97 protein-coding genes and 1 riboswitch (2 of these 98 running past the window's edge) are annotated in these 115,343 nt (G+C 39.8%); of the genes, 53 read left to right on the top strand and 44 right to left on the bottom strand.

Annotated features, from left to right (window positions below):
• On the top strand, positions 1 to 244 hold the end of the coding sequence (locus B2W36_RS09205; protein WP_293887562.1) for a hypothetical protein. 614 nt of this gene lie to the left of the window's left edge; the window shows 244 of its 858 coding nt (coding positions 615–858); its start codon lies off the left edge, out of view; its stop codon occupies positions 242 to 244.
• A gap of 174 nt (positions 245 to 418) precedes the next feature.
• On the opposite strand, the gene B2W36_RS09210 is transcribed toward B2W36_RS09205, so the two are convergent.
• From B2W36_RS09210 to B2W36_RS09230, 5 genes are all read right to left on the bottom strand, one after another.
• On the bottom strand, positions 419 to 1,837 hold the full coding sequence (locus B2W36_RS09210; RefSeq protein WP_293887563.1) for an MBL fold metallo-hydrolase: 1,419 nt from the start codon (positions 1,835 to 1,837) through the stop codon (positions 419 to 421).
• Positions 1,838 to 1,848: 11 nt separating this feature from the next.
• Entirely contained in the window at positions 1,849 to 2,664 is an 816-nt protein-coding gene (locus B2W36_RS09215) for a sulfite exporter TauE/SafE family protein (RefSeq protein WP_293887564.1), read from the bottom strand.
• A gap of 64 nt (positions 2,665 to 2,728) precedes the next feature.
• Entirely contained in the window at positions 2,729 to 3,142 is a 414-nt protein-coding gene (locus B2W36_RS09220) for a DUF6691 family protein (RefSeq protein ID WP_293882647.1), read from the bottom strand.
• Position 3,143: 1 nt separating this feature from the next.
• Entirely contained in the window at positions 3,144 to 3,704 is a 561-nt protein-coding gene (locus B2W36_RS09225; RefSeq protein WP_209577549.1) for a YeeE/YedE family protein, read from the bottom strand.
• Between the two features lie 83 nt (positions 3,705 to 3,787).
• Entirely contained in the window at positions 3,788 to 4,228 is a 441-nt protein-coding gene (locus B2W36_RS09230) for a hypothetical protein (protein ID WP_209577551.1), read from the bottom strand.
• A gap of 173 nt (positions 4,229 to 4,401) precedes the next feature.
• Here B2W36_RS09230 and mutY point away from each other — a divergent pair, with 173 nt between their 5' ends.
• The 15 genes from mutY to groL all read left to right on the top strand — a co-directional run bounded on the left by mutY (position 4,402) and on the right by groL (position 19,271).
• On the top strand, positions 4,402 to 5,451 hold the full coding sequence (mutY, locus tag B2W36_RS09235; protein ID WP_293882676.1) for an A/G-specific adenine glycosylase: 1,050 nt from the start codon (positions 4,402 to 4,404) through the stop codon (positions 5,449 to 5,451).
• Positions 5,452 to 5,470: 19 nt separating this feature from the next.
• The gene (locus tag B2W36_RS09240; protein WP_209577558.1) at positions 5,471 to 5,929 is read left to right on the top strand and encodes a single-stranded DNA-binding protein; all 459 of its coding nucleotides are present in this window, start codon (positions 5,471 to 5,473) and stop codon (positions 5,927 to 5,929) included.
• Positions 5,930 to 6,160: 231 nt separating this feature from the next.
• The gene (gene pheS, locus B2W36_RS09245; protein WP_209577559.1) at positions 6,161 to 7,201 is read left to right on the top strand and encodes a phenylalanine--tRNA ligase subunit alpha; all 1,041 of its coding nucleotides are present in this window, start codon (positions 6,161 to 6,163) and stop codon (positions 7,199 to 7,201) included.
• A gap of 124 nt (positions 7,202 to 7,325) precedes the next feature.
• The gene (locus tag B2W36_RS09250; protein WP_209577560.1) at positions 7,326 to 7,901 is read left to right on the top strand and encodes a TetR/AcrR family transcriptional regulator; all 576 of its coding nucleotides are present in this window, start codon (positions 7,326 to 7,328) and stop codon (positions 7,899 to 7,901) included.
• A 236-nt stretch (positions 7,902 to 8,137) separates the two neighbouring features.
• Positions 8,138 to 9,547: a 23S rRNA (uracil(1939)-C(5))-methyltransferase RlmD gene (gene rlmD / locus B2W36_RS09255; RefSeq protein WP_293887565.1), complete on the top strand. Its 1,410-nt coding sequence runs from the start codon at positions 8,138 to 8,140 to the stop codon at positions 9,545 to 9,547.
• Positions 9,548 to 9,557: 10 nt separating this feature from the next.
• Positions 9,558 to 9,956, top strand: a complete 399-nt coding sequence (locus B2W36_RS09260; RefSeq protein ID WP_209577563.1) for a hypothetical protein — start codon at positions 9,558 to 9,560, stop codon at positions 9,954 to 9,956.
• A gap of 198 nt (positions 9,957 to 10,154) precedes the next feature.
• Positions 10,155 to 10,907 carry a hypothetical protein gene (locus B2W36_RS09265; RefSeq protein WP_293882662.1) on the top strand — a complete coding sequence of 251 codons (753 nt, stop codon included), beginning with the start codon at positions 10,155 to 10,157 and terminating at the stop codon, positions 10,905 to 10,907.
• A 199-nt stretch (positions 10,908 to 11,106) separates the two neighbouring features.
• Positions 11,107 to 11,796, top strand: a complete 690-nt coding sequence (locus B2W36_RS09270) for an OmpA family protein (protein ID WP_209577565.1) — start codon at positions 11,107 to 11,109, stop codon at positions 11,794 to 11,796.
• Between the two features lie 312 nt (positions 11,797 to 12,108).
• Positions 12,109 to 13,545 carry a tRNA (N6-isopentenyl adenosine(37)-C2)-methylthiotransferase MiaB gene (gene miaB, locus B2W36_RS09275; RefSeq protein ID WP_293887566.1) on the top strand — a complete coding sequence of 479 codons (1,437 nt, stop codon included), beginning with the start codon at positions 12,109 to 12,111 and terminating at the stop codon, positions 13,543 to 13,545.
• A gap of 36 nt (positions 13,546 to 13,581) precedes the next feature.
• Entirely contained in the window at positions 13,582 to 14,853 is a 1,272-nt protein-coding gene (locus B2W36_RS09280; RefSeq protein WP_209577572.1) for a sigma-54 interaction domain-containing protein, read from the top strand.
• 9 nt (positions 14,854 to 14,862) lie between these two features.
• Positions 14,863 to 15,378: an LptE family protein gene (locus B2W36_RS09285; protein WP_209577574.1), complete on the top strand. Its 516-nt coding sequence runs from the start codon at positions 14,863 to 14,865 to the stop codon at positions 15,376 to 15,378.
• 13 nt (positions 15,379 to 15,391) lie between these two features.
• Positions 15,392 to 16,435: a hypothetical protein gene (locus B2W36_RS09290; RefSeq protein WP_293887567.1), complete on the top strand. Its 1,044-nt coding sequence runs from the start codon at positions 15,392 to 15,394 to the stop codon at positions 16,433 to 16,435.
• 12 nt (positions 16,436 to 16,447) lie between these two features.
• Positions 16,448 to 16,861 (top strand): preprotein translocase subunit SecG, encoded by a 414-nt coding sequence (secG, locus tag B2W36_RS09295; RefSeq protein WP_209577578.1) that lies wholly within the window; start codon positions 16,448 to 16,450, stop codon positions 16,859 to 16,861.
• A 336-nt stretch (positions 16,862 to 17,197) separates the two neighbouring features.
• A complete protein-coding gene (locus B2W36_RS09300) occupies positions 17,198 to 17,473 on the top strand; it encodes a co-chaperone GroES (protein ID WP_028070710.1) in 276 nt (91 codons plus the stop codon).
• Positions 17,474 to 17,633: 160 nt separating this feature from the next.
• The gene (gene groL / locus B2W36_RS09305; protein WP_209577580.1) at positions 17,634 to 19,271 is read left to right on the top strand and encodes a chaperonin GroEL; all 1,638 of its coding nucleotides are present in this window, start codon (positions 17,634 to 17,636) and stop codon (positions 19,269 to 19,271) included.
• Positions 19,272 to 19,330: 59 nt separating this feature from the next.
• Here the strand turns inward: groL and ggt are convergent, their stop codons facing one another.
• The 4 genes from ggt to B2W36_RS09325 all read right to left on the bottom strand — a co-directional run bounded on the left by ggt (position 19,331) and on the right by B2W36_RS09325 (position 24,541).
• Entirely contained in the window at positions 19,331 to 21,031 is a 1,701-nt protein-coding gene (ggt, locus tag B2W36_RS09310) for a gamma-glutamyltransferase (protein ID WP_293887568.1), read from the bottom strand.
• 63 nt (positions 21,032 to 21,094) lie between these two features.
• Complete coding sequence (locus B2W36_RS09315; RefSeq protein WP_209577584.1) at positions 21,095 to 21,421, bottom strand: nucleotide pyrophosphohydrolase; 327 nt, start codon at positions 21,419 to 21,421, stop codon at positions 21,095 to 21,097.
• Between the two features lie 16 nt (positions 21,422 to 21,437).
• Entirely contained in the window at positions 21,438 to 21,896 is a 459-nt protein-coding gene (dtd, locus tag B2W36_RS09320; RefSeq protein WP_293887569.1) for a D-aminoacyl-tRNA deacylase, read from the bottom strand.
• A gap of 209 nt (positions 21,897 to 22,105) precedes the next feature.
• Positions 22,106 to 24,541, bottom strand: a complete 2,436-nt coding sequence (locus B2W36_RS09325) for a TonB-dependent receptor (protein WP_293887570.1) — start codon at positions 24,539 to 24,541, stop codon at positions 22,106 to 22,108.
• 406 nt (positions 24,542 to 24,947) lie between these two features.
• Between B2W36_RS09325 and B2W36_RS09330 the strand changes: the two genes are divergently transcribed.
• From B2W36_RS09330 to B2W36_RS09340, 3 genes are all read left to right on the top strand, one after another.
• Entirely contained in the window at positions 24,948 to 26,123 is a 1,176-nt protein-coding gene (locus tag B2W36_RS09330; protein ID WP_293887571.1) for an amidohydrolase family protein, read from the top strand.
• A gap of 117 nt (positions 26,124 to 26,240) precedes the next feature.
• Positions 26,241 to 26,522, top strand: a complete 282-nt coding sequence (locus B2W36_RS09335; protein WP_293887572.1) for an acylphosphatase — start codon at positions 26,241 to 26,243, stop codon at positions 26,520 to 26,522.
• Positions 26,523 to 26,593: 71 nt separating this feature from the next.
• Positions 26,594 to 28,030, top strand: a complete 1,437-nt coding sequence (locus B2W36_RS09340) for a lipopolysaccharide biosynthesis protein (RefSeq protein WP_293882100.1) — start codon at positions 26,594 to 26,596, stop codon at positions 28,028 to 28,030.
• Positions 28,031 to 28,089: 59 nt separating this feature from the next.
• On the opposite strand, the gene dusB is transcribed toward B2W36_RS09340, so the two are convergent.
• The 13 genes from dusB to trmD form a co-directional block, all read right to left on the bottom strand.
• Positions 28,090 to 29,085, bottom strand: a complete 996-nt coding sequence (gene dusB, locus B2W36_RS09345) for a tRNA dihydrouridine synthase DusB (RefSeq protein ID WP_293882098.1) — start codon at positions 29,083 to 29,085, stop codon at positions 28,090 to 28,092.
• Positions 29,086 to 29,151: 66 nt separating this feature from the next.
• Complete coding sequence (locus B2W36_RS09350; RefSeq protein WP_293887573.1) at positions 29,152 to 31,593, bottom strand: outer membrane beta-barrel family protein; 2,442 nt, start codon at positions 31,591 to 31,593, stop codon at positions 29,152 to 29,154.
• Positions 31,594 to 31,621: 28 nt separating this feature from the next.
• Complete coding sequence (locus B2W36_RS09355; protein WP_293887574.1) at positions 31,622 to 32,755, bottom strand: PepSY-associated TM helix domain-containing protein; 1,134 nt, start codon at positions 32,753 to 32,755, stop codon at positions 31,622 to 31,624.
• A gap of 111 nt (positions 32,756 to 32,866) precedes the next feature.
• Complete coding sequence (locus B2W36_RS09360) at positions 32,867 to 34,075, bottom strand: hypothetical protein (protein WP_293887575.1); 1,209 nt, start codon at positions 34,073 to 34,075, stop codon at positions 32,867 to 32,869.
• A gap of 2 nt (positions 34,076 to 34,077) precedes the next feature.
• Entirely contained in the window at positions 34,078 to 36,501 is a 2,424-nt protein-coding gene (locus B2W36_RS09365; protein WP_293887576.1) for a TonB-dependent receptor, read from the bottom strand.
• Between the two features lie 113 nt (positions 36,502 to 36,614).
• On the bottom strand, positions 36,615 to 37,703 hold the full coding sequence (locus B2W36_RS09370) for a hypothetical protein (RefSeq protein ID WP_293887577.1): 1,089 nt from the start codon (positions 37,701 to 37,703) through the stop codon (positions 36,615 to 36,617).
• Positions 37,704 to 37,845: 142 nt separating this feature from the next.
• A complete protein-coding gene (locus tag B2W36_RS09375; RefSeq protein WP_293887578.1) occupies positions 37,846 to 38,484 on the bottom strand; it encodes a hypothetical protein in 639 nt (212 codons plus the stop codon).
• A 56-nt stretch (positions 38,485 to 38,540) separates the two neighbouring features.
• Complete coding sequence (locus tag B2W36_RS09380) at positions 38,541 to 39,056, bottom strand: RNA polymerase sigma-70 factor (protein WP_293882084.1); 516 nt, start codon at positions 39,054 to 39,056, stop codon at positions 38,541 to 38,543.
• A gap of 67 nt (positions 39,057 to 39,123) precedes the next feature.
• Positions 39,124 to 39,906 (bottom strand): indole-3-glycerol phosphate synthase TrpC, encoded by a 783-nt coding sequence (gene trpC / locus B2W36_RS09385; protein ID WP_293887579.1) that lies wholly within the window; start codon positions 39,904 to 39,906, stop codon positions 39,124 to 39,126.
• Positions 39,907 to 39,917: 11 nt separating this feature from the next.
• A complete protein-coding gene (locus B2W36_RS09390) occupies positions 39,918 to 40,493 on the bottom strand; it encodes an anthranilate synthase component II (protein WP_293887580.1) in 576 nt (191 codons plus the stop codon).
• Entirely contained in the window at positions 40,480 to 40,773 is a 294-nt protein-coding gene (locus tag B2W36_RS09395) for an isochorismate pyruvate-lyase (protein WP_293887581.1), read from the bottom strand. The genes B2W36_RS09390 and B2W36_RS09395 overlap by 14 nt, the downstream gene beginning before the upstream one ends.
• The gene (locus tag B2W36_RS09400; protein ID WP_293887582.1) at positions 40,770 to 42,173 is read right to left on the bottom strand and encodes an anthranilate synthase component I family protein; all 1,404 of its coding nucleotides are present in this window, start codon (positions 42,171 to 42,173) and stop codon (positions 40,770 to 40,772) included. Before B2W36_RS09400 ends, B2W36_RS09395 begins: the two co-directional genes overlap by 4 nt.
• 259 nt (positions 42,174 to 42,432) lie before the next feature.
• Complete coding sequence (gene trmD / locus B2W36_RS09405; RefSeq protein WP_209577610.1) at positions 42,433 to 43,110, bottom strand: tRNA (guanosine(37)-N1)-methyltransferase TrmD; 678 nt, start codon at positions 43,108 to 43,110, stop codon at positions 42,433 to 42,435.
• An 84-nt stretch (positions 43,111 to 43,194) separates the two neighbouring features.
• Between trmD and B2W36_RS09410 the strand changes: the two genes are divergently transcribed.
• Positions 43,195 to 44,826, top strand: a complete 1,632-nt coding sequence (locus B2W36_RS09410) for an ABC-F family ATP-binding cassette domain-containing protein (RefSeq protein WP_293882120.1) — start codon at positions 43,195 to 43,197, stop codon at positions 44,824 to 44,826.
• A gap of 122 nt (positions 44,827 to 44,948) precedes the next feature.
• On the opposite strand, the gene gndA is transcribed toward B2W36_RS09410, so the two are convergent.
• The gene (gene gndA, locus B2W36_RS09415; RefSeq protein WP_293887583.1) at positions 44,949 to 46,364 is read right to left on the bottom strand and encodes an NADP-dependent phosphogluconate dehydrogenase; all 1,416 of its coding nucleotides are present in this window, start codon (positions 46,362 to 46,364) and stop codon (positions 44,949 to 44,951) included.
• 181 nt (positions 46,365 to 46,545) lie between these two features.
• On the opposite strand from gndA, the gene B2W36_RS09420 reads away from it, so the two are divergent.
• The 9 genes from B2W36_RS09420 to B2W36_RS09460 all read left to right on the top strand — a co-directional run bounded on the left by B2W36_RS09420 (position 46,546) and on the right by B2W36_RS09460 (position 57,673).
• Positions 46,546 to 48,057: a gluconokinase gene (locus B2W36_RS09420; protein WP_293887584.1), complete on the top strand. Its 1,512-nt coding sequence runs from the start codon at positions 46,546 to 46,548 to the stop codon at positions 48,055 to 48,057.
• Positions 48,058 to 48,073: 16 nt separating this feature from the next.
• Positions 48,074 to 49,396 (top strand): gluconate:H+ symporter, encoded by a 1,323-nt coding sequence (locus tag B2W36_RS09425; protein WP_293882067.1) that lies wholly within the window; start codon positions 48,074 to 48,076, stop codon positions 49,394 to 49,396.
• Between the two features lie 125 nt (positions 49,397 to 49,521).
• Positions 49,522 to 51,006: a TPM domain-containing protein gene (locus B2W36_RS09430; RefSeq protein WP_293887585.1), complete on the top strand. Its 1,485-nt coding sequence runs from the start codon at positions 49,522 to 49,524 to the stop codon at positions 51,004 to 51,006.
• A 163-nt stretch (positions 51,007 to 51,169) separates the two neighbouring features.
• Positions 51,170 to 51,775 carry a CDP-alcohol phosphatidyltransferase family protein gene (locus B2W36_RS09435; protein WP_293887586.1) on the top strand — a complete coding sequence of 202 codons (606 nt, stop codon included), beginning with the start codon at positions 51,170 to 51,172 and terminating at the stop codon, positions 51,773 to 51,775.
• The gene (locus B2W36_RS09440; RefSeq protein ID WP_293887587.1) at positions 51,768 to 52,613 is read left to right on the top strand and encodes a phosphatidate cytidylyltransferase; all 846 of its coding nucleotides are present in this window, start codon (positions 51,768 to 51,770) and stop codon (positions 52,611 to 52,613) included. Before B2W36_RS09435 ends, B2W36_RS09440 begins: the two co-directional genes overlap by 8 nt.
• Positions 52,614 to 52,683: 70 nt before the next feature.
• Positions 52,684 to 53,715, top strand: a complete 1,032-nt coding sequence (locus B2W36_RS09445) for a patatin-like phospholipase family protein (protein WP_293887588.1) — start codon at positions 52,684 to 52,686, stop codon at positions 53,713 to 53,715.
• A gap of 82 nt (positions 53,716 to 53,797) precedes the next feature.
• On the top strand, positions 53,798 to 54,553 hold the full coding sequence (locus tag B2W36_RS09450) for an SDR family NAD(P)-dependent oxidoreductase (RefSeq protein ID WP_293887589.1): 756 nt from the start codon (positions 53,798 to 53,800) through the stop codon (positions 54,551 to 54,553).
• Positions 54,535 to 55,860, top strand: a complete 1,326-nt coding sequence (locus tag B2W36_RS09455) for a phosphatase PAP2 family protein (RefSeq protein ID WP_293882055.1) — start codon at positions 54,535 to 54,537, stop codon at positions 55,858 to 55,860. The genes B2W36_RS09450 and B2W36_RS09455 overlap by 19 nt, the downstream gene beginning before the upstream one ends.
• 106 nt (positions 55,861 to 55,966) lie before the next feature.
• Positions 55,967 to 57,673, top strand: coding sequence for a bifunctional alpha/beta hydrolase/class I SAM-dependent methyltransferase (locus tag B2W36_RS09460; protein WP_293882053.1), 1,707 nt, complete (start codon positions 55,967 to 55,969; stop codon positions 57,671 to 57,673).
• 395 nt (positions 57,674 to 58,068) lie between these two features.
• On the opposite strand, the gene B2W36_RS09465 is transcribed toward B2W36_RS09460, so the two are convergent.
• The 3 genes from B2W36_RS09465 to B2W36_RS09475 are packed head-to-tail and all read right to left on the bottom strand — an operon-like array spanning position 58,069 to position 58,947.
• Positions 58,069 to 58,452 (bottom strand): helix-turn-helix domain-containing protein, encoded by a 384-nt coding sequence (locus B2W36_RS09465; RefSeq protein ID WP_293887590.1) that lies wholly within the window; start codon positions 58,450 to 58,452, stop codon positions 58,069 to 58,071.
• Between the two features lie 25 nt (positions 58,453 to 58,477).
• Positions 58,478 to 58,750: a Txe/YoeB family addiction module toxin gene (locus B2W36_RS09470; protein ID WP_313447711.1), complete on the bottom strand. Its 273-nt coding sequence runs from the start codon at positions 58,748 to 58,750 to the stop codon at positions 58,478 to 58,480.
• Positions 58,747 to 58,947 carry a DUF2683 family protein gene (locus B2W36_RS09475; protein WP_293887591.1) on the bottom strand — a complete coding sequence of 67 codons (201 nt, stop codon included), beginning with the start codon at positions 58,945 to 58,947 and terminating at the stop codon, positions 58,747 to 58,749. Before B2W36_RS09475 ends, B2W36_RS09470 begins: the two co-directional genes overlap by 4 nt.
• Positions 58,948 to 59,456: 509 nt before the next feature.
• Here B2W36_RS09475 and B2W36_RS09480 point away from each other — a divergent pair.
• The gene (locus tag B2W36_RS09480; protein ID WP_293887592.1) at positions 59,457 to 60,422 is read left to right on the top strand and encodes a hypothetical protein; all 966 of its coding nucleotides are present in this window, start codon (positions 59,457 to 59,459) and stop codon (positions 60,420 to 60,422) included.
• A gap of 254 nt (positions 60,423 to 60,676) precedes the next feature.
• Here B2W36_RS09480 and B2W36_RS09485 read toward each other — a convergent pair whose 3' ends face one another.
• The 6 genes from B2W36_RS09485 to B2W36_RS09510 form a co-directional block, all read right to left on the bottom strand.
• On the bottom strand, positions 60,677 to 65,521 hold the full coding sequence (locus B2W36_RS09485) for a DNA repair ATPase (RefSeq protein WP_293887593.1): 4,845 nt from the start codon (positions 65,519 to 65,521) through the stop codon (positions 60,677 to 60,679).
• Between the two features lie 102 nt (positions 65,522 to 65,623).
• Positions 65,624 to 67,741 carry a flotillin family protein gene (locus B2W36_RS09490; RefSeq protein WP_209577633.1) on the bottom strand — a complete coding sequence of 706 codons (2,118 nt, stop codon included), beginning with the start codon at positions 67,739 to 67,741 and terminating at the stop codon, positions 65,624 to 65,626.
• Between the two features lie 88 nt (positions 67,742 to 67,829).
• A complete protein-coding gene (locus tag B2W36_RS09495) occupies positions 67,830 to 68,555 on the bottom strand; it encodes an OB-fold-containig protein (RefSeq protein ID WP_293887594.1) in 726 nt (241 codons plus the stop codon).
• Positions 68,556 to 68,567: 12 nt separating this feature from the next.
• Positions 68,568 to 68,762: a DUF4177 domain-containing protein gene (locus tag B2W36_RS09500; RefSeq protein ID WP_293882039.1), complete on the bottom strand. Its 195-nt coding sequence runs from the start codon at positions 68,760 to 68,762 to the stop codon at positions 68,568 to 68,570.
• A complete protein-coding gene (locus B2W36_RS09505) occupies positions 68,749 to 69,456 on the bottom strand; it encodes a PspA/IM30 family protein (RefSeq protein WP_293882037.1) in 708 nt (235 codons plus the stop codon). Before B2W36_RS09505 ends, B2W36_RS09500 begins: the two co-directional genes overlap by 14 nt.
• Positions 69,457 to 69,460: 4 nt before the next feature.
• Positions 69,461 to 69,850 carry a YbjN domain-containing protein gene (locus B2W36_RS09510; protein WP_209577641.1) on the bottom strand — a complete coding sequence of 130 codons (390 nt, stop codon included), beginning with the start codon at positions 69,848 to 69,850 and terminating at the stop codon, positions 69,461 to 69,463.
• Positions 69,851 to 69,940: 90 nt separating this feature from the next.
• Between B2W36_RS09510 and B2W36_RS09515 the strand changes: the two genes are divergently transcribed.
• Positions 69,941 to 70,600: a helix-turn-helix domain-containing protein gene (locus tag B2W36_RS09515; protein WP_293882033.1), complete on the top strand. Its 660-nt coding sequence runs from the start codon at positions 69,941 to 69,943 to the stop codon at positions 70,598 to 70,600.
• Positions 70,601 to 70,713: 113 nt separating this feature from the next.
• Here the strand turns inward: B2W36_RS09515 and B2W36_RS09520 are convergent, their stop codons facing one another.
• Positions 70,714 to 71,109, bottom strand: coding sequence for a single-stranded DNA-binding protein (locus B2W36_RS09520; RefSeq protein ID WP_293887595.1), 396 nt, complete (start codon positions 71,107 to 71,109; stop codon positions 70,714 to 70,716).
• A 174-nt stretch (positions 71,110 to 71,283) separates the two neighbouring features.
• On the opposite strand from B2W36_RS09520, the gene B2W36_RS09525 reads away from it, so the two are divergent.
• Positions 71,284 to 71,649, top strand: coding sequence for a hypothetical protein (locus tag B2W36_RS09525; RefSeq protein ID WP_209577646.1), 366 nt, complete (start codon positions 71,284 to 71,286; stop codon positions 71,647 to 71,649).
• Between the two features lie 31 nt (positions 71,650 to 71,680).
• Here the strand turns inward: B2W36_RS09525 and B2W36_RS09530 are convergent, their stop codons facing one another.
• On the bottom strand, positions 71,681 to 72,271 hold the full coding sequence (locus B2W36_RS09530; protein ID WP_293882028.1) for a helix-turn-helix domain-containing protein: 591 nt from the start codon (positions 72,269 to 72,271) through the stop codon (positions 71,681 to 71,683).
• Positions 72,272 to 72,694: 423 nt separating this feature from the next.
• Here B2W36_RS09530 and B2W36_RS09535 point away from each other — a divergent pair, with 423 nt between their 5' ends.
• Complete coding sequence (locus tag B2W36_RS09535) at positions 72,695 to 73,222, top strand: tetratricopeptide repeat protein (protein ID WP_293887596.1); 528 nt, start codon at positions 72,695 to 72,697, stop codon at positions 73,220 to 73,222.
• A 98-nt stretch (positions 73,223 to 73,320) separates the two neighbouring features.
• Here the strand turns inward: B2W36_RS09535 and metE are convergent, their stop codons facing one another.
• The 3 genes from metE to B2W36_RS09550 form a co-directional block, all read right to left on the bottom strand.
• Complete coding sequence (gene metE / locus B2W36_RS09540) at positions 73,321 to 75,633, bottom strand: 5-methyltetrahydropteroyltriglutamate--homocysteine S-methyltransferase (RefSeq protein ID WP_313447695.1); 2,313 nt, start codon at positions 75,631 to 75,633, stop codon at positions 73,321 to 73,323.
• A gap of 78 nt (positions 75,634 to 75,711) precedes the next feature.
• Positions 75,712 to 75,815, bottom strand: a riboswitch (SAM riboswitch).
• A 188-nt stretch (positions 75,816 to 76,003) separates the two neighbouring features.
• A complete protein-coding gene (locus B2W36_RS09545) occupies positions 76,004 to 76,693 on the bottom strand; it encodes a response regulator transcription factor (RefSeq protein ID WP_209577652.1) in 690 nt (229 codons plus the stop codon).
• A gap of 101 nt (positions 76,694 to 76,794) precedes the next feature.
• Positions 76,795 to 78,627, bottom strand: a complete 1,833-nt coding sequence (locus B2W36_RS09550; RefSeq protein WP_293887597.1) for a sensor histidine kinase — start codon at positions 78,625 to 78,627, stop codon at positions 76,795 to 76,797.
• A gap of 399 nt (positions 78,628 to 79,026) precedes the next feature.
• Between B2W36_RS09550 and B2W36_RS09555 the strand changes: the two genes are divergently transcribed.
• Positions 79,027 to 79,359 (top strand): hypothetical protein, encoded by a 333-nt coding sequence (locus tag B2W36_RS09555; RefSeq protein WP_293887598.1) that lies wholly within the window; start codon positions 79,027 to 79,029, stop codon positions 79,357 to 79,359.
• A 43-nt stretch (positions 79,360 to 79,402) separates the two neighbouring features.
• Here B2W36_RS09555 and pyk read toward each other — a convergent pair whose 3' ends face one another.
• Both pyk and B2W36_RS09565 read right to left on the bottom strand, forming a co-directional pair.
• On the bottom strand, positions 79,403 to 80,830 hold the full coding sequence (pyk, locus tag B2W36_RS09560) for a pyruvate kinase (protein ID WP_209577658.1): 1,428 nt from the start codon (positions 80,828 to 80,830) through the stop codon (positions 79,403 to 79,405).
• A gap of 134 nt (positions 80,831 to 80,964) precedes the next feature.
• Positions 80,965 to 81,429, bottom strand: coding sequence for an IPExxxVDY family protein (locus tag B2W36_RS09565; RefSeq protein WP_209577660.1), 465 nt, complete (start codon positions 81,427 to 81,429; stop codon positions 80,965 to 80,967).
• A 317-nt stretch (positions 81,430 to 81,746) separates the two neighbouring features.
• Between B2W36_RS09565 and B2W36_RS09570 the strand changes: the two genes are divergently transcribed.
• The 8 genes from B2W36_RS09570 (at position 81,747) to B2W36_RS09605 (ending at position 90,363) form a co-directional block, all read left to right on the top strand.
• Entirely contained in the window at positions 81,747 to 81,983 is a 237-nt protein-coding gene (locus tag B2W36_RS09570) for an acyl carrier protein (protein ID WP_028070665.1), read from the top strand.
• Positions 81,984 to 82,010: 27 nt separating this feature from the next.
• Entirely contained in the window at positions 82,011 to 83,264 is a 1,254-nt protein-coding gene (gene fabF, locus B2W36_RS09575; protein WP_209577662.1) for a beta-ketoacyl-ACP synthase II, read from the top strand.
• An 84-nt stretch (positions 83,265 to 83,348) separates the two neighbouring features.
• Entirely contained in the window at positions 83,349 to 84,089 is a 741-nt protein-coding gene (rnc, locus tag B2W36_RS09580) for a ribonuclease III (RefSeq protein WP_293887599.1), read from the top strand.
• Between the two features lie 24 nt (positions 84,090 to 84,113).
• Positions 84,114 to 85,496 carry a histidine--tRNA ligase gene (hisS, locus tag B2W36_RS09585; RefSeq protein ID WP_293887600.1) on the top strand — a complete coding sequence of 461 codons (1,383 nt, stop codon included), beginning with the start codon at positions 84,114 to 84,116 and terminating at the stop codon, positions 85,494 to 85,496.
• 243 nt (positions 85,497 to 85,739) lie between these two features.
• Complete coding sequence (pdhA, locus tag B2W36_RS09590; RefSeq protein ID WP_209577668.1) at positions 85,740 to 86,735, top strand: pyruvate dehydrogenase (acetyl-transferring) E1 component subunit alpha; 996 nt, start codon at positions 85,740 to 85,742, stop codon at positions 86,733 to 86,735.
• A gap of 29 nt (positions 86,736 to 86,764) precedes the next feature.
• Positions 86,765 to 88,393, top strand: a complete 1,629-nt coding sequence (locus B2W36_RS09595) for a pyruvate dehydrogenase complex dihydrolipoamide acetyltransferase (RefSeq protein ID WP_293887601.1) — start codon at positions 86,765 to 86,767, stop codon at positions 88,391 to 88,393.
• A gap of 377 nt (positions 88,394 to 88,770) precedes the next feature.
• Complete coding sequence (locus B2W36_RS09600) at positions 88,771 to 89,961, top strand: serine hydrolase domain-containing protein (protein ID WP_293881483.1); 1,191 nt, start codon at positions 88,771 to 88,773, stop codon at positions 89,959 to 89,961.
• 42 nt (positions 89,962 to 90,003) lie between these two features.
• Entirely contained in the window at positions 90,004 to 90,363 is a 360-nt protein-coding gene (locus tag B2W36_RS09605; RefSeq protein ID WP_293881484.1) for a CoA-binding protein, read from the top strand.
• Here B2W36_RS09605 and B2W36_RS09610 read toward each other — a convergent pair.
• From B2W36_RS09610 to B2W36_RS09620, 3 genes are all read right to left on the bottom strand, one after another.
• Positions 90,360 to 91,610 (bottom strand): ROK family transcriptional regulator, encoded by a 1,251-nt coding sequence (locus tag B2W36_RS09610; protein WP_293881485.1) that lies wholly within the window; start codon positions 91,608 to 91,610, stop codon positions 90,360 to 90,362. The two genes, B2W36_RS09605 and B2W36_RS09610, sit on opposite strands and share 4 nt — an antisense overlap.
• A 151-nt stretch (positions 91,611 to 91,761) precedes the next feature.
• Positions 91,762 to 95,163, bottom strand: coding sequence for a DUF1080 domain-containing protein (locus B2W36_RS09615; protein WP_293887602.1), 3,402 nt, complete (start codon positions 95,161 to 95,163; stop codon positions 91,762 to 91,764).
• A gap of 12 nt (positions 95,164 to 95,175) precedes the next feature.
• Positions 95,176 to 96,444, bottom strand: coding sequence for a Gfo/Idh/MocA family oxidoreductase (locus tag B2W36_RS09620; RefSeq protein ID WP_293881487.1), 1,269 nt, complete (start codon positions 96,442 to 96,444; stop codon positions 95,176 to 95,178).
• Between the two features lie 560 nt (positions 96,445 to 97,004).
• Here B2W36_RS09620 and B2W36_RS09625 point away from each other — a divergent pair.
• Entirely contained in the window at positions 97,005 to 98,252 is a 1,248-nt protein-coding gene (locus tag B2W36_RS09625) for a glycoside hydrolase family 88 protein (RefSeq protein WP_293881488.1), read from the top strand.
• A 128-nt stretch (positions 98,253 to 98,380) separates the two neighbouring features.
• Here the strand turns inward: B2W36_RS09625 and B2W36_RS09630 are convergent, their stop codons facing one another.
• Positions 98,381 to 102,274, bottom strand: a complete 3,894-nt coding sequence (locus B2W36_RS09630; RefSeq protein ID WP_293887603.1) for a hybrid sensor histidine kinase/response regulator transcription factor — start codon at positions 102,272 to 102,274, stop codon at positions 98,381 to 98,383.
• A 136-nt stretch (positions 102,275 to 102,410) separates the two neighbouring features.
• Here B2W36_RS09630 and B2W36_RS09635 point away from each other — a divergent pair, with 136 nt between their 5' ends.
• The 6 genes from B2W36_RS09635 to B2W36_RS09660 all read left to right on the top strand — a co-directional run bounded on the left by B2W36_RS09635 (position 102,411) and on the right by B2W36_RS09660 (position 112,868).
• The gene (locus tag B2W36_RS09635) at positions 102,411 to 105,752 is read left to right on the top strand and encodes a SusC/RagA family TonB-linked outer membrane protein (RefSeq protein WP_293887604.1); all 3,342 of its coding nucleotides are present in this window, start codon (positions 102,411 to 102,413) and stop codon (positions 105,750 to 105,752) included.
• Positions 105,753 to 105,859: 107 nt separating this feature from the next.
• On the top strand, positions 105,860 to 107,752 hold the full coding sequence (locus B2W36_RS09640; RefSeq protein WP_293887605.1) for a RagB/SusD family nutrient uptake outer membrane protein: 1,893 nt from the start codon (positions 105,860 to 105,862) through the stop codon (positions 107,750 to 107,752).
• A 110-nt stretch (positions 107,753 to 107,862) separates the two neighbouring features.
• On the top strand, positions 107,863 to 109,128 hold the full coding sequence (locus B2W36_RS09645) for a DUF2264 domain-containing protein (RefSeq protein ID WP_293887606.1): 1,266 nt from the start codon (positions 107,863 to 107,865) through the stop codon (positions 109,126 to 109,128).
• 43 nt (positions 109,129 to 109,171) lie between these two features.
• The gene (locus tag B2W36_RS09650) at positions 109,172 to 110,446 is read left to right on the top strand and encodes a glycoside hydrolase family 88 protein (protein ID WP_293887607.1); all 1,275 of its coding nucleotides are present in this window, start codon (positions 109,172 to 109,174) and stop codon (positions 110,444 to 110,446) included.
• A gap of 299 nt (positions 110,447 to 110,745) precedes the next feature.
• Positions 110,746 to 111,384 (top strand): hypothetical protein, encoded by a 639-nt coding sequence (locus B2W36_RS09655; protein ID WP_293887608.1) that lies wholly within the window; start codon positions 110,746 to 110,748, stop codon positions 111,382 to 111,384.
• A 473-nt stretch (positions 111,385 to 111,857) separates the two neighbouring features.
• Positions 111,858 to 112,868 carry a helix-turn-helix transcriptional regulator gene (locus B2W36_RS09660; RefSeq protein ID WP_293887609.1) on the top strand — a complete coding sequence of 337 codons (1,011 nt, stop codon included), beginning with the start codon at positions 111,858 to 111,860 and terminating at the stop codon, positions 112,866 to 112,868.
• Positions 112,869 to 112,916: 48 nt separating this feature from the next.
• Here B2W36_RS09660 and B2W36_RS09665 read toward each other — a convergent pair whose 3' ends face one another.
• Positions 112,917 to 113,387, bottom strand: a complete 471-nt coding sequence (locus B2W36_RS09665) for a DinB family protein (protein WP_293887610.1) — start codon at positions 113,385 to 113,387, stop codon at positions 112,917 to 112,919.
• 322 nt (positions 113,388 to 113,709) lie between these two features.
• On the opposite strand from B2W36_RS09665, the gene rplC reads away from it, so the two are divergent.
• The 4 genes in view from rplC to rplB are tightly spaced (at most 6 nt apart) and all read left to right on the top strand, a layout consistent with a single transcriptional unit that may run on beyond the window.
• Positions 113,710 to 114,327 (top strand): 50S ribosomal protein L3, encoded by a 618-nt coding sequence (gene rplC, locus B2W36_RS09670; protein WP_046674864.1) that lies wholly within the window; start codon positions 113,710 to 113,712, stop codon positions 114,325 to 114,327.
• Between the two features lie 5 nt (positions 114,328 to 114,332).
• Entirely contained in the window at positions 114,333 to 114,962 is a 630-nt protein-coding gene (gene rplD, locus B2W36_RS09675) for a 50S ribosomal protein L4 (protein ID WP_209577699.1), read from the top strand.
• A gap of 1 nt (position 114,963) precedes the next feature.
• Positions 114,964 to 115,254, top strand: coding sequence for a 50S ribosomal protein L23 (gene rplW, locus B2W36_RS09680; protein ID WP_046674866.1), 291 nt, complete (start codon positions 114,964 to 114,966; stop codon positions 115,252 to 115,254).
• Between the two features lie 6 nt (positions 115,255 to 115,260).
• Positions 115,261 to 115,343 carry the 5' end (the start) of a 50S ribosomal protein L2 gene (gene rplB / locus B2W36_RS09685; protein ID WP_046674867.1) on the top strand. The gene runs 745 nt beyond the window's last position, so only the first 83 of its 828 coding nucleotides appear in the window; its start codon is at positions 115,261 to 115,263; the stop codon falls past the right edge of the window.

Raw genomic sequence — 115,343 nt, forward strand, 5'->3', positions numbered from 1 at the left:
TGTGGCTGATAAAGATACCGTAGTCAGCTCGTTGGGCAACCATGATTTTGCCTATGTATACGACTATCTATCGGAAGAAGAAGAACATCTCTCTTTTGCTACCGCTGAATTATATGAATCTGAAACGGACGACCATCAATATTTGACCATCTATAATCATCAATTTACGGAAAAGAAAGGCAAGCTGGAAGAAAAGAAGGATGAGGTGATTGAGTTCTTGCGAATAAACAGAAATAGTTTGTAGACTAGTTGGAAAGGTAATCTATTCGGGTGCCTTTCGGCTCTGCTTCGCCTTTTGTTCGCCCCTTGTTCGCCTTGCGTACTCGTTTTCTCCACCTTGCGCCCACTGTGCGCCCACTTATTAGGTGGACGTACAGTGGGCGCAAGGTGGGCGAACAGTGGGGGAACTCCGAACCAGTTACGAATAAGGGGCGAATGAGTCGGCAACAAGAATACCGCCCTTTGATTTCCATTCATTAATAGAAGGGCTATAAATTTTGACTTCCTCAATACCATTTTTCGCCAATATCGATGCCGCTATGGTTGCCCGGTCTCCCGATTGACAGTGGAGATACAGCTGTTTACTTTGGTCCACTTTGCTGAGGTTGTCCTCAATTGTTCCAACAAAGAGATGTGTTGCATTCGGTAAATGGCCCTCTGCGAACTCACTGGCGTTGCGCACGTCTAGAATTTGCGTGTCAGATTTGTCCAAAGCGCTCTTCATTTCTTCAAACCCGATGAGCTGTTGATGCGCTAATGCGATGTCTAAACTGGGGATTGCATCCGGTGTAATATATCCGGTAACGTGATCCAATCCGATGCGCATAAGTTTACGTGCAACGTCGTCCAATTGGTTTTCTTCTACAATGAGTATAAAAGGATCGGAGTAATTAAGTATCCAGCCTGCCCACGTATTAAAAGTCTTGTTGTTTTGAATATTGACGCTACCTGGCAGATATCCCTTTGCAAATTCGGACTTGTGTCGTGTATCAATGATTGTTGTTCCTTCGTGGTATAAATCAAGAAAGGCATCATTCGTTAACCTGTTGTATCGAGGTACTTCTGTTTGTAACGGCCGCACTATTTTGTTGAGTTTTTTCATCATAGCAAAGTAGCGTGGTGGCTCGGGTTGTCCTGATAAAAGCTCATCTACAAAAGCTCCTTCATTGTTTTGGTATTGAAGTGCCCAATTCCGTATTTTTTCATAACCAACGGTCGAACTGGGGACGGCGCCGAGTGCCTTTCCACAGGCGGATCCGGCGCCATGAGCAGGCCATACCTGAATATGATCGGGTAAAGTCAAGAAATGTTGCAACGAACGGTACATTTGCTGTGCTCCAATCTCTTTGGTTCCGATCATTCCAGCCGCATTTTCCAATAAATCAGGGCGGCCAATGTCGCCAACAAATACAAAGTCGCCAGTAAAAATCATAACAGGTTCCATCGTTGCCGGTGTATCGACCAGTAGAAAACTAATACTCTCAGGTGTATGTCCGGGAGTATGGATAACCTTGAAAATAAGGTTTCCAACTTGAAATTGATCGCCATCTTTTAATCCTTTATGTGGAAATGAGTATTGCCAGTCCGCCCCACCTTCATCGGACAAATAAGGTTGGGCACCTGTTAATGCGGCCAATTCCAGTGTGCCTGATAGGTAATCGGCATGGATATGTGTTTCCGCAATATGCGTTATGATCAGATTATTCTTTTGTGCAATCTCAAGATAGGTATCTACATCTCTTTTGGGATCAATAACAATAGCTACTCCTTTTGCCTGACAGCCAATGATATAACTCGAATGAGCAAGAGATGATTCAAAAATGTGTTGAAAAAACATAACGTGTGATTTTAATGATTTACAAATTGCATGAATTCGAAAGCAAAGATTAGGGTGCCGATGCTAATTAAAAAATATCCAAAAATACCTTTCAATTTAGCGGCATCTAATTTATCTTTCCATTTGGAACCAATTTGGAGGCCTATTAATGTGATTAATGTAAAGGTTACTAATATAAACCAATTCATATGTTGTAAGAAATGATAATTCGCGATCAAGCCGAATGATGCGTTTAATCCAATAATGAACAGAGAAGTGGCGATAGCCTGCTTCAGTGGAATACCTAAAAGTAATACTAGGGCTGGTACAATTATGAATCCACCTCCTGCACCGACCAAGCCCGTCATAATGCCAACCAGTGAGCCGACAAGGATAACGTTGAAAATTTGTGCAGGTCTACCCTTGAATGTGGCGTTCTGTACCTGTTTTTGTCTTCGTACCATCGCAGTCGCAGAAATTAATATCACGATTGCGAACAATAGCATGATGATATGGTTTCTGGAAATCTCCATACTCGCGATGTTGAATGACTCGGGTATAGAAACGAGAAGATAGCGCTTGGTGAAATAGACTGAAATTAGCGAGGGAAGTAGAAAAATAGTTGTGGTTTTCAAGTCAATTTCCCTCTTTTTTAACGGATAAATTGATCCGACCAAGGCTAATATTCCAATAGAAAACAGCGAATAGTCCAATGCATATTGAGGTTCAATATGGAAGATATAGACAAATATGGGGAGTGTTAGGATGCTTCCGCCGCTACCCATTAGGCCCATAGATAGCCCGACGACGACAGCTAATGTAAATCCAGCTATAAATATTAATTCCATTTTCTGTTGCTAAAAATTTAATTTTTGATGGCGTGGGCTTTCAAAATAGTAGACTACCTGTAGGTTAATGGGGCAATTTGTTGCGCAAGATACCGTAAATCCATGTACCCAATAAGGCAAACAATAGTACAATGCCAATCGTCCAGTAACCGGCTCCGATTAAAGCAAACATGGGGCCTGGGCAAGCACCAGTCAGCGCCCAGCCCAAACCAAAGATTGTGCCGCCCACCAGATACCGGGTAATGCTTTTATCTTTATCTGCAAAGGTGATGTGCGCTCCGTGGCTGTCCTTAATTTGTTTCCTTTTAATGATCTGTACAATAATAATGGCTGTTGTTAGCGCTGTTCCAATGATACCATACATGTGAAAGGAGCGAAATTGAAACATTTCGTATATTCTATACCATGATGCCGCTTCCGACTTATATAAGATAATGCCAAATAATATGCCTATTAATATGAATTTTAATGCTTTCATTTTATGCAAAGATTAAGGGAAATAAAAAATGGATCATGATTATTCCACCTAGGAAGAAGCCGATTACAGCGATCAACGATGGAATCTGGAAGTTGCTGAGCCCTGAAATGGCATGTCCAGAAGAGCAGCCGCCAGCATACCGCGTTCCAAAGCCGATTAATATGCCGCCGATACTTAAAATTAGGAATTGAAACAGAGATCCGTTAAAAACAAAAATGGATTCGGGGAGGTAACCTTGTATATGGTCGATAATACCCAGTTCTTTCAGATCTGCCACACTTTTCGCATGGATTTGTGTTGGTGTGCCGTCGTCGAGGAAATAATGTGCGATAAAACCTCCGATAACGGTTCCGAGTACCAGCAGAAGATTCCAGGATTGTGTCTTCCAGTCGAACCTAAAAAAAGATGAAGTTTTGCCTGCACCTAGTACAGTGCACATTGTACGTAAATTGTTGGACATGCCAAAATCCTTACCCTGTTTGAGCAGAAGGTACATGACCAGTGCAATTAAAGGACCTGAAATATACCAGGGCCACGGTTGTTTGATGTATTCCAATAACATAACAATGTTCTTAAGTGATGTTGCAAAGGTACATACTGCCTTTGCAAAAGCCTGTAACAAATGTTACTGAAGGAACAAAGAATTTATAGGTCGTAATATTCGATATCGGCTGCCCTCAGCGCCTCGCTCAACAGTGGAAGATCATCTTCCTTTTGGAACAATTTGTTGCGCCATGTTCGAAAAGCCGGGCCTTTGACCGGGTGGATAATAATGAGGTTGCCGCCAGAGCGCTTCAGATTTCGGATATATGAAATACTGCTTAAAGGAAAAACGACTGTTTTCTTGGCATTGCTGATGCGGAGTACTTCTTCTTCCAAAATCCATGTCGACGATAATGTCGAACACTTAATGGCCAAGTATAAGGCAAAAGGGATCATTAAAAGAGCGATAATAATCTTGATGATTTCCTGTACCGGAACTTTAGACATGCCTATTCCAATGAGCAGGATTGAAGTCAACAATATAAACATGTATTTTCCACGGTGCAATGTCGACAAGTGAAATGTCTGCGAATTACTCTTCATATTTTGATAAACTTCCCTTTGGCGTCAATATAGGAAAAATTCTCCAAGTCTTCCCTTCCATGTGTCTATCCATTTTTAGAAACCTTCGCTATTGCGGATAAATTAATATAGTAAGAGAAACCTTGGGATGAGGTAATGCTTGGAATAGGCAAAAATTATGCATTTTTGTGTCTATGATATTTGGTGAAGAATTGCAGGCATGGTATCAGGAGCATAAGCGAGATTTACCATGGAGAGAAACACATGATGCGTATAAAATATGGCTTTCGGAGATTATTCTGCAACAGACGCGGGTGGAGCAGGGCATGCCGTACTACTATCGTTTTGTGGAGCGATTCAATACTGTAGTAGATTTTGCAAATGCGGATGAAGACGACATTCTTCACCTCTGGCAAGGTTTGGGATATTACTCCAGGGGGCGGAATATGCATAAAGCGGCTCGAATTGTCCGGGATCAATTCAATGGGATTTTTCCAGTGGATTATAAGACCTTACTAAGCCTTCCTGGTGTAGGGGAATATACTGCTGCAGCAATATCTTCTTTTGCTAATAATGAGGCCCAGGCAGTTTTAGACGGAAACGTGTTTCGTGTACTTGCACGCTATTATGGAATAGAAACTCCCATTAATTCAACGGAAGGGAAAAAGGTTTTCGCTGCGATAGCGAAAGAAAATCTGGATCAAAATCATCCGGCCCAATATAATCAGGCTATTATGGATTTTGGTGCGATCCATTGTAAGCCTAAGCAACCGCTTTGTGAGCAATGCATGTTTCGTCTTTCATGCTATGCCTTTACACGCGGCGAGGTCAATCAATTGCCTGTAAAGCTTAAAGGCAAAGGAAGCAGAGATAGATATTTCAATTATTTTATTTTAAAGGATAGCAATCGTCTTCTGATGTCTAAACGCGGTGAAGGTGATGTTTGGCAGAATCTGTATGAGTTTCCACTCCTGGAATCAGATCATACGATGGATATTGTTGATATTCTGAACGATGAGTGGTTTGTGTCTTATTTTGGGAAAGATGCTGACCTGAGCATCTTGCAGCAGCAGACTAAGCATATTTTAAGCCATCAGAATATTTATGCCACATTTTTTGAAGTGCGGTTAAAAGGAGATTTAATTCAAAAAAAATCAAATTGGGATTATGTAATTCTAAAAGATTTAGATAAATTAGCTAAACACAAGTTGATCTTTACTTTTTTGGAAAGGTCAAATTTTTAACCATTTATGCTTTTAAATTATGTCAGGAGTTAACAAAGTCATTTTAGTGGGACATCTTGGAAAAGATCCCGAAATTCGTTATTTAGAAGGCAATGTCTCTGTTGCCAGTTTTCCATTGGCAACATCAGAAACCTATAATAAAGATGGAAAAAGGGTGGAGCAAACCGAATGGCACAATATTGTTATGTGGCGAGGTCTGGCTGACGTGGCTGTGAAATATCTAACAAAGGGGAAGTTAGTTTATATTGAAGGCCGATTAAGGACGCGTACTTATGAGGATAAGGAAGGTATTAGACGATACGCTACGGAGGTCGTTGCAGAAACTTTTACACTTTTAGGTCGTAAATCAGATTTTGAGCCGAACACTGGTGCAGGTGCGGGCAATACATCCAATACGCAAGCACAAAAAGCGGAAGATAAAGAAGTTGAAGTTGATTTTACCGAAAATGATCAAGAGGATAATCCCTTACCATTTTAATCTGTAATAAGTTATGGTTATGTAAAAACTTGACTTTGGTAATCAATCGATGATAGTTAGAATAGCAGGCAAATGAGTCTGCTTTTTTGTTTATTGGACATTTTTGACTACTCGTACCGCGTAATTGGCTGCAGTTCGTTTTTTAGTTGTCTAAATTGATGTTTTTGTTCATGATCGGCGAATGCCCAAAATTTCTTTTTCGACGAAATTTTGGCTATGTTTGCTCTAATTATGTTGCAAGATAGAATTACGCAGTATACTGAGGAAATTAAGGCGTTTTCGCCGACTTCTTCAGCCGATGTAGAAAATTTCAGATTGAGGTTTTTGGTTTCAAAAGGGATTGTGAAGAATCTTTTTGATGAATTCAAAACCGTTACACCTGAAGAGAAACGTACTTTGGGTAAAGTGTTGAACGAATTTAAGCAGTTGGCAGAAAATACGTTTAAGGAAGCACAAGAAAAATTCGGACTTGGAGAGAAGCAAAAATCCGAACAGCTTGAGGGCGACTTAACATTACCGGGGCAGGGATTTCAGCTAGGATCTAGACATCCAATCTCCCTGGTTCGTAAAGAAATTGTTGAAATTTTCAAGAAATTAGGTTTTATTGTTTCGGAAGGTCCAGAAATCGAAGATGACTGGCACAACTTCTCGGCGTTGAATTTCCCTCCCGAGCATCCTGCGCGTGATATGCAAGATACTTTCTTTATCAAGAAACAGGAAGGTAATGATATTACTTTAAGAACGCATACTTCTTCCGTTCAGGTACGTTTAATGGAAGCTGGCAAACCTCCATTCCGTGCCATTATGCCCGGTCGTGTTTATAGAAATGAGGCTATTTCGGCCCGTGCACACTGTTTCTTTCATCAGGTGGAAGGTTTGTATGTAGACGAAAATGTTTCTTTTGCTGATCTGAAACAAACCTTATATCATTTTGTCCAAGAAATGTACGGGGAAGGTACTAAAGTACGTTTCCGTCCTTCATATTTCCCTTTTACGGAGCCTTCAGCAGAAATGGATATTTCTTGTACCATTTGTAAAGGTGCTGGATGTAATTTGTGTAAATACTCTGGCTGGGTAGAGATTTTAGGTTGTGGTATGGTGGATCCTAATGTTCTTGACAATTGTGGTATTGATAGTAAAAAATACGCTGGCTTTGCATTTGGTATGGGTATTGAACGTATCACTAATCTGAAATATGTAATTAAGGACTTGCGTCTTTTCTCTGAGAACGATACCCGTTTCTTGTCGCAATTTGAGACGGAATTAATATAAATTAATGTTCAAAAACAATTATTGCATCATATTATTCTCCATTATGACGAAGTCTGGGAATAATGTGATGCTTTTTAGTCTTTGATCTTGTCGCTGAAATTCGATATGCCTATTATAAAATTACATGGAACCAGATCATATCATTGAATCAATAAAAAGAACGGCACGAGAGCTTTTTCGTCAAAATGGTTATCATAAAACCAGTGTGAATACTTTGGCGAAAAAGGCCAAGATAGCAAAAGCTACTGTGTACAAATATTTTGATAGCAAAGAAATGATTTTGCATGCCATCTTGATGGATTATCTTCGCGCGAGCTTGCAGGATATTTTAAAAACGACCAAATATGAAGATGATATGGCTTCTTTTTTGGGTTTTACGATTTTGCGGGTAAGCCGACTAACCTACACCGTTTGCAATGAGTTGATCGGATGGGAGTTTATTCGGGAGTCTGCGAATGCTCAGGAATACCTAAAAACCCTTTCTGAAGATTTGGAGTTTCTGCTCTTAAGTACATTCATTCAAAATGAAAAAATTAATGAAGCGATTAGTGAAGAAAAGTTAACCTTTCTGATTAAATCCAGTAAAAGTATTGTATTTTCATTTGCGTTTACTGCGGTTTCGGATGCTGATGTGCGTAAAAATTTTATTTCCTTTCAGAAGGAAATCCTGCCTTACCTTGTTCAGGCAACTGTTCAATAAGTTCCCTTTAACGCTGTCATTCTTGTTCCAATGGCCGGGACTCTCCTCTTTCAATGTTTTTTCTTTCTTGTGATTTGCTTTTTTTCATATTTACGTTTGTAGATATTCGATTGCGCTATTATAGTCTGTACGAAGCCGATAGCACGTGAAGAGTTCCTTTATAGTCGTGATAATCAATGCTTATAAATAATTTGTGCAGGTGAAAAATCGTTATAAAAATTGTATTTTTGCATCCTATGAGTAGAAGAATTCCACAAGATAAAAAGTTCTTGAAAGATATTGCCATCATTGATATTGCCGAAGAGGGTAGAGGTGTTGGAAAAACCGAAGATTTGGTTTTGTTTGTTGAAAAAGCTGTTCCGGGAGATGTTGTTGACGTGGAGCTTATGCGCAAGAAAAAGAATTTTGCAGAGGCTCGTGTAACTGCTTTAAAAGAGGCCTCGTCTTATCGTGTAAATCCTTTTTGTGAGCACTTTGGAGTTTGTGGCGGATGTAAGTGGCAACATATGACATATGATGCTCAATTGAAATTTAAACAACAGTCTGTCGATAATGCTTTATCGCGTATTGGGAAGGTGGATACCTCTGCTATGGAACGTATATTAGGCTCGGTGCAAACAGAATATTATAGGAATAAATTAGAGTACACTTTTTCAAACAAAAAGTGGTTGACTTCTGTGGATGAAGATGCGTCTGTATTGGAAATGAATGCTTTGGGATTTCACGTGCCGGGACGTTTTGATAAAATTTTAGATATTGATCATTGCTATCTGCAAGAAGACCCTTCAAATGAAATTCGCAATTCAATTCGTGATTTTGCACTTGGCCAAGGCATTACATTCTACGATTTGCGTGAGCATACAGGTGTTTTGCGTAATTTGATTATCCGTATTTCTTCTACTGGCGAGATGATGGTGATCGTTGTTTTTGCTTATCCAGAAGAGGGGCAGGTAGAATTGCTGATGAATGATGTCAAAGAAAAGTTCCCACAAATCACTTCGCTATTATATATTGTCAATCAGAAACGCAATGATACGATCTTTGACCAAGATATCCATATCTACGCGGGGCGTGATTTTATTTATGAGGAGATGGAAGGATTACGGTATAAAGTTGGACCTAAATCTTTCTATCAAACGAATTCTGCACAAGCTTACGAGTTATATAAAATCACCCGTGATTTTGCTGGTCTGAGTGGCGATGAATTGGTATATGATTTGTATACGGGTGCTGGTACGATAGCAAATTTTGTTGCTAAGCAAGCTCGAGAAGTAGTGGGTGTAGAGTACGTTCCTACAGCTATTGAAGATGCACAAGTCAATTCGTCCATCAATAATATTACGAATACAAAGTTCTATGCTGGAGATATGAAGGATGTTTTGACCCCTTCCTTCATTGCCGAACATGGTAAACCTGATGTAGTGATTACAGACCCGCCACGTGCAGGAATGCATGCCGATGTTGTGGCACGTTTGTTGGAAATGGAATCTCCGCGTATCGTATATGTGAGTTGTAATGCTGCGACGCAAGCGAGAGATCTTTTGTTGTTAGCGGAGAAATATGAGGTAAAGCGTATTAAACCGGTGGATATGTTTCCGCATACGCAACATGTTGAGAATGTCGTCTTATTGGAGTTGAAAAAGTAATTGTACCATTATGGAAGTAGAAGATTTATTTGCAGGGTCTGCAAGAGAAGAAAATACAACATCTACAGGACAAAGTCCATTAAAGAGCCTGCAGGTCGATCTCGATTTTTATAGTGAATCAATCCGCGAGGTAGCGTTAGAAATCGTGGAAGAAGGGTATTCTGAATATCCCATTTTTATAGCTCATCAGCATGAAGTCTCTGTTGGCGAGGTTATATTGGATCGCAAAGAGCTGGATACAAAATGGACAATTAATGCGTCTACATTGGAAGAGTTCGTTTCGATGGATATCATACAGGAGGATCGCAAATCGTCCTTCATTCAGAACTATAAACCTGCTAAAGATTTTATGTGTCTGTTTGTTGTCGTTGCGGAGGGGGCCAATTTTGTTTTTTATCCTTACAAGTAGCGGACATAAGAATATTTAAACTTTTTTAACAGTACAAGTGTCCAACTATTATTAATTTTAGCCAATAGGTATCGTGTAAATTACAATATTGTACGATTGAAAATAAGTGTGCATGCGATCTTGATCATGCGCTATTGGATTCAATGAACTGCTGCTACACGCTAAAACTAATCGGGATAATTGAAGAGAGCTAATAGGATGAAAATATTACAGATACAGATAGTAAGTTTTTTTTTACTTTTATTTACCTATTTCGGCGCTACTGCTCAGCAACAGCAGAAGGTTTCGGGTATGGTTTTACAAAAGGGTAACGGTAATCGCATTGGAGATGCGGTGGTAATTAATCTCCGTACGCACAGATCAACGCTGACCAATTCTTTTGGTGTTTTTACTATCGATGCATCAGTAGGAGATTCGTTGTCTTTCACTAAAGTGGGTTATTCCCCTGTAAAAACCGTGTTAACCAATTTGAATGAGTTTTATGTGGAATTGCAAGAGGGCATACGATTGGAGACTGTCATTGTTGAAAGGAAGACGAAAGAAGCTGAATTAAACGATGCTATGAATAACTATTCCAAAAAGGGTGTTTATAATGGCGGTAAAAATAAGTTTGGAACTTATTTGGGTAGCCCTGCCACAGCACTTTATAATCTTTTTGGGCGAGAGGCTAAAAACGCAAAGCGCTTTGGACGATTCATGGATAGAGAGAAAGAGGAGTTGCAAGTTGACCGTATTTTTTCCCGTGAAGCTGTTAAGAATCTAACGAAACTGGATAGTGCTGAGCTGGATGCTTTTATGATACGTTATCGCCCATCTTTTGATCTCGCTGAACATTGGGGACAATACGATCTGATGCATTACGTGCAACAGTCGATGGAAGATTTTGATGCAAAGGGGAGACCTAAAGGTTCATTATTGCCAGATATTGAAGTGAAGACACAGGAGAAGTAGAACAGTTTATGCTCGAGCTCATGTTCTATTTTAAATAAATATGAGTAGATACTGTAGCGTTTTGACTGCATGGAGGAAGTTTAATAGCGCTTTTTTCCTCGTTTGGTAACAAAAAAGTTGATAAAAATATCTTTTGGCACTTAGTTTGATTTTAGTAGAGCTGTATTAGTTTAAATATAAAGTCTTAGATCGCATACATATGAAAATGAATAGAAAATTGGCTGTATTTGGTTTGACAGTTGCAACCTCAGCTATGTTATTTGGAAGTTGTTCTACCATCCAAAATACGAATAATGCCACTAAAGGCGGAGTCATTGGTGGTGTTGCCGGGGGTGCATTAGGTGCATTAATCGGTGGGAAAGCCGGTAATACGGCAATTGGTACTTTGGCCGGTGCTGCAATCGGTGGCGCTGCTGGTGTATTGATTGGTAAAAAAATGGATAAGCAAGCAGCTGAGATTTCTAAAACTGTTGAAGGAGCCGAAGTTACGCAATCTGCAGAGGGTATCGTTGTTAAGTTTGATTCAGGTATTTTATTTGACTTTAATAAATCAGACCTTAAAGCGTCTGCCAAAGATAATATTGCTAATTTGGTAACTACACTGAATAAAGAGCAGGGTACTGAAATTTTGGTAATCGGACATACCGATAATGTAGGTTCACTGGCTGCAAATGAAAAAGTGTCTTTGGACCGTGCGAATTCAGTGCGTGCTTTTGCAGTATCTAAAGGTTTGGCTTCATCACGTATCCGTACTGAAGGCAGAAATTTCTCTGAACCAATTGCAAGTAATGATACAGAAGCTGGACGTGCACAAAACCGTCGGGTCGAGATCGTCATCGTAGCGGGCGATCAAATGAAAAAAGAAGCGAAGCAACAAGCAGGACAATAACTCGATTTAAGACGTTCGTCTTTCCGATTTGTTCTATTTGATGTTTAATCATAAAAAAGCGTTGATAAACTCAACGCTTTTTTTTTTGGAATAAAGTGGGTAAAAATTTCTAATGTGATTCATTTAGACCTGAAATGTGACAAATCATAAATCATATTTCTGTCTGACAAACTGTCATTATATGGATTTAAATTTCTAACTTTGTAATCTTTGAAACAACCATTGGTTGGAAATTAATTCATCAAATTATGGATTTCTGAACGGGTTGACTTCATTAAATAATAAAAATTATATTCTATTGAATAGCGAGCTATGCTAGATTTAACACATACCACTAAGGAACACGACGAATCTCGTCAGGGTGAGGCATTATTATTGGAACAGGATCCGACTTTAAGCACTGGACGTAAACTTTATATTGAAAGTTACGGTTGCCAGATGAATTTCTCGGATAGTGAGATTGTTGCTTCTATTTTGTTGGATAAAGGATTTGAGACTACCAAGAATTATCAGGAGGCTGATGTTGTTTTTATTAATACCTGTTCGATCCGCGAGAATGCCGAACAACGTGTTCGTAACCGGTTAAAGGAGTTTGAAGCTGCTAAAGCAAAGAATCCTGGAATGATCGTTGGTGTATTGGGTTGTATGGCCGAGCGTCTAAAGTCGAAGTTTCTGGAAGAAGAAAAATTGGTTGATGTTGTGGTGGGACCAGATGCTTATCGTGATCTGCCTAATTTGATTGATCAGGTTGACGATGGTGCTAAAGCCGTAAACGTTTTATTATCAAGAGAGGAAACGTATGCTGATATCAATCCGGTTCGTTTGAATTCAAATGGCGTCACCGCTTTCATTTCAATTATGCGCGGTTGTGATAATATGTGTTCTTTCTGTGTGGTTCCTTTCACACGGGGTCGCGAACGTAGTCGTGATCCGCAGTCTATTGTGAAAGAAGCTCAAGATCTTTTTAATGCGGGCTATAAGGAAGTTACGTTGTTAGGACAAAATGTCGATTCCTATAAATATACTGCTCCAGTAGCAGAAGGCGATGTTCCCAGCGAAACTGTCACTTTTGCTACTTTGCTTACGATGGTTGCGGAAATCAGTCCACTTCTGCGTGTTCGTTTTTCAACTTCTCATCCAAAAGATATTACAGATGAGGTATTGTATGCGATAGCATCACATGAAAATATCTGTAATTATATTCACTTGCCCGTGCAGTCTGGGAATTCCAGAGTATTGGAATTGATGAACCGTACATATGATCGTGCGTGGTATATGGAGCGTGTGGATGCAATTCGTCGTATTATACCGGATTGTGCTATTTCTACCGATGTCATTACTGGTTTCTGCACCGAAACGGAAGAAGAGCATCAGGATACACTTTCTATGATGGACTATGTGAAGTATGATTTCGCTTATATGTTTGCTTATTCGGAAAGACCGGGCACATTGGCGGCGAAAAGATATGCAGATGATATTCCTGAAGATATTAAAAAACGGCGCTTGACGGAAGTTATCAATAAACAACGCGATCATAGTTTATATCGTTATCAACAATTTGTTGGAAAAGTCTGTAAGGTACTCATTGAAGGGTTTTCAAAACGATCTGAGTTTGATTTTTGTGGACGTAACGACCAAAATGCATTAGTTGTCTTTCCAATAGATCCTCGATTTAAGCAAGGTGATTATGTGAATGTCGTTGTTGAATCATGTACATCTGCGACGCTGTTAGGGAAAATTGTTGATTAAGCTAACTTAGATTATTTTATTTCCAACTGGAAATTTATGGATAACCAAGATATAAAGAATAGATTTGGAATTATCGGTAATTCGCCATTGTTGAATCGGGCAATTGATATTGCGCGGCAAGTGGCTCCGACTGATATTTCCGTATTAATACAAGGTGAGAGTGGTAGTGGTAAAGAAGTTTTTTCGCATATTATCCATCAATTGAGTTCACGTAAGCATGGCCCCTTTATTGCGGTCAACTGTGGGGCTATACCAGAAGGAACCATTGACTCTGAGTTGTTTGGTCACGAAAAAGGTTCTTTTACGGGAGCACATGAAGCTAGAAAGGGCTATTTTGAAGTTGTTGACGGTGGAACGATTTTTTTAGATGAGGTGGGTGAGTTACCTTTGGGTACGCAAGCACGATTGTTACGCGTATTGGAGTCAGGTGAGTATATAAGGGTCGGATCATCCAAAGTGCAGAAAACAAATGTGCGTGTAGTTGCCGCTACAAACGTGAATGTTTTTGAAGCTGTACAAAAAGGTAGATTTCGCGAAGATCTTTATTATCGTTTAAATACTGTACCCTTGCGTGTGCCCTCTTTACGTGAGCGTCCTGAAGATGTCAACTTGTTATTCCGTAAGTTTATTGTGGACTTTTCTGAAAAGTACCGTACTCCGGGCGTTCAATTGACGGACGATGCTCAGAATATGCTACGCAACTATAGTTGGCCTGGAAATGTGCGTCAACTGAAAAACGTTGCCGAACAAATCGCTGTTTTGGAGAAAGAACGTGTTGTAGATGCGTATACACTTCAAAATTATTTGCCCAATGAATCCCGGACGAGTCTTCCTGCAGTAGTTCCGTCAAATAATGGAGGGAAGGAGGATTTTTCAGAAAGAGATTTGCTGTATAAAGTTTTATTTGATATGAAGAAAGATATGGTTGATCTGAAAAAACTGGTGGTTGAATTGATTCAGAAGGGCGTTGACTCTAGCACATTTGATCAAAATTCTCCATACATTAATCAATTATATCAAGAGATCGAGCCACACTTGAAATCGGAGCCGGAAAATTATACAACACCGACTTTGACGATACATTCGCCGGCAAACGCTGCAAATGTGTTAAAAAATCCTGTTTCAAAGGATGACTATCTGCAGGATGCAGAAGAGGTGGAGGAATCTTTATCACTTGTTGATAAGGAATCTGATTTAATCAAGAAGGCGTTGAAAAAACACCGTGGTAAGCGTAAAGCTGCCGCACAAGAGCTGGGAATTTCTGAAAGAACTTTGTATAGAAAGATTAAAGACTTAAATTTAGATTAGGGGTTACAGATGTTGTCAAAAAAAATAGTATATACTTTTCTCACGACGATCTTTTTGTTTGTCATGAATAGTTGTGGGGTAAAATATGGATTTACTGGTGGGTCTATTCCTGAGGGAATGAAAACCGTTAATATTCAATATTTCGAAAATATCGCTCCATTAGTTTACCCGACATTAAGTCAGAATTTTACGGAGGCACTTAAAGAGCGTATTCGTAATCAGTCTCGATTGAGTCAGGTGAACCAGGATGGTGACGCTAACTTTGAGGGGTTTATCACGGAGTATACGATAAGTCCTGCTGCTGTTGAAGCGGGGACTGATCGTGCTGCTATGAATAGATTGACGATCACAGTCAAAGTGACTTATCATAATAAAATTAATCCTAAGGACGACTTTGAACAGCCATTTACACGTTTTAAAGAGTTCGCTGGAAACCTTCAGAGTGCACAGGAAGAGACTTTGGGTAAGGAAATTATTCAAATGTTAACGGAAGATATATACAATAAAGCTTTTGCTAATTGGTAACTCTATTTATAAGATGAATCTTAATGTATCATTACCCAATAAGGAGCTTTTTTTTCGAGCACTCAACTACCCTGATACGGTAGAGGAAGATTTGATTTTGGCCTTGATTGAAAAATATCCTTATGCACAGAGCTTACGATTCGTTTATGAACGTAAAGTTTTTGAGAAACATCAAACTGTTCAGAATTTATCTTCCACGCTGTTATATGCTTGTTCCCCGAGTTGGCTTTATGAATATGTGCATGTTAAATCTGCCGTAGATTCGGCAGCAATAACGCAATCGGATGAATTATTAGTGGATGAGGAATCTATTGGCGATGATCGTGTTGTCGAAATTGCGGCCGATGGAGAAATAGAGGAGGATGAGTTGAATCGTTTGATTGAGGTTGGGGTTGCAACAGATTATTTTCGGTCGAATAATCAACAGGATGTAGCTATGGGTGATTTGCAGGAGTCTCCAGTTGTGGCCACGGCTCCTCAGGAATCTGTTGCCAACGAAAGTAATGATAGTCAAGAGCATGTTTCTGTTTATGATGATGATACGATGCCATACAGTTTTTTGTGGTGGCTACATAAAACAAGATTGGAGTATGCTCATACCTATCAGCCCTACGTTAAATCACCTTTGAGCCCAATGAAGCCATCAAGTGATGATGTCGCTAAAATTCATGAAAAATTAGATAGTCAGCTATTAGATCAACAGATCCGTGAGAATATTTTTCATTTGCAACCGCCTGAGGCGAAATTAAGTGATGAGGTTAAAACAACAGTCGCTTTTCAGATACCGCGCAAGTCTGACAAGGTCATTGAGAAGTTTATTCGCGAAGAACCTATCATTCAGCCGCTACAAGCGGAGAAGTTGGATTTAGAGAATAAAGCCAGGAAAAGTTCGGAAGATCAGTACTCACTCGTTACCGAAACGCTTGCAAAAATCTATGTGGAACAGGGCTTATATCCAAAGGCAATAGAGGTTTACAAAAAATTAGTTTTGAAATATCCAGAAAAAAATGCTTACTTTGCGGCACGCATAACAGAATTAGAAAAGAAATTAAATTAATAACATAAAGAGATGCAAGGATTATTAATCGGTCTAATCATATTGGCTAGTATTATTTTAGCGTTTTTGGTTTTAATCCAAAATCCAAAAGGGGGAGGTTTGTCATCTGGTTTTTCGGGTGGAACTAATCTTATGGGTGTAAAACGTACAGGTGACATTTTGGAAAAAGGTACTTGGATCATGGTTATTGCCATCATGGTATTTAGCTTGGGTGTAAATATTATTGGAACATCGCCAAGCACATCCAAAGGAGGATTGGGGGGGCAAATTGAAGCGCCTGCTCAGCAAGGTCCATTGAACTTAGGTACTGGACAAAATCCTGCTGGTGCTCCTGCTGGACAAGAGCAAACAGCTCCGGCTCAATCTCAGGAAAAAGTACCGGCGACAGCGCCTACCACGAAACCAGCGGAAGAGGCTAAAAAATAGGTGTCAATAAAAAATTATACGCCCTGTTTGTGAAAGCAAACGGGGCTTTTTGTTTTCTGTATTTTTTAGACGTTGTTGTCAATGAATGGATCGTGAAGGTTTTGCTAAGCGGATTAAGCGTATTAAATCAAATGGATATTGGGTAAGCAGAAGTAAGACTGGCAGACATAAAATGACAGTGTGACAGCAAAATGAATTTTTGTCGATTGGGATGTTAACTTTTGTGTGAAAAATTGTCTTAAAAGCCCTTCCAATTACAATTGGCATAAAAGATGATGTGCTTATAGCGATTATAACATAAAAATAAATTCAAAACAGATAAAAAGTAAATTAATTATGGCATTAAGTATCAAACCTATCGGAGACAGAGTAGTAGTAGAAGCTGCTCCAGCAGAAGAAAAAACAGCTTCAGGGTTGTATATCCCCGATACAGCAAAAGAAAAACCATCTCAAGGTACAGTAGTTGCTGTAGGTACAGGTAAAGTTGACGAACCGTTAACTGTGAAAGTTGGTGACAAAGTATTATACGGAAAATACGCAGGTACTGAAATTACTTACGAAGGAAAAGAGTACTTAATTATGCGTGAGTCTGATATTTACGCGGTCATCTAATTCATACAAACGATTATTTAAAAAAGAGCTTACTGGCTCGGTTAAAAATTCAAGTTTATTTTAGTGGAGCTGTAAATTTGGATGTTAAAAGATAAAACCGGTTTTCGGTTTAGTATACTATCTTAATTACACTTCTTGAAATACTTAATACTTATAAAAAATGGCAAAACAAGTAAAATATAACGTTGAGGCTCGTGAAGCCCTTAAAAAAGGTGTAGATACTTTAGCAAATGCAGTTAAAGTAACATTAGGTCCTAAAGGACGTAACGTAATTATTGAAAAGAAATTTGGTGCTCCAGTAATTACTAAAGATGGTGTCTCGGTAGCGAAGGAAATCGAATTGAAAGACGCTTTAGAAAATATGGGTGCGCAAATGGTAAAAGAAGTAGCTTCCAAAACAGCTGATCAAGCGGGTGATGGTACCACTACTGCTACAGTATTAGCGCAAGCAATCGTTGCTCCAGGTATCAAATCTGTGGCTGCTGGTGCTAACCCAATGGATCTAAAACGTGGTATTGACAAAGCGGTTGCTACTGTAGTTGCCAACTTGAAATCACAATCTCAAGAAGTTGGTCAAGATAACAATAAAATCAAACAAGTTGCTACAATTTCAGCTAACAATGACGAAGTAATTGGTTCGTTAATTGCACAAGCGATGGAAAAAGTAGGTAATGATGGTGTTATCACTGTAGAAGAGGCTAAAGGTACTGAAACAGAAGTTAAAACTGTCGAAGGTATGCAATTTGACCGCGGTTATTTGTCACCATATTTTGTGACAAATTCCGATAAGATGGAAGCAGAATTGGATAATCCATATATTTTGATCTATGACAAGAAAATCAGCAACATGAAAGAATTGCTGCCTATCTTGGAGAAACAAGTTCAAACGGGCAAACCTTTATTGATCATTGCTGAAGATCTAGATGGTGAGGCTTTGGCGACCTTGGTGGTTAATAAAATCCGTGGTTCTTTGAAAGTTGCAGCTGTCAAAGCTCCAGGTTTCGGCGACCGTCGTAAAGCCATGTTGGAAGATATTGCGATCTTAACTGGTGGTACGGTGATTTCAGAAGAAAGAGGTTTCAAATTAGAAAATGCTGAATTATCTTACTTAGGTCAAGCTGAGAAAGTTCAGGTTGATAAAGATAATACAACCATCATCAATGGTTCTGGAAATGTGGAAGATATCAAAGCACGTGTTGCACAAATCCGTTCACAAATTGAAACAACAACTTCAGACTACGATCGTGAAAAACTACAAGAGCGTTTGGCTAAATTGTCTGGTGGTGTAGCTGTATTGTATGTAGGTGCAACTACTGAAGTTGAGATGAAAGAGAAAAAAGACCGTGTTGATGATGCTTTGCATGCAACTCGCGCTGCTGTTGAAGAAGGTATTATCGCTGGTGGTGGTGTTGCATTTATCCGTGCTACTGAAGCTTTGTTAGATCTAAAAGGTGAAAATGAAGATGAGCAAATTGGTATTGATATCATCAAACGTGCGATTGAGGAGCCGTTACGTCAGATCTGTAACAATGCAGGTATCGAAGGTGCAGTAATTGTTCAAAAAGTAAAAGAAGGAACTGCAGATTTTGGTTACAATGCGCGTACAGACCGTTATGAAAACTTAATTGCTGCTGGTGTAATTGATCCAACTAAAGTATCTCGTGTAGCGCTAGAAAATGCTGCTTCAGTTGCTTCAATGCTATTGACTACTGAGTGTGTTTTAGCCGACGAAGCTGAAGAAAACCCTGTAGGTGCTGGTGCTCCTCCAATGGGTGGTGGTATGGGTGGCATGATGTAAGATCATCCACTTCAAAAAAATACGGGCTCTTTTNNAAAAGAGCCCGTATTTTTTTGACCTTAGTAACCCTTTGCCGTATCGTCTCCACGCGGATCGGCTCCGGTCTGTAATTTACCGTCCGGTAATACCACGATATTCTCCACACGACCGATTGCCCCCCTCGGATTTATCGTATAGCCATCTTTTGCCAATTGATTACGCAGGTTGGCATCAATGGCATTATGCTCGACATCGACACGATCAGGAAGCCATTGATGATGAAATCTTGGCAAGCTAACAGCTGCCTGTGCGTTCTTTCTGAAGTCGATGACGTTTAGAATAGTCTGAAAAACAGACGTAATAATCGTCGATCCTCCTGGGGTGCCGACAACCATAAATAGCTTGCCATTTTTTTCTACGATAGTAGGTGTCATCGAACTGAGCATTCTTTTACCTGGCTGAATCTCATTTGCCTTTTCACCTGTCAAACCGTACATGTTAGGTACGCCGGCTTTCACCGAAAAATCGTCCATTTCATTGTTTAATAGGAAGCCTGCACCGGCTACAAATACGCCCGATCCATACGAATCATTAAGTGTCGTTGTAATAGACACCGCATTACCTTGTGCATCAACAATATTAAAATGCGTTGTTTGCTCACTTTCATAGCCAGGTATGATGTCAGCATTGATCTCTTTACTCAATGCCGCTTTATGGAAATTAAATGCATGCAGTTTACTTGCATTGGAACTGGAGTCTATGAGATATTGGACAGGTACCTTAATAAAATCAGGATCCCCAAGATACTTCGCTCTATTGGCATAGACATAGCGTTCGGCTTCCACCATAACACGAATAGTTGAATCGGTCTGAAAACCCCAACGTTGTAGCGGAAACTGCTCAACGGATTTGAGTAGGGCTAAAAGAGAAGTTCCTCCACTAGACGGTGGCGGCATCGAAATGACTTTATATCCTCGATAGTTTGTATGAATTGGACTGCGCCAAATTGCTTGGTATTCCAGGAGGTCTTGGTGTGTAATAATTCCTTTTCCTTGACTCATTTCAGCGACCAGTAAGTCTGCTGTCTTCCCTTTATAGAAGCCATCTCGACCATCCTCTGCAATTCTTTCCAGTGTTTTTGCAAGTTCCTCTTGAAGAAATAGATCTCCCGATTTCCATGAGGTCGTTTTGATAATCGCCGCACCAGAAGGGTTTAGCCTGACAAAACGATCTTTATGGCTTTCAAACTCATTGGCTTGTCTTTGACTGATTTTAAAACCCGTTCTGGCTAGTTGGATTGCGGGGAGTAGGAGATCTTTCCACTGTAATTTACCATACTTTTTGTGTGCTTCCCACATACCCGCGACAGAGCCGGGAATACCTGATGCTAATTGACTATACAGGCTCAGCTCTGGAACAACATTACCTTGCGCATCAAGATACATATCTCGTGTTGCTTTTAAAGGAGCTTTCTCGCGAAAGTCCAGCGCATCTAATTGGCCATTATGATCACGATAGAGCATAAAGCCGCCGCCGCCAATATTTCCGGCATTTGGATAAACCACTGCAAGGGCAAATTGTACGGCAACTGCAGCATCTATTGCATTTCCACCTTGTTTTAAGATCTTTACACCAATTTCTGAAGCCAAAGGGTGAGCAGTTACTACTGCCGCCTTATTAAATGTACTGGGTTGCTCAACGCTGGAATTTAGCCGCTGCTTTGTTGTACAAGAAGCAATGAACACGCTAGCTATGAGCGAATAGGTTATGAATTTATGCATCGTATCCGATTTACAGTTTTAAATAACATCTCAGGGAGTTGTAGAAATCATCTTATTAAGTCATTATTTGAGCTTCGTGTTATTTTTATGCCGGTCGGCATCCCGAATTGATTTCTTTTGAAGATTTTGCTCCAGGGCTTCCGTCAAGTCGATGCCAGTTTGATTGGCAAGGCACATCAAAACGAATAATACATCAGCCATCTCATCTGCTAAATTAACTTCTTTATCAGATTTTTTGAACGATTGTTCCCCATATTGCCTTGCCATAATGCGTGCAACTTCACCAACTTCTTCCATCAGTATGGCTGTATTTGTCAATTCGTTGAAATAACGTACTCCGGTACTATTGATCCATTTGTCAATAACTAACTGTGCTTCTTTGATGGTCATATTGTTGAATAAAAAATTAAAAGTTTTCCTTATCTTTTGTATCCATGATGATGGTAACTGGGCCATCGTTCAAAAGGTCTATTTTCATATCGGCACCGAAGATACCAAGCTGAATTTCTTTTTGAAGTAATTGACTCAGTAGTGAAGCCATTTCTTCATACATTGGTTTCGCTTTATCTGGCTTTGCCGCTCTGATGAAGGAAGGTCTGTTTCCTTTTTTTGTTTGAGCAAAGAGCGTGAATTGTGATATGAGTAGGATATTTCCGTCCACATCTTGTATTGATTTATTCATCAAACCTTGCTCATCCTCGAAAATGCGCAAGTTGATAAATTTTTGCCCTAGCCATTTGAGGTCGTCTATCGTATCAGCCTCTTCAACTCCTAATAAGATCATTAGTCCTTTTTGGATATGGCCTGTAATCTGATTATTTACTGTACAAGAAGCCTTGGTAACTCGTTGTATAACTGCGCGCATAATGAAAAGTATAAAACCAAAGGTAAAAATTCCAATTGTCAAACGCGATCAGAAATTCAATTTTATCCACCCTATAAAAAGAAATCTCTCTTTCCTCTGAAGGAAAAAAGAGAGATTTCTTTGTTAGCAGTGTTTGATCAGAGAGCATCTTCAGTGCGGTTTGTCCGATGTTATCGGCTTTGGGATGATCAAGTTCTTCTAAAAATATGCTAGAATTTGAAGTTAAGGCCCAATAGGAAATTCGTTGGTGCTTGTGGGAAATAAAAATTATAGTATTTCCGGCTATCACCTTCCATCCAGCCAAAAGTGTAGCCATTAGCCTCATACTTCTCGTTCAATATGTTGTTGACCTGTAATGTTGCACTGATGTTTTTAAAGCCCAATGCTGTAAAGCTATAGTTTGCCAAAAGATTGTTGACAAAATAAGCGGAAATGCTTCTTTCTTTTGTAGATGAATTATCCAGGTATTGTCTAGCTACAAATTTGGATAAAAGTGAAAATGTAAGCGGTGTTATAGGGCTATAAGAGAAATTACTTGACAAAATAGTTGCTGGAGACAATGCGATGTCCGTTTTTGTATAAAAAATTCGTGTATCACCAATTACCTCTTCAAAGTTTTTGATTTTATTTTGGCTAAAACTCGCAGTTGCTTTCCAGTTGAGCTGTTTACTGATGGTCCATGAACCATCGAACTCAATGCCAATCCGATAGCTATCGTTGACATTTTGGCGAATCGGAGAGCCTGTATCACTGATTTCGCCAGTTGGAATCAGCTGATTTTTGTAAAACATCCCATATCCGTTCAGCCCGATGTTAAGTTTTTCGTTTGCAAATCGGTAACCAAATTCTATATCCTGCATTTTCTCAGGTGTTGGATCAGGTAAACTGCTGTTTTTTTCTATAAAATCTTTGCGAACAGGCTCTTTCTGCGCAAAGGCATAGGAAGCATACACATTTGAATAATCATTTAAGAGATAAGTTGCGCCCGCTTTCGGGTTTAAGAAATTGAATTTTGGATGATAGTTATAGTTTTTGACCTTATCGTCATCGCCATATATATGATAGTCTACATTTCTATATTGGACATCAGCCATAAGAATCCATTGGTCCAATTTGTAATCGATCTTTAGGAAATTACTGAAATCATTTTTTTGTGATTTTCCGAAGTAGTAGTTGTCATCCAAAAATCCTGTTGAGGCATATTGTGCCCAGATGACTTGACCATAATGCTTCCCTCTGTATTGATTGTAGGCTCCACCCCAGGTAATCTCCAGCTGCTCGTTGGGTTTATAATTGAGGGAGTAGGTCAGGCCATAAAAATAGTTGTCCAACCATCTTCTGCGGACTAGATCTGTTTTTTGTATGGTATCTTTTCCGATAATTACATCGGGCAGGCCATATTTACTCAATTTATCGCCAGGTCTCATTTCTTCATAATAGCCATAACCTCTGGTATAATGGAGGGCGGTATTGAGTGTTAACTTGTCGCTCAGGATATTGGTATAATGAAGCTGATGATGTTTTTGCGCATAATTATCAGTTTGGTTTTTATAGGTGTAGAGGTTATAGTTTCGACCGGCATTCATAAACCGATCTTTTTCAGCTCCTGATATTTCGAGCGCGTTATCGGCATAGTCATCCATACGTGACCGATCTCCAGTAATTAACGGTTCGGGAACGCCATTCCAGGCCTGATATGTTTTTTCTTTTCCCCAGAATATAATTCCTTTTAGGATGTGTTTCTTACCATAATAACCGCCATCCACATAGAAAGATTGTAGGTCTGAACTTCCTCTTTCAATATAACCATCGCTACTGATTCGGGATAATCTGGCATTGAATGCAAATTTATCATTTATTAGTCCAGTGCCCATTTTCACTGTGTTTTTCCAGGTATTGTAAGAACCAAAAGAATTATTAAGTTCTGCATAGGGATTTTCGGCCAGTGTATTGGACTGAATATTTAATGAGGCTCCAAATGATCCCGCGCCGTTCGTTGAGGTGCCAATGCCACGTTGAACTTGGATGCTCTCTGTGGAAGATGCAAAGTCAGGAAGATTGACAAAAAATGAGCCCATGCTCTCCGCGTCATTTAGTGGAATGCCATTTAATGTTACGTTGATTCGTTGATTATCTGATCCGCGGATGGTCATCCCGGTATAACCGATGCCGGCTCCAGCATCTGAATTTACCTGTACGGATGGTGTTTGGTTAAGAAGAAAAGGGATATCCTGTCCGAGGTTGTTTTTGGTAATTTCCTCTTTTGAGATGTTTTTGAAGGTTGTAGGAGCATTTCTTTTCGCACGTGTGGATTGGACAAGTACCTCTTCCATTTGTATGGTAGTGGGTTCTAATTCGACCAGTAGTTCCATATTATCTTTTACGTTTACAGTGCGGATCCATGTTTTATATCCAACAGAGGAAATCTGTATATGATGTTGCCCGGTATTGAGATGATAGCGCTTAATTATTCCATGGTTGTCTGACTGACCGTTGAAGGAAGCTTGTCCATCAATGGATACGGAAACGTTTTGTAAAGGGTTTTGGTTGGTCTTATCTACAGTTTTAATTGTCAGATTTTGCTGCGCAATGGCAATTTGGGTCGAAATAGTAGCTAAAGAGCTACAAATCAAAAATTTGATCATGGTAATGTATTTTGTTTGAGTTAAACAAATCATAGCAAGGGGTTACTATGATCGCACTATTTAACTAACCTCTCCCTACGCCAGCATTATCTGGATCAGGTGTACAGAATTTAATCTGTTGGGTATAATCTCAGCCTGTATTTGTGTTCCTGACAAAACAAGGCACCCCTATTTGATGCTGCGAATATATAGATTAAAAATTGAAATGTTATATAAAGAAGTATTTTATGACAAATTAAACAAGGAAGATGTTTTTTGTTATTTCTTTTTGGTTAATATTTTATGTAAATTGTTGTTTTTGGTATATATTGTTCTTTTTAGGTACCTTGGCATGAATTTTTCTACTAGTGGTATGTATTCATACAGGTCAAAATTTTAGTTACTAAATTGATAGTGAGGAGATAAAATGTTAAAATATTTAAGCGCTAATTATATTCTACCGATTAGCTCGATGCCGATAAAAGATGGTATTGTTGCGGTAGATGAGGAGGGGGTAATTCAAGGTATCTTTGACCCAACGTCATTTACACCTATGGATAATGGTCAGGTCGAGAAATACGAAGGGGTTATAATTCCGGGTTTTATCAATGCACATTGCCACATTGAATTGTCGCATATGCGAGGTATTGTTGCCAAAGGTACAGGTCTTCCGAGCTTTTTGAGTAAGGTGATGACAACGCGTTCGGCTTCGATGAAAGAAATAGATGAAGCGATGGCAAAAGCCGACAGAGAGATGTACGAAAATGGTATTGTCGCAGTCGGTGATCATGCTAATACGGATAATTCTTCAAAATTGAAAGAGGATTCTGAAATCCTGTATCACACGTTTGTAGAGGTGATCGGAATTGAGCCAGACGAAGCTGATTTTAAGTTGAAGGAAGCGAAATCATTGATCCAAGAGTTTAGGAATGGTCATGTATCTATCACGCCACATGCTCCTTATTCTTGCTCTAAAGTACTTTTTAAAAAATTCAAGAAAATCGTTCCGGAAACAAATATTATCAGTATTCATAATCAGGAAAGCGAGGAAGAGAATAAGTTGTTCCGTTATAAAATGGGCGAATTTTTAGACTTTTATAAAAGTATTGGAAAAAATGCAGATACGATAAAAGCGCAGGCAAGAAATTCAATTCAATCTTATTTGCCTTATTTGCCTTACCCGAATAAATTGTTGTTGGTTCATAATACCTATACGTCTTTAAAAGATCTTGATTTTGTTGAGCGTATGAATCGTGACGTCACATGGTGTTTATGTCCGAAAGCTAACCTTTATATTGAGGGGGTTTTACCTAAAGTTCAGAATTTCTTAAATGCAGGACAACGTATTGTGATCGGAACCGATAGTTTAGCTTCCAACGATACACTGTCCATTCTGGAGGAACTAAAGGTGTTACATGCACACTTCGAGGATCTTGATTTCTTACAGACTATACAATGGGCCACGATTAATGGTGCTATTGCGTTAAATATTCAGGACGAATTTGGATCATTGGAGGTCGGTAAAAAGCCAGGTGTTGTGTTGCTTCAGGGGATGGAACATATGCGCTTGACTGATGATGTGAAGGTAAAACGCTTAGCCTAGTATTTTATTCCCCAAACTTCTGTACTTTTGTTTTTAATGAACAACCCATGACTATACGAATGAAATTATAGTCATGGATTGCTCCATCTGACAGATGGAAGAAAAAATAAGTTACAGATGAAACATTTGAATATTTCAATAAGAGGTAAAGTACAGGGGGTCTTTTTTAGATTGACAACCAAGGCAGTTGCTGATCAAGTTGGTGTCAGGGGCTTTGTGGTCAATTTAAAAGATGGTTCCGTTTATATTGAAGCTGAGGGCGATGATTTTGCACTGGATTCACTGTTGGAGTTCTGCCAAGAAGGCCCCGAAGGTGCAATTGTTGAAAGTGTAGAAATAGAGAAAGGCGAACTGAAAGGCTTTTCTAATTTTGAAGTAGTTAAAAGAGTTCAATCCTAAGCCCAGTGTCTACGATCAAAAAATTTCTCAGCGATACCTTCATTTACGGTATAACGACTATCGTTTCAAGAATGATAGGATTTTTGATGACGCCGCTTTATCTGCGAAAATTTAAAGATGCGGCAGTCTACGGCATCTATTCTAATTTTTATGCCTGGATGTCTATGTTGAATGCTGTGCTGGCATTTGGTATGGAGACGACATATTTTCGCTATTTGCAAAAGGTCGAAACACAAGATAGATCCAAAGTATACAATAATAGTTTCTTTATTACGTTAGTCACTTCGTTTATTTTATTGTTATCTGTCTTTGTATTTACGCGGCCCATTGCAGCATGGTTTGCAGATGGTGGCGATGTTGATCTGTATGAACAATATATTAAATATTTCGCTTTTATTCTTGTTGCTGATGCCCTTGCCGTTATCCCATTTACAAAACTTCGCGCTGAAGGAAGGCCCTATAAATATAGCGCACTAAAATTCGTTAATATTGGAGTTACGGTGATTTCAAACCTGTTCTTCATTTATTTCTTGCCTGATTGGGTTCACCAGTATAGCTTTTGGGCTGATTTTGCCGGAACATGGTTTAAAGAAGGCTGGATTGGCTATGTCTTTATTTCCAACCTTTTCGCGAGTGTTGTTACATTAATCCTACTACTGCCTGAATTGCTCACTTTCCGATTTAGTCTAGATCGAAAATTACTGCATGAAATGTTAACTTATAGCTTCCCAATTTTAGTCGCTAATATTTCATTTATTATTAATGAGAATCTAGATAAAATGTTCTTTCTGAAATTGTTGCCCGGAGAGACTGGGAAAGACGAATTAGGTATCTATGGTGCGGTTGCTAAATTGGCCGTATTTCTAAGCTTATTTGTTACGGCTTTTCGGCTAGGGGCAGAACCCTTTTTCTTTTCGTATTCGAAAAATCAGAATGCATCGAAAACCTATGCACTCATCATGGAGTATTTTGTTATTTTGATGGTCATTGCAATGGTTGGACTAACCGTTAATCTCGATTGGCTTAAGTACTTCATTAAAGGAAATGAATCGGAGGTTGCGGTTTACTGGACCGGACTCAAAATTGTTCCAATCCTACTGTTTAACTATGTGCTACTAGGGATATATATGAACCTGTCAATTTGGTACAAGTTGACAGACCAGACACGATATGCACTCTATATTTCAGGAATAGGAGCTTTATTAACGATTATGCTGAATGTTTGGCTGATTCCGGTGTATTCCTATGTTGGGGCTGTTTTGTCTACGACAGTGGTGTACTTGGTGATGATTGGCTTTTCATTGTACTGGGGTCAGATGTATTATCCTATACCTTATAAATTGATAAAAATTGCCATTTATCTTGGGGTAGGGCTTCTGATTTCATGGATGAGCTTTCAAGTTTTTCATAGTAACATCTGGATAGGCAATGGGATGCTATTGTTATTATTGGGCTTCACTTTTATGCTTGAAAAGAATCGGTTGATGGGGTTGGTACGACGAAAATAATCTTATTTATACCTCTTATAAACAAGGCAATAGTTTTATCTTATTGCCTTGTTTCTTTTTTAGGCTCCTTCGGGAATGAAGGAATTTTCAATCTCATGGAGTACCTCTAAAATTTCAGCCTGGCGCTGCAAACTGACTAATTTCATTCGATACTCTTTAAAATTAGGAATTCCTTTGAAGTAATTCGCATAATGTCTACGCATTTCAAAAATACCTAATTTGTCACCCTTCCATTCGATGGATTTGTTCAAATGGGTTCTACAAACTTCGACGCGTTCGGCAATGGTAGGTCCTTCAAGACGTTCTCCAGTATTGAAAAAATGTTTGATCTCTCTAAAGATCCAAGGGTATCCGATTGCTGCACGGCCAATCATAATGCCATCCACCTCAAACTCCTGGCGCCAAGCTGCTGCTTTTTCGACAGAATCTACATCGCCATTGCCGAAAATTGGGATTTTGATACGCGGATTACGTTTGATATCCCGAATCATGGACCAGTCCGCCTGACCTTTGTACAGCTGCGCACGTGTACGTCCATGAATTGCAAGTGCTTTGATGCCTACATCTTGTAATCTTTCAGCAACCTCATACACATTTTTTGTGTTGTCATCCCATCCAAGGCGTGTTTTCACCGTTACCGGTAAATCAGTAGCTTCAACAACAGCTTTGGTCATGGCAACCATTTTATCAATATCCTGTAAGAGGGATGAGCCAGCACCTTTGCAGACTACTTTTTTAACAGGACAGCCATAATTGATGTCAATTAAATTAGGTCCTGCTTTTGCGCAGATTTCAGCCGATTGACGCATACTTTCGATATCACCGCCGAAGATCTGGATACCAATAGGTCGTTCATATTCAAAAATATCTAGCTTTTGAACAGATTTGGCAGCATCACGGATTAGTCCTTCCGAAGAAATAAATTCAGTATACATTAAATCAACACCATTTTGTTTGCATACGTAACGAAACGGAGGATCACTTACATCCTCCATAGGAGCTAATAGCAACGGGAATTCCCCCAAATCAATATTTTCACCAATCTTGACCGACATCTTCGATAATTTTTTACAAAGGTACAAAATTTGGTGTTAGTATAAAGTTAGCGAACTGTCACGAGTTTAGAGCCGACTTTTGATTTCTTCAGAGCTTGTTGAACGTTGACTGTTCAAAGTTCCAGCTCCTCCAAAGCGATAATTGAAAGATAGGATGGCTGTCCTGCTGTCGGGATTCGACTGTCCAATAAGTCGAATTGTTGAAGAAACGGTTTCGTATCGGCGACTGTTCGTTCTAAAAATGTCATTTACCACCAGTTTAATGGACGCTTTTTTATTGAGAATGTTCTTTTGGATACCGCTATATAACTGGCCATAGCTTTTGATCTGGCTTAACCCTATCGTCAATCCGGAGGTGTAGCTCCCGCCCACTTCTATGGACCAGTCGTTCGGTAGTTTGAATGTATTCTGGCTATTCAGGGTCAGCGTATTGCCTTTACGGTTAATCAGTATGCCGTCCTGTGGAATTTCATATTCATTACGGTAGTAGTTTGTCAAGTGCGTGGCTGACCACCAACTTGTCAATTGGGTCGGAGCGATAAAAGAAACGCCAAAATTTTTGAATGAGCCGATATTCTCTGGCCGTTCGTAAGTTATATACGGATTGGATAAATCCCTTCCTAGGATGTCGTTGACAACGTCAGTTCGTGAAGCATAATTCAGTGTGAAAATATATTTGTTAGAAAAAGTATATCCCAGCTCAAATGCATGTTCATATGCCGGGTTCAGACGGGCATTTCCCTCCGTATAAGAAAACGGATCGGTGTATACACGAAATGGATTGAGGTTCCAAAAAGACGGTCTCTGAACACGATAACTATAACTTGCCTGTAGTTTGTTTTTTTCATTGACAGCGTAAGTTAGAAATGCTGATGGAAATAGTTTGAAATAGGATTTTTCAAAGTGTTCATTCAGCGTAATTTGATGGCCTGATGTATGTGTGTGTTCTCCCCGCAAGCCAACCTGAGCCGAAATTTTTTTCCAACTTTTGGAAAGATTAATATAGCCTGCCTGTATGGTTTCTTTGTAAATGAAATGATTGCTTGTTGTCAGGTCAGAGACATATTGATCATTTTGTAAGGTATCGTAATGTAGGTCATTTTCTGTACGGACATGACTGGCTTTCCAGCCAGCCTCCAGTTTATACCCTTCGGCCAGGGGCAGTGTATAATCCAACTTGGCGACGTACACTTTATTGTCTGAGGGGATGTCGCCTCGACGTGAAGAAGGCCGATTGAGCGGAGTGTCATCTGCTTTTATATAGTTGGTGTTCAGTTCTTGATCCATTTTGGAATAATGGTCTACAAGATCAAGATCGATTTTTAATTCGTGTCCTTTCTCATTAAATTTAATGCCGTAGTTGAAATTATAAAGCATATCCCGCCAGCGTTCTTTTCCTTCCGTTATCGTAGATGAAGACCATATTAATCGATTATCGTCAAAGGTACTGAAGCTATTTGTCGTGGGTTCATACTTCGGGTATTTGCCGAATCCACCATTAATAAGCACGCCCAGTGTTTGTCTGGAATCTATGTTGTAATCTATACCAGCTCTAAAGTTATTAGATCGAAGTTTGGGCTGTATCTTATTTTCCTGTTGTGTATAAGATTCGGGGCGGTTACCTTGATCCGAATAGAAGTAGCGTGTGAGGGAATTAAAGTACTCCAGGTTCTGATGATACTGATTATAGATTCCGAATACATTGAGTTTTTCAGTGCGGTAATTAAGATTAATACCTCCGCCAAAATGCGGCCCTCGGCCTGCACCGCCATTGAGGGAAATAGAACCATTCCATCCCTCTCTTATTCCTTTTTTCAAAACAATATTGATGATTCCGGCCGATCCGGCCGCATCCTCTTTGGCACTAGGATTAGTCATGACTTCAATTTTGCTGATATCAATGGAAGATGTGCTCCGTAATAGATTTGCCAATTGGTCACCAGAAAGATAAGTCAGTTTTCCATTGATCATTACCGTTGCACCTGATTTCCCTTTAATGAATAATGTTCCGTTGTCATCTGCTACTACGCCCGGTAGCTTGTTGAGCAATTCAAGCCCGCTATTTCCCTCCGCAAGCATGGAATTTTCAATATTAAATACTAGTTTATCCCGTTGCTGTTCAATAAATTGCTTTTTGCGTACCACAAGCACCTCGGCTAAGTATTCATTATTTGTTAGCAATACAATCTGACCAAGGTCGTATCCACCGAGTTGTTCATCCAAACTGAAATGTGGACTAAAGGTCTCTTGGTGTGTGATGCTTTTTACTTTTATATAATAACGGCCTGCCTTTGTGTCACCGAAAATAAAATGTCCGGTACTATCAGCGGCGATAGTTTTTGTTAATGTGCTGTCTTTCGCTTGATGAAGGCTGATATTCACATATGGAATTGCCTGCTTATCTTCACCGATAATTTGACCTTTGATGTGGCTTCTTTTTTGGGCAAAGCTACTGGATACTGTACAAATTAATAGTAGACTAAAGATATGACGATTGAAGTAGAGCATAATGGTATAGTTACGGTATTGCTAAAATTTAGGGTGTTGCTAATGGAGTGCGTTTCGTTTTTTTTATCGCTTTTCTTTTCTTCCCCCACCAGATATAAAATCCTGTTATTGGTAGGGTTGAACATATCAGTGAGGCGATAAAATAGATGATTTGCGTTATCATTCCTCCAATATAACCCGTGTGTAGTGCATAATTGGAGCGCATCAACCATTCTGTCGCACTGGCCTCATCAATGGGTCCTTGTTTTCTACCTACAAGTTGGAGTGTATTTCGATCAAAATTGAGATCTCGCCAGGTGCCACCTGTCATATCTGTACATGCGTATACTGTTTTGTCTTCGCTCTCGGGATAATGGACAATAGCTGCTTCTTTGTTGTATTTGGCATACTCATGGCGTACCTTATACCAAATTTGGTCGGCAACTTGTAGCGCGTCATTTAAAGGCTGATCGATTTGACTGCTGTGGTCTACTTTTTCTATTTTATTGTCCTGAGGATAACCGCCTGTCAGCCAAACAACAGAATTTCTTATCCAAGGAAAGCTCATAATGAGTCCTGTTAAACACATGACAAAAGCTAAAGTAAGTGAATAGAAGCCGAGTACATTATGTAAATCATAGTTGACTCGCTTAAACTTAGCTTTCCATTTGATTTTAAAACTTTGTTCTTTTGATTTTTTATTCCATTTTTTTGGCCACCAAAGAATAAGTCCTGTGATCAGCAAGATAAAGAAAATGAAAGTACTCCATCTAACAATCTGTCGGCCTATTTTAACAGGCATCCATAGATGGCGGTGGCCTTCATCCATAAAATGAAAGAAATCTTCATGATCGACAATAGCCAGTACTTCCGCTGTATAGGGGTTTACATACACCAGACTGTCGGAATGATCCAAACTGACCTTGACAGATTTATCAAGTCCATAATACCATGAGCTTGCAATTTCTTTATCCGGAAGGATGTTGTTTACGGCCTTGTAAATCGCTGAAGGTGGAAGTTGCTCATCTGCCCTTCGTGGTTCGATGTGGATATAGTTTGTTGTTAATTCTTTGATGTCATGTTCAAAGACAAGTACGCAGCCTGTAATTCCTAATATAATAACGGGTATACCGGCAGCAAGCCCTAACCAAAGATGGAGCCAGGCATTAATTTTACTTAACATAATTGACGGATTTGATCATCGTCGCCCAGTAAGGACTGAGGTAAAGTCGCTTTGTAGGCATTAGGAATAGTGTTTCCATCATGCTTACAAAGTGACTTTCTTTAATTATAGTTATAATTTGACCATTTTATTGACGGCATTTATACCTTCAAGTTTTAGTCCTCTAGAGACAGCTTGAGAAGAAGTGTTGTATTGATACACATAGTAACCCTCTGCTGTATTCGCAGCAATGTAAATATTGTCCCCATCCGACACTACGTTTTCGGCAAAAGGAGTTCCTTTGGCCAAAGGGATATTGATTTTTGACTTGGTCTGTGCTTTTACGTCAACCAAATAGAAGCTTGTGATATATGCTGTTCCATAAGAATCTGAGTCCTTAATTTTAGTTTTATCCAAGATTTTAACAACAGCCTTGTTGTTACCGACATAGGTAAGTCCAACAGCTTCTTCTTTTGTGCGGTCGGTCAATTCGTAGAAATAGGTTGGATCGATCTCTTTTGAATTGTTCTGTACCCTAAAGATTCCGAAAGGTTCACCCGTTGTTTTTGTTGACCAAATCGTAGGTGAAGTAATAAAATAAGCTGTCTGATCTTGCGTAAATGAGGATTGTACATTCAGGGTATAATGACTTGGGAAGGTGAACCGGTCATCTTGTGTCACTGTAATGTTGCTCATCGAAGGATAGTCCATACTCGCCAGATACGTTTTGCTTACAGAGATGCCTGTATCATTGTTTTCCTGTGTGTAGGCTAAATACAATTTATCACCAATAAAAGCGGCATTGTAAGCCCAGAAATAATATCCGTCCATTAGGCCGGGAATATTCAATTTACTACTGCTGGTAATTTTCATATTCTCGACATCGAGGATAGCATATTCAAATTGAATTGCAGCATCTGAACTAAACAAGACCAGTGTTTTGTCATCTTTCCATTTATAGAAACTGGAGTAATATGCCCAGCTAATTGCAGGAAATGGAATTTCTTTGACAACTGTAATTTTGGAGTTATCACTTGTGTATTTGACTAATGTTTTAGAATCTGTGTCGATCCCGTAATAAAATTCACCTTTTGAGGTTATGGCTGCGTAATTGGATTTTGCACCGTTAGCGGCAGTGGTAAGGATTCCTTCTGTTAGGGAGTTGGCAACAAGATTGTAAGTTGCGGCTGGTGTTCCTGCCTCGACAACAAAACCATATTTTGCACTTTCCTGTGCAGGAGGCTCTACTTCGCTACCGGGATTGCTTTTGGAACATGCGGCCAATGTTACCATAAGACTCGCGCTAAAGAGAACTGCTGTGGATTTTAAATTTGAAAACATAATTAATTGTGATTAAAGCTATTTAAGAAATATCGGAGTTTGACGTGAAATGAACGCCCTGGTTTTTGCAACCTAAAGTTGTCATAAGCCAGCTCATTGGTCAGGTTTCTGCATTCGACAGAAATATTGTATTTGTCTTTTGCAAAAGAATAGGAGAGAGCTGCATTGTGGATAAACTGTGTAGGTATTTGATTTTTAGATTCCTTACTACCCACACTTTCCCAATCCAAGTAATACCAGTGGGTGTAATTTGAGGACCAGATAAACTGCAATTTCGTATCCGGTGTCAACCAATTATTTTTATAGATGCTCAAATTGAGATTCCCATACAACCAAGGTTGATTGGGTACTCTGTCGTTATAGGTTATGTCGGGGTTAGCGGTTTGCCCATCAATGTATTTGGATTTATTCGTTGAATTTTGGTACGTACCGTTGATCGAAAAGTCCAGCAAATTAGCATACTGATATTTTAATTCTGCTTCAAGGCCATTGATTGTAGTCTTATCCAAATTTTGGTAACTGGAAAACTTTCCACCCGTGGGCTTGAAATAGATGAAATCGCTTGCATACCGTAGGAAATAGGAACTTTCAAAGTTAAGGCTGTGTCTACCGAAGTGTTGATTGAGATAGAGCCCAGCATTGATGTTGTTGCTATTCTCAGGTTTTAGCTTGTTATTGGCGATGATATTGATCCCATCACCAAACATTTCTTGCGATTCCGGAAGACGATAGGTGCGTTCGTAGGATGCCTTGATTCCGAGATTCTGCCTTAGGCTGAACCGGGAGGCAAGACCATAACCGATATAGTTTTTATTGAACCTGTTGTCTTTATTTGTATAACCGTTACCATCGCTGCCACTGAAATAGACAACATCTCGGGCAAATATTCCCAAATTATATAATTTCGTAAAAATGGATGTACTAAGACGTTTGTCCAGTGTAAGATTTTGATAGGCAAGTCCTAAAATATTTTTGGATATGGTGTTGGGAGTTCCCAATGGATTGCTTTTCGCATTACCAAGTTGTTCTTCTGCAGACCTGCTGCTATGTGCAAAATTATAGTTGAGGTTGAGCGCGTTGAATTCGTCCAACTCATAACTAAAGTTTGTACGTATTAGTGCGCTTTTGTTTTTATAATGATAGATGGTTTTGATGTCATTGAGTTCTCCCGAAATTGCTAATGGGATTCCTGTTCCACCGCCCCAGCCATAGCTTTGGCTAGCTGTATCGATGACACGGTATCTGTCGATACCATAAGAAGCATAGGCGTTCATATTTAGCTTTTCGATCAAAAAGTTGTCTTTTTTGTATTTGAAAGAAGGCATTATATAGTTGCCCACAGTACGGAGTTCACCGTATACCGTATTTTGGGTAGCACCGGTCTGTATTTCTTTGTTGAAGTCCGAATATGTCAATCCGAATGAAATCTTATCTGCCCAAGCTTTGTCGGATAAGGATATTTCGAATTGTGCCATATCGGAACGGTACCTATCGTGAAAGCGTTTGACATCGCGTTCTATGATTTTTTCATTTTCAATCACTTTAATCGGTGCCTCATTTTTAGGATTGTTGCGCATCCAGTAATTATTGTCGGAAAGATTATGGAAGGCTCCTAATTGAATGGACAGGCCAGTTTTGTGATCTGTAAATCGACCATTTACTGCAGCACGCATGGTATTGAAGGAGCCATAAGCAAGGCTGGCATCCAGCATATTGCCGGCAGACTGATTGGTGATGATATTGACGGCACCGCCGAGTGCATCCGAACCAAGATATGCTGGAACGGCACCTTTAAATACTTCGATGCGTTCAATTAGGTTAACAGGTATGTTGTTTAACGTCAATCCTGATCCGAAGTTTTCCATTGGAATGCCATCAATAAAGAAGCGAACCTGTTTTTCTGAAAGTCCATTGATAGAAAATTTAAAATCAGAACCGAGACCCGCCGATTCGCGGATATTTACACCGAGACTGCGGGATAATACCTGATTGATGTCGAGATTTAGATTGGCAAATTGTCTTGTTTCTATCGCATTAACAGCAAAGCCTGTTTCCTTCAGTTTGGTGCTTTCCGATTTTCCATCCACTTGAGCTGTACCCAATTGTTGCGCTGTTGGATCGAGATCAATGTTTAATTTTTTTGTAGCAATAGCAGATATATCAATTTGAACTTCTCGACTAGCGTAACCTACGGTAGATATAAGTACTTTATATTTCCCGAAGGGAATATGCGGCAGTTGAAAATTTCCCGATGCATCGGATGTTGTTCCTAGTTGCGTATTTTTTATTTTGATACTAACCGAATGTAATAAGCTCCCATCTTTCGAGCTTTTTATTTGTCCTTGCAATACGCCGTATTGTTGTGCAAAGAGTGCGGAAGAAAACGACAGCAATGTACAGGTAGATATCGCTCTAAAATTTGACATACACTTATTTAGATTAAATACATATTAACTAAGTAGCGTATGCCTAGATTTACCGAAGGTCTTGCGTTGAAAAAAAAGAATATTTATTGTAATCACCTGTTTTACAGGTGGAATTAATTTAGTCGATCTATCCTTACGATAAAGTCCGTAGCCTGATCCAGTTGAAGCCCCGCCTTTATCTCTTCTGATTTGATATCATAGATCCAGACCTGATGTCGGTCTGAGCTGTCGTCGATAGCAATATAGGCTTTGCCATTTTCGACGAGAACAGATTCTTTGCGGGTTCCTTTGTCGAAAGGGAGGTCAAGTTTGTGCGTAGTCTTTTTGACGAGGTCAATGCGGTAATATTCGAATTGATAGGTTGAGTGGTGGTCGCTGAAATCTGTATAACGATCTTTGCGTTCGCTTCGTATAATAGCTTGGTTGTTACCTAAATACCAGATTCCGTAGGCGTGATTGTGGGTTTGTGCTGTTACATCAAAGAAGTAATTTGGATCGATCTGTGTGGATTCTTTCTCAATCTTAAAGATTGCTGTGGGCTTTGAAGGTATATTGCCCAAGGCAATACCGGGACAGGCCATAAAGTAGTAATTTCCGTTTTCATCATTGAAACTGTAAGATTGGACGGTGTTTATTCCACCTGGATAAGTAGATCGGGTATCTTCTTGGACTCCCTTTAGCTTTAGTGTTGTTTTATCTAGGGTAGCCACATATAGGGTATCTATTGTGGTAAAGTCTGTTTCATTGATAATTTTATTAAACGTGTAACCAATTAGCAGCTGTTGCTGGTGTATGGTACTAAAACCAACCGAGATAATATTAAAGTCAGGAGCTGAGGAAGGTATTTTTAATTCTTGTTGCTGAACGATTTTAAAAGGTTTGATAGTGATCTTTGTGTACCATAGACGCCGGTTAGTTTTGTTGTCTGATGTAAATAAGAGCAGTGTATCGTTATTTATCCAGTTGATATTTTCTATATGCTGGTCGGGCATTGGCAGTTGTCCAATTTCTTTTAGACCTGATTTTTCGAGTGTATATTTTTTGAATTTCCCTTCATTGAGGAAATAAAATTTACCATTTTTAACAATGATACTGCGATCGAACTCCTGCGTAGGAATAGCCACTCCATTTTGGTGGATAGTCAATTTTCCGCTATTCATGCTGTTAGTCGTGACGATAGTGTTACCTAAATCCTTATCCATTGTATAGAGGCTATATTTGCCTACTAAGCTCTTCTCCCTATGTTCTGATTGGCAACTTATCATTAAGCCAAAAAGCAAAAGTGGGAGAAATAAGATAAGGCGGCTTGATAGCATAGTACTATGGGTGGTGGAGTTTTGTCGATTAAATGATGTTAAATTGCAATTTAAGTTCGTGTTGTAATGTCGGCGCCAGAAAGGTTAGTTCGGATTTTGCAATAATAACCTGTTTCCCATTTTTTTGTGGCTGCAGAACAAAATAGATTTCGCCCGTTTTTAATTCTTTCTTTTTATCTGCCCCCGGCATGCTAAAAGCAAAGTTCCTTTTGGGGATAAAGAGCATATTGCCTGTAGTCTTAATTATCCCTGTATCGGTATTGATTTGCGCCGTCGCATTTTTACCCAAAACTATTTTATAATTTTGTTGATTGATATATTTCAAGTTCCCATTCCGCGCGTTGTCAAATGTTGCATCAGTTTTCTCCTTCATGTTATTGAACTGATGGAGGCCAAAGCTAAGCAGGATTAGGAAGGAAGCTGCAATGCCAACATATTTAAGCGGGTATTTTTTCCTCTTAATTTCTATCGGAGCTTCTGCGGTCTCGATATAGGTGTTGATATCTGCCCAGATATCGTTTTCCAATTTATTTTTTTTAGCTGTTGAAATCGGTATTGGGTTGGATTCGAACGTATCATCCATCAGCCATTCTTCTACCAGCAGTTTTTCTGTTGGAGAGCATTGCCCCAAATGGTATTTCGCTATTAACTTATGATCTATTTTCATCCGTATATTCAACTCAATAACAAAAGTACGAGATTTCTCTTTTCTGCATCAACAACTTATGATATATATTCTATTAATTCTGTCTTCAATGTTTTTAGGGCTCTAGAAATATGATATTCTACAGCTCTTTCAGAGATTACCAATTTCTCTGCAATTTGCTTATTTGTGAGTCCTTGCTCTCTACTCATCTGAAATACTTTTCGGCATTGGTTAGGCAATGTGGTTACCAGATAGGAAATTTTGTCTGCAAGTTCTTCGGCAATCAGTGTATTGTCTGAATATTGAGATTCCGTTATGTTTGAAATATTGTTCAGATGTTGTTGGCGGGATACTTTATTACGTATATATTCAAAAGTCTTGAGTTTGACAGATCGGATCAAATAGCGCTCAACCTCCCTCAGACGGAGTTCTTCCTTGCGCTCCCAAAGTGATTTAAATACATCCTGTACAATTTCTTTTGAATGCTCTTCATCGTGGATATTGCTAAGGCAAAAAGCAAACATACCTTCCCAGTGGCGAAGATATATTTGCTCAAAACTCTTTCTATCGATAATAAAAAAATCCGTTTCCAAAATACAAAGACCTTAGCATATGTCTTTGGCAAAGATAGTTTTATTTAGATTGGTTTTAAATAAGTTTTTAGATTTCTTTTACGAATTCCTTGATCGCTCGACCAGGATCGGCTGTCTTCATAAAATTTTCACCAATTAAGAATCCCTGGAATCCAGCTTTTTTAAGTGCTTTAATGGTTGAAGGATCCGATATACCGCTCTCCGATACCCGGATATATTCTGTTGGAATTTGGTCTAAAAGATTATAAGAATGTTGAAGATCCACCGAAAAGTCTTTCAGGTTTCTATTATTGACACCAATTGCATCAATGTCGTCAAAAAGATTGTCTAATAGCTCCTGTTCATTGTGTACTTCGAGCAAGACATTTAAGCCAATTTGTTTAGCATATGCGGCGAATTCCTGTACTTCTTCCTTTTTCAGGCATGCAGCGATTAAAAGGATGACGTCTGCACCATAGGCTTTAGCTTCAGTAATCTGATATTTATCCACGATAAATTCTTTTCTTAAAATAGGGATACTGATTGCTTCACGCGCTTTAGATAGATCCGCTAAATTTCCTTTGAAAAACTCTCCATCAGTGAGAACAGAAACTGCTGAAGCACCGGCTTCTTCGTATGCCTTAACAACATCTTCTACGGTGGAGGTACTGTTGATTTCTCCTTTTGATGGTGATGCTCTTTTATACTCGGCTATTATTCCTGTTTTTTCAGGATCAAGAATAGACTCCCTCAACGATAGGCAAGCAACGCTGAAATAGGGATAGTTTAATAACTCCTCGAAGGGAACTGAAGCTTTTGCTTTTTCCACTTCTATCTTTTTTCTTTCAATGATTTTATCCAGTATAGTCATTTTTATAAATTTTAGATTCCCAACCAGTTTTCAATTAACTTTTTTCCATTCGTCGTCAATACCGATTCGGGGTGAAACTGCATCCCTCGGACATCGTATTCGGTATGTGTCAAGGCCATGATAATGCCATTTTCGTCGATGGCTGTTACTTTGAGGCAGGTTGGAAGAGTATCCTGGCTAACTGCCCAGGAGTGGTATCGCCCTATTTTCGAATCTTTTGGAAAATCTTGAAACAATTTTTCCGATTGGTCAACAACGGTGATATTTGTTGCTACACCGTGCAAAGGTTTTTCCATATTGAACAAGGTCCCACCAAAAACCTCTGCAATAGCCTGCTGACCTAAGCAGATACCCAATATACTTTTGTGAGGAGCATATGTACGGATGACGTCAAGCAATAACCCCGCCTCTTCTGGAATACCAGGGCCCGGCGAAAGAAGTATTTTATCGAAAGCATCAATATCTTCCAGTTTAAATTTATCATTTCTCCATACAACGTACTCTTGGTCTAACTCCTGTAATAAATGGACTAAGTTGTAGGTGAAGGAATCGTAGTTGTCTATAACGACTATTTTATTGTTGCTCATAACCTTTTGCTATAAAATCTTGATTAACATAGTTTTCAATCTCGTGGAATATAGATTGAATAAATTCAGTAGGCAACTTAAATTTTTTTGCCAAGACTGCATAATGACCGTTTAAATTCCTAATCGGGGATTGTTCTTCGGCTAGTTCATTTTCTAAAGCATTACCTTTCTCAATATAGGTGTTCCGCAATGCCAAGAGTTCTACAATGCGGCTATCTATGGTATCTATTGAAACATCAATATGTTTCTTGTTGACACAGTATTCCAATGGTCTGATCATAACGTTTCTGCTAGTTGTAATGCTTTTCGCAAAGCAGCAATTTTGTTATTTACTTCTTGAAGTTCCATTTCAGGGTCTGAATCGAGAACAATACCACCGCCTGCTTGGTAATGTAAGGTGTTTTGTTTGCTTAGGAAGGAACGAATCATAATGGCGTGATTAAAGTCTCCGTTAAAACCCATAAATCCAATTGCACCGGAATAGAAAGAACGTTGCAATCCTTCATAGCGATCGATTAAAGTCAACGCCATATGTTTTGGCGCCCCCGACAGTGTGCCGGCGGGATACGTATCGCCTACAATGTCAAACGGATTGATGTTATCTTTTAATGTTCCTGTTACTTTGGAGACCAGATGGATAATATGGGAGTAATATTGCGGTTCCATGTAGGACTCCACCTTAACCTGTGTACAATGTCTACTTAAGTCATTGCGGGCAAGATCGACGAGCATAACGTGCTCAGAAGTTTCCTTTGGATCTTCTTTGAGTCTGGAGGCGATTTTCTGATCTTCATCCATGTTGCCCGTACGTTTGAATGTTCCTGCAATGGGGAAGATGGTAGCCTGTTTTCCGTGAATGCGTAATTGCGCTTCTGGCGAGGATCCGAAAAGTTTAAAATCACCGTAATCGAAATAGAAAAGGTAAGGTGATGGATTGATGGAGCGCAATGCACGATAGACATTGAATTCATCACCAGAGAACGGTGTTTTAAACCCTCTGGATGGAACAATCTGGAAAACATCGCCACGTTGGATATGTTCTTTCATTTTCTTGACCAACTGACGGTGTTCTTCATCGGTACGATTGGAGCTTTCTTCACCGGCAAGTTTGAAGGAATATTCAGGAAAGTTTTTGTTCTGAATAAGAAATTGCATTCTTTCCAGTTCTGATTCATCATCATCCAGCAGGTGTTCAAAAATGTAGAGTTGGTTTCGGAAGTGGTCAATAGCAATGACATATTTGTAGATATGATATTGCATAAATGGTATTTTACGCGCCGGATCTGGCGAAGTGGTCAGTTTGATATCTTCAAAGTGTTCGATACAATCGAAGGTGAAATATCCAAATAAGCCATTGGAAATGAGGTTAAGTTCGGCGATTGTATGGTCTTCGAAGGAATTCCTAAAATCGGATACTTCCTGACGTAATTCAATTTCCTTCGCATTTTTTACGATACGCTCCCTATTAGGATACGTAAGCGTTAGCTCTTTTTCATCGAGCTGGATTCCAGCAATTGGCTGGCAACAGATGTAGCTAATGTTATTGTCGCGACTATGATAGTCGGAGCTTTCCAATAGCAATGAGTTTGGAAAGATATCTCTTAGACGAAGATAGATGCTCACTGGCGTAGTTGTATCCGCAAGCAACTTTCTGCTTTTTGTTTTGAATGTATACTTCATTTTTTGTGTCTTATCTTCTTGTTGTAAATTTATGCATAAAAAAACCCCGATACTGGTTAGCATCGGGGTTGGAATTTCCATAAATGGTTTTGGTTGATTATGAAATATTATAACAATACCAATTGATTCCCGATGCTTATTGCTCCAGGCCACCACCAATTTGTATTTGTATATCTTCGTGTCATTATTACACAAATTTATAAAAAAAAATAAATAAGCAAACTTTTTGTGACAAAAAAACAAAAATTCCGCTTATTTCTTAATCATTTAATAAATCAGGGCGTCTTTCTTGTGTCCTTTTCAACTGTTGTTCATCTTTCCATGCGGCGATTTTTGCTTCGTGACCGCTGAGTAGAATATCGGGTACTTTATGGCCTTTCCACTCTGCAGGGCGTGTATAGATAGGTGCGTCGAGCAATCCATCCTGAAATGAATCGGAAAGAGCGGAAGTTTCGTCTGATAATACTCCAGGGATTAATCTGATAATAGCGTCTGTAACAATTGCGGCCGGAAGTTCTCCTCCAGATAGCACGTAATCGCCGACCGAAATTTCTTTTGTTACGTAGATATCACGAATACGTTGGTCAATTCCCTTATAATGTCCACAGAGGATCATCATATTTCCTTTTGTAGATAGTCCGTTCGCAATATCCTGATTGAATGTTTCACCGTCTGGAGTCATATAGATGATCTCATCGTATACACGTTCGGATTGCAGTTGCTCAATACACTTTGCAAAAGGCTCGATTTGAAGAACCATACCGGATCCGCCGCCGTAGGGATAATCATCGACACTTTTGTGTTTATTGGTTGAATAGTCTCTTAAGTTGTGAACATGTATTTCAGCCAAACCTTTATTCTTCGCTCGTTGCAAAATTGAGTGTGCAAATGGACTTTCAAGTAGGTCTGGTAAGACCGTAATAATATCAAAACGCATGGCGCAAAGATACACAAAAATGCACCATTGTCTATTTATAAGATTGATTCGCTTATCTTTGTGCCAAAATTAAGTGAACATACAGTGATTGACGTAAATAATATTTCCGTTTCCTTTGGGGGAACGACTCTTTTTTCAGATGTGTCTTTCTCGATTAATGAGAATGACAAGATCGCATTGATGGGCAAAAATGGTGCTGGTAAATCTACCTTGTTGAAAATTATAGCGGGGGCAGGAAAGCCTACGACAGGTCATGTTTCGGGGCCAAAGGATGCGATTATAGCCTATTTACCGCAGCATTTGCTGACACAGGATAATGTGACTGTTTTTGAAGAGACATCTAAGGCTTTCGAAGAAGTCTACGGAATGCGTGATGAGCTGGAAGGCTTGAATGAGCAGTTGAATATTCGTACGGATTATGAATCTGATGATTATATGCAATTGATCGAACGGGTATCTGAATTAAGTGAGAAGTTCTATTCGATTGAGGAAGTTAATTATGATGCGGAGGTTGAAAAGGTCTTGAAGGGTCTTGGTTTTGAGCGTACGGATTTTACTAGACAGACTTCTGAATTTTCCGGGGGCTGGCGTATGCGCATCGAGTTGGCTAAGATATTACTAAAAAAGCCAGATTTGATTTTATTGGATGAGCCTACCAATCACATGGATATTGAGAGTATTCAATGGCTTGAGGACTTCTTGGTCAATTCGGCGAAAGCAGTTATTGTGATCTCGCACGACCGGGCTTTTGTCGACAATATTACGAATCGGACCATCGAGGTGACGATGGGACGGATTTATGACTATCGCGCCAAGTACAGTCATTATCTGGAATTACGTCAGGAGCGTCGTCAGCATCAGTTAAAAGCGTATGAAGAGCAGCAACGTTTTATTGCAGACAACCAAGAGTTCATAGACCGTTTTAGGGGTACATATTCAAAGACTTTGCAAGTACAGTCGCGTGTAAAAATGCTGGAAAAATTGGAAGTTATTGAGATTGATGAAGTGGATACTTCAGCGCTGCGCCTTAAATTTCCGCCATCTCCACGTTCGGGCCAATATCCGGTTATTGTGGAAGATCTGACGAAAGCTTATGGCGATCATGTCGTCTTTCAGAAAGCAAATATGGTTATCGAACGTGGAGAAAAGGTGGCTTTTGTAGGGAAAAACGGTGAGGGTAAATCGACGATGATCAAAGCAATTATGGGTGAAATCGATTTCGAAGGGACGTTAAAGGTTGGGCACAACGCGAAAATTGGTTACTTTGCACAAAATCAGGCGGCATTGCTGGATGGTGAAATGACCGTTTTTGATACCATTGATCAAATCGCAGTAGGTGAAGTACGTGTTAAGATGAAAGATCTTTTGGGCGCTTTTATGTTTAGTGGCGATGATACGACCAAAAAGGTGAAAGTGTTATCTGGAGGAGAAAGAACGCGTTTAGCCATGATAAAATTATTGTTGGAACCGGTGAATGTACTTATCCTCGATGAGCCGACCAACCATTTGGACATGAAGACCAAGGACATTATTAAAGATGCTTTAAAAGATTTTGATGGTACGTTGATCCTTGTTTCGCACGACCGTGACTTTTTGGATGGCTTAGCCGAGAAAGTTTTTGAATTTGGAAACAAGCGTGTACGTGAGCATTTCGAGGATATCAAAGGTTTCTTGGAATACAAGAAAATGAGCAGCTTAAAGGATATCGAACGTTAGCCTCTAGATAAAGGGCATATAAAACCGATAGGGATTCAGTTGTAAAAAGCGGCTTTTATATAAAAGAGCCGCTTTTTTGCATTTCAAAGGAAGATTCAATTGAATCTTCAAGCTTTTTTCGTTTAATCCCAAAGTGTATGAAAGATGCCTTCTTGATCAATCCGTTCATAGGTATGTGCGCCAAAATAGTCTCGTTGTGCTTGTATCAGATTTGTCGGTAATTTCTCCGATCGGTAGGCATCAAAATAAGCGAGTGCGTTTACGTATCCGGATACGGGTATCCCGTTTGCGATAGCATCTTTGACTACCTCGCGAACGCTGGCCTGCGTGCTCAGTAGCTTCTGTGCAATGGTGCTATCAAGTAGGATATTGCGTAAGCCCGGATTAGTCGCATAGGCTTTTCTAAAATCTTCGAGCAAAGACGCGCGAATGATACAGCCGCCTCGCCAAATTTTGGTTACCACCTGTAAATCTAGCTCATAACTATAGTTCTCTGATGCGACAGTGAGCTGTGCCAAACCTTGCGCATAGGTCGTGATGATCACAAAGTACAATGCATCTTTTAAGCGAGCAATAAGCGTTTCGGCGGGCAGATCAATAGGCTGTCCATCCCATTTAAGTAGTTTTGCCGCCTCCACACGTTCGGGTTTGTATTTGGACATATCGCGCATATTGACCGCTGCATCAATCACCGGCACTGGCACCTGTAGATCCATCGCATTTTGCGAAGTCCATTTACCCGTTCCCTTTGATCTTGCCCAATCTGAAATCAGGTCCACCAAATACTGGTCGCCCTCTTTTTTCTTCAGAATCTGAGCGGTAATCTCAAGCAAGAATGCGTTTAAATCGCCCTTGTTCCATTCTTCGAAGGTCTGCTGTATGGTTTGGGTATCAAAACCATATAATTTTTTCATCAGGTCATAGGTCTCTGCAATTAACTGCATGATACCATATTCGATACCGTTATGTACCATCTTTACATAATTTCCTGCCGACCCGTTGCCTAAAAATTCCACACAGGGTTCGTCGGCTACCTTGGCCGAAACCGCCTCGAATATTGGCCTTAGTCTTTCGTAGGCCTTTCTGTCGCCTCCGGGCATCAAGCTTGGGCCACGACGAGCGCCACTTTCTCCTCCAGATATGCCCATTCCGAAGAAATGTATACCCTTAACGGAAAGTTCATTAAATCTTCTGTCTGTATCCGCGAAGTATGTGTTTCCGCCGTCGATGATTATATCTCCTTTATCTAAAAGCGGAACAAGACTGGCAATCGCCATATCAACCGGCTTTCCGGCCGGCACCAACAGCATAATTGCTCTGGGCTTTTGCAAAACTCCTATAAACTCTTCTACTTGGGTTGTCACTTTGATGCGATGTCCTGCACTTGCTTCAGCTTCCAATGACTCAGCTTTGTGTGGATCGAGGTCTAAGCCTGCTACCGCGAAACCGTTGTCGGCGATGTTGAGCAATAAATTACGTCCCATTACGCCGAGTCCAACTATTCCAAAATCGCAGTTATTTTTTGTATCTATGCTCATCGTTTAATATCGTTTTTCTAAGTTGAAATTTACCATTTTTGTTGATACTATGAAAGACAAATTATCAGCAGATCGTTATAAGGCGTTTTTCTCCCTTCAATTACTCCGCTGGTAATGAAGCTTTTGTTGTAAACCCACAGATAATCCGTATATTGAACTCTCCTAAACATCAATTTTATTTATGATTATTGGATTAGACATTGGTACATCATCTGCGAAAGCTGTTGCATTTGACTACGCGGGGAACATCTTGTCACAGCATAGTATATCTTATCCCATATTAAATCCGTCGGAAGGCTGGTATGAGCAAGATCCAGAGATTGTTTATGACGCATGTATTGATTCTATTAGGTATGTCATGATTAGCCTAAAGCGATCTATTGCTGAGATACCGAAACCTGTGTGCATTGCGGTGAGTAGTGCTATGCACGGGCTGATCGCTGTTGACGCGACAGGGAATCCACTTAGCAATTGCATGATATGGGCAGATCGCAGAAGCGAGGATATCGCGGTTGCCTTAGAGACGAGTGAGGTGGGCCGACTGCTTTATCAGCGGACAGGAACGCCAATACATCCCATGTCTTTGCTTTGCAAATTAATGTGGATGAAGTCCAACGATCAAAAATTATTTGCTCAGTCGCACAAGTTTATCGGTATCAAAGAATTTCTTTTTTACCGGCTCTTTGGCGTTTATGTGGTCGATCATTCCATTGCGTCTGCAACAGGGCTTTTCGACATACATCAATTAACATGGTCTGATCAGGCGTTAAGGTTGGCCGGCATATCGGAAGAGCAATTAGCATCTCCAGTTCCGGTCGATCATGTTTTAAATATGCCTAACCGAGAGATTGCGGCCTTGATGCACATCCCTGAAAATACCCCTTTTGTGATAGGTGGTAGCGATGGTTGTTTGGCTAATCTCGGTGTAGGAGCTATACGTCCTGGAGTGGCTTCGGTAACTATCGGTACGAGTGGAGCTATTCGCGTAGCGAGTTCGCAGGCAAATCAAGAAAAAAAGCAAAGGCTATTTACATACCTACTGAGACCAAATGAATATATAATTGGTGGCGCGGTCAACAATGGCGGTATATTACGCAACTGGTTTCGAGACAACTTTTTACGCGAATTTATTCAAATGGAAGCAGATGGAGATCCTTCCGCGTCGTTAGATGTTTTGATCGACTCCGTCGTTCCCGGGGCAGAGGGCTTGATATTCTTGCCCTATCTCACTGGTGAACGGGCACCACATTGGAATTCCAATGCAAAGGGCGTTTATTTTGGAATACAGTTGCATCACGGCAGGGCACACTTCGCACGTGCCATGATGGAAGGGATGTTGTTTGCAATTTACAGTGTAGGAATCGCATTAGAGGAGAACACCGGGCCAATTCATACGCTTTTCGCAAGTGGCGGCCTGGCGCGTTCATCATTGTTGGTGCAGATGCTTGCAGACATTTTCAATAAACCTGTATTCACCAAAAATACAGTAGAAAGCTCTGCATGGGGAGCAGCATTGATCGGCTTGGAAGCATTGGGTATACAGGGAGGTGAGCCCACTATAAAAAGCAAACAAGCGCAAGGAAAGCTAGATCCCGAACACTATTATAGACCGAGTGAGGAGAATCACGCCGTATATATGAAAAACTTCCAGAAATTTGAACGCCTGTACCATATATTGGAAGGTGAGTTTTAACTAGATATAAATTATTATGCCGCTAATCATCGTTATTTTGGGAGTAGCTTTATTACTTCTCTTAGTTACTGTCGTCAGATTAAACACGATCTTTTCATTACTGATAACTTCTGTTGCGGTCGGTTTTGCTATGAATATGAGTGCTGTCGATATCCTTAAATCTGTTGAAACCGGAGTGAGCAGTACCATGGGCCAGTTGGCACTTTTGTTGGCTTTCGGGTCTTTACTCGGGAAATTGATGGCGGAGGGTGGTGCTGCAGAGAAGATTACAACGGTATTAACGGCTGTGTTTGGGAGAAAGAACTTACCGTGGGCAATGGTTCTCACGGGCTTTTTAGTAGGGATTCCCTTATTTTACAATGTCGGTTTTATCGTTTTGGTTCCGTTTGTTTTCATGGTATGTGCTTCCAATAAAATGCCTTTACTTTATGTCGCTATTCCGCTGCTCGCAGCGCTTTCCGTGACGCACGGGTATTTGCCGCCACATCCGGGAGCTACAGCCATAGCGGTTACTTACAATGCGGATATCGGGTTGACGATGGCCTATGGCATTGTTGTGGCCATTCCTGCCATAATTATCGGAGGACCACTCTTTGGCAGGATGCTTAAGCACATTCCGACCAACCCACCGACCGAGTTTTTTCCTGAACAGAATAACGCAGATAGAAAAGAGCTCCCCGGATTTGCAATTAGCATATTTACGGGTCTTTTTCCAATAGTTTTAATTGCTTTTGGTTCATTTTCACATCTCATATTTCCAGCAGGTTCTTCTTGGTTGACGGCACTACGTTTCTTGGGTGACCCAGTGGTGGCTTTAATGATCGCATCGCTAATGGCGATGTACACCATGGGTATTCGTCAAGGCAAAAGTTTGCGGGACCAGTCCGCAAGTGTGGAAGAAGCAATCCGCGGGATCATGATGATCCTTTTTATCATTGCAGCATCAGGCGCCTTCAAGCAAATTTTGGTAGATAGTGGTGTAGCGAACTACATCGCTGACCTAACCGCAGACCTGAGCTTGTCACCTCTTGTGCTTGCATGGTTGATAGCTGGTATCATCCGTCTAGTGATTGGTTCGGCTAGTGTTGCTGGGCTAACGGCGGCGGGCATTATGCTTCCCATTGTGCAGGCAGGCGATGTTACTCCCGAATTAATGGTGCTAGCGACGGGAGCGGGTAGTCTCATGTTCTCGCACGTCAACGATCCGGGATTTTGGATGTTTAAATCTTATTTTGGAGTGAGCATGAAGGATACGTTTCGCTCATGGACTGTGATGGAAACGCTCGTCTCTGTTGTTGGATTGATCGGTGTCTTGATTTTACACTGGCTTGGTCATTGACAGCGATGAAATAGTTTCATACGGATACTTTCACCCTTTTTCTAGGCATCGCCCTTTAAATAAACAACATAAATTTTTTTTTCTTAATATCGTGAAAATGAACCGAATTTTGCTGTTCTAAAATTATGCTGAAGTTACATCGATTTTATATCTTTTTTTTGTTGTGGTTGGGAACTTTCCTAACTGGACTAACATCTTTTGGACAATCTACTGCTTATACAGTAGATAATTTGCCCAATCCAAAAATAAAGGGGCAGGATTATTTTGTGTCCAATCCCGATGGGATTCTATCTTCGGGTGCTGTGTCTGAGTTAGATGGTTTGTCGTCACAGATTGAGGCCGCTACAAAAAGTGAATTTGCCATCGTTGTTGTTAACAATTATATGGGTGACAGTGATTTTGAATTTGCTTTAAAATTATTCAATACATGGGGTATCGGTAAGAAAGAAAGCAACAATGGGCTTTTATTGTTTATTGCAAAAGAGAGGCATGAATACCGCTTTATTACTGGATATGGTATGGAGAGTATCTTGCCAGATGCTTATCTTAAACGTATAGGAGAGAAGTATCTCGTACCCAACTTCCGAAATGAAGATTATGACCGCGGTGTTTTAGAAGCTTCGGGTTTTATAAAAACAATACTGACTTCCGCAGACAGCAAGGCTGAACTGGAGCGCTTAATGCCGGAAGCGATACCTGTTTGGAGCTTTAAAAGTCCTATCCTGCGCAACTCTCTTTTGGTCTTGGGCTTGTTTGCAATATGTTATATCTGGCTGGGTGAGGTGACTAGAGCAATAAAGGGGCAGCTGACGAAAAAGAGTAAGTATTTTCCACCTTTGGTAAGCGGATGTGGCTGTATGGGGATACTAATGTTTATCAGTGTGTTTATCTGTGCCTTTGCCTTAAACAATTTTGAGGTGGTTTATCAGTGGAAAAATTTACCCTATTTTATATTTGTATTTGGCAGCATCACTTTGGCGATGAAATATAATGCTAGCCGCACACAGATTGTTAACTCCTATCGCGATGAGGAGAATATTCAGCGGGCCTTACGTAAATTTCGTGTGTGGGGACTTGTACCACTATTGCTTAGTCCATTGGCCTTATTTGATCTTATTGGATTGAATAAACGGATTCGGAAAAATGAACTGCGGCTGGCCCCGCCTGATAATTCAGGACGTTGGTTACGGATGAATAAGGATGATGTATCTACGCGAGAAAGCGCATATCTGGATGCTGGCCAGCTTTTGGAAGAGAAAATTGGCAGTCGATCTTACGAGATCTGGATAAACCAGACAAGCAATGAAATCAAGCTGGTTCCATGGGATGAAAATGCTGGCTTTGTCGATTGTCCTGCATGCCATTATAGAACCTTTGAAACAGGGCGTACTAAAACGATCCGAGCCGCAACATATAGTTCACAAGGGCTAGAAGAACGTTTTGACCTCTGTAAGAATTGTGGACATCGTGTATCTCATGGGGAGCATTCAATTCCTGTGAAGGTGCGGTCTACATCAAGCAGTTCTGGCGGTGGATCTAGTAGTAGCGGTGGTGGCGGTAGCTTTGGCGGTGGATCTTCTGGCGGCGGAGGTGCCGGCGGACGATGGTAATCCATAATTTAAGGACAAAAAAAAGGTTTTCAAACGGGGAGAATGAAAACCTTAAATAACCAATTATAAACCTAAATTATGATGACACAAATATAGTGTATTTATTACACTATGCAAATTTTTTTTAAAAAAAAATAAAAAAGAGAGCTATAGCTCGTACACTATGATTTCTGTTTATAAATTAAAACCAAAATTTCAGCAGTTGTTGATGCCGATTTTGAACTATTTGCATCGAAAAAAGGTGACCGCAAATCAAATTACGATCGGGTCGATCGCACTGTCTATACTTATAGCGCTGCTGTTTTGGTATGCCGATCGTTTCCCGGTTTTCTTTTTGGCATTGCCAGTCGGATTATTGTTTCGAATGGCGTTGAATGCATTGGACGGTATGATGGCCCGTCTTTTCAATCAGACGAGTAAAACAGGTGAAGTTCTGAACGAGGTGGGCGATATTGTCTCCGATGTCCTGATCTTTTTCCCCTTGCTGAAATTTCATCCCGAGAGTTTATACCTGGTTGTATGCTTTATTATGCTGAGCGTGATCAATGAATTCTGTGGTCTAATTGGAAAAGTGGTTGCCAATGACCGTCGTTATGACGGGCCCATGGGGAAAAGTGACCGTGCACTGCTGTTGGGGTTATATGGTATTTTGAACTTGTTGCAGATCTCAATAACGACTATTTCGGTCTATATTTTTGCTGTGCTATGTTTATTGTTGGTCTTGAGTTCGATAACGCGATTGAGAAAGGCATTGGTGGTCCATGAGTGAGTTATCCAATCCGAAGGACAAGTTTGCTGACGTACCTATCCGGGTAAGAAGCTGGGGCTATATTGTGCTTGTACTGGCGATTGCTTTCGTTTCCCAAACGACATCTTTACTGTTTGTTTCCTGGCTGACGTTTCAGGGCATGCGCGAATTTATGAAGATGTTTGTGCCAAATTTTAATCTTGTATTGGTCTTTGCTGTTGCAACAGGCCTATTGCAGCTGATCCTTTTACTGTACTGTTCATACAGCGGCTACCTATTATGGGCGACACTATTGTGCATAGGGATTGGGCTGTTTTTCAGGTTGGGGCAGAAAGCAACGATGGATGTTGTTATCGGAATGACCTTTGGAGCGGCTGCTTGCCTACTTGCATTCAGCCAGCTGGCTTTTATCCGGGCAGTAGAAATTCATCAGAATGAGTGGATGGGATTGCAGCTTTTGGCCTATATCATCGTTTTAACGGAACTGAATGATGTATTCCAATACCTCATGGGCAAATTCTTTGGTAAGCGAAAGATCGTTCCGCGCATCAGCCCAAATAAAACTGTTGTCGGATGTATCGGCGGTATCGGAGTGACGATAATTCTGAGTAATATCTTGGGCTATTTGTTATTACCCTTCGGAGATTTTATCTGCTTTTCTTTGTTAGGTCTACTCTTTGGTGTTTTAGGCTTTTTCGGTGATGTGCTTTTTTCCTTTTTGAAACGTAGGACGGGAGTCAAGGATACGGGAACATTAATCCCCGGACATGGTGGATTGTTGGATCGGATAGATAGCCTACTTTTTAATGCGCCTGTTTTCTATGGTTTGATTTGTTTGATAGAAATGACGAATTTGTAATGGTGACTAAAAAATTGGGATTAGGTCTTGACCTTGTAAAAGGATACACGCACATCTAATATATCGCGAAATGAATTATCAACGGGCAGTTTTATTTTCAGGTGGTGGTACTCGTTTTGGCTTGTACCTAGGAATGTATGCGGCGTTGGGCGAACTGGGGTTAAAACCGGATTTACTGATAGCTACCTGCGGTGGATCATTGGCTGCTGCGATTATTCAGGCTTTTGCAAGGGATGCAGAACGGAGATCCTATCTCCAGTCCGAAGAGTTTTACCGCTTCTTCTGTGGACATCAGCTTACGGAGCAGCGCCATCTGGGCAAACTTGGTTTATATGTATTGAAAAAGCAATGGGATAAACGATCGGCTCCTTATCTGGAAGATGTCTTTGATCGCTACCTGGTCAAGATGGAACATGATCTTTCCCCCTTATTACCGACTTTGAACCGCCCATTTTCGCAGGAAATACCCTCAATTATTATTGGTTCGAGAATGCTTTTTGACCGTTCGGAAGTTGGGGAGAGACGTGGCGAACGTAAGCTCTATCAGAAAGTCCTGATGGGGAATGCAACTGCCCTGTCGAACGTAAATCTGGATGGTATTCAACTCCAAGGTGTAAACTATGCACAAAGTGCTGTTGCTCCAACGACAGTGATCAATAGAACGGTAACATTGTTGGAGGCTGTTCGTATTTCGATGTCCGATATGTTTTATATTGAGCCAATAGAGCGGAATGGGGAGTATTATGCCGGCGGAGCCATTGATCTGGTGCCTGTGGAGCTCGCGCAGTCTTTGGCGACAGAAGTGATCGGTGAACGGAAGCAGCTATACAAATTGCAGGAAGAAGGATTGGTCAGAGCTGTATTAGGCTTCAGTGGGAATCAACGTCTGAGGGATATTAATCAGCAATTTCGGGAAATCCGATGGATTGATACAAGGGATGCTGCGGAACAGCTGGTAGGAAGCTATTGCAGAAAAGGTATAGATTGGCGTAAATTTGAAATAACATTGTCCCTGCCGACCAGTCTGGATGAATTTGCGGCTGCTATGGAAACACAGTGGAATTATGGATATAGCAAGACGATGGAACTGGGGATGGGCTAAGGCACGACGGATTGGAATAAGTGGAATTCGGGGGAGGTTCTGAAGAGGTGGAAATAGTATATGATTTGATCATTCTTTTAATATGAAGGTATTTATCGCAGGTGGAACAAGTGGAATAGGTCTAGCATTAGCAAAAAGCTACCTCCAACAGGCGGCGGAAGTTGCCGTATGTGGCCGGGACCTTTCAAGGCTGACTAATCAGCCAGCATACGATGCGCTCGTCAAGTTTAAAGCAGATGTATGTGATCGGGATGCTTTGGCTGCTGCTGTTGATTCTTTCTGTCATCATGAAACATTGGATCTTTTTATCAATTGTACAGGAAGCTATGCCGATGATGTAGCACAGTGCATCAGTTATGTGGAGGCAAGTGCTATGCTCCGAGTCAATATGTTGGGTACCTTAAACTGTTTTGAAGTCGCCCGCGAAGTCATGCGTGGACAATCAAAGGGGCAAATTGCAACAATAGCATCCGTCTCGGGAACTTTAGATTTTCCGAATTCCAGTTTGTACAGCAAAACAAAACGAGCCGCAATCCAAGTGGCTGATGCTTATCGGAGGGCATTGCTTCCGCTTGGGATTGCAGTGACAGTCATCGCACCAGGGTATGTGGATACAGCCAAGCTCCGTCAGCTTAACCAGCAGGATCTCTCCAAAAAGCCCTTTTTGATCGATGTAGATGATGCCACGCAGCGCATCTTAAAAGCGATACAGCAAAAGAAAGAAATCGTGATTTTTCCGAAGCGTATGAAATGGCTGATGGGATTTTTAGGCCTTATCCCCCATGTATTATTAAGTAAAATCATGTTTAGGAAAGCCAAATGGATGAAAAACGATTAAATAAAGTAGGAGGGCAGCTCTTTGTTGCCATCTATTGCCTGTTGCTTTTTCAATTTACCTATCCCTTTACAGCAGCCTACGCGTCTGGTTTAGCTGCGGTCCCTTCTTTTGTATTCGACTTTGAACAGCATATTCCGTTCATTCCATGGATGATTTTGCCTTATATGAGCAGTGGACTTTTTTTTTGCATTGTGCCCTTTTACTGTGGGGAAAAGAAGGAACTTCTGTGCTATGCAAAGCGATTTACGTTTGTCACCTTGATTGCAGCTCTATGTTTTCTTCTCGTTCCGCTGCGGTTTTCTTTTGACCGGTCGCAGGTCGAAAATCCTTTATTTGCAATTTTCTTTTCCTTCTTAACGGAACATGATTCGCCTTTCAATCAGGCACCCTCCCTTCATGTCGCTTATGCCTGTCTTTTTTGGTCGGTGCTGCGCCGGAGGTTCAACGGATGGAAGAAAATAATCTTGGGCATCTGGATACTGATGATGGGCTTAGGGACATTGACTGTATATCAGCACCACGTGATCGACCTATTGACAGCTTGTATACTGGTTCAGTTCAGTTTTATCCTCTTCCCGAATGCCATTGAACAATCGGCACAAAGGGTGTCTATAGCGAATAGTTATTACCTCGTCGGGTGGATATTCACGCTGCTAGCACTCCTCTGCGAGGCATATGTGTTGCCCTTGATTGTTTTTGCTTGGATAGCTTTTGTCTGCTTTGCGGTAGGTTACAGTTACCTGCGCAATAATACGGGGTTTTTAAAGGGTCATCAGGGTCGAATACCGCTGATAAAGAAAGTATTTTATGCTCCTTACCAATTTGCTTACTGGTTGATGTGGCGTTTTTTTAGAAAGAGAAATAATCCGCCGCTGATGGAGTTACTTCCGCGCTGTTACGTGGGACCAAGATTGAGTGATTCGGAGCTTGTATACTTGGGACTAGGTCGCGATCTGGTTGTTTTTGACCTCGCAGCTGAACTGCAGGAGGTAAAACTCTTAGGTGCCATGGGAAAATATTATTCTTTTCCTTTACTGGATGTTGCGGAGGTCGATGTGGAAGATGTCCATGTGATCATAGACGCAATGCTATCTGCTTACCGGAACTTGAATGCGCATGAAAATATGGTCATTCATTGTACCATGGGATATAGTAGAAGTATGATTTTTGCTATTCTTATGACGCGGGAATTTTTATCTTTAGACTTAAATAATGCTATAGATCACGTGAAGTCGATCAATAGGCATATGGTACTGCGAAGTCATGCGATCCAGTTGATGAAAATTATAGTCGCTGGCCGATCCTGATCAAAAAATGGTGGCTTGATCTTTGTTTTTAGTAGTCACAGCTGAATAGATACGGAAATTACATACTTACATACGCCATTGTATAGATGGGATAAATTATAAAAAGATGAAATCAGGTTATTTTAAGAGTTTCGATCAGGGGGAACTGCTATATCGTGTTTGGAATTATCAAGAGGGCCAAAAAGCTTTAGTTGTATTGCACCGTGGGCATGAACATTCAGAACGCCTGCAGGAGATGGCGACCGATCCGCAGTTTGCCGATTATTCCATCTTTGCATTTGATTTGCGGGGCCATGGCCATACTAAAGTGCCCGTATCATCAGTATTCATGGATAATGTGCGCGATCTGGATTATTTTGTCTCCTATATGCGTACCGAATATGCAGTTGACACCGAGGACGTCTTTGTCATCGCCAATAGTATTGCTGGGGTCATTGTAAGTGCTTGGGTACATGATTTTGCCCCTCCGATCGCAGGTATGGCTTTATTGGCCCCTGCCTTTGAGATTAAACTGTATGTACCATTAGCCAGCCAAATGATTGCACTTGGAACCAAGCTGAAAAAGGATCTCGTTATCCAAAGCTATGTTAAGGCGAAAGTACTGACCCATGATATTGAGCAACAACAGGCTTATGATGCTGATCCCCTGATCTCAAAATCCATTAATGGCGCCTTATTGGTCGACCTATTGAAAGCGGGTGTGCGTATTGTCGATGATGCGGCTGCAATCGATATTCCCGTGATTGTACTATCCGCCGAAAAGGACTATGTGGTCAAAAACTCAGTGCAAAAGCAATTCTTCGTGTCCATTGCTTCCAAGCTGAAGACATTTATTACCCTGCGCAATTTTTATCATGGTATCCTGTTTGAATCCAACAGACAGAAAGTCTATACCTATTTAAAAGATTTTATTACGAAAGCCTATGCAAGGCAAAAGCCTGAACAGGGGCTTGAGCCCGACGAATTTTCCGTAAAGGAATATGAGAAATTGTATCATAAGGTGATGCCTGCGGCTGAGAAGCTAAACTATGCTTTCCAAAAATGGACTTTAGGCAAGATCGGATCATTGAGTCATGGGATGAACTTAGGTCTTCAATTTGGCTTTGATTCAGGAATTTCATTGGATTACGTTTATCGCAACGAGCCAAAGGGTAGGTTGGGACTAGGTAAAATCATCGATAAAGGGTACTTGGAGGCGATTGGATGGAAAGGAATACGTTTACGCAAACAGCATCTATTACGTCTATTAGAAGAGAACATTGAGCAGGTCAAGTCTACAGGCCGACCTGTGAAAATTCTGGATATTGCTGGCGGTACCGGAAATTATTTGTTTGATATCAAAGAAAAATACCCAGAAGTGGAGATCGTGATCAATGAGTTTATGTTGTCAAATATTGCAGTCGGTGAGAAAATCATTAAGAGGAAAGGGCTCCACGGAATACGTTTCAGCAATTACGACTGTTTTGATCCGGAGACTTACGCAAAACTGGATTTTGTCCCTAATATTGTGGTGATCTCGGGTATTTTCGAATTGTTTGGTAACAATGAAATGGCGAGCAGGGCTGTACATGGCGCGACTTCCATTTGTGAGGAAAACAGCCATCTGGTCTATACCGGACAGCCATGGCATCCACAGTTGAAAATGATCGCTTATGTGCTGAATAGTCATCAGAAGAAAGACTGGGTCATGCGCCGACGGTCCCAGAAAGAATTGGATCGGATTATGGCTTACAATGGTGTGCACAAGGAGCGGATGCTTATTGACGATTACGGGATATTTACCGTTTCTTCGGGGACTGTGAAAGCCGGATAATCGTATTTCCGAAAGATCTGTATATAGAATCGTAACCAGGTAAGCTGTTAAATTATTTTCATGTTCTTGGTTAATAGGATTGTACGTATGAAATGAACAGCATAGGGGGTGTGCTAAATAGATAGTGTTTAAGCTATGGATTTGGCGCAAGTTGACCCCCTTGTCTACGCAAAATAACCCATTTTCTGCTTCCATTGCTCAGAAATGCAGATCCAATCCGTTTGACAAAAAGACTTTATTCCACTTTTCAGCTCGAAAGATCTACGAAAAGTAGTTGTAATATCTATATACTCCAAATATGTTAAACGAGCTGGAGAAGACAATAGAATATCTTGAAGAGAGCTTTAGCGGAGAAGAGAACAAAAATTAGCTCAAAAGATTGAAAAGCTTATAGCCTAGTAGTAATTACTAATATGCTTGTATAAGTACACTTGTATAAGTACATCTGTAGGGATATTGAGTTTTTCGTGAAGTTTTCTAATGATCTCAAGAGAGAGTTTCCGCTTTCGATTTAATATTTCACTTGCACGGCTTTTTTGACCAAGAACATCAGCAAGATCATTCTGTGTAAAATTTAGTTGCTCCATTCTGAATTTGATGGCCTCAACAGGATCAGGGAGATTAATAGGAAAATGTTCGGTCTCATATTTATCGATGAGAAGCCCCAAAACTTCCAATTCATCTCCTTCTTTTGAACCTATTTTAGCATCAAATATTACTTCAAGGCGGTCTAAAGCCTGTGCATAATCTTCTTCAGTTTTAATAAGTTTTGCTTCCATCCAGTATTTTCGCTGAGTTTATTATCTACAGATAATGGCCTTTAAGAGACTGTATTTCGAGTATTGTTTCTCCATTTTCTTCGTATACTTCATAGATAAGTCTGTTCTCCTGATCTATTCTTCGTGACCACGAGCCGGATAATTCATATTTCAACGCTTCTGGTCTGCCTATACCCTCAAATGGTGTTTCTAATATAGAAAGAATAAGAGTTTGAATCTTCTTCTGGATTATTTTGTTACCTGATTTTTTCCAGAATTTTAAATCTTCTACCGCTTGCGGAGTATAAATTATTTCTATAGATCATCAATGCCGATTTTAGTCCCTTTGCCGTTCTTAACATCAGCTCGGCCATTTTGTATCTTTTTTACAAAATCTGGATTATAGGTACTGCCTTCTACAGTGGTAGTCTCAAATTTCATTTTCAATGCTTTGGCAATTGCCTTGATTGCTTCAAGTTGCTCTTTGTTTTGCGGATGTAAAAGTATTGCTTCCATGATTAAGTCCTTTAAGTTCGTTCTTCTGCTAAATATTTATCCAAAGATCCTTTGCATAAATCTGCTATCCAACTAGCGTGATCTACTTGTTAAAAAATTACAGCTAGTCAAACTCTTAAAAAGATACTAGTTTTAAAACATGCTAACAATTTACAGGTCAATTACCTTATGATATTCTGCAGTTCAAATTCTCTCATTGACTCTATTCAAGTCAATGGAGAGTGATCGGGTATGTGGTTTTAGTTCTTATACTCCCGAATTGCCTGAATAATACCTTCCAGATTTTCATTGAAGTCCAGTAGCTGACCGAAGACTTTATCGTCTTTGGCCAGTCCTCCATGTTTATTGTTTTTGCGGAATTTTATTTAAAAATTTTACAATTGTATAGATTATCATTATTTTTGTTTTGAAATATAAAATAATAGTTAGCATCTTGCTTCATGGCACAAGCCTGCTTAGTGATATTTCGAAGGAGAGAAAATTATAAACCAATATAAATTTTTAAAATTATGGATGACATACATGGAAGTGTAGGGACTATTTATCACGGGTCTGTTAATAAAAGCCAAAATCAGAGAATCACCACAAATCATATCTATCTCCATCCCGGAGAGCGAAGTGGTGAATTTGAACGTTGGATGCGTGAGATAGGCGGATTGCTCCAACTTGATCGCGAGTATTCAACGTTAAAACCATTATTGGATTTAATAGTTGCTGTATTGGAGCCAAATCGGATTTTCTTGATACCACACCCTGCTATTGAAAAATACCAAGTTAAGCCCTATGTAGAGATTATTTTGATACTTGATGGCTGGGAATATGATTTAGATCGGAACGAACCGATCGTAAAAGGTATTCTTGAGCTTGTGTGTATGAAACAGCGTACTGTTGTGTTTAATATTCATTCGGGAGATGAATGGGAAGCAGAAATGAAAGATGGATACTTTTACAATGTTTCGCACTGTCGATCTAAATTTTTGGTGTTTTCGGGAAGCCCATATCGTTTGGAGGAACTGGAAGCTGATTCTCTAAAAAATTTTCAAAATAATTTTTCGTCTAAATTCAATAATCAGGTTGAGATAACAGAACATTTTTTTAAGAAATGTAAGGCCCTGCTTTGTGAAGGAGATGTTGTTTCAGATTTGGTTTTTACTCTTTTTTTGTCATGCTTAAAACAAATCTACCGTATGGTCATCTGGGCTCTATCATTCGATATTCCGAGTTTGAATAGATCATGCAAAGAACTCGAAGAAATGGCTGCAAGAGTGCTGCCGCAACTAAGAGGGCAGCTAAGTAAAAATACAGATGTTTATCTAAGTTTTGGAAGTGATTATTTGGAAGCTCATGATGGAGAAATAGTCGGAATGGAACACTACGTTTCTTACCTCACAGAACTTGAACGTTTATTTGAAATCGCTAAGATCGCGTTCGAGCAGAAGATGGTCGTATTATTTGATCCTGAGGAAAAGGTATAATAGAAATTAAAACAGTTATGGAAACAAAGTATCATACTAAATATCCTGAGGCGAGTGATTAATTTTAAAGTTTCATTTGTAATAGTATGCGGTGGTTTCATTATGATGATACTATCATTTGATACTATCAAAGATCATCATTAATCAGGCCTAAATTAGCTAAAACTTTAAAAAAGTTGACAGTAATCGTATCAAAACATTGCTATCCCGGCTGAACGGACTAGAAAAGTCAGCTGGGATAGCAGTAGAAAACCTTAATTCTTATACTCCCGAATTGCCTGAATAATACCTTCCAGATTTTCATTGAAGTCCAGTAGCTGACCGAAGACTTTATCGTCTTTGGCCAGTCCTCCATGTTTATTGTTTTTGCGAAAGATTTCTTTGATGGCTTCCCAACGTTCCTGCTCGACAGGGTTCAGTAGTCCGGCAAGCTCTTTTAGTTTTAGAAGGTTACTTTCAGTGTCCGCAGTTAGTGTCTGCGATTCGCTCTCATAGTGTGCGAGAAGAACCTGATCAATTTCTTGCTCATTCATCATAGGGACCACCTGTGCAACCAGTTTGCTCATATTCCGATACGATCCCTGCATTTTAAATGGCGGTTCGGTACGGTAGTTATCCTGCATCGCTGCACTCTGAATATAATTCTGATTCACTTTGATTACGACATTTCTGATTTTTAGCACATGCCGTAGCACAGCGATAAAGTCATCAATATCCTGTTTTAGATAGTTTCCCTCTAAATTGGGCAATTGATCCATAACAGACTGTGCATAGTTGACTAGGGCATAGAAGTCATTAAACGACTTGCTTGCAATCTTCTCGAGGTAACTGTTTTCAATCGCCGCATTTTCAATCAAACTGAGGTTGAATAATGCTTCGGTATCACCGATCACATCGCCGAGATTGTACACGTCGGCCCGATTGGCAAGCATGTCGGGAATCTGAAACTTAGAGCCGCTCTCGGTATACGGGTTTCCGGCCATCACAATGCAGAAGCGCTTGCCACGGAGGTCGTAGGTCTTGCTCTCACCCTCAAAAATACCATCAATCTTACGTTGACCATCGGCCAGAGAGATAAATTTCTGTAAAAACTCCGGATTTAAGTGCTGGATATCGTCCAAATATAGCATGACATTGTCAGCCATCTCAAATGCAAGATTGATCTTTTTGAGCTCTTCCCGTTCTCCGGATGTTTTCGCTTCAATCGGGTCAATGGATGTAATCGAATGACCAATGGTTGGGCCATTGATTTTGACAAAATGCAAACCCATAGTTTTGGCAAGATATTCCATTAAGGTGGTCTTACCGTAACCCGGAGGCGAGATCAACAGAAGCATGCCCATACGGGCCGTACGCTTGTTGTCACCTGCAGCTCCCAGCTGTTTCGCGAGGTTATTTCCGATCAATGGAAAGTAAACTTCGTTGATCAGCTTATTACGTACAAAGGAAGTCAGTACTTTGGGCTCAAACTCACCGATCTTTAGTTCTTTGGCATAGGACTTCGCAAGCTGCTCTTTCAATGTGGAGAAAGCCACAAAACGAGGTACATTATACGCACTGAATTGCGCGAGACGTGCTAAAAATTCATGATATTGGATATGTTCTTCTCCATTGTTCAGGATCGCATGATTGCCTTTTAATCCGCTGATATGCGCCTGGTCCTTTGCGATGATCAGGTGATATTCATGGGTCGGATATAGCAACATGATCGCTGCTTCTTCAATATATTTGCGTAGTGTAAGATATTCCGGATGCTCATCAACGAAGGAGTTGAGCCAGTTTAGGGTCAGGTAAAAGCGATCTACCAAGCTAAATTGTTCGTTCTGAATATCCGCTTCAAAAAGCTTGTAACTTTTCTTGGATTCCAGCAATCGAATAAAAGCCTTTTTCAGTTCATCGGACTGTTCACTGACGACAAAGGTATTGTAGCTCGTAAACGTCTGAAAAAGGTAAGTAGCCAGGTCAGGACCATGAATGCTGGAGCGATCCAAATGTGTCTCCCATGCATTGAATAACTTGGTCAGTTCATCAATGACAGACTGGTAACGATTTGAAGTTGGAAACGTTTTTAATATCGTGTAGGTAGAATGTATCAGTGCCCGCTGCTTTGTCCGTTGATCATCTGAAAGGGATTGCCAAAATAGCTGAGCCATCGTACGCAATAGGGGATCGTAGCGAAGCAGATCCAATTTGGTATCCAGCTGTTTGATAGTGTCATAAATTAACAGTGCATCCACATTGTGAACTCCTTTGACATAACCTTCCGAATAACTTTGCTCCACGGTCTGTGTAATAAACAACGGCGCATCAAAATTTTGTTGTTCTTTCGACGCAACGAAAGCTTTGTATGCAAGGTATTCTGCACGATAGACTTCCTTATTTTCAGAGACAAGTTCCTGATCCCAGATGTCCTGAAAACTGTTGATTTCCTCGGCCTGCACCTTTTGATAGAAACTTGTCCCAGTCAGGTGGAAATACAGTTCGTCATTTCTACGCAGCAAGGTGAGGCTAAGGGATTGGTTGTTGACCGCAAACTTATGCTTGCCCAGTGCGATGATATTTTCGCCGTCCACAAAGAGGTCATTCTTATCCCGTAAAACCCGTAAAGCGTCTTCCTGTGATTTCTTTAATAGGTTTTCAAGATTTTCTGCTTTTGAGACATCCTGCAGTGTTTTTAGCTCCTGTACCAACTGTCTGATCTTGTCGATCATCAGGTCCGAGGCAAAGAAGCTGAGGATCTCTTCCCGCGTTGCAAATGTCTTGGATTTGTTCTCAATGTTCTTTAATACACGAAGACCGATCTGTTCGATCGAGGACGTACGCTTGTTGATCTGTTCTACGATTTGTTCTCTGCGGGAATTAAAAGCTTTGATAACCTCATCACGTTTGTCCGCGATCTTGAGGGCAAAATCTTCAAATTCGGAAAACTTGCTTTCAAGTTCCTCCAGCTGAACGATCACTTTCGTGTAATACTCGTCTACCTTTTCGGTTGTCGTTGACAGTTCGAGGTAGTTGGTCACGGATTGCTCCAACAGCGTTAGCTGTGCCGAGAATTCGGCTATTGCCTCTGTACTCTTTAATGAATTTAGTTTTCGCGTAAGCTGTGCACGAACCTCATTTAAGGCGGAGAAGATAACCGAAATCTTTTCAATGATTTTGGTTGTCTGCGTGGAGTCGTCAATTCTTAGACTATTGAGGATATCAATCAATAGTTCCAGTTCACTTGAAATGGCCGAATTGGCTTCCTCAATCGCTTTGGCATCGTAGACCTTCACTATGGCCTCCACATTCTTCTTTTGTTGTTCTACTTTCTGTTCATAGGGAAGCAGCGCTTCATCACGTAGCAGAAAAGCAATGGTTTTTTCGGCCAGCTCAGAGGTGATGCCCTGCAGTTTTTCCAATAGGCTATCTATCCTGACCGTATCAATATATTTTACATTTTTAAGGTCAATGATTTCACCCTGAAGACGACGGGAATCGGCCAATTGATGAACGAGCTGATCGAGTTTGTCTACAACGGTACTATTGATGGAGAAGGTGAGTTCTTCCATCTTCTTTTCTGCTGCGATATTTAATTCTGCGGCATGTTTACGTTGCGCCTGTACTTTGACGAACTCATCAATAGCGGTATTGGCGACTTCCTTGATCTGTGTTAATGGCTTGCCAAGATTTGATAAAGCGTCATCTTTGATCCAGAAATAGGAATCCAATAAAACCGTGGACTTTTTGAGGATATCTTCGTATAAACCTTCGTAACTGTCCTCTTTATTGATCAGTTGTATGACCTCCTGTGCCTCGGCCATCGCCTGCACGATCTGTTTATTGCCTACTTTATAAAGGGGATCATCTTTCTTCTGCTCATTTTCTTTGAGCATGGCCATATAAGGTGTTTCCCAAATCTGCACCTGATGATGCCTGGTGGCTTCCGCCTCGGTACGGAAATAAATTAAACTACCATCTTTAAACAGTGTGAAGCCATTACAGATGATCGGAGTTTCTACATGTTGCTGAATAATGTTATAGGACAGTAGGATATAGGTATTGGTTTCTTCCTGACAGAATATATACAGAAAATCTTCACCATTGGGAGAGGCTATCCTTCGTAGAAACGATACCTGTTCAAATTGGGCGTCAAAAACTTTATGTGTACCATTTTGTAAGTAATATCCATTCGAGAAAATAATTCCTTGGTTGTCTGGTAATAATATTGCGGATTCATTCAGTGATTTGAGGTTGACAACTTCCTTAGTCCGTTGGTTATAGACAAAGGCTCTAAAATCTTCCTGATAAGGCTTGATGCGAACTGCGATAAGATTGCCAAGATCAGCATAGTAATAATCTGCATCATCCAGTTGTTGGTCTGCATTGACCACTTTTTCGGAATAGATCCCTTTGCCGCTGTCTGTGTTGTTTTCGATCTTGAAGGTGATGTCACCATTGATTGCTTCGATAAAGATCTTATCCATAATCGATATATGGGGATGCTTACCGAGCCGACGGTCTTCAAGCGTGGTTTTCGTCCAGTCAAATTCAAATTGATTGGGCAATTTGACTTCGTGAATGCTGCGGTCATCCTGATATTGGAGCTGACCATCTTTGATTAACCATTTGAATGCTTTCAGGTCAGCGGGATTTTTGCTGGTCTGAAAGATCATGTACAAATAATTCTCCGTCCTACGAAATTTGGAGAATATGGAGTCCCGATAGTATTTATATAGATTTTGATAATCTGAGATGAAATTTTGATCGTTGATCAGGTCGAGGGCCTGCGGAATGAATTGATTATTCTCAAATGCGTAAACACTGAAAACATCTTCCAGCTTGATCTCGGTACGCAGTCCGAAATGCACATTATACCCAAAAATACATTGATTATCCAACGCCAGAATGCCGCGGGCAACACAGTTGTTTTCTGTGGTGATCCGTTGATTGGCCTTGAGGACAAAGCTCGTTGAATTGAAGACTTCTTTACGGGCTTCATTCAACTGTTGGAGCTTGGTCGCAAGTTCTTCTTTTTGTGTAAGAAGTCGTTTTCGGATAATCTCATATGCACCTTGATCAAGGCTATCGTTCTGATTTATTACGTTTTCTTCTGGCATAAAATGGACAGTTCTCTACTGTATTGCTGTGAAAAAATCAATGTAGTGCGTGTGAGAAGTTTTCGCTTATCTCACACGCAGTATGTGTAGGCTTAACATGTGTTAAGACAACTTCTTGTTTGAAATGCCTAAGTTTTTTGCCAACCCAAATAGGGAATTGATAAAGCCTGCATCTTCACCGTTCTCGGCATCTGTAGCTGCCTGCTGCAATTTGATCAACGCAGCAGAAACTGTTAAGTTCTTGATGTCATTGGATGAGATCCCATATTTATCTGCTAATCCACGTACTTTTTCAGCAAGATCACCTTTGCCGTCTGGGCCCAATAGTGAATTCTTGATATCAGTCGCATGTTTGGAATTGTCGATCAGATGGTCAAAACCTTTGGCATTGGATACCTGACGTACAATGTTTTCGAAGAACATGGTTTCACCACCAACGATGTCAATCTTCGCTGTTTTAAGTGCTTCGGACAATACACCAGCCTGTGCTTGTGCAATATCTTTTTGGATATTGATCTGTGCAAGTTCGATGTCACGTTCTTTCTGTAACTGTAATTTGAACTCCTCGTGGTCTTTACCCACACCATCCAGTTTTTTCATGGCCTCGGCTTTCTCTTCGATACCTTTTGCCTCCGCAAGTGCTTTTTCACGAACAACTTCCGCCTGTGCTAAACCTTCTTTGCGCATGGCTTCGGCTTTTTTCTCGATCACATTTGCCTGTACTGTACCTTGCTTTTCTTCGGCTTCGGCTTTTGCAACCATTACTTCGGCTTCTGACAAGCCTAATGCGGCTTCTTCTTTCGCCTGAGCTTCAGCTATGATCTTACGGCTTTCAGCCTCTTTGAGGGATGCTTCTTTTTTCGCTTCGGCGTCTATTAATAATTCCTGTGCACGTTTTTCAGCAATCTTACGTGCTGCTTCAGCGTCGATCACTTTTTTCTCAGCTTCTTGTTCTGCCGCAATTTTCGCTGCTTCAGCAGCTTTTACCGTAGAAATTAATTTCTCTTCGGCTTCTTGTGATGCTGCGATAACGCCTGCTTGTTTCTTCCGTTCTACTTCGCGGAATACTTCAATATCTCGGACTCCTTGTTGTTCCTCGATAACACCTTTTTCCAATTGGACGCGTTCCTTAATAACCCCCTGGATGCTTTTCTTTTCGGTCTCAATCGAACGTTCTTTGTCAATCTGAGCCAAGGTAACGATACGCTCACGTTCGGTTTGTTCCAGCGCGCGGTCTTTTTCCACACGTTCTGCTTCGACAGCATCTGTCCGTTGTTTGTTTTTCTCGGCAATGATGATCTGACGTAGTTTATTTTCTTCCTGTACGGCCAGCTGCTCTTCGGTCGAAATGCGGACGCTTTCATATTTCAGGCGCTCTTCCTCACGTACTTTTGCGATCTCCGCCTCTTCCCGTGCCTTGATATTATCAATTTCACGCTTTTGTTTTTCTTCTTTTTCAGCAAGTTGGCGATCCAGTTCTAAGATAGCCTCGCGCGCTTCGACGTTCTGCTTTTTAATCAGTTTCTCTTCATCTCGACGGATGAAGTTGGCATTGATATTTTGTTTTGCAGTCAGCTCGGTAATTTTCTTAATACCTTCACTATCCAGGATATTGCTGGGATTTAAGTGTTCAATATCTGTTTGTTCGAGATAGTCGATCGCACAGTCATCAAGGATATAACCGTTCAGGTCTGTGCCAATGATGTCGAGGATTTCATCGCGAAACTCACGACGGGCTTCATACAATTCGATAAAGTCAAATTTCTTCCCTACAGTCTTGAGTGCTTCAGAAAATTTAGATTCGAAGATGCTCTTTAATGTTTCAGGTTCGCTGGCACGATCACAGCCTAGGTTCTGGGCAACGTTGATTACATCGTCCACGTTTTTGTTGACGCGGACAAAAAAGGCCACCTTAATATCAGCACGGATATTGTCTTTACAGATCAGTCCTTCGCCTTGCATCCGGGCAATCTCAATTTTTTTGATGGAGATGTCCATGATCTCCATCTTGTGGAAAACCGGGACGACATACATACCCTTGTTGAAGGCAACTTTCGTGCCGCCGACACCTGTCCTGACAATCGCCTTACCCTGTGGGATTTTTTTATAGAATGCACTCAGTACAACAAAGAATGCAAAGATTAAAAAGACAGTTAAACCGACAATCAGCAATATAATTCCGTTTAAGCCGCTTAAAAATAAAAGAGGTTGATATAGCATATGATTCGTATTTATTTAGATTTTAGTATTTAAATTTTGCTTGCAGAAGCTTATGAATGACACGGCGATTCTGTTTTCCGCATCGATTTTAAATATTGTCTATGGTGATTTCCTTTGTGACATAATAATATTTTTTGTCCCTAGATTCGTCGACAATAATAACGTCATCTCCATAAGCGATTTTCTCCCCATTGTGGCTGACTACATTGAGGCGGATGGGATCCTGTTGAATGATAAATTCTGCGGAGCCTATTTTCTGTCCTTCAATGCTCGCTCTCATTTTTCCCATTCGTCCAAGAAAATCGTGGCTTTCCTCGCCATTGTAACCGATGCTTTTAAACATTTTAGCTAGTGGCTTAGTGAGAAAATGCATTAAAATAAAGGTAATAATGAATACCGGTATTAGGATTAAGACCGACTTTATACCCCATGAAGCAACGTCGATAAAGAGTGAGGAAACGATGGTAATAATCCAGCCTATAAATTTAAACAAGGTCACAATCAGCATGATCGGTACTTTTCCAACATTGATGTAATCCATCGCCTTTGCGAAGAAACCTGGTTCTCCATCACTATCGGTATTTGTATGATGATGGTTTGCATGATCGGATCCCTCAGGTGCGATATCATGGGTGCCGTCAACATCAGTAACATCGGGGGTAGGGTGAAGGTCTATATCTGCATCTGCATCAAAGAAATTCACTCCGTCACCCATCAGAAACATAAATAACCAATACACTACAGACAGACCTGTTAGTACTGTCATAATTCCATTAGATAATGGATTAAATAAGATATTGATTAATTCTGTCATCGTATTTTTCTTTTAAATTCTTTCTCGTTTGAACGTGTAATGAAACGACCAAGAGTGACCATTGACCTCCAAGTCTTGCATCGCAACTAATTCCCAGCCCTGATTACCTAGATCATTCAGGATCTCGTCTATTTTGTCTGGATCCAATTTGGTTCCCCAGAAACCTTTGGGCTCGATTTTGACTGTTTTATACTCAAATCTCCGCATCGCCATTTAATTTTCGTTTTAACTCTTCCAATTCATTGTTGACGGAGTCAGAACCACCGAGGTTCTCATTGATCTCATCTATCTTGCTTTTGTTGCTCGTTGCGATTTCACCATATGCTTTGGCCAAGGCTTCATCTTCTTCGACCTTTTCTTTCATGCGCTCCAACATGGAAATTGTACTGTTAGAATCGATATTAGCGAGCTGTTTGTTGACCATTTTGGCTGCATTGGAAACTTTAACACGTGCTTTTAAAGTTGAAAGTTCACTTTCCCACTTCGATATGTTGAATTTTAGAATATCTACATTTTTGTGTAGCTCGTCGGCTGAACTTTGATGAATCACTGCTTGTTTCTCTAATTCTCCAGCTTCGATTAATAACTGTTTTTTCAAAAGCAATGCTTCTTTTGCCAAGCCTTCTGCCTTTTCTGTTGTCAGCTCTCCCTTTTGTGCTTTTTGAAGTAAAAGAATAGCTTTGTTTTCAAATTCATGGGCTTCTTCTTTTTTCTTTTCACCATTGTTTTGGGTGCGTATGGCCAACGCTTTCACTTTGGCATAGGCTTCCAACGATTGTTCTAGGTCCTCTTTCATCTCACGGATACCTTGTTCCGTCATTTTGATGGGGTCTTCCATTTTATCCACGACCGCGTGAATTTCTGCTTGACCGATTCTGAAAATTCTCTTAAAAATATTCATTATTCTATAATTTTGAAAAACTTATTAACTGATTATAATATTCACTCATTAAAAGACTCAGCGAATTGATGGCAGCATCAAATTCATTCTGGTCGAGATTGTGTATTTGTAATGTATATCGAAATATAACTTTGGTACCGTCTTCTGTCAATGCAAAACCGCCGTGGATAATATCTCTATTTTTTATCAATAATGATTTGAACATATCGATGTTCTCATTGCTTATGGTAAAAAGGTATTGCTCAAAAATAACGATGGGTTGTGCAACGCCTACGATGAGGTTACGAATTCCATCATCTTCATTTTCGATGACAAAAACCCCCTCTTTTTTATCCTTATGAGTAATGGTATAACCAATATTGGCGATATAATTTTCAATTTTTGAGAAGTACATAATCAAGTTTTTTATATATTGCACATATTCTTTGCATAAAGATAATAAAATGCAAAAATATTTTGCAAAAATAATTCAATTTTTTTTAAAATGAGTCACGTAGGAAACAATATTAAGAAATTAAGAAAAGTGAAAGGAATGAGCCAACAGGCTTTCGGGGATGTTTTTAATCTTACTAGAGGGAATATTTCTTCTTACGAAGAAATGCGTGCAGAGCCGAAAATTGAAATTGTTCTAAAAATTGCAAATTATTTTGGCATTCCTGTGCAACACCTCATTGAAAGGAATCTTTCTGTCAATGAAATTCTCAATTTCAATGATTATTTTCAGGCTAATGTACCGGTGATCGGGAATAAGCGGTTTTTGCAAATCCCTTTTTTGGAGAGGGAAGCTGTTCTCGAAGCGAGCGCTCATTTTTCAAAATTCAACGAACTTCCGGTAATTGAATTTCCTGTGCAAAGCCGGAATAGATGTATAGCTATTGAGTTTTCGGATGCTATTCCCGCGCCAAGTGATTTCATAGTGAACTCGCATGTAATTTTGTTTTTCGAAGAGGTCGATATCGAATGTTTGCATACCCTGGACAACGCTTTTGGTTTATACTTCTCCGCTCAGGAATTTTTTATTGGGAAATATAGTTTAGCGGATAAGGAAATTAATCTGGTTCTAAATGCTTGGAAGAAAGTTGATTTTATATTGACTGAGAAAGAATATTTTTGGAAGTTATATGGTAAATATGAGCGTATCTGATGAGGGCAAGTCTTCAGTGGCTAAGGGTGTGTTTACCCTTTAAAAACAAATGTATCAGCAATGGATATGCAGTTTAAGGTAGGACTAATATCTTGTCCTACCTTTTTCTTTTATTAGAAGGGGAGATCATCTTCACTTTCATCTTCAAGGGTAGGAGGTTCTTGTTTATCGCTGTTAGGGTCTGATAAAACCATGAAACTATCCACTTTAATTTCAGTGACATATTGTTTTACTCCTTCTGCGTTCTCATAGTTGCGATAGGTGAGCTTACCTTCAACCATCAGCTTCGTTCCGCGTTGACATTTCTTTTCTATGGTCGTATTTTGATTTCCCCATACTACGAGTGTATGCCACTGGACTTCCTCGACCCATTCTCCGGCTTTGTTCTTAAATAGATCATTGGTGGCGAGACGTAATATGGAATAATTTGTACCTGTGGAAGTTGTTTTGATGATCGGGTCATTTCCAAGATGACCTACTAACTGTACTTTGTTACGTAATGTACTCATGTGTCTAATTTTTAAATGTTTTCAATAATTCTTATTTTAGTTGATGTTCATTGGCTTTTGACACCGAATGATCTAGAGCAAAGATGAGAAGGGACATACATCTTATTCGTCTGTTTACCATTTGTATTCGACTGTAGTCGATTGTAACCGTTTGTTGTCGTTTAGTAATTTTCTATGAGTTCTGTTGAGAGAGTTTGCCTTGAATGTGGCAAGGGTATACGTGGCCGTTCTGACAAGCGATTTTGTGATGATGCTTGTCGGAATGCCTATAATAATAAATTAAATAGCGACCAAACCAATTTGGTGCGTAACGTGAATAATATCCTGCGAAAAAATCGCCGTATATTGTTAGATACCTTGAACGGGGAGGGGATGGTCAAAATACAGCGTGAAAAGTTAAAACAATTGGGGTTTGATTTTAAATTCCATACTCATATTTTTTCCAACAACAAAGGTCAAACTTACCAGTTTATTTATGAAACAGGCTATCTGTTGCTTGAGAAAGATTGGGTGTTAATCGTTCAAAAGAAGCCGCTGTGATTTTGACTGCAATAGATTCATTTGTATTGGTTTAGTTTGCAGAACTGAACTTGGCCTTTCTTATTGCGATATAATTAGAAATAGTAAACGTTAGAATCAAGATATAATAGCATACCGGGATGAGTAAAATATAGGCACTATTGAAGATATTGCTTAAAAAAGACGGTAGTGCAATCTTAAAAAAATCTGCAATAATGATATAGCCTATGAAACTTCCTAGAAAAAATAGTCCAACAGCATGTATTACAATTATTCTTTTTAGGTGCTTACTGTATAAAGCGTCTTTGTTTTGTTTCGTATAGCCCATAATTGCTGGGACCAATAACCCTAATAATGGATTGATCAGAAAGGTAAGCGATGCTAAATATAAAGCTTTAATACTTCCTGTTTGATTGTTGTCGATACTGATTTGATTTATATTTGGCATAATGAGTTGTTCTAGAGGTATTTCCAAAATTTGACTAATTTGTTTGAGACTAAATCCACTGATTTCTTCAGTGCCTTTTTCTATGCGTTGCACCGTTCTTAGCGATACACCTGCTTGATCGGCGAGTTCCTGTTGCGTTAATCCCTTACGTTTTCTTGATAGTTTGATGAATTGATTAGCTGATTGATTTTCCATAGTCCAAATATGAGGAAATAGTCGTTAAATTTTAGCGAAATTGATGCGACAATAATGCGCCAATAGCACCTTGTAGGATTTAAGCGATTAATAATCACAAGTTTTTGGGAATTTGGTAAATATTTTGAATCTTTGTAATTCAATAGATTAATTAATAAAAACGGAAGAATATGTTTGCTATATTAGAAAATCCCGCTTCGTCCACAGAGAAGATTCTCGGGAATATTCTTCAGAATACGGCCCTTTCCTAATCTTCTTTCTTAATACGTTAAATAACCTACGTTGCTATTGGCTAAAACTTGGCGCTCTAAATAGTAGTCCATTTTTCCAATGTGCTTAGCTTATTATGGAATTTTAAAAATCCAGTTACTTTCAAGTGTTATTATGAAAGCTGGATATGAATGTTATGTTTTAGAAAATTTTATGAATTCAGTAAATAAATATGTCCTTCAGGCGCTGGATAACTATCCTATATATTTGGAGGAGACCATGGAGTCCTTATCCTATGCACTGTCTTATGATGAGTCCAATACAATGGCGCTGTGTTTGATGGGAAGAGTTCACGCCGAGCAGTTGTTTGATTATGAGCAGGCAAAAAGGTACTTCCAGGAAGCTTTGGCGCATAATGTGCAGGCAGTGGAAGTATATCCTTATTTTATTCAGACATTGATTGATATGGGAGAATATGAAGCTGCAAAAAAGACGATTAAATTTGCTTTGACACTTCCGGCGATGCCCTTGGCAGGGATCTGGATAAAGAAAGCACTTCTATTTGAAAAAATGAGAAAATACAAAAAGGCGTTGAAGGCGTTAAAGATGGCGAAACTTGAAAATGTTGATCTTGATTTTTCGTCAAGCCTGAAGTCTATTGAGGATCGGATTAAGGGGAAACAGGAAATTAGTAAAGGAAGTGGGAAAAATAGTAAGAAAGAAGGTAATACTGTTCGTTAATAGGATCACGATCTGGATACAATTTTAGATTAATATGAGTACAATAAAAAAGCCCTAGGTGAAATTTCACCCAGGGCTTTATCAATATAGTTTAAGAATTATTCTGCTCTTAAGATTTTGGCAGCTTCTACCATAGACTCTAAAGCTGCTTTGGTCTCTGGCCAAGCACGGGTCTTCAATCCGCAGTCAGGATTAACCCAAAGTTGTTCTGCCGGCACTACTGCTTTTGCTTTACGCAATAGATCTACCATCTCGTCTTTGCTGGGTACACGTGGAGAGTGAATATCATAAACACCTGGACCAATATCATTTGGATATTTAAAGTCTCCAGCGAAAGCATTCAATAATTTCATTTGAGAACGTGAAGTCTCGATCGTGATAACGTCAGCGTCCATTGCAGCGATATCTTCGATTACATTATTGAATTCTGAATAACACATGTGTGTGTGGATTTGTGTATCGTCTTCTACATTTGAAGAAGAAACACGGAAAGCACGTACTGCCCAGTTCAAGTAATCTTTTTGATCAGCTTTACGTAAAGGTAATCCTTCCCGGATAGCTGGTTCATCAATTTGGATGATTTTGATACCTGCTTTTTCCAAGGCTTGTACTTCATCCAAGATGGCCAATGCAATTTGGTAAGTCGTTGTTGAACGCGGTTGATCGTTACGAACAAAAGACCATTGTAAGATTGTTACAGGACCTGTTAACATACCTTTCACCGGACGGTTTGTCAATGATTGTGCGTAAGATGACCAACGTACAGTCATATCTTCTGGACGGTAGACATCACCATAGATAATTGGAGGTTTAACACAGCGAGAACCGTAAGACTGAACCCAGCCGTTTTGTGTGAAAGCGTATCCGGCTAATTGTTCACCGAAGTATTCCACCATGTCATTACGCTCGAATTCCCCATGTACCAAAACATCGATGTCCAATTGCTCTTGAAGGCGGATGGTGTTTTCAGTTTCTTCTGCGATTGCTTTATCGTATTCCGCTTGTGTAATAGCACCTTTTTTCAAATCTGCTCTCCATTTACGAACATCTTTTGTTTGTGGAAAAGAACCTATCGTTGTGGTAGGGAATGCCGGCAAGTTAAATTTCGCTTGTTGCGCTGCTTTACGGTCTGCAAATGCTGAAGTACGTTTTGCATCGTCATCAGTGATATTGCTTGTACGTGTTTTAACTTCAGGTTTGTGAATTAATGGAGAAGTGCGACGGCTTTCAGCAGCAGCTTTGTTCGCTTCAAAACGTTTCGCTGTTTCCGCATCAACTTCGCCTTCTGCCAGTACAGCTAAGTCTTTTACTTCAGCTAATTTTTGTTTGGCAAAGGCTAACCAATTTTTTACTTCAGCAGGTAATGATTGTTCATTATGCTCATTATCTAGGTCAAAAGGAACATGCAATAAAGATGAAGAAGGAGCCACCCAAACGCGGTCTTTTCCTAATGCATCAACTGCTTGCTTGATTTTAACCAATGACTTTTCGTAATCGTTTTTCCAGATGTTACGGCCTTCAACAATACCTAAAGATAATGTCAATGAAGCGGGAACTTTAGCTAAAACGGTATCCAGTTGGTTTTCACCACGGACAAGATCCAAATGTAAAGCATGAATAGGCAAATTAACCGCGATATCTTCGTTATCTTTTAACGCTTCGAAATAAGTGGTAGCGATTAATTTGATGTTTTTTGCTGCAGCAGCTAATTTTTCAAAAGTAGGCTGATATAGCGCTTTTACTTTAGCATCTAAATCCAATGCTAAGAAAGGTTCGTCAATCTGAACATATTGCGCACCAGCTTCAGCTAGTTTAGACAATATTTGCTCATATACAGGGACAAGTTTATCCAATAAATCGATCCTGTCGAAGCCAGCTTCTTTTTCTTTACCGATCAATAGGTAAGTGATCGGACCAAGTAAAACTGGTTTAGTATCAATGCCCAATGATTTTGCCTCGTTGTATTCATTTAAGAATTTTTCAGAAGTCAATTTGAATTCTTGATCTTTTGTGAATTCTGGTACCATGTAGTGGTAGTTTGTGTCCAACCACTTGGTCATTTCCATTGCAGTTACGTCAATTCCTTCTTGTTGGAAACCGCGGGCCATTGCAAAATATAGATCTAAGCTGTAATTGTTGTCTACTTTATTCAATAAAGAATGGTAACGAGCAGGAATTGCACCAACAGTGAGGGTTAAATCCAATACTTGATCGTAAAAAGAGAAATCATTGGAAGGAATCAAATCTATTCCAGCATCTTTTTGTGTTTTCCAATTGCCTTCACGAATTTTTTTTGCTGTGTCCAATAATTCCTCAACAGAAGATTTTTTAGCCCAATAGGCCTCATTGGCTTTTTTCAATTCGCGGAACGCGCCCACACGAGGGTAACCTAAATTGTTAGTCAATAACATAATGAATGTTTTTAATATTTCTTTTTCAACTATATTTCTTGCTAGAGAGAGAAGGACACACTAGAATTCGGTGACTTCGGCTTATCATTCCCTTATCAAATAGGGTAGAATTTAGCACCTTGTCAAGGGACAGGTTGCTAAGGCTTCATCGGGTCTATTCCCTCTGCCTTTCTCTATAAGCGACGCTAAGTTAGCACATTTCTTTTTGAAATGCAAATTTTTTATAAAAGTGCGTCTATTTTTTATATTCTACTAAGAATGAAATTGTTTTGTTCTTTTATTTTCATCCATGAATTTGTGTATGTCATGCACCAATACGCTGTGCAGCATAAAAAAGGGGAATGACTGTATTTCTCATTCCCCCTTTTTTTTAGCTTACCAAAAGTTTGTAACCTTTTCCGTGCACGTTGACAATCTCCACTTTACTATCCTCTTTCAGGTATTTTCGAAGTTTACTGAGAAAGACATCCATACTTCTACCAGTAAAATAGTTGTCATCATGCCATATTTTTAATAAAGCCTCCTCTCTTGTCAATACATCATTTTTCTTTAGGCAGAGCAGGCGTAATAGTTCAGCTTCTTTAGTCGATAGTTTCTGCATCTGCCCTTTATAGGAAATCTGCTGACTTGTGTAATCAAAGAAATAATCGCCAATTTCAAATTTGTCTGCAACTACCTCTTCTTCTTTATCCCGAACACTGCGTTTTAGCAGGGCATTGATGCGAAGTAACAATTCCTCAACCCGAAACGGCTTGGTGATATAATCATCTCCTCCAAGTTCAAAAGCTTCAGTTTTATCTTCCATCATACCTTTCGCTGTGGCAAAGATTATTGGAACAGTATTGTTTGTTTTTCTGATTTCACGTCCAACAGAGAAGCCGTCTTTCTTAGGCATCATGACATCGAAGATGCAGAGGTCATAGTTATTTTTCTTGAATTGGGATATTGCTTCATCACCATCTGTACATAGTGTGACGTCAAATTTTCCCTTTAATTCGAGATAGTCTTTTAAAAGATCCCCCAAATTAGGATCGTCTTCTGCTAATAATATCTTTTGCATAATGAATACTTTAATTTTAACGAATTCCCTTGATGCTGATAAATCAGCTTCCTCTACCTTTGAAATTCTTTTACAGAGGAAATATACAAAAAAGGAACCTTTTATTTTTTTGTAGGCAAAATTACTTCAAAGGTCGTGCCCTTATCTTTTTCGCTTTTAACCGTAATTTTTCCGTTCAGTCTCCTCAGAATATCTTGTACATAACTTAGACCAAGACCAAATCCTTTTACATTGTGGACATTGCCTGTCGGTATCCGGTAAAATTGGTCAAAAATCTTTTGAAGGTGATCTCGGCTCATACCGATACCGTTGTCAGCTATAGTGACCACAATACTATCCCCGACGTTTTTTGATTGTATACTCACATGTAGATCACCTTTATTGTATTTAATTGCATTATCCAATAGGTTATAAAATACGTTTGAGAAATGCAGTTCGTCGCCAACGACGACATCTTTCGTGGCTGCCAGATCAATAGTGAATTTTCCGCCAATATTTTGCATTCTCAGTTGCATACTGTCCGTAACAGCAGAAACAAGATCGTTAATATGAACATCTACCTGATCTAGTTTTAAGGTTTCTTTTTCTAATCGTGCTAAATCAAGTACACGTTCGATGTGATTTCCTAATCTAACGTTCTCGTCGTAGATGATATTGGCTAATTTTTGAACGCGTTTATGGTCGGCATTGATATCGGGATCCTTAAGCGATTCACTAGCAATCATGATAGTCGCAACTGGCGTCTTAAACTCATGTGTCATATTATTGATAAAATCTGTTTTCATCTCCGAAACTTTCTTTTGTCTAAAGATGATAATCAGCGTGTATGCAAAACATCCCACCAATAAAAAAAGTAGCGCAAGCATAGGCAAAAGGAGATAGCCCATATTATCTGCGATGATCGCCTTTTTGTTTGGGAAATAAATCGTTAATTTTCCCGGTGCAGCACCAATGTCGCCTTTAAAGAGAGCAGTGGAGTACCGTGTTGTATTTGAAGGATTTTTTAAAGCCGCTTCGTCAAGGATATTATTGAGTAAAATATTGTTTGTGCTCCATATTTCGATATTAAATGGCGCTTTAATGTCGCGTTGAGCCAATTCCTCTTTGATAAGCTCTTGAACGATGATAATATTCAGTCGATCTTTCAATGGGCGTTTAGCTAATTCCATTCCAATAGCCACATCTTCAATATAGTCAGCCTTTTTACCGCCCAACATGGCAACAGAATCATAAACGTTAAACCCCGACCAAGAGTTCTTTTTATTAAGCACATCCAGTCTTTTTTCTAAATCAGCGATCGTTTTTGTAAGTTTTGCATTCTCTCTTGGAGGTAAGGTGGCTACCCTGAATTTGGTTTGCTGATCAACCAAGCCATCGAGCAAAGGAATAACAAAGCGCGTACTATCATCTTTTCCGCTCACCTGATCATCTACCTTCGATGCGTTTAGCATGATGAAGGCTTGTACTAGATTGTCATCGGTAAGCTCATTTGAAACAGAAAATTTGATGTATTTTTGGTACTCCGGTCTCTTGATGTATGTTTCATAAAATGAATTTTTAATTTCGATGACATTCGGATATAACGCACGTAATTGATCTTCTTGCTCTTTGAAGTTGGAGAAAATAGTATGCTGCTTGTTTTTTAACTCTTCAATTCTATATTGGATTTCGAGTTGCTCGGCTAAAAGGCGTTGTTTTGCCTGCTCTTGTTTGGATTTTTCAAGATTTCGTTCCTGTTGAACTTTAGCAAAGTCAACAACTTCCCTCCGTTCCAACTTTCCCGCAACAGCTGTTATCGCAGCATTGACGGATTCATCAAACAATTGGGATTTTTGACGATAAGAATCTCTTAAAAAATAGAATTGCATAGCCAAAACACCGATAAGGGCCAATGACATCAGTCCAATGATTAATACAATGCTATTTTTCTTCATTTGAATAGAGGGTTAAATAAATATAATTTTTACTGTATCACAAAGTTTATAGCGTATCGTTTGTTTCCATTTGTATATTTATCCTGAGGCCTACTTCTGATAGCCCCATGATTGACAGCTCATTTTCTAAATTGTTACAAATATAAAGATGCTAATGTGTTTTGAAGCTGTTTTAACAATGTTTAACAGCGATCTATTTAAAAATAGATGTGGTTGTTTGTAAATTAGTGTGGGTAATAGCTTATATGAAGAATTTTACCGTATTATAGATATATAATCTAATTAAGCTAATGTAAGCTATTTTTATTTCAATTTAGGATAACCAAGAGTCAATAAGCATGGATAAAGCATATGCTGATCCCACATGAGCTTTGGGACTCTAAAAAAAAGGATATAGAGATGAAAAATTACGTATTATCATTGGTATTGGCTTCTATCGGCCCCGTTGCTCTGGGGCAAGAAGCTAAGGTGAAACCGCAGGTTCCTCTACTGGAGGAAAAGAAATCGAAAATGCCTATTCTAAAATTAGACTCCTCAGATGAGAAGTATCACATGCCCGTTAAAAAGTTAAGGCGTATGGATAGTCTAGCTCCGATGCCCGGGACGGAAAAGATGCCTAAAGCAGATGGACAAGCTGCTGATCTTCCGCTCAAACGAATAAGCGATTCACTGAAGATGGAGGGCTTTAAATTAAAGATAGATTCCTTATATAAAAACAGACAAAAAAAATAGCGTTCCAAATAGAACGCTATTTTTTTGTCTATATGTTTACCTTCTACAACTGGGAAACACGTATTGTATTTGTTTTACCTTTTTCGATCAACGGAGTTGAAGCGGTATTAATAATGATTGCTCCGGGCTGAACGTAGTTATTTTTTACAATAAATTTGTTAACATCATGGATAGATCCGTCGGTGCTTTCGAACTTGTCATAAATAAAAGTTTTTACGCCCCAAAGTAAGCTGAGCTGTTTTAGCAGTTTTTGAGTTCCTGTAAAAACTAAAATATCAACATTTGGTCTATAACTGGTAATTTCAAATGCTGTTGCGCCTGAAGATGTCAATACAGCAATTGCGGAAGCATTTGTTTTTTGAGCAAGATAGACTGAGGAAGCACAGATAGCATCAGGAATAAGTGTACCATCGTGGATTTCACTAACTTTCTCATTATAATAAGGATAAGAAGTTTGTTCCACGTGAATAATGATTTTGCTCATTGTTTCGATCACAATTTCAGGGAATTCACCTACAGAAGTTTCTCCACTTAACATAACGGCGTCAGCCCCATCCAATACAGAGTTGGCTACGTCATTTACTTCTGCACGTGTAGGACGAGGTGTAGTGATCATGCTTTCCAACATTTGCGTTGCAATGATTACTGGTTTAGAAAGATCTCTACATTTTTGTACAATGATCTTTTGAAGTCCTGGTACTTCTTCCATGGGAAGTTCGACACCTAGATCTCCGCGAGCAACCATAACAGCATCTGTTGCTTCGATAATTGCGTCAATATTTTCGATCGCTTCAGGCTTTTCAATTTTTGCGATTATGCGCGCATGACTTCCTTTTGCTGCGATGATCTTTTTACATTGGGCAATATCTTCTGCTGAGCGTACGAATGACATGGCTATCCAGTCTGCACCATGGTCCAAAGCAAAGTTCAGGTTATCTAAATCTTCTTCTGTCAATGAAGGAATAGATACTTTGGTATTTGGTAAATTAACACCTTTACGCGAAGTAAGGACACCACCGTGTACGACTTCACAAGTAACTGTATCTTTATGGTTGGTCTCTAAAACACGAAGTTGAAGTTTTCCGTCGTCAAGTAAAATGATTTCGTTGGCTTCAACATCGTTTGGAAAGTTTTCGTATGTAATGTAAATTCTGTTTTCGTCTCCGATAAGTTCGTGTGTGGTGATTTCAACTTTTGAACCGTTAACCAGAACAGCTCCACCTTCTTTCATTTTTCCGATCCGAATTTTCGGACCTTGTAAATCGGCTAAGATGGCAACATTGAATCCTGTTTCATTATTTATTGCATTTATAGTTTCGATTACCTTAAGGTGATCTGCCTGGCTGCCATGAGAGAAATTCAACCGACACACATCAACCCCTTTAGCAATCATGTTGGTCAAAACTTGTTTGTCTGCCGAAGCAGGGCCTAATGTTGCGACAATTTTAGTCCTTTTTTGAACTTTTTCCATCTGTTATTTTGTATTTTAAATGTTCTTCATTAATCACAACAGATAGCGAGCTATGTTGTTGTGTTTTGTCAAAACTAAATCGAATTAATTTAGATCTAAACGGGAGTGTATTTGCTACACTAACCTACAGTTTGCTAAAATATGAGATTTTCTTTAGATTTCAATATTTTTGGTGATATTTCTTTTGCGATGACGACTTCGGGTAATTTGCTGATCCTTTTGATCATATGCGCTACATCTTCTTCGCAGATGAAGTTTTTGATAATGATAAAAAAATCAAAGTGCGGGTTTTCAGGAATTAAATAAGTTCCTTCGATGCTCTTATTGTTGATTAGGAAATATTCTGTGTCAGCGTCGGGTATAAGATAATGAAAAGCAGTGAAGTGGTAGTTGATTTTTTTCTTTGGGTCAAAGACAATATGATATTCTAGCTCCTCTTCGGATTTATTTTTTTGTCGTCCGTCATGATCATATTTGCTCTCCTTGCCTCTGGAAAAATTCAGGTTAGTCTCCTTGTTGATGAAGTGACAGAGTCGGTAATCTTTCAACGGGCAGGTGATGGCGAGTAGGGTGAAATCCAACTCTTCTTCCATGTCCATATCTAATCTTGTTACTAACTTATTGACCACTTTAATGCTTAAATTTATCTCCCTTTTATAACGAAGGTACTAATAATTTTAAGGTTGGAATATACTTTTTGTGTAAAATTTGAGTTAATTAGCTGAGTGTTTGGAATACAAAATATTTTTTGTTATACTTGAACTAAGTTAATATAGAGTGGGTTAGCTAGTATAATACGCGAATTAGTTCGGTCGCCTAACATGGTGACTTTCATCTAAATATCAATTTAGGTTTGAATTTTGATGAAATTTATTTTTCTTTGCACAGATTTATTAAACAATTAAACTATAAAATCATGTCAGATATCGCTTCAAGAGTAAAAGCAATTATCGTTGAAAAATTAGGTGTTGACGAAAACGAAGTAACACCAGAAGCTTCATTCACTAATGATTTAGGTGCTGATTCACTTGACACTGTTGAGTTGATCATGGAGTTTGAAAAAGAATTCAACGTTGCTATTCCTGATGATCAAGCAGAGACTATTGGTACTGTTGGTCAAGCAATCGCTTATTTAGAAAAAAACGTTAACTAACTAATTTAATTAGGCTAATCGTAATAAATGGAGCTTAAAAGAGTAGTAGTAACAGGATTAGGCGCCCTTACACCAATTGGTAATACCGTCTCAGCTTACTGGGAGGCTTTAATAAATGGTGTAAGCGGGGCTGCTCCTATTACGCATTTTGATGCGTCAAAATTCAAAACTCAGTTTGCGTGTGAGGTAAAGGGGTTTGATCCACATGATTTTATGGATCGTAAGGAAGCTCGTAAAGTCGATCCTTTTGTACAGTATGCAATTGCGTCAACGGATGAGGCAATTAAAGATGCTGGCTTAGATTTTGAAAAATTAGATACAAACCGTATCGGAGTAATTTGGGGTTCAGGAATTGGGGGCTTAACAACCTTTACTGAAGAAGTTGCAAATTTTGCAAAAGGAGATGGAACCCCGCGTTTCAATCCTTTCTTCATTCCTAAGATGCTCGTTGATATTGCTCCAGGACATATTTCTATGCGTCATGGTCTTCGTGGACCTAACTTTTCTGCAGTGTCGGCTTGTGCGTCAGCTACCAATGCAATGATCGATGCTTTCAACTATATTCGTATGGGGAAAGCTGATGTGATTGTTACGGGTGGATCCGAGGCAACAGTTAATGAAGCTGGAATTGGTGGATTTAATGCAATGCACGCTTTGTCAACTCGGAATGACGATCCAAAAACAGCCTCGCGCCCTTTTGATAAGGATAGAGATGGATTTGTTTCTGGTGAAGGTTCAGGTGCTTTGATTTTAGAAAGTTTAGAGCACGCTTTGGCACGTGGAGCAAAAATCTATGCAGAGATTGCTGGTGGTGGGATGAGTGCTGATGCACATCATATCACGGCCTCGCATCCTGAAGGTTTGGGTGCTAAACTAGCCATGACAATGGCAGTCAACGATGCAGAGATGGATTTTTCAGATATTGATTATATCAATGTTCACGGAACATCTACTCCTGTTGGAGATATTAGTGAAACTAAGGCTATTGTCGACTTGTTCGGTGAACACGCATATAAACTGAATATCAGTTCAACTAAATCAATGACTGGGCACCTTTTGGGAGCTGCAGGAGCGATAGAAACTATTGCTTCTATTCTTGCTGTCCAAAATGATATTGTCCCACCGACAATCAATCACTTTACGGATGATCCAGAAATTGATAATAAATTGAACTTTACATTCAATAAAGCGCAAAAACGAACTGTTAACGCAGCATTGAGTAACACATTTGGTTTCGGAGGGCATAATGCTACCGTTATTGTGAAAAAATATAAAGCTTAATGTTTGATCCTTCAAACATGGTTTGATAATATGAGCTAGCGACAGGTTCTTTAATTAGGACTTGTCGCCTTATTTTTAGAAGAGATGCCTTTTGCTAGGATATATAAATTATATATTTCGCCGGAGCGGGAATACGTTAGAAAACTAAAAAACCTGCTTGGATTTGTTCCCGGAAATGTACACTTGTACAAAATGGCTTTCAGACATAAGTCTGTGGCTATTACAATTAAAGAGGGCGCAAAGAATAGCAACGAACGTTTGGAATTCTTAGGTGATGCTGTTTTGGGTTCGGTTGTCGCCGAATTGTTATTTAAGAAATATCCTTATAAAGATGAAGGTTTCTTGACCGAAATGCGCTCGAAGATTGTCAGTAGAGCAAATCTGAATCAGCTGTCCCGAAAACTAGGATTTAATGAACTGATTCAGTTCGATGCACGAATGATCAGTTTTCCGAATAAACAAGGGTCGTTACTAGGCGATGCTTTCGAAGCATTAATAGGAGCCGTATATCTCGATAAAGGCTATGTTTTTACCAAAAGCTTCCTGCTAAATAGAATCATCAAGCCGCATGTTGATATTCTTCTATTGGAACAGACCGAAACAAACTTTAAAAGTAGGTTGATTGAATGGTGTCAGCATACGGGCAAAGAAATCGTATTTCAGCAAACAGACAATCCGCAGGGTGAATCTTCTAAAATGTTTAGTATTGAAGCCGTCGTTGATGGTGTCGTATGCGGACTAGGTCGCGATTTCAATAAAAAATCTGCAGAGAAATCAGCTGCGGAGAAAGCCTGTGAATTCCTTAAAATTCTAGAAGTAGAATAAAGGATTTTATTAACTTTGCCAAATATGGCAGTAGTAAAACCTTCTTTGGCAAAAGGAACGCGTGATTTTTCGCCTTCCGAAATGATCAAACGCAACTATATTTTCGATACACTGAAAACGGTGTTCAGAAAATATGGCTATAGTGAAATACAGACCCCTTCATTTGAAAATTTAACCACACTTACCGGTAAATATGGCGATGAGGGTGATAAGCTGATCTTTAAGATTCTTAATTCGGGTGATTACATGGCAAAAGCGCCAGACAGCCTGCTTCAAGATAAAAATTCCAATAAACTCATTCCACATATTTCAGAGAAAGCGCTAAGATATGACCTTACTGTGCCTTTTGCACGTTACGTCGTAATGCACCAGAATGATATTGCTTTACCATTTAAGCGTTTTCAAGTACAACCCGTATGGCGTGCTGATCGTCCACAGCGCGGAAGATATCGTGAGTTTTATCAATGTGATGTGGATGTGGTTGGATCTGAAAGTTTATTGAATGAAGCAGAGTTCATTCTGATTTATCAAGAGGCCTTCGAGCGTTTTGGACTGAAAGACTTTACTATTAAAATCAACAACCGGAAAATTCTATCAGGTATTGCCGAAATTATCGGAAAGCCGGAGTTGATTGTCGATATGACTGTAGCGATCGACAAATTGGATAAAATCGGCTTGGATGGAGTCAACAAAGAATTGCTTGAGAGAGGCTTTACAGAGGCGGATCTTGCTATTTTAAAACCTATCATTTTATTGGAAGGCTCGAATGAAGAGAAACTGTCTTCCTTAAAAACGATTTTAGCAACTTCTGCTGTCGGTTTAATCGGTATTGCGGAAATTGAAGAAGTATTTGATTATGTCGGCAAATTAGGTGCTGAAGAAAAATTGCTTAATCAAATCATAGATCTGGACATTACATTGGCTCGTGGTCTAAATTATTACACGGGTTGTATTTTTGAGGTCAAGACCAATGAGGTTGCTATGGGAAGCATCGGTGGTGGCGGTCGTTATGATGATCTCACAGGGATGTTTGGACTGAAGGGGTTGACCGGAGTCGGGGTTTCTTTTGGTGCTGACCGAATTTATGATGTACTCGAAGAATTGAATCTTTTTCCAACCGGTAAAGCAGAAACCACAAAACTTCTTATTATTAATTTTGATAAGCAACTCGAAGTGTATACACTTCGCTTACTGAACAAACTTCGTCAAGAAAATATTGCTTCGGAACTTTATGCTACCCCTGTAAAATTGAAAAAGCAAATGGGATATGCGGATGGTAAAGGAATTCCCTATGTGTTATTGGTAGGGGAAGAAGAGGCTGCTTCGGGGCAATTGTCTTTAAAAGACATGGAAAGTGGTGAGCAAATAAAGCTTACTGAAAGTGAGCTGATCCAAAAACTTCGATAACGAGCAGTTTGTGTAAAATAGATTAAGCCAAATGATTATTAAGTCGTTTGGCTTTTTTATTTTCATAAGTTTTTGATTTATTTGGTTGTGCCGTTCATTTATTTGTAATCAAATGCTTTATACTTTAAATCAAATGTCTTAGAAGTGTCTTAAAGTAGAAATAAAATTGATTTTTGGACAAGGAAATTCGTCCAAAATTATTAGATTTGTAGTCTAGAATAGTAAGAAAATCAAAACTTTGAAATGAGTTCAACACCTATAACAAAAGAGACATATTTGGAGTGGTATAAGTCGATGTTACTTATGCGTAAGTTTGAAGAAAAAGCAGGTCAACTTTACGGACAGCAAAAGATTCGTGGTTTCTGTCACTTGTACATAGGACAAGAAGCAGTTGTCGCTGGAACGATGTCGGTTATTAAACCTGAAGATTCTTTAATCACTGCTTATCGTGATCACGCCCACGCTTTGGCTAAAGGCGTTTCTGCCAATGCTTGTATGGCTGAATTATATGGAAAGATCACAGGTTGTTCCAAAGGTAAAGGAGGCTCCATGCACTTCTTCTCCAAAGAGCATAAATTCATGGGTGGCCATGGTATTGTTGGTGGTCAGATTCCTTTAGGTGCTGGTATTGCATTTGCTGAGAAATATCTTGGTACAGATAATGTGAACATCTGTTATATGGGCGACGGAGCTGTACGTCAAGGTGCATTCAACGAAACACTTAACATGGCGATGTTGTGGAAATTGCCTGTTATTTTTGTTTGTGAAAACAATGGTTATGCTATGGGTACGTCTGTACAACGTACAACTAATATGCAGGATATTTACAAGATGGGCTTGGGCTTTGATATGCCTTCAGCTCCAGTAGATGGAATGGATGTTGTTGCTGTACATAACGCGATGGATGAGGCTGTTCAACGTGCTCGTGCGGGCGAAGGACCTACATTCTTGGAAATTCGTACTTATCGCTACAAAGGACACTCGATGTCTGATCCAGCGAAGTATCGTACTAAAGAAGAACTGGAAGCTTATAAAGACCGTGATCCATTGTTGTCGACTAAACATGCTATCTTAGAAAACAACTATGCTGATGACGCTTGGTTTGCTGAAGTAGAAGCTGATGTGAAAAAAGTAGTTGAGGAATCGGTTAAATTTGCAGAGGAATCTCCTTATCCAACTGTAGATGAGTTGTACAAAGATGTCTATGTACAACAAGACTATCCATTTATTTTAGATTAATACTCTTTAACTTGATAATATAACAAAGAATGGCTGAAGTAGTAAGAATGCCGAAAATGAGCGATACAATGACCGAAGGGGTTATCGCGAAATGGCACAAAAAAGTTGGTGATAAAGTGAATTCTGGCGATTTAGTAGCAGAGATCGAAACGGACAAAGCTACTATGGACTTTGAGTCTTACCAAGAAGGAACTCTTTTATATATTGGTCCTAAAGAAGGCGAAGCAGTAGCTATTGACGCTGTTATTGCAGTTTTGGGAGAACCAGGAGAGGATTTTCAAGCGCTGTTGAGCGGAGATGCTCCTGAAGCTGAGAAAGCACCAGAAAAAACTGAAGACAAAAAAGAAGAAGAAGTTTCTGCTCCAGAATCTTCGGCAAGCACAGTAACTCCTGAGGAATTAGGATGTACCGTAATCACAATGCCGTTGTTGAGTGATACCATGAAAGAAGGTGTTATTGCGCAATGGAACTTCAAAGTTGGTGATACGATCAAATCTGACGATGCCATTGCAGATGTAGAAACGGATAAAGCTACGATGGAAGTTACTGCCTATGCTGACGGTACCTTGTTATATGTAGGTCTTGAAGCTGGAGAAGCTGCAAAGGTTAATGACATTATAGCAATCGTTGGTCCTGCTGGAACTGACATTACTCCTTTGTTGAATCAAAAATCTGATGCGCCAAAGGCCGAGTCGACTGAAGCTCCTAAAGCTGATGCTACTTCAACTGCATCATCTCCTGCGGCACCGGCTGTTAGCAACGACGATTCTCGGGTGAAAGCTTCACCTTTAGCACGTAAAATTGCGCAAGAAAAAGGGATCAACTTAAGTGATATTAAGGGGTCTGCAGATGGTGGCCGTATTGTGAAGAAAGACGTTGAGTCATTCGTTCCTTCTGCTGCACAACCTGTAGAGACTAAATCCGCAGCTGCCCCTGCAGAAGCAAAAGCGATTACTTTACCTACGTATGTTGGGGAAGAACGTTACACGGAAAAACCAGTTAACCAAATGCGTAAAACTATTGCGCGTCGTTTGGCTGAGTCATTGTTTACCGCACCGCACTTCTATTTGACAGTATCTATAGACATGGATAATGCTATGGCTGCTCGAGCTCAAATCAATGAAGTTGCTCCAGTGAAAGTTTCTTTCAATGACATCGTTGTAAAAGCTGTCGCTGTTGCATTGAAAAAACATCCTGCTGTAAACTCTTCATGGCAAGGCGATAAAATACGTTTCAATGAGCATACCAACATTGGCGTGGCAATGGCTGTTGAGGATGGTTTATTAGTTCCTGTTGTACGGTTCGCAGATGGCAAATCATTGTCTCATATCTCTGCAGAAGTAAAAGACTTCGCTCAAAAAGCGAAAGCTAAAAAATTACAACCTGCTGATTGGGAAGGATCTACATTTACTGTTTCCAACCTAGGGATGTTCGGAATTGACGAATTTACATCCATCATAAACTCTCCAGATGGGGCAATCCTTTCTGTTGGAGCAATTCAGGCTGTTCCTGTTGTTAAAAATGGCGCAGTAGTTCCGGGTAATGTAATGAAAGTAACATTGGGCTGTGATCACCGTGTGGTAGATGGCGCAACTGGAGCTGCATTTTTACAGACATTAAAATCTTTGGTTGAAAATCCAGTAAGATTGTTAGCATAGTCCTTTAACAAAGGAATGAAAGCCACTTTAGCAATAAAGTGGCTTTTTTTGTTTTTTTAATTAGTTTAAGCTCTCGGAAGTGAAAGGCTGGCCATTTTATGTTGGGAAGACCATCAAGATGTTGCACCTAAATAGGCTTGAATGTTTTTAAAAGGAAGACCGTAGTAAGTAGACTAGGTAACATAAACGATGAATAACAATATAGTGAAGAAAAAATTCGTTTTTTTATACTAAAATCTTCATTTTAGCATTATTATCAATACGCTTGTTCTTCGATTACGAACTTTGATAATTTTATATCATTTAATAGAAGAGAAATAGGTGATATTTATTGATATGCAATACAAATAATACAAAAATCCGGGAGACATAATATAGTGAAATTATTTTTTTTAAAGGGAATGGTCGCTCTTTTGTTGGCATCTACAGTTGCCTGTAGCTCAAAAGAGAAAAAGCAGAAGGAAGCAGCAATAGAGCAGGCAAAAGTAGATAGTACAAGACTGGTTTATAATCCCAATAATGCAGATCTGAAAATCGATGCTTTTATGAAGAATCTTCATTCAAAAGCTGCATTCAACGGAAATGTTCTTATTGCCAAAGATGGAAAAATTTTATATCAAAATACATTTGGCTGGGCTAATTACCTAAAACGGGATAGCCTAAAAATTGACGACAAATTTGAGTTGGCTTCCGTTTCTAAACCGCTTACAGCCGTGGGGACTTTAAAGTTGGTGGAGGCTGGAAAGTTGCGCCTCGATCAAACGATCAATGACTTCTATCCTGATTTTCCATATCCAGGCATTACCATAAAAATGTTATTGACTCATCGTTCGGGATTACCTAATTACGTCTACTTTTCAGAAAAACACTGGCCTGATCGTAAGAAGGGGATGACTAATCAGGATGTAATGAAAATGCTGACCGAGTTTAAGCCTAATCGCTATGGGGCACCAGGGGGACGTTTTTTTTATAATAACTCGAACTTTATGGTCTTAGGAGCTATTATAGAGAAGGTTTCAAAGCAAGACTACGCTACTTATATGAAAGATAGTGTGTTCAATGTTGCAGGGATGACAAATACGGCTGCACTTTCAAAGGCTGTATATGATAAGATTCCTACCAATGTTATTGGACACGATAAGATATGGAGGAGATCCGTTGTACAAAATTTTCAGGATGGACCACTCGGTGACAAGGGGATCTATAGTACCGTTCGTGATCTTTATCGCTTTGACCTCGCTTTGAGGGATGGAAGGTTGTTAAAACAGTCCACATTAGATTCGGCATACAGAGGATATCCCGATGCGAAAAAAGGGATTTTTAGCTATGGTTATGGCTGGCGTACGTTTGAGCATGGCAATGAACATATTGTCTACCATACAGGTTGGTGGCACGGTTTTAGACATATTTACGTAAGAGATTTAAAAAGAAATATTGTTATTGTTCTGCTTTCTAATATGACTAATGGAAGTTTGGTTAAATTGGACGAGCTATATAAAATATTGGGAATGCCCATATTGCGTAAAAATGCCTATAGTAGTCACGGTGATTTTATCATTGATGAGTAAGTTTCCCGGGGCGATCAATAGGTGATATAAACGAATATAAAAATGAAAAAGACATTGATTTTGGGTGCTAGTAGCAACCCTTCTCGTTATTCGAATAAAGCCGCAAATATGCTGCATAGGTATGGACATGATATTGTTAATATTGGTCTGAGTGGTGGTGAAGCAGCTGGAGTTTCTATTGAAAAGAAAGGCGAGGTCTACCCCGATATTGATACTGTGACGATGTACGTCGGTGAACATAATCAGAAAGAATATTATGACTATATTTTGGCAACGAAACCGAGACGGATTATATTCAATCCAGGCGCAGAGAATCCTGAATTAGAGCAGCTCGCAATGGAGCACGGTATTAAAACTGAAAGAGCCTGTACCCTGGTTTTATTGAGTACAGGACAATTTTAGACTTTGGATTTCCGAAGTAGTTCAACCGATAAGTACTTTGTGATAAAATAGTTTGTAAGACCCACAGTATTACTGTCCAGATTCAAGCTGGAAACTTTTATTTCACAGTGTTCTTTCAATATTGCCATAGTATACGAATTAATAGCCTGTTGTATCGGAATAGTGATCAATTCATTTGCTTTTGCAATTTTTCCACCTAACACGATTAATTCCGGATTGAGCAATTGTATCAGTGATGCGAATGCTTTTCCAAGATTTGTGCCCAGTTTGGAAATCTGATTGATTGCAAATTGATCCCCTTTATTTGCAGCTTCAATAATATGAGTTGGTGTTAAATGTTGTAAATCTTCTGCTAGTAATTCATTTAATTTAGTCAGTTCTCCTTTTTGGATTTCCTGCTTGGCATTGTTAACCAACGCGATGCCCGAAGCAACAGTCTCTAGGCAGCCTCTTTTGCCACAGTAACAAAGTTCACCGTTGTCGATAAAAGGCATATGGCCCACTTCACCAGAGTAGCCATCCCGGCCAAGATAGACTTCACCATTTGATACAATTCCTAAACCTATTCCCCAATCCATTAAAATAATCAGGCTGTTTTTGGTGTTTTTTGCCAAACCAAATTTCAATTCAGCGTACGCTGCTCCTTTAACATCATTCAGAATGAAGACTGGCTTTTTATATTTAAGCTCGAAATAGTCCGAAATAGATTGATTTTCATCGTGTAAAAATGTCTCATTGGTACCTTCTTCTGCATTGATCAATCCAGGCATGCCAATAATCAATCCTGTCAAGTTTTCGATATCAACAGATTTGTCGATCAGGTATTGATCAATAATTTGTGTAATGGTTACTAGATTTTCTGCATTGCGGGATAATTCATTTTCAAGCTCGATCGTTTCTGCAATTACATGCTGATTATTATCCATGATGCTCATAGTAATCGAGAAGCGTTGAAGCTCAATCGATAAAACCTGAAACAATCCATCCCGTAATTTATATAAATTAGGTTTGCGCCCACCAATAGATTCTCCTTTGTCAAATTGACGTATGAAATCATCTTCCAGTAATTCTGCGATCAAGCTATTCACTGTAGGCAGGCTTAAATACAGGTTTTTAACAATGTCATTTACCGATACAGATCCTAATTCGGCTATTAATTTTATAATGGAGAGTTTGTTGAATAGATTTTTCTTTTCAGGTTTACTCTCCAATTTTTTGTTAATCAGTAAATTTACGGCTTTAGTCATAAAACATCATATTTTTGAAATAGAATCCTCAGGGCTTTAATTTAGCAAAAGTTTTGGAATCATTTGGTTATTTTCTTAATCGGTAAGTAAGTTGGCTATTTAGCAAAAAGGGGATAAGATACCTTATCCCCCCGCTGCTTATACATCTATACTATTTGAGTTTTTTTACCCGAATGTCTTTGAAGAATACTTCAGTACCGTGCCCCAAGAATCCGATATGACCAGACGTACGCTTAAGTCCAGGATGTTGTTTTCCGTCCAGGGTACCGTTTTTACTTGCCTCTGCGATATCTGCATCCACAATGACAGTACCATTCAGGGTAACTTTGATGCGATTCCCTTTCACGATTATTTCTTCAGCGTTCCACTCACCAACTGGTTTTAAGTAGCCTTTTTTAGCAGGAACAACGCCATAAATTGAACCGTGATATTGATACTGTTTCAAGTCTTTATAGACATCTGCATCATCATCCAGCACCTGGATCTCCATGGCTTCATAGGCGGCGTCTCCTTCCAAAGGTGCTCGTATTCCTACGCCATTGTTGGCTCCGGGAGTCAATTTGAAGTCGAAGCGGAAAATGAAGTCAGCGTATTCTTCTTTTGTATAAAGATTGCCACCAAATTTTGCATTTGGGTATACCCAGATATAACCTTCGTCATTGATCACATAAGCTTGGTTTTCTGTCCACTTGTCGAGGTTTGTTCCATCAAAGAGTACTTCAAAACCTTCTTTTTTCTCTTGATCGTTCAACTTAAAGATTTGTTTTCTCGGGAATTCCTTGATAAAGAGATCTCTGTAATAGACGACCGAACCATGCGCTTGTAATTCAATTTGTTCAGTGGGGAAGATTGATTGGTTTCTATCCCAGTAGTTTTCGAGAGGGACATTATCGGTTACCAACTGCCCGTTTAACCAAACTGTGACTTTATCGTCCACCATCTTGATTTTAAATGTATTCCATTGGCCAGTAGCATTATCGGCAACTTTCAGGGGTTTGCTTTCATTTTTCTGGTTGTTATATAATCCGCCAGATCCCACTTGGGCGCCTACTCTTGTATTGGCGATATCCCAAATTTGTACTTGCGGCGTGCCTCTCAGGTAAATGCCAGCATCACCCTCTATTCCCCCATAGTTCTCCAATTTCCAGTCTACCAGCATTTCGAAGTCACCATATTGTTTTACGGTTGCGAGATTGTCACCTTTTCCGCTGAATACAATTTGACCATTGGCTACTGTCCAGCCTTTGCGCATGATATCGTCCGCTTTAGCTTGCGCTGTCGCTAAAGTTTTTTCGTTCATCTTACTGCGTTTGATCGGGTCGGCGACCAATCCTTTCCAGCCAGTGAGATCCTTTCCGTTGAAAAGTGCGACATAGCCTTCTTTGATGGGCATTTCAGCAAGATAACGAACAACAGCTTCTTTGAGATATCCACTTTCGCTACCGGACAATTTACCGATTACCTGTTCCAAAACTTCTCTGACCTTCTTACCGTAGAATTTATTGTCCATTGCAATGTTCATCGCCACATTAGTTGCTGTTCCGGCAAGTTGAGCATCGTTCATCAAGTCAGCTGCGAAAACGAAAGACTGATATGTTCCTGTTGGTTGCAATGCCGATAGCGCAGCTCTTTTCTGTTCTGTTGTTTTGGCGACACTGAATGCATCTCGCAACAATAAAGTTTTCTGTTCAGGTGTATTTGAAGAAGAAGAGATTGATTTGATCAATCCTCTGTATACTGTATTGAAAAGATTATCGTCTTTTTCTGTTCTGGATAGTGTTATTAATTCTGGTAAAGCGTTTGCGGAAGACCAGGTCGCCAACGACTCGATTGCTGCTGATCGTAGACTTGTGTTAGTGTTGTTAAGATATGCAGTTACAGCTTTCAATGACTGTGCGTCGCCCAGTCCAGCAAAAATAGGGAAATATTTGGTGGTATTTGTCGTTGCTGAGTTCGATAGGCGAGCGGCGATTTTTTCAGTTAATCCTTTTGAATCTGCGCTCGACCGAATCACGTTAACTAGGGCACGTTGCAATAGCGCAGCAGATTTACTGTCTGTCGTATTGTTTAATCTATTGAAGAGTTCTTCTAAATCTGCTTCCTGCGCTACATTGGGGAGAGCTTTATTGATCGCTTCCTCTACAGCAGGATTTGTAATTTTTATTGCCAATACAGCTTTGGATGACGCATTATTGGAACGTTTACTCAGAATGTCCAGCAATTGAATCTTCTTGTCGTCGTCTACATTTGCAAGGGCATTGTTGACATCGGTAACGACATTTGCATCTTTAGATGAGAGGATCAATGCCTTTACCGAATTGTTGAATTGTTGGTCGGTATTAAGAGCTTGGATTAAAGTATTGGTTTCTTTTCCCTGTGAAAGCGTATTTAATGCACTCAATCCAGCCAATTTAGTTGCCGGAGACTCAGTCTTATTGACTAACCCATGGATTAGCTTTAAGCTGCTTGCAGAACCATTGTGCGCTAAATAGTTCAATACACTTTCTTGAACTTCTGGTGTACTTTTGCTCGCTAAAGCAAGCAAGCTTTTTGCGTCACTGCCTTTGCCATATTTTCCGAGTAATTGCAATGCGATATTCCGGTAGGCACCATTATCGCTCTTTACTGCAGCCAATAAGTTCTTTCGCTGTTTCGCGGGGTCAATTGTTGTCAATAATTTGAGCGATGCAATCTGACCGTTGATCGATTTTGCTTTTTGGGATTCCTGGAAAAATTTGTTCAGAAACTTGATCGCATCTTGGTCGTGCTTGTTATCGATCAGTGCTTGGGCATAGTCAATGCCAAGTCCAACCGCATCCAATTTATCATAGCTGTATCCCGCTGCATTCAATTTTTCGTCGAATAGCGATTGAGAAGCTGTGCCACCGATTTTGCTTAATGCAATTAATGTAGTCCGTTGGAAACCCTCCGATGGATATTTTTGTATTAGTCCTAAAATGGCATTTTCGGCATTTTTATCCTTTAGATCGCCGAGAGCTGTAACAATGGCGGTGGCAGTTTTCTCTGTCGTTGACGAAGTCAAAGCCTTTTCTAATGCTGCTGTCGACTCAGGGGTACGGATAGATACCAGCGTTCTTGCTGCCGCGTCGGCCAGATAATCATTTGTTAAACACTTTGCGACAGCAGGTATAGCTGCATTATCGGCACATTGACGCAACAGGCGTAACGCAAAAACTTGATTTGTCGGTTCGTCCAATTGTGATATGGCCTTCGCCAATCCTTCAACAAAAACTCTTTTTTGTTGTTCTTTGCCGGGCTGATTTACATAGAACGAATAGCTGTTTGCCGCAAATTCTATCGGAGCATTATTGCTACCTGGTGCTTTAAGTCTCTTAAGGAAAGTGACAACATCGTCAGCAGAGAAGCCTTCTAGCTCATGCATTGCAAGCAAAAACTTTTCTTTTTCTTCGGCAGGCTGCTGTGCCAATACGTCTGCTATTTTGGTTGCAGTCGTTCTATTTTGTGGTTGCTGAGCGTAGGTTGCACCAGATATAAGAAGCAATACAGTCAGCGAATTGAATATTCTTTTCATTAGGATATCTTTTTAAATAGACCAAGGGCCTCTCATTGGTTGGTGAATTAATCTATTTGCGGCATCGTCGTTAATAAATAGCTCATTTTGGGAGTCGTATTTTAGTGATCGGTTTAGTCGCAATGCTGCTAATCCCATGTTGACCAAAGTACAAGAACGATGTCCATTGATTTCATTCAGTGCAAACTTTTCTCTTGTGCGTACAGATTCCAGGAAGTCGACAATCTGTGGTGCAGGTTCAGGGTATTGTGCAAGCTTTCTTTCCAAATCGGGTATATCAGATTGAAATCCTTTATATAATTTACCTTTTGGTCCTTCGATATAGGCTGCCTTTTCATCCTTTGCATCGCCGTCTAGAATAATCTGGCAACCATCTGCATAAGTAAATGTAATGCGTCGCCATGTACCCACAGCATCCGGATGTTGTTGCGGAGCATCAACATCGACAGTAATGGGACTTTCATTGTCTTTACCTAAAAAGTATTGAACAGGATCCATATAATGTTGTCCCATATCTCCAAGGCCACCGCCATCATAATCCCAATAGCCTCTAAAAGTGGTGTGTACACGGTGCTTGTTGTACGGTTTGTATGGCGCTGGACCTAACCAAAAATCGTAGTCAAGTTCCGCCGGTACATTCTCCTCAGGTAAATTTTCCTTTCCTACCCAATAGAATTTCCAGTCAAAGCCTGTATGTTTGCTTATCGTAACTTTCAATGGCCAGCCCAACATGCCTGTATCAACTAATTTTTTGATTTTGCTTACGGGAACATTCATGCCATAAAAGTCGTCCTTGAAACGAAACCAGGTATTTAGACGAAAGATATTGCCGTGCTGAGCGATGGCTTCTTTCACTTTTTTACCCTCACCAATAGTTCGCGTCATGGGTTTTTCACACCAGATATCCTTTCCTGCTTTTGCTGCTTCAATAGACATCAATCCGTGCCAATGTGGGGGAGTAGCGATATGCACAATATCTACTTCCGGAGATTTAATCAACTCCCTAAAGTCATGGTATTCCTTCACGCCACCGCCTAAGTCTGCTTGTGCTGCCGCCAGATGAGTTTTGTCCACATCACAAATGGCTACTGTTTTAGTTCCGGCGTAGCCAAAGTGTCCACGGCCCATATTGCCGACACCAATGACACCTTTGGTTAGATGGTCGCTCGGAGCAAGATAGCCCTGTCCTCCGAGTACAAAGCGTGGTACGATAGAAAATGCCGCAGCACCGACCACGGATTTTTTTATGAAATCACGCCTTGATGAATTCTGTTCTTTCATTTTGGTTGGATTAGTTGTTTTATAATTGATCCTTTATTAGGCTGTTAAAATTAACGGCATTGGATATTTAGTCTTAAAAATAGATAAAAAACTGGTGAATGTAAACTGATAACTAAAATTTTACGTATTGTTTATTTAGGTTTTATTAAAAAATGGCAAAAGAGTAGCTGTAAATCCATTTCTTTCCAATATAGTAGGCGATTTTTTACCTATGATGTCATTTTTGTCTGAGAATTGTTACATTTCAGTACAGTGGCAAGCCGCCGCGACAATGTGTTAGTCCAGTAAGTTTCAATTATACTTAATCGTTTTCGTAAAAGGAGCTTGATTCCGGTAAAATATTGCAGCATCTTTATTGTCGCTCTAATAGCAAATCCTAAAAAATGAATTCAAGAATACCAATTTTTTGGATTGTAGAATAGGTTGTAAAATCATCTGGATGCAGCTAGAAACTGCACTTCCATGATTTGTTAATCAATTCAATTTGTGTTAGGGAGAAAGGGAATTATGTCCGATCGAATTGATTCGCGGGCATCGACTGACTAAAAATCTAATAGATAATGAAACTAAATCAATCTTTTGTGTTAGTATTAGCCGCGTTGGGCATATGCCCGATTGTTCAGGCGCAAACAGTAAAACCGAATTTGTCCAAAGCCTTTATTCAGGAACAGCTGGACGCTGCTGCGAATCAGATAAAGGTTCTTGCGGCAGAAACTCCTGCAGAAAAATTTCCGAAAACTTTTGAGCAGGGTGAACACGTATTTTCTTCTTCGAGCTGGTGGTGCTCGGGTTTCTATCCAGGGACGTTATTATATCTATATGAAGGCACCAAAGAAAAAGCATTATTGGAGAAAGCAACAGAAAAATTGACGTATCTGGAGAAAGAAAAGAACAACAAAGGCACACATGATTTGGGTTTTATGCTTTTCTGTAGTTTTGGTAATGCGCTTCGTCTTACCGGTGATACGCTAAAGTATATACCCATATTGAGCACTGGTGCGAATTCTTTGGCATCTCGCTATAGTCCTATTACCAAAGCGATCCGTTCCTGGGATCATGGATCATGGCAATATCCGGTAATCATTGATAATATGATGAATTTGGAGTTTTTGACACAGGTATCTAAGGTGACTGGAGATAAAAAATGCTATGATATTGCGGTATCTCATGCTGAAACAACCTTGAAAAACCACTTCAGAAAAGATTATAGTTCCTACCATGTGATCGATTATGATAAGAAGACCGGTAAGGCCATCGGAAAAAAGACACATCAAGGAGCATTTGATGAGTCGGCCTGGGCAAGAGGACAGGGATGGGCACTATACGGTTATACCATGATGTATCGTGAAACAAAAAAGAAAGAATTCTTGAAGCAGGCACAGCAAATCGCAAAATACATACTAAGCAACCCAAATCTGCCTGCTGATTTGGTTCCATATTGGGATTTTGATAAAGATAAAATTGCGAAGTCGGATAAAATGTATCCGAACAGAGATCTAAGGGATGTATCTGCGGCAGCATTATATGCTTCAGCATTATTGGAGCTCTCACAATATACAAAGGGAACTGAAGCGTTGGATTATTTTAATAAGGCGGAAACGATTCTTAGAAGCCTTTCGAAGGCACCCTATCTCGCTCCTTATGGTCAAAACGGGGGGTACATCTTGCAACATAGTGTTGGAGCACTACCTTTGAATTCGGAAATCGATGTCCCATTGACCTATGCAGATTATTATTATGTGGAGGCTTTGGTGCGGTATCAACGTTTATTGGATGGTGAACCAATGATTAAAGCGATTGCTAAATAAAGCGATCAAAAAATAAGGCAAATTCTTGGGAGATGAACTCGTTTTAATGACTCCGGAATAGATCAAAAAGAGATGCTCTGAGCATCTCTTTTTTGTGGAACAGGATGGCGAGTTCATTGAAAATATACCTAAGATTTAGTCGTCTGGCTCGAATTTGCTGTTTGTTCTGATGGATTATGTCCAAACTGTTTTTTAAATTCCTTACTGAAGTATTTTCTATCCGAAAATCCTACAGCGTAGGCAACCTCACTGATGTTCATGGCCGAATTCAGTAATTCTTTCGCTTTGTTTAGCCTATACATTTTCACATAGTTATTGAGCGATAAATTGGATATCGCTTTCAACTTACGATAGAGGATTGGCGCACTCATCCCCATTGTTCGAGAAATAAAATTGACATCAAAACCGTCCGATTGAAGATTTTTTTCGATCAATTGATTTAAGGAGGAAATGAATTGTGCATCAAGTTCATTGTCGAAAGTAGTGGTCTTGACCTGAAACGCCTTACTTTTCGCCTGACTGATAGCGAGGAGATTTTGCGCAGAAAGAAAGAGTTGTTTATTATCAAAAGGCTTTGTCAAATAGATATTTGCGCCGTTTTCCAACGCTAAAGTCTGCGTGTTGCTATCAGTAACTGCGGTCAGCAAGATGAATGGGATATGGCTAGTGATTATATTTTTTTTAATGGCTTCGCACAGTTGAGCACCATCCATATAAGGCATCATCAGATCCGAAATAATTAGATCGGGGACATATTCCAATGCCCTCGAAAGAGCCTCTTCACCATTGTGAGCTGTAATGATCGTGTAGGCATCTTGAAACAGACCCACCACTGTTGCTATTAATTCTTTATTGTCTTCAACAATTAAAATAGTTTTTTGAACGGAGGTATCAAGGATGCTTGGGGCTGGTACTCTAACGTCTTCTATTTCCTTTGCAGGAGTCTCTATGAGCTGAGTATCTGGCTGATTATCTGCTTTGTGTCCAAGATCTTTCGGTAGATTTATGGTAAACACAGTCCATTTTCCTTTTTCATCGTCCTGTGTAAGGCAACAGATATCCCCCTTGTGCTGTTGTACAATATGTTTGGTTAACGCAAGTCCGATTCCAGTGCCTATTGCATCTTGAGCTTGTTCTTCGCGATAGTACTCTTCAAATATTTTGAATTGGTTATCGCTTGCGATCCCAATTCCATTATCGACGATGTTAATAGTTATTGTATGGTTGTTATCGACCAAATCCAGATAAACAGTGCCTTGTTCAGGTGTGTACTTGATCGCATTTGACAGCAGGTTGAACATGACTTTATCAAATTGTATTGTATCTATGGATTGTAAGCCTACGGAATCCAACTGCCTGATGTAATAGTTGAGATGCTTTGCTTTGGCAAGATCATTTAATAGGTAGAAGGTGTCTTCTATGTATTCCCTAAAAGAGATGTCCGTTTTTTTCAGGACAAAGTGCTTGTCGTCGAACTTTTTAAAGTCGAGTAATTCGTTGATGACTCCTAGGAGTTTGTTGGCATTCTTTTTTATTCGTTTTACTTTATTTTGGGTAGCGGTAAGATGAGCTGTTTCTGATATAATTTCATCTAACGGAGCAGTAATCAAAGTCAACGGAGTACGAATTTCGTGAGATATCTGCGTGAAGAATTTTATTTTCTTTTCCTGCTCCCGTTCCGAATTGATTAACATCTTCCTTTCGACAACAAACTTAATAACCAGATGTACGCCCAGAGAAAATAATCCTGCATATATTAGATAGGCCCACCACGTTCTCCAAAATGGAGGTTGAATGTCGATATTAATCCGTAGCGGTGTACTGCTCCAAATGCCATCATTGTTACTCGCGAATATGGTCAGTCTATGTGTACCTACTGGAACATTCGTATATCGTATTGAAGGATTACTTGTTTCGATCCAATCCTTGTCAAAACCGTCGAGTTTGTATCGATACCTATTCTTTTGCGGTTTGATGAAATTAGAACCTGAGAAATTAATCGTAAGAAAGTTTTCATCGTGTCGGAGGCTGAGCTGATAGCTGTTTGCATCTTCCATTTTCTGAATCCTTCCGTAGTTTAGTGGAGTCTCTTCGAGGAAGATATTTCGGAGGAGGACATTGGGGATGTTTTGATTGAAGGTTATTTTTCGAGTATCTAGGGAAATTACACCGTTGAGTGTGGTGACAAATAATGTTCCTGTTTTGCTGGCGAAGACCTTAGCTCCAAGAAGATTTTTAACCGGTAAACCATCATATTGATTGAGCAGATAGCTATGTTTTGTCTCGGGATCAAAGCAAATGAGACCATCTTTACTGGTAAGCCATACCTTATTGTTCACATAGATGGGCCAACCTAGTGCGTTGCTTGGAAAGTAAGATACCTTGGTTAAGTGACTATGCTGATCAAAATGATATAAATATTGGTTGGATGTTAACCAGATATCCCCATTCGGATGAACATAAAATCCTCCTACCGTCAATGTATCCAATTGTTGTATCGCTTTTATGTTTGAGTCATTAGGTTTTCTTCGAAAAAGCGAACCCCCGCTCAGAAAGTAAATGTACTGTTTAGCATCAGCTTGTATATCATCGATTGTAGCTGTCTTTAAAACGGGATTATATTGCGGCTGTTTCCCTGGGTCCACGGTGTAGAGTCCTTTATTGGTTCCGAGGTAAATACGATGCGCAGGATCGACGTAAATACTGTAGATGTTATTTTTGAGATTTAGGCGATCTTTTTCCAGATAAAAGTGTTGCGCATTTCCAGATTGGGCATCGATAATGGAATAACCGCCACCATATTGTGCGGCGTAGATTTTGTTATCTTTTGTGTATAAGTCCTTAATCAGATTCGACTGGGTCAATTGTGATAATGGAGAGGTGGCTTCTGTTCGCTTGTCAATTTTATTGATTCCTTCTTCCTCCGTTCCGATCCAATAGGCGTTTTCTGATTCTGCGAAACTACTGGCAATATCGCTATTGAGTCGAAGACCAAAAAGCGAACGGGTTGAATAATGCTGTATGGGGATAAGATTGGGGTAAATAGCATTTATTCCACCAAAATAGGTTCCTATCCAAGTGATTTGTTGCCGATCGATAAAAATATCGTAGATCGAATTTTGGCTCAATGAGTTTTTGACGGAAGTATTATGTTTATAGTTTACGAACTGTGCCGATCCGTTAAAGATTGAGAGTCCTTTTAAGGTACCAATCAGTAGTTCACCATTTTTTGTCGGCACAATTTTCCGGACGTTATTGCTCAATAGATTACTATTGGTTTCATTCAAATTATTCCAGGTGTTATCCGTGAAGTTAAATTGGAATATTCCATGCAATTTTGTCCCAAGCCAAAGCACATTTTGATGAAGATATAGGGTACTGAAAATACGTTCTCTTAAGGGGAGCGGGGGCAGCATTAGATTCCGGATATGGGAGATCTGATCATTTTGCAGAGAAAAAGACTCAATGCCTTTGTAACTTGCTATTATATAAGTAGTGGGGCTGGTTTGAATAATGGATTGTACATAGGGACGGTCCAGAATTTTTTGGAGATTGTAGGTCCCGGCGGTCGGTATTGCCAGAAAGAGTCCCTTGTCCGTGCATAGAAATATTTGGTCTGATAAAAATTGGATGTCGGTGACGACGATTTTTTCCTGAAAAGGTTTTCCCTGTTTCAATACAGCTTTGCGTTTGTCGATGTCAAAAATAAATAATTGAGTTGCCGTAGCGATAAACAGGTGATTCTTTGCATTGATACCAATCTTATTAATATAATCTACTTTTTTAAAAGCAGTATCCTGCACTAAAATATTAGTGATATTCTGGGAGTCGTATACAAAAAGGTTGGCTCCGCCGCCAAACCAAAGTTTACCCTGTCTATCTTGAGCAATTGTCAATATCGCTTGTTTATCCAATACATTATCCTGGCTTAGTGTCTCAAATTTAAGATCTTGGGCATAACAAAAGGAAATGATGGATATCAACAGCAGAAATTGTCGGCACAAGATAGGTAGTATGCTCATGGTTATGGGGTCTTTGTGTCAAATTTAAGATTTTACCCCCAAATATTTAAGATTTTTACCCCCCATAATTTGCTCATAGACTCATCTTTGGCTTATTAAACAACCAATTTTTATTATAAAACTAATTTCCTAAAGTATGGCAAAGTTTTACAAAGTTGGACTGTCTGCTATGATGATGTTTACTGTGGGTGCGAGTATGGCACAGCAGAAAATTTCAATTACGGGGCGGATTACAGACAGTCAAGGAGCACCTTTATCTGGTGTAACGATTCGAGAAAAGGGTGGAAGTGCTTCTACTTCTACAAATGAGGTGGGTCAGTATACCCTCTCTGTTTCAGAAAATGGTACAATCTTGATCTCATACATAGGATATCAGGATCAAGAAATCAATCCTAAAGGACGTTCGGTCATTAATGTTACGCTAGAAAGAAATACTTCGGCGCTTGATGAAGTTGTCGTTGTAGGTTATGGTACACAGAAAAAAGTCAATTTGACAGGATCTGTCGCTACTGTTGGTGCAGATAAGCTCACCAATAGGCCAATTATGAACCTTGCGGCGGCCTTAGGTGGAACGGCGCCGGGTATACGTGTTACGCAGGGGAATGGTAATCCTGGAAGTGAGTCTGTTTCTATTCGTGTTCGTGGTACTGGGTCATTTAATAATAATGATCCGCTGATTCTTGTTGACGGTGCAGTGGCCGATATGGTTCCATTAAATACAGATGATATCGAAAATATTTCCATTTTGAAAGATGCGGCTTCGGCAGCGATTTATGGATCTCGTGCTGCAAATGGTGTAATTCTCGTGACCACCAAAAAAGGAAAGAAAGGTGAAGCGCCTAAAATAACATTCAACGCTTTATATGCACGTGAACAAGCACAAACTGATTTAAAGTTTATGTCGAGTACAGCGGATTGGATGGAACTACACAATATCGCTAAAGTGAATGCAAACCCAACTTCAACATCTCCAGACTATACACTTTCAACTATTGAAGATTGGCGTAAAGCAAATGCCGATCCTAACGGGACTTATACAAATCCAATCACTGGGAATAGTATTCCAAATTGGTTAGCTTATCCAAATACAGATTGGGCACAGGTTCTCTTTCAACCACAATATTATCAACGATATGGTGTTTCGGTAACTGGAGGGAGTGATAAATCTTCTTATCTCATGTCCGCCGGATACCAAAATAATCCTGGAACGTTGGCAAATACGGGAATGAAAAGATTCAACATTCGGACCAATTTGGAAACAAAAATTGCGGATAGAATTACTTTTGGAACACAAACCTATGCTACAAAGGAGTATAAGCAGCCAGGTAGCACCTCAATGACCTATTTGCTGCAAGCTTTTCCTGGAATGACACCAATTTATGAGGGAAAATATGGCTCAAGTGAAGATCCCAACACAACAAATAAGGATAATATTCTACAACAGGTAGCGTCAAATGGAGGTGAAAACAATTACACACGTATCAATAGTACATGGTATGCCAATGCTGATCTATGGAAAGGGATTGTCGCGGAAGCACGGTTTAACTACAGTGAGTATATGCGTGAGGATGAAAATTATTCCCAAAATTTGCCGAGGTATAGTTTTAGAGAAAGCTTTGAGAAGCCTAAAGAGGGGATAGGAAATTTGGATCAGGCAACAACTTACCGTTTTTCTTATAAATCATCCAGTTATACAGCGAATGCATTGTTGCGTTATGCGCATACTTTTGGAAAACACGATGTTGGTGGATTAGCAGGTTATGAACAATATTACTCGAAGACAAGTGGTTTTAATGCTACTCAACGTGGATTACTTGATTGGAGTGTAACAGATATAAATTCGGGGGGAGCGATGGAATCCATTGGTGGATCTGATGACAATAAAAGAGATAATGCAAGGGCGGAAAATGCCATGGTTTCTTATTTCGGTCGGGTAAACTATGCCTATGATGGTAAATATTTGTTCGAAGGAAACTTTCGTTCGGATGCGTCATCTAAGTTTGCTCCAGGACATCGCACCGGATTTTTTCCTTCTTTCTCGGCGGGTTGGGTTATCAGTAACGAACGTTTTTTTGATCCAGCCAAAACAACGGTTAACTACTTAAAGCTTAGAGGGTCCTATGGAACTTTAGGAAACACGATAAGTGGAAATTACGATTGGCAGACTCTTTATCAGAAAGTGAATAATGTATTTAACGAGTCGGTTGCGAATGGGGTTATTCAGCAAACTATCCAAAATCTAAGTTTATCATGGGAGAAGCTAACGACATACAATGTTGGGTTAGAAGCCAGTTTCTTAAATCGTCGTTTGAGTGTCGAGGCCGATATGTATTCCCGAAAAACTTCTGATATCTTAACTGCAGCTATTATTTATTTGACAATGGGTAATATCAAAGCACCGATGTCCAATACTGCTTCAATGAATAATAAAGGGATAGAGCTTAATCTGGGTTGGAACGATAAAATTGGAGAGTTTAGGTATGGCGTAAATGGTAATATTTCCTATAACATGAACAGAGTTTCGGGTTTTAAAGGCACATTAAAGTATGAGCAAGATCCATCGACCCTCGATATTTGGGGTAATCCAACTTGGCGCTATACGAATTTAGCCGATGTATCTACGGGAGGAAACGAACGTCGTGTAGAACAGCATATGCTTGATGAATGGTTTTTGAGGAGGCCTTACGCCGGTACTGGAACTTATATGAAATCTGATGGAAGTGTAGATCCCAATGGAGGACCTACAGATGGAATGATTCGTACTAAAGCCGACCTGGAATGGGTAAAATCCATGATTGCCGCAAACTATTCTTTCAATAACAATTCAGTGGGGCCTGGGGCAGCAAATATTTGGTATGGACAAATGCTTATGGCAGATGCGAATGGTGATGGTAAGTACGGTAATGATGATGACCGTGAATTCACCGGGAAGTCTTCTGTTGCCAAATTTGTGTTTGGCCTAAATCTGACAGCCGCATACAAAGGATTTGATCTAAATATGTTGTTGGCTGGTCGCGTTGGCTCTTACCATTATATTAATGAGCGTGGATCAAACGGATCAATATTAGCGAATACAGGTGACCAATTGCCAGCAGACGCTTGGACAAAATACTATTCCTATGATGCCGTAAGAGCAAATAGCGATTATGATAATTATGATCCTGCTACAGATCCAAATGCAAATATCAATGGTAAATATCCACGTTTGCTTTCCTCAAGTTCAATCATGCAGGCTAATACATTCTATTTGTACAATACCTCGTATTTAAAGTTAAAGTCTTTGCAATTAGGCTATACATTTCCTAAGAAATGGATAAATCAAGCTAAAATTAAGGACTTAAGGGTATTTGTAACAGGAGAAAACCTGTTGACTTTTAAACATAAAGATTTTCCGGGAGTGGATCCGGAACTAGGCGGTTCACTGATCGTTTATCCGATTGCGAAGCTATATTCCGCTGGGGTATCGGTAACTTTTTAACTTAATCTCCGAACAGAAGGATGAGTTAATTTGAGTTTTCAATAGCGTAAGACTAGACTAACGTCTTCGTCTTAAACGCTGTTTAGTCAAATAAAATAAAAATAGAGATGAAAAAAATATTAAAATCTGTCATAGCAATTGGTATAGCAAGTTCTTTATCGTCTTGTACAAAAATATTGGACCTTACACCTAATGACAAAATATCGTCGGGAACAATGTGGTCATCTGAAACGTTGGTTGATCAGGGGGTAATAGGCGTTTATTATTCGTTACAACGTCCGGTAAGAAGTGATGGAATTGTAGGGACCTCTGCCAATATTGGGTATTATGCTTATGAGGCCTTTGGTATGACTGGACAGGGGGAATATAATTTAAACAACCTTTTTTCCAGTGCCGTTAATCCAAGTAATTCCTATTTTTCATTCCAATGGAAATGGTTGTATGATGGGGTACATCGTGCTAATGATGCTATAGTTCACATACCAGATGCAGCGATGGATCAGCAAAAAAAGAATAAGCTGGTCGCTGAATGCAAAGTCTTGCGGGCATTCTTTTACATGCGGCTTAATGAACTGTATGGCCGGAATGGTTTGGGTGTTCCTATTTACACCGAGCCTATTAGTCCAGCAGAAGGTAATAAAGGCCAAAGTTCAGAAGAAGAGGTTTGGGCGCTTATTATTAAGGATTTGACTGATGCAATCAATGAAAGCGCTTTGCCAAACAATCAAATTCAAGGGGAGGGGAGAGTAAGTAAAGGTGCGGCCTATGCATTACGTGGACGTGCTTATCTTATGACAAAAAAATATGATTTGGCTGTCGCTGACTTTGCAAAGGTTGGTGAGAGTGGTTATAAACTTTTCGCCAATTATAAGCAATTGTTCAAAGTAGCAAATGAACGTTGTGAAGAGATGATTTTGAGCGTTCAGTATATTGAGGAACCATCGGGATATGGTTCAGCTGTGCAGAAATACACAGCGGCGTTTCAACAGGGAGCAAAAGATAGTCGAGGATGTTGGACAGATTTACAAGTAACTCCAGCTTTGGTCAATTTATATGAGGAAATTATTGACGGAACTACTGTCCGTCCGTTTAGTTGGTCGGATTACATTCCTGAATGGAATACAGTAAATGCTTTAGGCGCTCCCAATAGAAAAGTCTTTTTTATACGAGATCAAAAAGTTAATGGAAATGATGTTCACCCAACAGTGACCACAGTAATCAATACGGAATTAAATAAATTGAATAGTACTGCGCGGGCATTTTATCTGCCAGAAGGTAATGAGGCGCGACTGAAAGCAGCCTACGCAAATAGAGATCCAAGGTTAGCTTATAATGTCTTGACACCTTATGCATCTTTTCAAGGCGTAAATAGCAATTCTACTGCTGCAGGTGTGTATACCTATAGATTCCCCGTCACTGGTAAGTATTATGTAGACCAATCTGGAGCTGAACCCAATTTGAATACTAGTTTGCCCAGCACTTATTATACTTCGGGAAGTGCAAATGCACAGGCCGAGTTTAAGTATATCCATCGTAAGTTTGTGGGCGAAGGATTAGAATATGCCCGTCGTGAGCAAAATCCGGTAGACGAGCCTATTATTCGTTATGCCGATGTTTTGTTGATGTGGGCAGAAGCATTAGTAGAGATGAATGACCTATCCGGTGCTATGGCAAAAGTAAAACAAGTCAGGGATCGAGTTGGAATTCCAACAATGGCTTCTTCTTTTTCAAATCAAACTAATGCACGTAATTATGTACGAGATGAACGACGTCGTGAATTAATTGGGGAGGGCGTTAACTTTTTTGATGAAATGCGTTGGAAGACGCTGAAAGAGACAAAGTTTGATCAGAAATTTTCGCAACATGCGTGGGGAGGTAGTGAGAACACTGGAGGTACTACTTATGAATGGATAGGTGATCAATGGTACACTTGGCCAGTTCCAAAGGCTGAAATAGAATTAAATAGAAATCTGAAACCGACACCAGGATGGATTTATTAAGGTGGAAGTTTGTTATCAATCGCTCATGCAGCCGTTTGCTGGGGCGATTGGTTTACTTCGGCTAGTATTTTTATGTACAATAGATATTTTTAATTTATAAACCCTTATCAATGAAGAGAAGATCCTTATTAAAATTGTTAGGCGGAGCTGGAGTAGGCGTATTAACGGCGTCTTTACCAATCGAAGCAAAAGCAGACAATTTAGACGATAAAAGAAATTTGACCGAAAATGACCGGGCTTATTGGGTATCTATCTTACATAAGATGGCAGCCCCCATATTGAGCAATATTAGTAAACAACAGTGGCGTAAAAATATGCCGATGGAGGTAAGTCCAACTTTTGATAGCAGGGATCCCGGAGTGGGATATCTGGAAGCCTTCGGGCGCTTGTTGGCCGGAATGGCACCTTGGTTGGCCCTACCGGATGACCTAACTGAGGAAGGGAAACTGCGAAAAAAATTGAGAGAACAGACGCTGCTCGGTATACAATATGGGGTAGACCCCGAATCTCCGGATTATTTTACTTGGCGAGGACCTTCATCACAGACTCTTGTGGATGCAGCGCATCTTGCACTGGCTTTTCTGAGAGCCCCAAAAGCTTTATGGGAACCTTTAAACCAAGTGACTAAAAAAAAAGTCGTTGAAGAGTTCAAACTATTGCGCAAGATTAAGCCGAATGAGAGCAATTGGCTGCTGTTTGCCGCAATGACAGAAACGTTTCTTTACAGCATAGGAGAGGAATGTGTACGGGAAAAGATCGATTATGCGGTCAATAAATTTGATCAGGAATGGTATGTGGGAGATGGCTGGTATAGTGATGGTGCCCATTTTAGTTTTGACTACTACAATGGTTATGTGATCCATTGTATGCAGGTGGAGTCGCTGCGTCATAATATCCCAGCAGGTGGAAAATACAAGGAGATGTATGAGCGGGCCTATAAACGCATGCAGCGCTATGCGCATCATCTGGAACGCATGATCTCTCCGGAAGGCCATTATGTCGTTGTTGGGCGTTCCTCAACGTATAAGAATGCCGCATTCCAGCCGCTGGCAACAGTTGCTTTGGAAAATAAGTTGCCCGAAGACATTTCGAAAGGACAGGTCAGGGCTGCATTAACCACGATACTCCGTCATATTTATATTGACAAAACCTTTGCGCCCTCGGGATGGCTGCGTATGGGCGTGGTAGGTGATAAACAATCCAATCTCGCAGATTACTATACAAATGCAGGTTCAATGTATGTGGCCTCCCTTTCTTTCCTGCCCTTGGGGTTACCGGCAGAGGATGAGTTCTGGACCTGTGCTCCACAACCATGGACTTCCCAAAAATGCTGGAAGGCAGAGCAATTTCCCAAAGACTATTATGTAAGTTATTAAAACGAAAAAAGAATAAAAAGCAAAAGATTAAGGACTGGATAAAATGAAGATACAACACTATATTACGGGGGCTTTGATAATTGGGCTAGGAATGCAGGGAATTTCCTGTTCCAGTCAGCGGAACTTGACGCCGATGAAATTGGGACTCGACAAAGAATTTGTCCGCTTCAATTTAGAAGATGCACACAAACAAATCGCCTACCTCGCAGCATCGATCGGTGAATCGGATATGCCTACAACCTATAAAGATGGCAAATATGTAAATTGGGGTTCGAGCTGGTGGTGTTCTGGCTTTTATCCCGGTACAGTGTTATACTTATACGAGTATACCAAGGATGAAAAGTTTTTGACGGAAGCCAAAAGTAAACTGAGGCAACTGGAGAAAGAAAAATATAACAAAGGAACACATGATTTGGGCTTCATGTTGTATTGTAGCTTTGGGAATGCATTGCGCTTGACGGGTGATTCGGCGTCCTATAAAGAAATTTTAAGTACTGGAGCATCGTCGTTGGCAACACGTTTCCATGAAACAACGAAAACGATTCGTTCATGGGACGGTGGAAAAAACTGGGATGGCCAGCCTTGGACCTATCCGGTGATCATCGACAATATGATGAATCTGGAATTTCTGACGGAAGTTTCCAAGATGACAGGTGATCAGCGTTATCGTGATATTGCAGTGCAGCATGCCAATACAACGATGGTCAGCCATTACCGAAAAGATTATAGTTCCTACCATGTCGTGGATTACAATCCGCAAGATGGAAGTATTATTTCGAGAAAGACTGCGCAAGGAGCTTTTGATGAGTCTGCATGGGCCAGAGGGCAATCCTGGGGGCTTTATGGTTATACGATGATGTACCGCGAGACGGGCGACAGGAGGTATTTGGAGCACGCGCGGCATATTGCACAGTTTTACCTGAATCATCCCAATCTTCCAAAAGATCTCATACCTTATTGGGATATGGACCAGAACAAGCTTACTCCGGATAGTAAATATTATAGCCAGAAAGACCTTCGTGATGTATCGACCGCTTCGGTGACCGCTTCGGCTTTGCTGGAACTGGCACAATACACAACAGGTAGTGAAAGCCAGCTCTATATCTCAAAGGCTGAACAAATGCTGCGGTCGCTTTCTGCTAAACCTTATAAAGCAGATTTCAAAGAAGCCGGAGGGTATATTTTAAAACATAGTGTCGGTTCTATCCCACATAAAACAGAAGTTGATGTGCCCTTGACCTATGCCGATTACTACTATGTGGAGGCATTGGTGCGGTACGACCGGTTGCTCCGTGGAGAGAAGGTTATCAAACCCTGACGAGAGGATTCTTGAGTTTTCAACAAAGTTGTTAACATCCTGTGGAAAGTGAAGTACTTATCTCGTACATCCATCTCGTGCGCTCAAATAACTACCAATTTAACACCAATTCCTATATTGACAAGGGATTTATAGAGGGTTAACAGGGGGATAACAGGGGGTTAACAGGGGTATTACCTCTGTTAACCCCCTGTTAATACTTTGTAAAAGTAGTGTTACTCCTCTTTTAATGGGGAATTTGATGTTATATTAGTAATAAGTTATATACCATCAATTATAGACAAAAGGAGAAAAATTTTATGGCAATTTTACAAAATGGTCCGAACGGCGCTATTGTTGGGAAATTTGGTTCGGTGAGTGCTTATCTATTGAAAGGCCAAAATGTCGTACGTGGCGGCAAAAGAAAAAAACGAACGTCTCCGCCGACTGAGGCCGAACTTTTAAATAGAGAAAAACAAAAAGTTGCAGGTAAGTTTGCTGGCGCCAATAAAGTAATTCTAGAGTTTGGTTATCAATCACTCGCGACAAAAGGAAGTCGTGTAGGAGCTTTCCAATTGGCGCAGCGCCACATTTTTAAAGAAACTCTTGAATTAGGTGAAGATAATAAGCCTTTTGTGAATCCTGAAAAGCTCCTCCTGTTTTCAGGTTCGCTTAACCCATTAGCTAACTGTCAAGTAAGTTTGGATGGCGATCGGATTGATCTTAGCTGGACTGTAGATGATGAATATAGAAGTAGTATATATAAAATCAATGTGGGATTGATAGACATAGAGGGCGAGTCGCGGTTGAAAATATCTATTGCCAATGTAAATCAGGGTTCCTGCTCATTTGAAGTTGAGGGGATAAGCAAGAAAGCATTCGATTGCCATGTTTATGTCGGTGTATGGGATACACTCCAAGACGACTTTTCGAATTCCATTTATTGTGGGGTTATATAGTTGTTTTCGACGGAATCCATAAGCTGGATTAGAAAAGTGTTATGCTTAAAGATAAAGTGTTATGCTTAAAGATAAGTTTAATGGCAAGGCTTTATGATGTAAAGCTTTGCCATTTTTGAATTATTCAACGATAACGTTTATGCCAGCCATGCTGGCCTTGTATTTGATTATTTGATCAACCCGTAGTAGCTCCAATTGCGCAGCAGGAACTCATCCCCCTTAGCAATTTCTTCTTTATTGGATTGGTTAACTAAAAGTAGGGTGCCTGCTTCGGATTTAATACAGATGTCAATGAGACGGCGACTATATAGATGAAGGCCAGAGATATCGATTCCAAGGCTGGATTCGTTATTAATTCAAGGGAATTTGTGCGAGATTTGAGTGATGAATTGAAAAAGTATTCAGCGCTATACCTGTGAAAACATATCTTTATATTAGTTAAAGAAAATAGAATAACTCGTACCTTTATCCCAATGACGGATATCCAGAAAAGATTTGATCGTATACTCGCTATTTATATGCATCTACAGGCCAAACCTGTTGTGACAGCGGGGGCTTTGGCAGAACGCTTTGAAGTGAGCCAGCGTACGATTTACCGTGATATCCGCTCTTTGATGCAGGCTGGAGTTCCAATCTATGGCGAAGCCGGAAGCGGATACTCTTTAGTGGAGGGGTATAAAATGCCACCCTTGCAATTTACAAAAGAAGAAGCATTAAGTTTTGTCGCAGCGGAGAAACTGGTTGAAAAATATACGGATCGGAATCTTGCCAATCATTTTGCCACAGCATTGCTTAAAATGAAGGCGATACTGAGAGGTAACGAAAAAGAGCAAGTTGCCCTAGTCGGAGATAAATTTCTGGTTCGGGGTGGGCGACATCAGTTCAACGAAAAGCTAACGCATGGCACCAACATATTGATCGAAAGTATCGCTGCAAAAAAGTGCGTAGAAATTTATTATACCAAACCATCGGACAAAAATCCTGAGAAAAGGGAAATTGAAGCTGTTGGTATCTTTGTTGAAAGTAAATTCTGGTATATCCTTGCATTCTGTAAACTACGAAAGGATTATAGACAATTTCGGTTGGACCGTATAAATAATATCCGAATGCTTACAGATGATTTTGGGAAAGAACATCCTGAGCTATCTTTCTTTCTCAACAAACGACATGAAGATCCGACAACTAAAGTCGTGGTACGGGTGGATAAGGAAATGGCAAGGTATATGGAATGGGACCGTCATTATTTCGGCTTCCAGCAGGAAGTGATTGCTGACGATTATGTTGAAATGCATTTCGAATGTGTAAATATGGAAAGTGGGTTTGCGCGTTGGTATTTGATGTTTGCTGACAAAGGAAATATTATCGAGCCCGAGTCGTTGAAAGGCGTGGTAAAACGATTGCTGTCATCAGCATTAGAACAGCTTAATCATGACAAGGTGCAGGCAGGCTTCAGCTGTATTGAAGAGGGCAAGAATACTTGCTAGTTCTTTCTGTTGAGTCCACGCAAGTATTCTTGTCGGGTTTGCCCGAAATTATCCCCTTTCCCAAAAAAACGGTGGTTGAATGCCAAGCATGCGTAGGTAGACAAATCCCTGCCCGCGGTGATGGATTTCATTATCTATAAAATAAAGAATGCTGTGGACGACTGGCGATTTGTATTGTCCAAACAAGTTAAATTCTTCAGCAAAGCGTTCCTCCGGTATCTTGTTAAATAGATCGATGAGTATTGGAGTAGCCTCGTCCCAGGCTTGTAAAAGCTGCGCTTTGGTTGAATAGCTAAGATTTTCGTTTAGCTCACCACTTTTATTATCTACGATCTCCTGTAGGCCGGGGACGGCAAGTGCCAATAATTCTTTCAGCATATCCGCAAAAGTTCGCATGCCTTCTACTTTATAATGGAACAATTCTTCTTCGGGAAATTTTTCAATAGTTTGGCGGGTCAGTTTTCTATGGCCCAACCAGTGTTCAAGTAATTCTTGTTTCGAAATGATCGCTGTACTCATTTTTTCGTATTTAAAATTTAAAAATTTACATCGCCTCTTGCGTTGTAATATGCCACAAATTTAGGTGGTCCAATGACAACTGTATGGCAGTATAAATTTTCAAACTCATTTTTTTTATTTCTCTTTCTCCGAACATCGTGCTTCTCGCTGGTAGGAGAAGGGGTAAGGACGTTTCGTGTTATAGGATAAAATAAAAAAAATAATTCATTAATTATTTGACAGTTATAAAAATGTTTGTAACTTTGCAATCCCTTAAAGGGGAAAGTATGTCTTGAGCGAAGCCCTACTGCTTCGAAGGACTTTTAATTAATTAATTTACAACATGTCAGGTATTATTGGAAAAAAAGTAGGAATGACGAGCCTGTTTAACGCTGATGGGAAAAATATTCCTTGTACAGTGATTCAGGCCGGGCCGTGCGTGGTTACGCAGATACGTACGGAAGAAAAGGATGGCTACTCGGCAATTCAACTTGGTTTCGACGAAGCTAAGGAGAAAAACACGACAGCTCCTTTGAAAGGGCACTTTGCGAAAGCAAATACAACGCCTAAGCGTAAGTTGGTAGAGTTTAAAACTTTCCCAGATGCAAAACAACTTGGTGACGTAGTTGACGTTACTCTTTTTGAAGAAGGCGAGTACGTAGATGTAGTCGGTACTTCAAAAGGTAAAGGTTTCCAAGGTGTAATGAAACGTCATGGATTTGGTGGTGTAGGTGGTGCGACTCACGGTCAGCACAACAGATTACGTGCTCCAGGTTCATTAGGTGCTTCATCATGGCCTTCACGCGTATTCAAAGGTATGCGCATGGCAGGTCGTACAGGTGGTGACAGAGTTAAAGTTCAAAACTTACAGGTGTTGAAAGTTTACGCTGAGCAAAACCTTATCGTTGTTAGTGGTTCCATTCCAGGAGCTAAAGGTTCTTATGTAATCGTAGACAAATAGTAGAGATGGAAGTTAAAGTTTTAAATTTATCAGGTAAAGAAACAGGTGCCAAGGTGCAACTTCCTGAGTCGGTATTTGGGTTAGAGCCTAACGATCATGCGATCTATTTGGATGTGAAACAATACTTAGCGAACCAACGCCAAGGAACTCACAAATCTAAACAACGTAACGAAATCGCGGGTTCTACTCGTAAATTACACAAACAAAAAGGTACTGGTGGTGCTCGTGCGGGTTCTATCAAATCTCCATTGTTTAATGGTGGTGGTCGTGTATTCGGTCCTCAACCTCGTGACTACTCGTTCAAATTGAACAAGAAATTGAAACAAGTAGCACGTAAATCAGCGTTGTCTTACAAAGCAAAAGATAATAACATTGTGGTATTGGACGAAGTGAAATTCGATGCTATCAAAACTAAAAACTATGTTGCTTTAATCGATGCGTTGAATGTAGCTGATGAGAAAACATTGTTGGTATTGCCAGCTTACGATGAAATTGTTTATAAATCAAGCAGAAACTTGAAAAAAGCAAAAGTTATTGTTGCATCTGATTTAAATACATATGATGTATTGAACGCAACAAAATTATTGTTGACGACAGATTCTGTTAAATCTTTGGAGGAAGCATTAGCTAAGTAATATGGAAATTATTAAAAAACCTATCTTGACTGAGAAAGCTTCTTTGTTAACGGAAAAATTAAACCGTTACGCTTTCAAAGTAGATCACAGAGCAAACAAAATCCAGATCAAAGCAGCTGTTGAGGCTATGTTTGGTGTTACAGTTCTTGCTGTAAACACTGCAGTAGTAGCTGGTAAAGCAAAAAGCCGTTACACAAAAGCAGGTTTCGTATCTGGTAGAGCTCCTAAGTATAAAAAGGCTGTCATTACTATTAAAGACGGCGAAACTATTGACTTTTACAGTACTATATAATAAAAAATGGCAGTTAAAAGATTCAAACCGGTAACCCCTGGTACTCGTTTTAGAGTAGGCGCAGACTACTCTGATGTTACTACAAACGT

Origin of the sequence: Sphingobacterium sp. UBA3549, assembly GCF_002376635.1 — a bacterium.
Classification (GTDB): domain Bacteria; phylum Bacteroidota; class Bacteroidia; order Sphingobacteriales; family Sphingobacteriaceae; genus Sphingobacterium.

Bases quoted from the DNA above. Each gene is read 5' to 3' on its own strand.
- rplD (WP_209577699.1), top strand. From the start codon at position 114,333: ATGGAAGTTAAAGTTTTAAATTTATCAGGTAAAGAAACAGGTGCCAAG.
- pyk (WP_209577658.1), bottom strand. From the start codon at position 80,830: ATGGAAAAAGTTCAAAAAAGGACTAAAATTGTCGCAACATTAGGCCCT.
- dusB (WP_293882098.1), bottom strand. From the start codon at position 29,085: ATGTCGGTCAAGATTGGTGAAAATATTGATTTGGGGGAATTCCCGTTG.
- miaB (WP_293887566.1), top strand. From the start codon at position 12,109: ATGCTAGATTTAACACATACCACTAAGGAACACGACGAATCTCGTCAG.
- B2W36_RS09620 (WP_293881487.1), bottom strand. From the start codon at position 96,444: ATGAAAGAACAGAATTCATCAAGGCGTGATTTCATAAAAAAATCCGTG.
- B2W36_RS09515 (WP_293882033.1), top strand. From the start codon at position 69,941: ATGAGTCACGTAGGAAACAATATTAAGAAATTAAGAAAAGTGAAAGGA.
- dtd (WP_293887569.1), bottom strand. From the start codon at position 21,896: ATGCGCGCAGTTATACAACGAGTTACCAAGGCTTCTTGTACAGTAAAT.
- B2W36_RS09395 (WP_293887581.1), bottom strand. From the start codon at position 40,773: ATGATCAGACCATTGGAATACTGTGTCAACAAGAAACATATTGATGTT.
- B2W36_RS09430 (WP_293887585.1), top strand. From the start codon at position 49,522: ATGCTGAAGTTACATCGATTTTATATCTTTTTTTTGTTGTGGTTGGGA.
- groL (WP_209577580.1), top strand. From the start codon at position 17,634: ATGGCAAAACAAGTAAAATATAACGTTGAGGCTCGTGAAGCCCTTAAA.
- B2W36_RS09490 (WP_209577633.1), bottom strand. From the start codon at position 67,741: ATGCTATATCAACCTCTTTTATTTTTAAGCGGCTTAAACGGAATTATA.
- B2W36_RS09340 (WP_293882100.1), top strand. From the start codon at position 26,594: ATGATAGGATTTTTGATGACGCCGCTTTATCTGCGAAAATTTAAAGAT.
- B2W36_RS09655 (WP_293887608.1), top strand. From the start codon at position 110,746: ATGGCAATTTTACAAAATGGTCCGAACGGCGCTATTGTTGGGAAATTT.
- B2W36_RS09375 (WP_293887578.1), bottom strand. From the start codon at position 38,484: ATGAAAATAGATCATAAGTTAATAGCGAAATACCATTTGGGGCAATGC.
- B2W36_RS09595 (WP_293887601.1), top strand. From the start codon at position 86,765: ATGGCTGAAGTAGTAAGAATGCCGAAAATGAGCGATACAATGACCGAA.
- rnc (WP_293887599.1), top strand. From the start codon at position 83,349: ATGCCTTTTGCTAGGATATATAAATTATATATTTCGCCGGAGCGGGAA.
- gndA (WP_293887583.1), bottom strand. From the start codon at position 46,364: ATGAGCATAGATACAAAAAATAACTGCGATTTTGGAATAGTTGGACTC.
- secG (WP_209577578.1), top strand. From the start codon at position 16,448: ATGCAAGGATTATTAATCGGTCTAATCATATTGGCTAGTATTATTTTA.
- B2W36_RS09535 (WP_293887596.1), top strand. From the start codon at position 72,695: ATGAATTCAGTAAATAAATATGTCCTTCAGGCGCTGGATAACTATCCT.
- B2W36_RS09365 (WP_293887576.1), bottom strand. From the start codon at position 36,501: ATGTCAAATTTTAGAGCGATATCTACCTGTACATTGCTGTCGTTTTCT.
- B2W36_RS09495 (WP_293887594.1), bottom strand. From the start codon at position 68,555: ATGACAGAATTAATCAATATCTTATTTAATCCATTATCTAATGGAATT.
- B2W36_RS09465 (WP_293887590.1), bottom strand. From the start codon at position 58,452: ATGGAAGCAAAACTTATTAAAACTGAAGAAGATTATGCACAGGCTTTA.
- hisS (WP_293887600.1), top strand. From the start codon at position 84,114: ATGGCAGTAGTAAAACCTTCTTTGGCAAAAGGAACGCGTGATTTTTCG.
- B2W36_RS09555 (WP_293887598.1), top strand. From the start codon at position 79,027: ATGAAAAATTACGTATTATCATTGGTATTGGCTTCTATCGGCCCCGTT.
- rplW (WP_046674866.1), top strand. From the start codon at position 114,964: ATGGAAATTATTAAAAAACCTATCTTGACTGAGAAAGCTTCTTTGTTA.
- B2W36_RS09485 (WP_293887593.1), bottom strand. From the start codon at position 65,521: ATGCCAGAAGAAAACGTAATAAATCAGAACGATAGCCTTGATCAAGGT.
- pheS (WP_209577559.1), top strand. From the start codon at position 6,161: ATGTTGCAAGATAGAATTACGCAGTATACTGAGGAAATTAAGGCGTTT.
- B2W36_RS09660 (WP_293887609.1), top strand. From the start codon at position 111,858: ATGACGGATATCCAGAAAAGATTTGATCGTATACTCGCTATTTATATG.
- B2W36_RS09525 (WP_209577646.1), top strand. From the start codon at position 71,284: ATGAGTTCTGTTGAGAGAGTTTGCCTTGAATGTGGCAAGGGTATACGT.
- rplC (WP_046674864.1), top strand. From the start codon at position 113,710: ATGTCAGGTATTATTGGAAAAAAAGTAGGAATGACGAGCCTGTTTAAC.
- B2W36_RS09545 (WP_209577652.1), bottom strand. From the start codon at position 76,693: ATGCAAAAGATATTATTAGCAGAAGACGATCCTAATTTGGGGGATCTT.
- B2W36_RS09505 (WP_293882037.1), bottom strand. From the start codon at position 69,456: ATGAATATTTTTAAGAGAATTTTCAGAATCGGTCAAGCAGAAATTCAC.
- B2W36_RS09640 (WP_293887605.1), top strand. From the start codon at position 105,860: ATGAAAAAAATATTAAAATCTGTCATAGCAATTGGTATAGCAAGTTCT.
- B2W36_RS09625 (WP_293881488.1), top strand. From the start codon at position 97,005: ATGAAACTAAATCAATCTTTTGTGTTAGTATTAGCCGCGTTGGGCATA.
- B2W36_RS09605 (WP_293881484.1), top strand. From the start codon at position 90,004: ATGAAAAAGACATTGATTTTGGGTGCTAGTAGCAACCCTTCTCGTTAT.
- B2W36_RS09565 (WP_209577660.1), bottom strand. From the start codon at position 81,429: ATGGACATGGAAGAAGAGTTGGATTTCACCCTACTCGCCATCACCTGC.
- B2W36_RS09610 (WP_293881485.1), bottom strand. From the start codon at position 91,610: ATGACTAAAGCCGTAAATTTACTGATTAACAAAAAATTGGAGAGTAAA.
- B2W36_RS09350 (WP_293887573.1), bottom strand. From the start codon at position 31,593: ATGCTCTACTTCAATCGTCATATCTTTAGTCTACTATTAATTTGTACA.
- B2W36_RS09635 (WP_293887604.1), top strand. From the start codon at position 102,411: ATGGCAAAGTTTTACAAAGTTGGACTGTCTGCTATGATGATGTTTACT.
- B2W36_RS09475 (WP_293887591.1), bottom strand. From the start codon at position 58,947: ATGGAAGCAATACTTTTACATCCGCAAAACAAAGAGCAACTTGAAGCA.
- B2W36_RS09445 (WP_293887588.1), top strand. From the start codon at position 52,684: ATGAATTATCAACGGGCAGTTTTATTTTCAGGTGGTGGTACTCGTTTT.
- B2W36_RS09570 (WP_028070665.1), top strand. From the start codon at position 81,747: ATGTCAGATATCGCTTCAAGAGTAAAAGCAATTATCGTTGAAAAATTA.
- B2W36_RS09630 (WP_293887603.1), bottom strand. From the start codon at position 102,274: ATGAGCATACTACCTATCTTGTGCCGACAATTTCTGCTGTTGATATCC.
- B2W36_RS09510 (WP_209577641.1), bottom strand. From the start codon at position 69,850: ATGTACTTCTCAAAAATTGAAAATTATATCGCCAATATTGGTTATACC.
- B2W36_RS09665 (WP_293887610.1), bottom strand. From the start codon at position 113,387: ATGAGTACAGCGATCATTTCGAAACAAGAATTACTTGAACACTGGTTG.
- B2W36_RS09390 (WP_293887580.1), bottom strand. From the start codon at position 40,493: ATGAGCAACAATAAAATAGTCGTTATAGACAACTACGATTCCTTCACC.
- B2W36_RS09285 (WP_209577574.1), top strand. From the start codon at position 14,863: ATGTTGTCAAAAAAAATAGTATATACTTTTCTCACGACGATCTTTTTG.
- B2W36_RS09210 (WP_293887563.1), bottom strand. From the start codon at position 1,837: ATGTTTTTTCAACACATTTTTGAATCATCTCTTGCTCATTCGAGTTAT.
- B2W36_RS09270 (WP_209577565.1), top strand. From the start codon at position 11,107: ATGAAAATGAATAGAAAATTGGCTGTATTTGGTTTGACAGTTGCAACC.
- B2W36_RS09425 (WP_293882067.1), top strand. From the start codon at position 48,074: ATGCCGCTAATCATCGTTATTTTGGGAGTAGCTTTATTACTTCTCTTA.
- trmD (WP_209577610.1), bottom strand. From the start codon at position 43,110: ATGCGTTTTGATATTATTACGGTCTTACCAGACCTACTTGAAAGTCCA.
- B2W36_RS09520 (WP_293887595.1), bottom strand. From the start codon at position 71,109: ATGAGTACATTACGTAACAAAGTACAGTTAGTAGGTCATCTTGGAAAT.
- B2W36_RS09315 (WP_209577584.1), bottom strand. From the start codon at position 21,421: ATGACCATCAAAGAAGCACAGTTAGTTATTGACAAATGGATCAATAGT.
- B2W36_RS09460 (WP_293882053.1), top strand. From the start codon at position 55,967: ATGAAATCAGGTTATTTTAAGAGTTTCGATCAGGGGGAACTGCTATAT.
- B2W36_RS09400 (WP_293887582.1), bottom strand. From the start codon at position 42,173: ATGAAGTATACATTCAAAACAAAAAGCAGAAAGTTGCTTGCGGATACA.
- B2W36_RS09220 (WP_293882647.1), bottom strand. From the start codon at position 3,142: ATGAAAGCATTAAAATTCATATTAATAGGCATATTATTTGGCATTATC.
- B2W36_RS09265 (WP_293882662.1), top strand. From the start codon at position 10,155: ATGAAAATATTACAGATACAGATAGTAAGTTTTTTTTTACTTTTATTT.
- B2W36_RS09330 (WP_293887571.1), top strand. From the start codon at position 24,948: ATGTTAAAATATTTAAGCGCTAATTATATTCTACCGATTAGCTCGATG.
- metE (WP_313447695.1), bottom strand. From the start codon at position 75,633: ATGTTATTGACTAACAATTTAGGTTACCCTCGTGTGGGCGCGTTCCGC.
- B2W36_RS09455 (WP_293882055.1), top strand. From the start codon at position 54,535: ATGGATGAAAAACGATTAAATAAAGTAGGAGGGCAGCTCTTTGTTGCC.
- B2W36_RS09215 (WP_293887564.1), bottom strand. From the start codon at position 2,664: ATGGAATTAATATTTATAGCTGGATTTACATTAGCTGTCGTCGTCGGG.
- B2W36_RS09355 (WP_293887574.1), bottom strand. From the start codon at position 32,755: ATGTTAAGTAAAATTAATGCCTGGCTCCATCTTTGGTTAGGGCTTGCT.
- B2W36_RS09290 (WP_293887567.1), top strand. From the start codon at position 15,392: ATGAATCTTAATGTATCATTACCCAATAAGGAGCTTTTTTTTCGAGCA.
- B2W36_RS09615 (WP_293887602.1), bottom strand. From the start codon at position 95,163: ATGAAAAGAATATTCAATTCGCTGACTGTATTGCTTCTTATATCTGGT.
- B2W36_RS09450 (WP_293887589.1), top strand. From the start codon at position 53,798: ATGAAGGTATTTATCGCAGGTGGAACAAGTGGAATAGGTCTAGCATTA.
- B2W36_RS09335 (WP_293887572.1), top strand. From the start codon at position 26,241: ATGAAACATTTGAATATTTCAATAAGAGGTAAAGTACAGGGGGTCTTT.
- B2W36_RS09480 (WP_293887592.1), top strand. From the start codon at position 59,457: ATGGATGACATACATGGAAGTGTAGGGACTATTTATCACGGGTCTGTT.
- B2W36_RS09500 (WP_293882039.1), bottom strand. From the start codon at position 68,762: ATGCGGAGATTTGAGTATAAAACAGTCAAAATCGAGCCCAAAGGTTTC.
- B2W36_RS09550 (WP_293887597.1), bottom strand. From the start codon at position 78,627: ATGAAGAAAAATAGCATTGTATTAATCATTGGACTGATGTCATTGGCC.
- trpC (WP_293887579.1), bottom strand. From the start codon at position 39,906: ATGACTATACTGGATAAAATCATTGAAAGAAAAAAGATAGAAGTGGAA.
- rlmD (WP_293887565.1), top strand. From the start codon at position 8,138: ATGAGTAGAAGAATTCCACAAGATAAAAAGTTCTTGAAAGATATTGCC.
- B2W36_RS09650 (WP_293887607.1), top strand. From the start codon at position 109,172: ATGAAGATACAACACTATATTACGGGGGCTTTGATAATTGGGCTAGGA.
- pdhA (WP_209577668.1), top strand. From the start codon at position 85,740: ATGAGTTCAACACCTATAACAAAAGAGACATATTTGGAGTGGTATAAG.
- B2W36_RS09440 (WP_293887587.1), top strand. From the start codon at position 51,768: ATGAGTGAGTTATCCAATCCGAAGGACAAGTTTGCTGACGTACCTATC.
- B2W36_RS09420 (WP_293887584.1), top strand. From the start codon at position 46,546: ATGATTATTGGATTAGACATTGGTACATCATCTGCGAAAGCTGTTGCA.
- B2W36_RS09360 (WP_293887575.1), bottom strand. From the start codon at position 34,075: ATGTTTTCAAATTTAAAATCCACAGCAGTTCTCTTTAGCGCGAGTCTT.
- B2W36_RS09530 (WP_293882028.1), bottom strand. From the start codon at position 72,271: ATGGAAAATCAATCAGCTAATCAATTCATCAAACTATCAAGAAAACGT.
- B2W36_RS09300 (WP_028070710.1), top strand. From the start codon at position 17,198: ATGGCATTAAGTATCAAACCTATCGGAGACAGAGTAGTAGTAGAAGCT.
- fabF (WP_209577662.1), top strand. From the start codon at position 82,011: ATGGAGCTTAAAAGAGTAGTAGTAACAGGATTAGGCGCCCTTACACCA.
- B2W36_RS09230 (WP_209577551.1), bottom strand. From the start codon at position 4,228: ATGAAGAGTAATTCGCAGACATTTCACTTGTCGACATTGCACCGTGGA.
- B2W36_RS09240 (WP_209577558.1), top strand. From the start codon at position 5,471: ATGTCAGGAGTTAACAAAGTCATTTTAGTGGGACATCTTGGAAAAGAT.
- B2W36_RS09435 (WP_293887586.1), top strand. From the start codon at position 51,170: ATGATTTCTGTTTATAAATTAAAACCAAAATTTCAGCAGTTGTTGATG.
- B2W36_RS09370 (WP_293887577.1), bottom strand. From the start codon at position 37,703: ATGGATAAGGATTTAGGTAACACTATCGTCACGACTAACAGCATGAAT.
- B2W36_RS09250 (WP_209577560.1), top strand. From the start codon at position 7,326: ATGGAACCAGATCATATCATTGAATCAATAAAAAGAACGGCACGAGAG.
- B2W36_RS09645 (WP_293887606.1), top strand. From the start codon at position 107,863: ATGAAGAGAAGATCCTTATTAAAATTGTTAGGCGGAGCTGGAGTAGGC.
- mutY (WP_293882676.1), top strand. From the start codon at position 4,402: ATGATATTTGGTGAAGAATTGCAGGCATGGTATCAGGAGCATAAGCGA.
- B2W36_RS09280 (WP_209577572.1), top strand. From the start codon at position 13,582: ATGGATAACCAAGATATAAAGAATAGATTTGGAATTATCGGTAATTCG.
- B2W36_RS09260 (WP_209577563.1), top strand. From the start codon at position 9,558: ATGGAAGTAGAAGATTTATTTGCAGGGTCTGCAAGAGAAGAAAATACA.
- ggt (WP_293887568.1), bottom strand. From the start codon at position 21,031: ATGCATAAATTCATAACCTATTCGCTCATAGCTAGCGTGTTCATTGCT.
- B2W36_RS09225 (WP_209577549.1), bottom strand. From the start codon at position 3,704: ATGTTATTGGAATACATCAAACAACCGTGGCCCTGGTATATTTCAGGT.
- B2W36_RS09325 (WP_293887570.1), bottom strand. From the start codon at position 24,541: ATGATCAAATTTTTGATTTGTAGCTCTTTAGCTACTATTTCGACCCAA.